The following is a 111,665-nucleotide window of genomic DNA, read 5'->3' as shown; positions in this document are numbered from 1 at the left end:
TGAGATGCAGATGCGTGCTCGCGGTATCGATCACGATATCCCAGGTCTGCTCGCCAGTCTGGCGCCAGTCGAAGTCGGCTTGCACATCCGTCCCCAGGGCATCGGTGAAGGCCAGTCGCGCGGCGATCGGGGTCTGGCGGTTGGCCGGTACTTCCAGCGTGGCCTGCTTGAGGAACATGGCCTGCGGCAGGATCTCGGTGACGATGGACAAGGCATTGATGCCCGGATCGAACACGCCCAGGCCGCCCGGTTGCCAGATCCATTCCTGGTCGGGGTGCCAGTGGCGGACGTCTTCGCGCCAGATCACTTCGACCCGGCGCGGTGCATGCTGCCGCAGGTGGCGCTTGACTACCTGCACCGCCGGTGCGTGGCGCGAGTGCCAGCTGGCCAAGAGCGTTACGCCCTGTTCGGCCGCCAGCGCCTTGAGTGATTCGACTTCCGACAGCGTGGCGCCGGGCGGCTTTTCCAGGAACACATGCTTGCCGGCCATTAGCGCCTGGCGGGCCGCTTCATAGCGATACTGCGGTGGCATGCACAGCGAGATGGCATCGATCTGCGTGCCGGAATCCAGCATCTCGGCCATGGTCTTGAAGGCGGTCACGCCGTCGATGCTGTGGTTGCGGCTGGCCGTGGCGACCAGCTGGAAATCCGGGTTGCCGGCGATGGCCGGGGCGTGCTGGTCATAGACGATCTTGCCGACGCCGGCGATGGCGAGTTTGATGGGTGTCATGTTGTCCTTATGTTCTTGTAGGGGTGACGGGCAGGGGCCAAAGCTTACCAGCGTTGATGCACGTAGGGCGCGATGTCGTCCTGATAAAGCTGCCACAGCGCCTGCATCACGTCGGCCTGGATCGGCGGCAGTCCGCTGGCGGCGCTGTTGGATTGCGCCTGTTGCACGTTGCGCGCGCCGGGGATGACGGTGCTGATGCCGCTTTCCATGAGAATCCAGCGCAGCGCGAACTGCGCCATCGATACACCTTCCGGCACCAGCGCGCGAATCTTCTCGACGGCCGCCAGGGCGACCTCGTACGGCACGCCGGAGAAGGTCTCGCCGACATCGAAGGCTTCGCCATGGCGATTGAAGTGGCGGTGGTCATCGGCGGCAAAGGTGGTCTGCGCCGACATCTTGCCGGTCAAGAGGCCCGAGGCCAGCGGCACCCGGGCGATGACGGCGATGTCGCGGCGCTGCGCCTCATCCAGGAACAGCGACAGCGGACGCTGGCGGAAGATGTTGAAGATGATCTGGATCGATTTCACGTTCGGATATTCGATGGCCTTCAGGCCTTCTTCCACCTTCTCCACCGAAACGCCGTAGTGGGCGATCTTGCCGGCACTGACCAGGTCATCCAGATAGCCGAAGACTTCCTGCTGGTAATAGACTTCCGGCGGCGGGCAGTGCAGCTGCACCAGGTCCAGGCAATCCACTTCCAGGTTGCTGAGCGAGCGCTCGACGAAGGCGGTCAGGTTCTCCCGCGTGTAGCCGGCGGCGACATGGGGCGACAGCCGGCGTCCGGCCTTGGTGGCGACGAAGGGGCGCGGGCCACCACGTTCCTTGAGGACCTGGGCGATCAGTTGCTCGGAACGGCCATCGCCATAGACGTCGGCGGTATCGATGAACGTGACGCCGCTGTCCAGCGCCGCATGCAGGGCCGCCTTGGCGTCCTGGCTGGAGACGTCGCCCCAGGAGCCGCCGATGGCCCAGGCGCCGAATCCGATCTCCGATACTTCCGCACCGGTGCGGCCAAACGTTCTTGATTTCATGTTGCTCATCCTTTGCATGGGTTGTCCGGCCCGGGAGGGTCCGTGGGGGCGCCTGCGGGCGGTGAAACCGTATTTATACCCTGCGTCACGGCAGCGGGAGGATGGTTTAACATGCACATCATTAATTCATGAAGTGAATGGAGTTCATTCATGTCCTTGCTGGATCATGTGGATTTTTCGGATTTGCGGGTATTTGTCACGATCTTGCGGACCGGCAGCTTCAAGGCCGCTGCCATCCAGCTCGGCCTGACCCCCTCGGCCACCAGCCATGCCATGAAGCGGCTGGAGGAGCGGCTGTCCACCCGCCTGCTGTACCGCTCCAGCCGGGCGGTCTCGCCGACGGCGGCCGGCAGCGAACTGGCGCTACGCCTGGAGGAGGGTTTCGAGAAGATCGGTGCTGCGCTGGGTGTGCTGGAAAGCGCAGCGGCGGGGAGCCTGGGGGAGTTGCGCATCAATGTCTTTGCCGATGCCGCGCATCTGCTGATCGAGCCGGCCATCCCCGAGTTCGTCCGGCAATGCCCCAAAGTCAAGCTCACCGTGGTGGTGGATGACCGGCCCATCGACATCGTCAGCGAAGGTTATGACGCCGGCATCCGCTACGGACACTACGTGCCGGAAGGCATGGTGACCGCGCCCTTGACGCGCGCCCACCGCTGGGTGGCGGCCGCCTCGCCGGACTATCTGCAGCGCTGCGGCCGTCCGCAGACGCTGGAGGACCTGGCGCAGCATAACTGCCTGCAACTGCTGCTGGGGGACAATTCCAGCTACAAGTGGGAGTTCGGCCGTGGCAAGCACCAGCAGCGCATCCGCGTGCCGGGGCTGGTGACAATCAACAATACGGCGGCCACCATCGCCGCCGCCCGGGCCGGGGTCGGTATCGCCTACCTGCTGGAGGCCAGGATCAGGAAGGACATCGAAGAGGGGGCGCTGGAAGTGCTGCTGCCTGAATGGGCTGCACCCAGCGAGCCCTTCCACATGTACTACAGCAGCCGGCGCCATGCCCATCCGGCCTTGCGCAAGCTGATCGACATCATCCGCCTGCAGCATGGGCTGGCCCGGCTGCGCTAGCCGGGCTGCCCGGGCCAGGTGCCTTCGCCTAGTGCGCGGCCGAAGCTTCGGCCGCGCCGGCACCGCCCTTGGAGGGCTTGATGATCCAGATCAGCGGGATGATCACCAGGAAGATCACTGCCGACACAAAGAAGATGTCGTTGATGCCCAGCATGGCGGCCTGGAAGGTGATGGTCCGCTCCAGCATGGCGGCGCTCTGCTCGGCATTCAGACCCAGGGTGCTGCTGATGTTGTTGAGCGTTTCCTGCAGCCAGGGGCTGTAGGGCGTGGCATGCTCGGTCAGCTGCGCATGGTGCATGATGGTGCGGTTGTTCCAGGCGGTGGTGGAGATCGAGGTGCCGACCGCACCACAGAACACCCGCACGAAGGACGACAGCCCGGCGGCCGCCGGAATGCGTTCGGGCGGCAGGCCCGACAGCAGCAACACCGTCAGCGGCACGAAGAACATGGCCGTCGGGATGCCCTGCAGCAGCGTGGGCAGGATCACCGTCATCTGATCCACCTGCAGGTTGTAGCGCGAGCGCAGCCAGAACACGATGGCAAAGCCGATGAAGGACGCCGTGGCCACCTTGCGCGCATCCACCAGCGGCAGGAAACGGCCGATCAGCGGCATCAGGATCACCGCGAAAATCCCGATTGGCGCAGTCGACAGGCCCGAGTCGATGGAGCGGTAGCCCAGGTATTGCTGCAGCCACTGCGGCAGGATCACCAGGTTGCCGAAGAACACGCCATAGCCGATCGAAATGGCGATGGTGCCACCGGCGAAATTGCGCCGGCCGAACAGGCGCAGATCCACCACCGGGTGGTCATTGTTGAGTTCCCACACCACGAAGTAGGCAAAGGCCACCAGGGCAATGATGCCCAGCGTGACGATGGTGGGCGAGGCGAACCAGTCCAGGTCCTTGCCCTTGTCCAGCATGATCTGGAAGGCGGCCACCCAGGTCACCAGCAGTGCCAGCCCGATCTTGTCGATGGGCAGCTTGTGGATGGGCGTTTCGCGCGAACGGTAGATGGCCAGCGTGATTCCGGCTGCGATCAGGCCCACCGGGATGTTGATGTAGAAGATCCAGGGCCAGGTATAGCTGTCGGTGATCCAGCCGCCCAGCGCCGGCCCGGCCACCGGCGCCACCACGGCGGTCATGCCCCATAGCGCCAGGGCGAACGAGGCCCGCGACTTGGGGTAGGCCCCCAGCAGCAGCGATTGCGACAGCGGCACCATGGGGCCGGCCACCAGGCCTTGCAGCACGCGGGCGGCCAGCAGGATGGGCAGCGTGGGCGCCAGTCCGCACAGCCAGGACGCCACCACGAACAGCAGCACCGAGGTGACGAACAGGCGCACCGCGCCCAGCCGCTGGGTGAGCCAGCCGGTCAACGGGATCGAGATGGCGTTGGCGGCCGCGAAGGAGGTGATGACCCAGGTGCCTTCATCGACCGACACGCCCAGGTTGCCCGAGATGGTCGGAATGGCGACGTTGGCGATGGACGAGTCCAGCACGTTCATGAACACCGCCAGCGACACCGACAGGGTGCCCAGCACCAGGTTGGCGCCGGTCAGCGGTGGCGGTGGCGTGTAGGGTTTTGGGGGAGTAGGGCTGTTGGCCATGGGGCTCCGTCATTGTCCAGTGATTGCAGCGGCATGGTCTCAGGTATGCGGGACGGCAGCCGGCGTGGCCGCGGCCTTGCTCTTGCGGGCTTGCGGCAAACCACTGGCGTTGTCGCTGATGATGCGCTCGACGATGCTGTCGGCCTGCTTGCCCAGGTCGTCATAGACGTCGGTCTGGTAATTGGTCGGCACCGCTTCCAGCGCGCGGCCGTCGCCATGGATATCGACGGTGGCCGTGGTGGACAGGCCGATGCGCAGCGGATGGGCGCGCACCTGTTCCGGGTCCAGCGCGATGCGCACCGGTACGCGCTGCACCACCTTGATCCAGTTGCCGGTGGCGTTCTGCGCAGGCAGCAGCGAGAAGGCACCGCCGGTGCCGGCCGAGAAGCCGATCACGGTGCCCTTGTACTTGACGCTGGAGCCATAGACGTCGGCGATCACCTCCACCGGCTGGCCGATGCGGATGTGCTGCAACTGGCTTTCCTTGAAGTTGGCGTCGATCCAGATCTGTTCCAGCGGCACGATGGCCATCAGCGGGTTGCCGGCGGCGATGCGCTGGCCGACCTGCACCGAACGCTTTGAGACGAAGCCCGAGACCGGCGCCACGATATTGACGCGGGCGTAGTTCAGGTAGGCATTGCGCACGGCGGTGGCGGCCTGCAGCACGTTGGGGTGCTCGGTGACGCTGGTGTGGTCGGTCAGCGCGCGGTTGGCGGCGGCGGCGGCGCGTGCCTGGTCCAGGGCGGCGCTGGCACTCTTGACGGCATCACGGGCGTGCGAGACGTCTTCCTGCGAGACCGCGCCGGAAGCCAGGCCGGCCTGGCGGCGTTGCAGGTCTTCGCGAGCGCGGGCCAGGTTGGAGTCGGCGGCGGCGACGTTGGCGGCCAGGGTATCGTTGTTCAGGAACAGCTGGCGCGTCTGGCGCACCGCCTGGGCCAGTGCGGCCTGGGCCTGATCCAGGGCCAGCCTGGTGTCGGCGGCGTCCAGCGCCACCAGCGGCTGGCCGGCCTTGACGATCTGGGTGTCGTCGGCCTTTACGGCCACTACGGTGCCGCCCACCTGGGCGGAAATCTGCACCACATTGCCGCCGACATAGGCGTCGTCGGTTTCTTCGAAGAAGCGTGCATGCAGGAACCAGTACAGGAAGCAGGCGACCGCGATCACCAGCAGCAGCAGGGTCAGCAAAATCAATTGGCGTTTGCGCTTGCCATTGCCGTTTCCATTTGCATTGCCGTTGGCTGGCGCATTGTTTTGGGTGGTGCTGTCACTCATGGAGGACTCCGTTCTATCTTTTTGTAGGCGGTCAATCGGCGCGTCGCTGTTGCGGCACGCCGTCCCGGTGGTCGGCGGATCAGTGGAGAGACCGGCCACCAGGCTGGATTCAATGTCGGGATGTCATGCTGATCTCAGACCTATTTCGGGCCTGCTTCAGCGTTGCTGCTGTGGCTGCTGTTGCGGTTGACCATAGGCCAGCCCGGCCTGCTGGGCGTCGAAACCGCCACCCAGCGCCTTGTACAGTGCCACCTGCTGTTCGCGGCGCTGCGCCTGCAGCGCCACCATGGACTGGCGTTGACCCAGCACGGCGGTCTCGGCCGACAGCAGCGTCAGTTGCGAGACCAGTCCCAGGCGATAACGCTCGCGTGCCAGCTGGTAGGCGCGTTCGGCTGCTTGCAGGGCCTCGTCGCGAATCGGCAGTTGGCGCTCGGTCGAGTGGATCGCCGCGATCTGGCGTGCCACGTCGGCATAGGCATCGTTGAGCGCCTTGTTGTAGGTCGCCACGGCCAGCTCGTAGTTGGCGTATTCGCCCTTGAGTCCGGCCCGTAGCGCGCCGCCCTCGAAGATCGGCAGCGAGATGGCCGGTCCAAAGGCGATGCTCTTGCTGGCGGCCGTGAAGGGGTTGCTGTCGATCAGGCTGTCGAAGCCGATCATGGCCGAGAGGTTGATATCCGGGTAGAAGCGTGCCTTGGCCACGGTGATGCCCTGGCTGGCGGCTTCCACCTGCCAGCGTGCGGCCACGATGTCGGGACGGCGACCCATGAGGTTCAGCGGCAGGTCCGCCGGCAGGCCGGGCGTGGCCAGGTTCTGCAGGGAGGGCGGCGCCAGTTGCAGGCCGCGATCCGGCCCCTTTCCGCTCAAGGCGCCCAGTTGCTGGCGCAGCAGGATGATCTGGCCTTCGCTCTGCTCCAGCTGGGCGCGTGCCTCGGCGCTGCTGCTGCGCGACTGGTTGCGCTCGATCTGGCTATCCAGGCCGGTACGCACGCGATCGGCGGTGATCTTTTCCAGGGAAGTACGCTGATCGACCGTGCGCTGCAGGATATCGTGCAGCGCATACTGCGCCGCCAGCTGGCTGTAGACCGAGACGATGGAGGCGGTCAGGGCCAGGCGTGCTTCCTGTTCGCTGGCCTGGGCGGCTTTCTCGCTGGAGATGGCCTGTTCAAGGGCGGCATGGTTCTTGTTCCACAGGTCGAGCTCATAGCCGACGTTGAGACCGGCCTTCTTTTCGTTGTACCAGTTGCCGCCATACGGCGGCGGGTAGATCGAGGTGCTGGAGAACTGGTTGCGCGTGAACGAGGCCTGCGCATCCACGTTGGGCAGCAGCGGCGCGCCGCGCGATTCGGCCAGGGCGGTGGCCGCGCCGATGCGGGCACGCGCCTGCTGCAGGCTGGGGCTGGCGGCCAGGGCTTCTTCGATGAGGGCGTTCAACTGGGCGTCGCCGAACTGGCGCACCCAGTCGCTTCCCGGCCACTGGCCGTCGGACGCGCCGGGATTGGGATCCGACAGACTGCGCTGGGTCGCGAAATCGCGGGCCTGGGCGAGCTGTTTGTCACTGCCGATGCCCTCGAAGCTGGCACAACCTGACAAACCGAGCGCGCCCAGCAAGGCGGTCGCCACGACACGAGTGGCGATCGCCCGTGGCCGCAGCCCGGGCGACGTGATGCGTTTCATAGAATTCTCCACGAAGAGGTATTTGGCGATACGAGTTCTTTTGTGAGTTTTGCGACCCGCTGATGCCTGCCCAGCAGGCCACACGCATGGGATGCTGGCGGCGCTGGTTCAATCCGGTACCAAGCGCTCACCTGGATTTACGAGTACCATCCGGGGGCGGGGCGAGTAAAAACTCATTTTCCGTATTATACTTGGATATACGAACAATCACTCATGTTGTGAATTCGCGTCGGGGGCGGGCGAATTCCTTACCAAAGCTGCCAATGAAACTGCAACCCAGAAAAGAACCACGCCAGGCGCGTTCGCGGGCGATGGTCGATACCATCCTTGATGCCATGTCACGCGTGCTCGTCGAGCGCGGCTATGCCAAGACCAACACCAATCTCGTGGCCGAATCGGCCGGTATCAGCGTGGGCTCGCTGTACCAGTATTTCCCCAACAAGGACGCCTTGATCTTTGCCCTGCGCGAGCGCCACGTCTCGCGCATGCTGGGGCTGTTCGAGGATGTGGTGGCGCATATCGATGCCGCCGGCTCCCTGCGCGAAGACTTCGACAAGCTGATCGGCGCCCTGGTGGCGGCCCATCTGCTGGAGCCGGAACTGAACCGCATCCTGGAAGAGGAATTCCCGGCCTACAACCTGCCGGTGTCCAGCGAGATCCGCCAGCGTTTCTTCGAGGCCATCCGCCGCGTGCTGGAAAAGCACCGCAGCAGCATCACCACACCCGACCTGGATGTGGCGACCTTCGTCCTGCAGCGCATGTTGAAGGCGCTGATCAATGCCGTGGTCCTGACCGGTCCGGGAGGGCTGTCCGCAGGGAGCGTGCGTCCGGAAATTCTGCCGGCAGTGATCGGCTATCTGACTGCTCCAAGAGAAGATTCGCAGGCATAATCGTGAAGCTTGGTGAAGGTTCATGAGGGGACTGATCACCAGCAGGGCGATCATAAGGGGTGTTGGGTTGTCGGATTGCTGTCGGGCAACTCAGAAACTCCCCTATATGCAGCGCTAAGGGCTTCCGTATAGTGCAGGGTGAAGGGAAAAGCTTGCCGGATGCGCCATGGAGGTGGCGCGCCGGGTGGCCCCCGCCGTTACCCATTTTCCATCAAGCGATATGCAGAACAAGAACATACGCCGCAGGGCAGGGCAGCTCGTCAAGGTCATGGCATGTATCTGGGCCGCCACTACTGCCTGCGCAGCGCAGGCAGCGGTCTCGGTGCAGGTCCTCGATAGCGCCGGTCAGGTGGTTCCCAATGCCGTGGTCTATGCCGAACCGGCGGGCGGCGCCGCCGCACCCGCCAAGCCGCCGCGACAGGTCGAGATCGAGCAGAAGAACAAGACCTTCATCCCGCTGGTGACGGTGGTGCAGACCGGCACGCCCATCCTGTTCCCTAACCATGACAATATCCGGCACCACGTCTATTCGTTCTCGCCGGCCAAGACTTTCGAACTGAAGCTTTATTCCGGCGTACCCGGCAGCCCGGTGGTCTTCGACAAGGCGGGAACCGTGGTGCTGGGCTGCAATATCCATGACGAGATGGTGGCCTACGTGCAGGTGGTCAATACGCCGTATTTCGGCGTGACCGATCGCAGTGGCACGGTCAGGCTGGATGGCCTGGGCAATGGCCGCTACACGCTCAAGGCCTGGTATTTCACGATGGGCCCGAACCAGGCCGCCGTGCAACAGGCGCTGGAGGTCCAGGGCGACGGCAAGGCCGCCATCAAACTCAACGTCAAGGCGGTGCCGCTTTAGGGCGGCGCCGTGCATGGCAAATAAGGGAAACGGGGCAAGGGTGCGTCTTTACCGTCTGGAAAGCAAGATCGTTGCGCTGTTCATCATCCTCATCGTGGTGGTGCAACTGGCCGGCTTCGTGGCGATCCGTACCGCCATCGACCGCAACGCGCGCAGCGCCATCAGCGACGAACTGGTGATCGGTGAGCGCGTCTTCACGCGCCTGCTGGACCAGAACGCCCAGAAACTGACCCAGGGCGCAAGGCTGCTGGCGTCCGACTTCGGCTTCCGCCAGGCCATTGGCACCGACGACCATGACACCATCGGCTCGGTGCTGGCCAACCACGGGGCGCGCATCGGCGCTTCCATGGGCATGCTGATCGCCACCGACGGCACGATTCGCGCCTCGACCATGGAGTACCCCGACACCGACCTCCAGCGCAGCAGCCTGGAGCTGGTGCGCAAGGCCGACAAGGACAACGCCAACGGTGCCGCCGAGAGCGTGGTGGTGGGGGAGAGCCTGTTCCAGATCGTGGCCGTGCCGATCAAGGCGCCGGTCACCATCGCCTGGGTGGTCATGGGCTTCCCGGTGGATCGCGATCTGGTCAATGACATGCGCGCCCTCTCGCAGCTGCAGGTGTCCATCCTGGTTCGCCAGCGCGGGCGCCCTGACTGGGTGTCGGATGTATCGACCCTGGCCAAACCCGAGGCGCAGATGCTGCTGCACGAAGTGGGCGATGTGCGCGCCGCCGGCCCGGCCGATTTGCAGATCGACGGCAACCAGTATCGCGCCCGCATCCTGCCGCTGGCGCAGGCCAGCAACGGCCAGCAGGCGGTGGCGGTGTTGCAGCGTTCGGTCAGCGAAGCGGTGGCACCCTACCAGCGGCTGCAAGTGATCCTGCTGAGCATTACGGTATTGGGCGTGCTGGGTGCGGCGGTGGCCAGTGCCGTGATGGCACGGCGCATCACCAGCCCCCTGCGCGACCTGGCCAGCGTGGCCAAGCGCCTGGGCGCGGGTGACTACAGCGAAGGCCTGTATATCCGGCGCCAGGACGAGATCGGCCGCCTGGGCGCAGCCTTCGAAACCATGCGTGGCGAGATCGCCAAACGTGAACTGAAAATCAGCCGACTGGCCTACCAGGACCAGTTGACCGGCCTGCCCAACCGGGTGCAGTTCGCCGATCTGCTACGGGACGCCATCATCGACGGCGGGGAATCGGTGGGCGGTACCTGCCACATCCTGATGATGGACCTGGACCGCTTCCAGCAGGTCAACGATGTGCTGGGTCACCGCTTCGGCGACGACCTGCTGCGCCAGGTGGCGTCGCGCCTGACGGCCCAGCTGCTGTATCCGGGGGCCAAGGTGGCGCGCCTGGGCGGCGACGAATTTGCCATCCTGCTGCCCGGTGTGAACCTGGAAGGCGCGTTGGCGCAGGCGGCACATATCCTGCGGGCGCTTGAGCAACCCTTGTCCCTGCAGGAACAGACGGTGGATCTGGGCGCCGGCATCGGCATCGCCGGCTATCCGGCTCATGGGCGCAGCAGTGATGTCCTGCTCAGCCGCGTCGAGGTGGCGATGTACACCGCCAAGCGCAAGGGCAGCGGGGTGGTGGTCTACGACCCTGCCATCGACCGCAGCAGCCAGGAAAGCCTGTCGCTCCTTTCCGAGCTGCGCCGCGCACTGGAGCGCGACGAATTCATGCTCTATCTGCAGCCCAAGCTGGACCTGGCCTCCGGCGAAGTGTTCGGGGCCGAAGCGCTGGTGCGCTGGCTGCATCCGGAAAAGGGCTTCATCGGCCCGGACAATTTCATTCCCTTCGCCGAGACCACCGGTTTCATTCGCATGCTGACCGTCTGGATGATGGAAAAGGTCGCCAGCCTGTCGGCCGAGCTGCGTCGCAATGGCATTGCCCTGAAATTCTCGGTCAACCTCTCGACACGCGACCTGCTGGACCAGGAGTTGCCGGGCGTCTTCGCCGCCATCGTCGAGCGCCACGGACTCACGCCCGCCGCGCTCTGCCTGGAGATCACCGAGAGCGCCATCATGGACGACCCGGCGCGTGCCCAGAACACGCTGGACCGGCTGGCGGCCATGGGGTTTGCCTTGAGCATCGACGATTTCGGCACCGGTTATTCCTCGCTGGCCTACCTGAAGCGGCTGCCGGTGCGGGAGCTGAAGATCGACAAGTCCTTCGTCATGAAGATGGCGCAGGATCAGGACGATGCCAAGATCGTGCGCTCCACCATCGACCTGGGCCACAATCTGGGCCTGCGGGTGGTGGCCGAAGGGGTGGAGAGCGAAGAGGTGTGGTTCCTGCTGCGGCAGATGGGCTGCGATCAGGGACAAGGCTATTTCATGGGCAAGCCCATGCCGGTCGAGCGTTTCCTGGAATGGCTGCAGCAATGGCGCGCGCCGGAGGCGCTGGACCAGTCCGAAAACATGGCGGTATGAGCGGCGGCGAGGGGCCGCCAGCATCAATGACGGATCAGACAAGTGGGGCAGGGGGAGTGGGATGAAGAACACCATCAAGGGCGGCGCTCTGGCGCTGCTGACAACGCTCTCGGCACCTGGGCTGGCGCAGATGAGCGATGCCGAACGCGATGCCTGGGCGCTGGCCCAGCAGCAGAAGGCAGCCCGGGCCATGCGCGCCGGCGCGGCCACTGCAGCTGCACCCACGACGACCGGCGAGTCCACAGCGCCCACAGCACCCGACGATCGCCGCTGGATGCCCGACCTGGGCAAGCTCACCGCCACCGGTGGCGTGATCCAGGTGGAAGGTGCCGGTGGCGGTGGCCTCACGCCCTGGGCCCTGATCACCGGCTACGGGACCCGTGACAGCTATGGTGCCAATGCGCACTACACCTATCTGTCGACCCAGGATTACACCTTGAAGTCCTACGGCGTGGCCGTGGGCATCCTAGACCGTGTCGAACTCTCGCTGAACAAGCAGGAGCTCTATGGCAGCCTGGCGCCGCTGGCCGACCTCAAGATCAGCCAGGACATCGTCGGCATCAAGCTCAAGCTGGCCGGAGACGCGGTCTACGACCAGGACCGCTGGCTGCCGCAGGTTGCCGCCGGGGTCATGTTCAAGCACAACAATGGCATCGGCGGCCTGGGGGCGGTTACCAACGTCAAGCAACTGGGCGCAGCCAGCGATGCCGGCATCGACTATTACCTCGCCGCCACCAAGCTCCTGCTGCAGGAAAGCCTGCTGCTCAACGGCACGCTGCGCCTGACCAAGGCCAACCAGATGGGCCTGCTCGGCTTCGGCGGCGACCAGCGTGATCGCTACCAGGCCATGGGCGAGTTCTCGGCGGCCTACCTGATCAACCGCAAGCTGGCGCTGGGCGTGGAATACCGCATGAAGCCGCGCAACCTCGCAGCCGACCATGAGAAGGATTACTACGATGCCTTCCTGGCCTGGTTCCCCAGCAAGAACCTGTCGATGACCCTGGCCTACGTGGCGCTGGGCGACATCACCGTCTACAACCCCAAGCGGCAGCGCGGCGTCTATCTGTCGCTACAGGCCGGATTCTGAGCGCGAGGAGCAGCCATGATGAGACAGCAGATAACGCGCGTCGCCGCCGCCCTGGCCCTGGCCGGCACACTGGGCGCGGCCCAGGCACAGACGCCGCCGGACGACAGCCTCTACCGCGCCCTGGGCGGCTTGCCGGTGCTGCAGAAAGTAGTGGATGACTTCATGGCCAACATGCTGGCCGATCGGCGCATCAAGCATACGTTTGCCGAGTCCAATATCGAGCGCGTCAAGCAAAAGCTGGTGGAACAGTTCTGCCAGTTGAGCGGCGGCGGCTGCATCTACACGGGTGACCCCATGCGCGAAGTGCACCAGGGTCTCAAGCTCAGCAACGCCGACTTCAATGCCCTGGTGGAAGACCTGCAACTGGCCATGGACGCCAACGGCATCCCCTCGCACACCCAGAACCGGCTGCTGGCCCTGCTGGCACCGATGCAACGGGAGACCGTCAGCCGCTGATGGTGCGGCGCGGCACGGCTCAGGTAAAAATATTTTTGCAGGGACGGGAATAATGCAGGGGCCGGCCGCGTATACGTCGGCATGGGTATGGCATAACGCGTAACCCGTAACCTGTAAGCCCACCAAGAAAAGGAAATGACATGAGACTGCTCGCAAGTTCCCTGCTGGCCCTGGCCTGCGCCTCGGCATCCCTGACCGCCTCCGCCCAGAGTGCCGGCGTCAAGACCATGGACGGCATCCTGGTCGATGCCAAGGGCATGACCGTCTATACCTTCGACAAGGACACCGCCAATAGCGGCAAGAGCGTCTGCAATGGCCCTTGCGCCAAGCTGTGGCCGCCGGTGACACCCATGGGCATGCCCGCCGCGCCGTATTCCACCGTGACCCGCGACGACGGCAGCGCCCAGCTGGCCTATCAGGGCAAGCCGCTGTACCTGTATGAAGCCGACAAGAAGCCCGGTGAGCGCACCGGTGACAACTTCAAGGACATCTGGCACGTGGTCAAGCCCTGATCTGAGACACCAGGCATCGGGAGCGCCCCATGTTCGGACGCAAGGCCAGGCTGGAACGGCAACAGCGCGAACGACAGGCCGACGAGCAAGCCATGCTCGCCTGCCTGCCGCGCCTGCGCCGCTACGCCCGGGCCCTGACCGGTGAACGCGAGGGCGCCGACGATCTGGTGCAGGACACGCTGGAACGTGCCTGGCAAAAGCGCGATAGCTGGAAGCGCGGCACCGACATGCGTCCCTGGCTGTTCGCCATCATGCATAACCTGCACGCCGACCAGCGCCGCAAGCCGGTGCTCAATACGGTGGAACTGGAACTGGAGCAGGCGGAAACTATCGCGGCCCCCGCGCCGGCTAGCGACCAGGGGCTGGCGCTGGACCTGGAAGCGGCCCTGCAGGCGCTGCCAGCCGAACAGCGTGAAGTCCTGTTGCTGGTGGTGCTGGAAGAAATGCGTTACGAGGATGTCGCGGTGACCCTGGGCATACCGACCGGTACCGTCATGTCGCGCCTGTCACGCGCCCGCGAGCGCCTGCGCCACGCGATGGACGGAGCGGGTGGCCTGGGTGGTCTGGGTAGCGCCGGTTCGACCCTGAAGGTGGTGAAATGAAGACCCCGGCAATTTCCGAAGAAGAGCTGCATGCCTATGCCGACGGCCAGTTGCCGGCATCGCGTGCCGGTGAAATCGCCGCCTGGCTGGAGCAGGACCCCGCGCACGCCGTGGAGTTGCAGCAGGTGCGCGCCTGGCGCGCCCAGAATCGCGCCTTGCATGCGCACTACGACCCGGTGCTGGAAGAAGCACTCCCCCCCCGCCTGGCTGCTGCGGTGCTGGCAGGCGGCGAAGAATATCGCCGCCGTGATCAGGGCGCAGCCGCCAATGCCGCTAATGCCGCCAATAGCGCGCTCTGGTGGCGCTACGCCGCCATGCTGCTATTGACCCTGGCCGGTGGCCTGGGCGGCTGGTACCTGCGTGACCTGAGCGCCGGCGGCAATGCGCGCACTCTTGTGGCCTCCGCCCCGGTGATGCTGGCACGCCAGGCTGCAGTGGCCCATACCGTCTTCAGCGCCGACCTGCGGCGCCCGGTGGAAGTTGGCGCCGACCAGGAGCAGGCCCTGGTGACCTGGCTGTCGCGCCGGCTGGGCGCCAATGTGCGCGCCCCCAAGCTGGCCCCGCTGGGCTATGACCTGATCGGCGGTCGCCTGCTGCCCGGCCAAAGCGGACCGGTGGCACAGTTCATGTACCAGGATGCGGCCGGTCAGCGGCTCACCCTGTATGTCTCGCGCGACCAGGTGCAGAACCACGAGACGGGCTTCCGTTTCGCCCAGGAAGGCCGCGTCAACGTCTTCTACTGGATCGACGGCCAGTTCGGCTACGCCCTCTCCGGCAGTCTCGCCCGCCCGGAACTCTCGCGCATCGCCAGTTCGGTTTACGAACAACTTGCGCCCGTAGTGGCCACTCCCGCCCCGGCGGCCCCGGCTGCGCCCAACTGAATGACTCCGCTACCCGGTTTACAAGTGCAAAAGCGGGTAAGGAAGGGGTAATCACCGTCAAGGGACGCTGCCCGGCTGCCGCTAACACATTCACCCATGACGTAAAGCCTGTACCGCCGTGCAGGGGGGAATCTGGAAACACGGACGGGCAGGCCGCGTCATGGCCCCGTTGCAGTTCACACAAGGAGTTTCATATGGAGCTAGCAACGCTCGCCAGCGGCGCAGCAACGGCCTGGCTGGCCGACAAGGCGGCGCAGTCCGTCGGCATTGATCTGGGCAAGGTCGCCAAGACGGCGGTGGATGATGTGATCGGTGCAGCCACGACCGTGGCGCGCTTACCGGCCAATATCAATATCGGCCGCATCATCAACACCATCGTCTAGGCAGACAGGGCGCGCAGGATGGCGCTCAGTGAATGGCAGCACTTGATCGCACCCTTCGGGGTGCGATTTTTTTTGCAGCGAGGATGCGTTTCACATCGGCATAGCAGGGATGACAACATCTCGAAAAATTTCTTGATTGACGTAAAGAAACGGGATTCAATGCCGTAATTGAAGCACCGGGCCGGGCATCTTCTGGTTCGGTTTCCCCCAAAAGGAGAGATCCATGGATATCAACCAAATCGCATCGGTCGCCACCAGCCTGGCCTCGGCGCAGACTTCGGACTCAGTCAACATGCTGGTCCTGAAGAAGGCGCTGGATAGCCAGGCCGCTGCGGCTGTCGGTATGCTTCAGGCATTGCCGCAGTTGCCGGCCAATCCCAATATTGGCCGCAACGTCAATACGACCGCCTGAGTGCTTGCACAGACTTTTAAAATCGCAGTCTCCGGACTGCGATTTTTTTTTGCCTGCTTGCCGGATGCTTCACCTGAGGTAGCGCTGCGCTGCGCCTTCCAAGCTGCAAGCCCGTTCGGAGTGGTCAGCCCGGAAGGGAACTTCATATCATCAAAAAATAACAATAAATTAGGTAATTACTAAAAAGTCCAATTAAATAGACTTGCCAATCACGGCATGACCAATATAATGGACTTCACGAGGAAAGCCCATTTTATTGGATCAAAAGATGACCAACCTGCAAGACATCGGCCAGCGCATCCGCACCGCCCGCAAGGAGCAGGGGCTGACGGCCATTGAACTGGCGGCGCGTACCGGCATGCATCGCAACACCTTGCTGGCGCTGGAAACCGGGCGCGGCAACATCGAGCTGGTCAAGTTGCTGGCCCTGTGCGACGAACTGGATCTGGACCTGTTGCTCCTGCCCCGTCAGGCGGCCAGCCAGCGGGCGGCCGAGAGCCAGGGGGCAGGCAGCCAGACCGAACTGGGCCAGCGCCTGCAGGCGCTCATGGGCAGGGGAGGCGAGGCATGAGCATGTTGCGTTCGCTGCGCATCCGCCTGGGCCAGACTGAGGTGGGCTCGCTGTTCGCGCTGGATGACGGTCGCTGCTATTTCCGCTTTGACGATGCCTACGCCCTGCTGGGACCGCGGCGGCCGGTACTCTCCCAGCTCTACCTGGCCTCCACCGAGGAACGTACCCTGGCTCAGTTGCTCGACCCCACCCTGGCCGTGAATCGGGGTGACGGGCGCGGCGGATTGCCGCCGTTCTTCCAGAACCTCTTGCCCGAAGGCCAGTTGCGCAAGCACCTGATCCAGCGCGCCGGTCTGGCGCCGGACGACGAATTCGGCCTGCTGGCCTATTGCGGCCGGGACTTGCCCGGCGACGTCTCGGCCTTGGCCGAAGAACTGGACGAGCGGGGAATGGGCAGGCTCTTGGGGCAGGGGCATGACAGCTACGAAATGAGCTCCGGCCAGTTGCCGGTACCGGGCGGGGAATCGCTCTCCGGCGTGCAGCCCAAGCTGGCCCTGGTGAAGGAGGCGGGCGGGCGCTATGTGATGCGCTCCAAAGACAGCCACGGCAGCCATTTCATCGCCAAGCTCCCGGCCACCGACTATCCCAACATGCCGCAGGTGGAATTCTCGTCCCTGACGCTGGCCGCCGCTGCGGGCGTGAATACGTGCAGTTTCAGCCTGGAGCCCCTGTCGGCCATCGCCGATCACCTGCCCTTCGGGCTGCGCAACGATGCCAGCCGTTTCCTGCTGGTACAGCGCTTCGACCGCGATGCGCCCACTCCCACCGGGCGCCTGCACATGGAGGATTTCGCCCAGATCACCGGCACCGCACCGGGTGCCAAGTACGTCGGGACCTATGCCGCACTCGGCGTGGTGCTGGCCGAGCGCAGCACGCGCGGGGTCGAGGATGTCTACGAGTTGCTGCGACGGATCAAGGTCAACGAACTGCTGGGCAACTTCGACGCCCACCTGAAGAACTTCAGCCTGCTCTACCACACGCCCCAGGCAGCCTCCCTGTCGCCGGCCTATGACATCGTGGCCTATGCCGCCTATGTCGGCGGCGATGGGCACGCACTGGCCTTCCTGCCGGGGCAGAAGGGCAAGCAATTGCTCACCCCCGCCATCCTGCGCCAGCTGGCCAACCTGTGGCGCCTGCCGGAAGCCAGGTTGCAGGCGGTGCTGGTGGAGACGGTGGACCGCGCCATGACGCACTGGCCAGCCCTGATCGACAGCCTGCCCTTGACCGAGGCCCAGCGCGCCAGGTTGCTGGCCCATCTGGAGGCCAATGCCAGCGTCGTCGCCTGGCGCCGGCGCGCCGCCCGCAAGAAGAGCGCGTCCGGCGGGGAGGGCGCATGAGGCCTACCCCGACCCTGCCCATGCGCAACGGCCTCTCGCCCAGCTACCTGTGGCTGCAGCCGGGGCCGTGGCGCGACATGCTGTCCTTCCTGGCCGAACGCTTTCCGGCCGTGCCGGCCGCGCTCTGGCGCGAGCGCCTGTTACGCGGCGAGGTGCGCAACCAGCACGGCGAAGCGCTGCGTCCGGAGTCAGCCTATCGCAGCGGCGACTGCATTTTCTACTACCGTGAACTGCCGCAGGGCGAGCCGCGTATCCCGGTCGAGGAAAAGATCCTGCACCTCGACGAGCACCTGCTGGTGGCCGACAAGCCGCATTTCCTGCCGGTGATTCCGACCGGGCGCTTCGTGCAGGAGACGCTGCTGGTGCGGCTCAAGCAAGCCACCGGTCTGCAGGACCTGGTCCCCATCCACCGGCTGGACCGCGAGACCGCAGGCGTGATCGTCTTTTCGCACCAGCCGGCCAGCCGCGGCAAGTACCAGTCGATGTTCCAGCAACGCGCCATGTTCAAGGTCTACGAAGCCATTGCCCCCTTGCGGGCCGACCTGGAGCTGCCGCGTGTGCATCGCAGCCGGGTGGAGGAAATCCCGGAGCAGTTCTTCAAGATGCATGAAGCCGAGGGCCCGCCCAATTCGGAAACCCATATTTCCCTGATCGGGCAGCGCGGGGAGCTGGGCCTGTACCGACTGGAACCGGTCACCGGCCGGCGCCATCAGTTGCGGGTGCACATGGCCTCGCTGGGCATCCCCATCGTCAATGACCTGTTCTACCCGGACGCGGTGCCGGTGGGCGTGGCCGATGATCTGGATCGCCCCCTGAAGCTGCTGGCCCGCTCCCTTTTCTTCATCGATCCACTCGATGGCAGTGAACGCCACTTCACCAGCGAACGCAGTCTGTGAATCGGCGTCACCCACAACCAGCCACACCCACAACCAGCCTCACCAACAGGGATGATCACAATCCCGCCCATCCACCCAAGGAGAACCCCCGCATGAAAGCTTTCACCCAACTGCGTTGCACGGCCCTGGTCGCCGCCCTCTGCCTGCCCGTGCTGGTACAGGCCGCTCCCGTGGAGCCGGTCTACGGCATGGCCCGCCAGGAACAGGCCGGCCTGCTGGACACCCTGCGCGAACTGGTGAGTATCGAATCCGGCAGCAAGGACCTGGAAGGCCTGGCGCAACTGGCCGGCCTGATCAAGCAGAAGCTGGAGGCGCTGGGCGGCAAGGTGCAGTTGCTGGACGCGCCCGAAGTCTACCGCATGGACGATACGCCCGAGAAGCTGGGCCAGATCGTCCATGCCGAATTCAAGGGCAACGGCAAGCGCAAGATCATGCTGATCGCCCACATGGATACGGTCTATCTGCGCGGCATGCTCAAGGACCAGCCCTTCCGCGTCGATGGCAACAAGGCCTACGGGCTGGGCATTGCCGACGACAAGCAGGGCATCGCGACCATCCTGCATACGGTGGCCATCCTGCAGAAGGCGGGTTTCAAGGACTACGACACCCTGACCGTGCTGATCAACGGTGACGAGGAAATCAGTTCGCCCGGTGGACGCTCCCTGCATACCCGGCTGGGTGCGGAGCAGGACGTGGTGTTGTCGTATGAGGGCGGCGGTGCCGACGGCCAGTTGCGCCTGGCTACCAGCGGTATTGGCGCGGCCTACCTGGAGGTGAAGGGCAAGTCCTCGCACGCCGGTGCAGCGCCTGAGAAGGGTGTCAACGCCTTATATGAACTTTCGCACCAGTTGCTGCAGTTGAATCAGCTTTCCCAGCCCGAGCGTGGCCTGAAACTGAACTGGACCGTCGCCCAGGCCGGTAGCAACCGCAACGTGATCCCGGCCCAGGCCAGCGCCCAGGCCGATGCGCGGGCGCTGAAGGTGAGCGACTTCGAGCAGTTGCAGCAGGCCCTGGCCGAAGGGGTGAAAAAGCAGTTGATTCCGGAAGCCAAGGTGAGCGTCAAGTTCGAACTGCGTCGCCCGCCGCTGGAAGCCACGCCGGCGTCGCGTCAGCTGGCCAATTACGCCCGCACCATCTACCAGGAAATCGGCATGCCGCTGAAGGTGGCGGAGGTGGCCACCGGTGGCGGCACCGACGCGGCATTCGCGGCCTTGAAGAGCAAGGGTGCGGTGATCGAGGGCATGGGATTGAGCGGCTTTGGCGCCCACTCCAATGATGCCGAATACGTGCTGCTCGATACCATCGTGCCGCGCCTGTACCTGTCCTCCCGACTCATCATGGATATTGCACAGGACAAGGTGAAGAAGTGAAGTAAAGCGCCAGCCAGGCTGGAGGCAACATCAGCAAAAAACGGCGCCCACGGGCGCCGTTTGTCATCTCAGGAAAGCAGGAAAGCAGTCAGGCCGCCGACTTCAGCTGGTGCAGCGACGCCACCAGATCGGCAAAGCGTTGTCCCTGGATCATGATGTGGTGGCGCAGGACCTCCACCGTCTTCTCGGCATCGCCGGCGATGATGGCATCGACCGCGGCCTGGTGTTCATCGAAGGACATCTTCAGGCGGTCCCGCACCCGCAGCTGCAGGCGCCGATAGGGCCGCAGGCGGCGGTGCAGGGCGCGCGCCTGGTCGGCCAGGAAGCCGTTGTGGCTGCCGGCGTAGATGTGGTCGTGGAAGGCCTCGTTGAGGTAGAAGTAGGCATCCGGATCGCTGGCGTCGCGAGCCGCCTGGCAGGCCTGGTGCGCCGCCAGCAGTTCGACATGTTCGGCCGGCGTCATCCGGCGCGCCGCCAGGCGGCCGCACATGGCCTCGAATTCGGCCATCACCTCGAACATCTCGATCAATTGCTGCGGGCCGATCTCGGCCACGATGGCGCCCCGGCGCGGACGCATCTCGACGATGCCCATCGAGGCCAGCTGGATCAGCGCCTCGCGGATGGGCGTGCGCGAGACCCCGAATTCCTCGGCCAGCGAGGTTTCATCGAGATGCTGGCCGGGCGCCAGCTTGCCCACGGCAATCATCTCTTCTATCGATTCGCGCAGGGTTTCGGAGCGGGTCTTGGGGGTGTCCATGATCAAGTTGCCTTTAAAGCAAGCATTGTAAAGGGAATGCGATCCACAGGATTAATGCTTGACAATGTATGCGTTTGAAACGAAATTGTATACACGATGAGAGCATAAAAACACACGTAGTTCCATCAATCCTGGAGGAGACACCCGCATGAGCGCATTCACCCGCCGCCAATTCCTTGGCGCACTCGCCGCCGCACCACTTGCCAGCACCATCCCGTCCGCCTGGGCACAATCGGCCAGCCTGAAGATTTCACACCAGTTTCCCGGTGGCACCATCACCGAGGGCGATTTCCGCGATCGTCTGGTGCGCATGTTTGCCCAGCAGGTCAGCGAGCGCACCAAGGGCGCGCTGAAGTTCGAAATCTATCCCGGTTCGTCGCTGATGAAGACCAACGCGCAGTTCTCGGCCATGCGCAAGGGCGCGCTGGACATGTCGCTGGTGCCGCTGAACTATGCCGGTGGCGAAGTCCCGGAAACCAATATCGGCCTGATGCCCGGCCTGGTGACCTCCTATCAGCAGGGGGCCTCCTGGAAGAATGCCGAAGTCGGCAAGGAGCTGGCCCGGGTGCTGGGCGAGAAGGGCGTGGTCATCGTCAGCTGGATCTGGCAGGCCGGGGGCGTGGCCTCGCGCGGCAAGCCCATCGTCGATCCGGCCGATGCCAAGGGCATGAAGGTGCGCGGCGGCTCCCGCGAGATGGACCTGATCCTGAAGGAAGCCGGTGCGGCCGTGGTCACGCTGCCTTCCAACGAAATCTATGCCGCCATGCAGACCGGGGCCATGGATGCGGCGATGACCTCGTCGACGTCCTTCATGTCGTTCCGCCTGGAAGAGGTCGCCAAGGCCCTCACCACCGGCCGTGACAAGGCCTACTGGTACATGTTCGAACCGCTGATGATGTCCAAGGCCGTCTTCGACAAGCTGCCCAAGGACCAGCAGGCGGTCATCATGACCGTGGGCGCCGAGATGGAACAGTTCGCCACCAAGGCCGCCCAGGCCGACGATATCGCCGTGGCCCAGGTGTACCAGAAGGCGGGGGCCAAGGTGGTCGATCTGAATGCCGAGGTCGTCAAGAAGTGGCAGGACATCGCCCGCAATACCGCCTGGAAGGACTTCGCCGGCCGTAATGCCAGCTGCGCCAAGCTGCTGGCCCTGGCGGAGAAGACCGTATGAGCCACGGTTTCGAGATGCCCGGTGCGGCTGCCGCGCGCCCGGCCGTCCCCGCCAGCGCCCCGGTGGCCTGGCTGGCGGCCTTCCTGCAGGGCTACCACCGGGTGGCCGTGTTCCTGGGCATGATTGCGCTGCTGGTGACGTCGTGCATCCTCACCTATTCGGTGGTGGTGCGCTATTTCTTCCACCAGCCCACCGACTGGCAGGACGAGGCATCGGTGTTCATGCTGGTGGGGGTGATCTTCCTGTGCTCGGCCTATGTGCAGTCGCTGCGCGGGCATATCGGTATCGAGGCCCTGGCCGGCATGCTCTCGCCGCTGGCCAACAAGGTGCGCATGTTCATCGTCGACCTGGTGTCGCTGGCCTTCTGCGCCTTCTTCACCTGGAAGTCGTGGGCGCTGTTCCATGAAGCCTGGGTGGAAGGGCAGACCACCTCGTCCACCTTCGCTCCGCCGCTGTGGATTCCGTATTCGCTCATGGCACTGGGCATGAGCATGCTGACCCTGCAACTGCTGGTGCAGGTGCTGGTGCGCATTACCGGTACCGTTCCCGCCCCGCAGGCCGGAGGTGCGCAATGAGTCCGCTGACCCTGGGTGTGCTCTATGGCGTGGTCACCATCCTGGTGATGTGCTCGGGCATGCCGATCGCTTTCGCGCTGGGTGTGGTGGCGACCGGTTTCATGTATTTCTTCATGCCCGAATCCTCGCTCGACACCATCACGCAGAACGTCTATGAGGAAATCGCTTCCATCACGCTGCTGTCCATTCCGCTGTTCATCCTGAAGGGGGCGGCCATCGGCAAATCCCCGGCGGGCAAGGACCTGTATTCGGCCATCCATGCGTGGTTGAACAAGGTGCCGGGCGGCCTGGGCATCGCCAACGTCTTCGCCTGCGCGCTGTTTGCGGCCATGGCCGGTTCCTCGCCGGCGACCTGCTCGGCGATCGGCTCGGCCGGTATCCCGGAGATGCGTCGCCGTGGTTATTCGCCCGGGTTTGCGGCCGGCATCATTGCTGCCGGCGGTACGCTGGGCATCCTGCTGCCGCCCTCGATCACCATGATCCTGTACGCAGTGGCGGCCGAGCAGTCGCTGGGACGGCTGTTCCTGGCCGGTATCGGCCCGGGCGTGCTGCTGGTGTTCCTGTTTGCCGGTTATGCCGTCTATCGGGCGCGCAAGGAGTACAAGCTGGCCCATGCGGTCTACAGCGCCGGTGGTGCCAAGTCGGCCTACCTGGATGACGAGCATTTCACGCTGGCGCAGAAGGTGGAGATGCTGCCTCGCGTGCTGCCTTTCCTGATCCTGCTGATCGGTGTGATGGTGGCGCTCTATGGCGGCCTGGCCACGCCTTCCGAAACCGCGGGCCTGGGTGCGCTGCTGGCGCTGGTGCTGATCGCCATCGTCTATCGCATCTACAAGCCGCGCGAGATTGCACCCTTCCTCAGTTCCACCATCAAGGAATCGGGCATGCTGTTGTTGATCATCGGCATGTCGCTGCTGTATTCCTACGTGATGAGCTACCTGCACATCAGCCAGTCGGCGGCGCAGTGGGTCGTGGACCTGCACCTGTCCAAGTGGTTGTTGCTGGCGGTGATCCTGGGGATGGTGATCGTGCTGGGCTTCTTCCTGCCGCCGGTGTCGATCATCCTGATGACCGCCCCCATCATCCTGCCGCCGCTGAAGGCCGCCGGCTTCGACCTGATCTGGTTCGGCATCGTCATGACCGTGGTCATGGAGATGGGCCTGATCCACCCGCCGGTGGGGCTGAACCTGTTCGTGATCAAGAACATCGCACCCGACATCGCCTTGGGCGATGTGATCAAGGGTACGATTCCTTTCCTGGCGCTGATGTTCCTTGCGGTCCTGCTCTTGTGCATGTTCCCGGGCATCGCGACCTTATTGCCTGATCTGTTGATGGGAGCCAAGTAAATGAGTAGTAGCGAACGCGTGTGGAATGCGCGCCAGAAGAACCGTGAACAGCGGCTGGCACGCGCCACCGCCGCATTGGGAAGCCAGTTGCAGGGCAAGATCGCCCCTGCGGAAAAACTGGCCGACCTGCTGTATGCGGTGCTGGAAAACGGTGACCGAGTCTGTGTCGAGGGCAACAACCAGAAACAGGCGGATTTCCTCGCCAAGGGTCTGGCCGCACTCGACCCGGCACGGGTGAACGGCTTGCACATGCTGTTCTCGGTGCTGGCCTTGCCGGAACACCTGGACGTGTTCGAACGGGGCATCGCCGACCGCCTGGACTTTTCCTTCTCCGGCCCGCAGGCCGGCCGCCTGGCCAAGCTGGCCTCGGCCGGCAAGCTCAACATCGGCGCCATCCATACCTACCTGGAACTGTTCGGCCGCTATTTCACCGACCTCACGCCGCGCGTGGCGCTGGTGGCCGCGCAGGCGGCCGACCGCCACGGCAATCTCTACACCGGCCCCAATACCGAAGACACGCCGGCGATCGCCGAGGCCACGGCCTTTTCCAGCGGCATCGTCATCGCCCAGGTCAACGAGATCGTCGATGTGCTGCCCCGCGTGGATATCCCGGCCGACTGGGTCGGCTTTGCCATCCAGGCGCCTACGCCGCATTACATCGAACCACTGTTCACCCGCGACCCGGCGCAGATTTCCGAGATCCAGGTCCTGATGGCGATGATGGCCATCAAGGGCATCTATGCCGAATACGGGGTGCAGCGCCTGAACCACGGCATCGGTTTCGATACCGCCGCCATCGAACTGATCCTGCCGACCTATGCCGAATCGCTGGGCCTGCGCGGCAAGATCTGCAAGCATTGGGCGCTGAACCCGCACCCGGCGCTGATCCCCGCCATCGAAGCCGGGTTTGTGGAATCGATCCATTCCTTCGGTTCCGAACTGGGGATGGAAGACTACATCCGCGCCCGGCCCGATGTGTTCTTCGTCGGCCCCGACGGCTCCATGCGCAGCAACCGCGCCTTTTCGCAGACGGCCGGGCATTATGGCTGCGACATGTTCATCGGCTCCACCCTGCAGATCGACTTGCAGGGCAATTCCTCCACGGCCACCCTCGGGCGCATCGCCGGCTTCGGCGGCGCACCCAACATGGGTGCCGATGCACGTGGCCGGCGCCACGCCAGCGAGGCCTGGCTCAAGGCCGGCCAGCAGGCCCGTGCCGGGCGCAATACCATCCCGCGTGGCCAGAAACTGGTGGTGCAGACGGTGGAAACCTTCCGCGAACACATGCAGCCGGCCTTCGTCGAAAAACTCGATGCCTGGCAACTGGGCGAGCAGGCCAGGATGCCCATCCCGCCGGTGATGATCTACGGTGACGACGTCACCCACATCCTCACCGAAGAGGGCATCGCCAACCTGCTGCTATGCCGCACCGACGAAGAGCGCGAACAGGCCATCCGTGGCGTGGCCGGCTATACCGCCGTGGGCATGGGACGCGACAAGCGGATGGTGGAAAACCTGCGCGACCGTGGCATCATCCGGCGCGCCGAAGACCTGGGCGTGGACAAGCGCCTGGCCACTCGCGACCTGCTGGCCGCCAAGAACATGAAAGACCTGGTGCGCGCCTCCGGCGGGCTGTACAACCCGCCCAAGCGCTTCCGGAACTGGTAAGCAAAGACAAGTCACTGGCAAGCAATCGGAACAAGACGATGGAAACTCTGAATTTTCGCTTTGAACAAGGACGCCGCCGCCTGAAGGCTGCGCCCGAACTGGTGGGCGTGGTCAGCTCTGGCAACCTGGAAGTGCTGATCGAGAATGTCGATCTCAAGGGTGCCTGCGCCATCGAGATCAAGACCGCCGCCCGCGGATTCGGCGCCATCTGGGAGGCGGTGGTGGGCGACTTCCAGCAGCGCTGGCAACTGGCCGATGCCCGCATCTCCATCAATGACATGGGCGCCACGCCTGCCGTGGTCAGCCTGCGCCTGGACCAGGCGGTGGAAGCCATGGTCGAGGAGGGCGCATGAGCGCGAGCTATCTGGAAGCCACGGCCCGGGAACGCATCCTGGCCTTGCTCGATGCCGGCAGTTTCAATGAACTGTTGCCGCCCGCGCAGCGGGTGGTGAGCCCGCACCTGGGGCAACTCGATGCACCGGTGTCCTTCGACGACGGCGTCATCATCGGCGAAGGCCTGCTGGATGGACGCCCGGTGATGGCCGCCGCGCAGGAAGGCGGCTTCATGGGCGGGGCGGTGGGCGAGGTGCACGGTGCCAAGCTGGTCGGCCTGATCAAGCGCGCCATCCGCAAGCAGGTGGCCGGCGTGGTCCTGTTGCTGGAGACCGGTGGCGTGCGCCTGCACGAAGCCAATGCCGGCCTGATCGCCGTCTCCGAGGTGATGCGCGCCGTGCTGGAAGCCCGCGCCGCCGGCATCCCCGTGATCGTGCTGGTGGGTGGCGCCAATGGCTGCTTCGGTGGCATGGGCATCGTCGCCCGCTGCGCCAACACGGTCATCATGTCCGAAGAGGGAAGGCTGGCCATGTCCGGGCCGGAAGTGATCGAAACCGCCAATGGCGTGGAGGAATTCGATTCGCGCGATCGCGCCCTGGTCTGGCGCACCACCGGCGGCAAGCATCGCTACCTGATCGGCGATTGTCAGCAACTGGTGAGCGATGACACCGAGGCCTTTCGCCAGGCCGCCATGGATGCCCTGACTGCGCTGGCCCAGTCCGGCGCGCCCGAGCTGACATTGGCCGCGCTGGAAGCCGAACAGGAAATGCTGCGTCGTCGCATCGCCACCTTCGGCCATGCCGAGGACCCGATAGATATCTGGGCCGAGCTGGGCGTGGAACGCCCTGAGACAGTGCCGATGCTGGAAGCGGCCGCCTTCGCCGCCATGGCCCAGGGCCTGCGCATTCCCTTCAAAGCCTGAGAGAAAGCCATGAGTCAAACACCCACTCCGAGCCAGGTCGACTGGCGCACGCTGGCACAGACCCTGTTCCCGCAGGGCCAGCAGATCAGCGAGAAGGACCACTTCCTCTCCGGCACCGCCCAGGTCGACGGTCGCACCGTCACCGTGGTCGGCACCACCGCTCACACGCCCATCGGCATCGAGATCGCACTGGCCCAGGCCAGCGTCATCCTGCAGACGGTGCGCGAGCATCCCGGTCGGCCCATCGTGATCCTGGTCGATACCCAGGGCCAGCGCCTGCGTCACCGCGACGAAATGCTGGGTATCAACAGCTACATGGCACATCTGGGCAAGTGCGTGGAATTGGCGCGCCGCCAGGGCCACCGCGTGATCGGCCTGGTCTATGACCAGGCCCTGTCGGGCGGCTTCATCACCAGTGGCCTGATTGCCGACGCCTGCTATGCGCTGCCCGATGCCACCATCCGCGTCATGGGCCTGCCGGCCATGGCGCGCATCACCAAGGTCCCGGAAGAGCGCCTGACCGAACTGGCCAGGAGCAACCCGGTGTTTGCCCCCGGACCGGAAAACTATCTGCGCATGGGCGGCGTGGCCGAGATCTGGCACGACGACCTGGCCCAGGCCCTGAGCGCGGCGCTGACGACCGATGACAGCGCCGACAACCGTGCCGCCGTGGGGTTGGAGCGGGGCGGACGCAAGTGGGCGCAGCGCGTCATCCAGGCCGTGGCCAATGATGTGCCGCTGAACGGATGAGTCCGTCGCAACCTCCCGGGCGGCACCATTTGCTCTGGTTGCACGACGCCGCCTGGCAGCGCCTGCAGCAAGACAGCGTGGACGAACGCCAGCGCGCCAGCCTGGCGCACTGGCAGCGTATGCGCTGGCCGGTGGTGGTGCGCCGCACTGATGTCGATGCGCGTGCCGATGAGCTCTGCGTCGGTATCGCGCTGCCGCCGGATGCGCAGGGCAACAAGCCCCGCATCGCGCTGCGCGTGACGCCGCAGGAAGTGGCGGCCAGTCGCGCCCCGTTCCTGTTGCGCGATATCGTGGCCGCGCGCCTGGGCGGCCTGCCCTCGTCCTGGCCGGCGGGGCTGGCCGAATTGCAGCAACACATGGAGCGCGCCGGCATCGCCCTTTCGGTGTTCGGTTCGCTGGCCTGGCAGGCGGTGACGGCTGAGCCCTACCTGCGCGCCAGTTCCGATATCGACCTGCTGTTCTGCCCGCGCAGCCGCAGCCAGCTGGAGGGCGGTGTGCGCCTGCTGGCCTGGCAGGCGATGTTCCTGCCGCTGGATGGCGAGATTGTCTTCCCCGATGGCGCTGCGGTGTCGTGGAAGGAGTGGCGGCAGGTGGCGGTACTGGGCGCGGGAGACCTGGGCCAGGTACTGGTCAAGCGTGCCAACCGCGTCGCGCTGGAGCGGGTCGGCGGCCTGATGGCCGCTCTGCCGCAGGAGGAGCAACCATGCGCCGCCTGATGGCACATCCGGCCACCCTGGATGCGGCCGTCCATCATCTGCAAAAGCGCCGGACCGAACGCGACAACCTGGCCTTCTGCCGCGAGCTGGCACGGCTGGCAGTACGCAGCCTGCATCACGAGCTGGTGCTCTATCCCAAGCCCGGCCTGGTCTCGCGGGTGGACAATGGCAGCCACACCGACATGAATGCGCTGACCTTCCTGCGCAGCCTGTTCTCGTTGCGTCATTACTTTTATCAGATCGCCGTTGCCGGCCTAGAGGCCGCGCCTTTCCACCGCCTGCAGACGCTGGCCGTCAGCGCCGAGCAACGCATGCTGCGTGCCACGGGCGGCATCAACACGCATCGCGGCGCCATTTTCGCGCTGGGCATGCTGTGCGCGGCCACGGCCTGCTGTCGGGCAAGGAGGATGCCGCTGCAGCCGCAAGTCATTCGAGCCACCCTGCTGATCCAGTGGGGCGATGCGCTGGCGCGCCATAGTATCGCCGGCTCGGGCGAGCAGCCTAACTCGCCGTCCAGCCATGGCCAGCAGGTCGCCGTACAGTATGCGGTGGGCGGGGCGCGGGAAGAGGGGGCGCTGGGCTTTCCGGCGGTCTTCGAGGTGGCCTTGCCGCAGTTGCAGGCCACGCTTGCCCAGGGGCGCGACTGGACCTGCGCCAGCATCGATGCCCTGTTCGCCCTGATGGCCCAGCTCAGCGATACCAACGTCTATCACCGTGGCGGTGCGGCCGGCGCGGCGCTGGTGCGTGCGCGCAGCGCCGCTTTCCTGGCCGCCGGCGGGTCGGCCCGGGCGGGATGGCAGCAGCAAGCGCTGGATTGCCACCACGCCTTCGTGGCGCAGCGCCTGTCACCGGGCGGTGCGGCCGATCTGCTGGCGGCGGCCTGTCTGCTGCATCAGGTCGGTCTGCTGGACGGTGAGCGCGGATGAGCATGCGGCTGGCGATTCTCTGTCCGGGGCAGGGCGCGCAGCATGCCGCCATGTTCGATCTGCTGAATGAGGATGCGCAGGCCGCGCTATTCCTGGCCCAATGTGATCTCGCCGGCCTGTTGCAGGCGCCGCTGCAACAGGTACTGGCGGACCCGGCCCAGCTCTACGCCAACCGCAATGCCCAGCCCCTGATCGTCGCCGCCCAGCTGGCGGCCTGGCAAGCCTTGCGCGAACCGCTGGCGGCATTGTCCGGGCCTGCGGCGGTGGTGGCCGGCTACAGCGTGGGCGAGCTATCGGCCCAGGCGATTGCCGGCGTGATCCCGGCCTCGGCCACGGTCGCGCTGGCGACACAGCGGGCCGCGTGCATGACGCAGGCTGCCAGCGCACAACCGGCGCAGGGCCTGATGGCAGTGGGCGGTATTGCGCTGGCTTCGGCGCAGAGCACGCTGGAACGGCATGGCGCGCACGTGGCCATCATTACCGGCGACGATACGCTCATTGCCGGGGGGAGCGACACGGCGCTGCAGACAGCCGCTGTCGAGCTCGCCGCAATGGGAGCACGCAGCTCGGCCCTGCCGGTCGGGCTGGCCTCGCATACGCCGTTGATGCAGACAGCGGTGGCGCCGCTGGCAGCAAGTCTGGCCGCCATGGTCAGGCAGGCCCCTGAATTCACCTTGCTGGCCGGCGTCACCGGGCAGGCTGTCGCCGATGCCCGACAGGCACAGGACCTGCTGCTGCGTCAGCTGACCGAGCCCATCCAGTGGGCGGCCTGCATGGACGCCTGCGTCGAACGTGGCGTCACCGTGGCCCTGGAACTGGGGCCGGGTGCAGCGCTTTCGCGCATGCTGCGCGAGCGTCATCCGCAACTACAGTGCCGCTCCCTGGCTGATTTCCGCAGCCTTGCGGGTGTGCTGGCGTGGTTGCGGCGCCAGCTCGACTGAGCGGGCAGGGCGCGATTTCTTCCTGGCATCGTCACAGGGGCGGTGCTATCTTGAATCAATCACGATGCAGCACCTCTGCAGGGCGGTCCGGCCTGTGGGATCAGGCTGACAGCGCAACACGCTTTGTGGCCATGGTATGCCCATTCATCGAACCAATGTGCTGCCGTCCAGTCGCACCAAGCAGGCGCACCCGGTTCCCACCGTGCAGCGCCCTCGTTCAACCCGACCAGGAGGCCCCCCGATGAAAGTTGATGTCTACAAGCGCCCGGACGGCGAAGGTCTGTTTTCCTACCTCGTCCTGCCGCACGAAAAAGCCCTACCGGAAGAAGTCACCAATACCGATTGGCAGATCCACGAGCAGAACGTGGACTTTGAACGCGACGGCAAGCGGCATTTCACCCTGGAGGCGGAGGACGCCTTCATGCAGATCGGCGAAAAGGGCTATGCCATCACCCATCTGGACCAGCGTGCCGGCGACGGTGCGGCCTGAGGGCCGGACAGAAGCGGACACAAGCGGACAAGAGGAGACACATCATGCCAACCGAACAAGTGGGCGACTATGAAGTCGAGTACGCCGGTGTACGCGTGATCGGCGGTGACGAATGGGTGGCGCAGGTCGCCATCTTCGGCCATTCCATCAACCCCATGCACCGTAATCCGGTGTTTCCGGTCCAGCGCGTGCTGCCTGACCAGACGTTCGCCGACGAGAAGGCGGCCGAGCAGGGCGCGCGCCAGGCGGCGCACGAGATGCTGGAAAAAGAACAGGCGCGGCATTGAGCAGGTCGCACTGAGCAAGACCTCGCGCCGGCCCTGCGCCGCCGCGTCCCCGACAGGCCCGGGCGCCGCATGGCGCGCCGGGCCTGTTTGCGCTGGTGGCATGGAATTCGCATGAAGGCGGTTTGACCTCTGCCGGACTGATTGCGCAATTCGCAATAGAATGGCGGGCACTGCATTTTCCTTCATCCGCATCGCCAGGCCTTTCATGAAACCGCCCTTACTCGTCCTGATCCATCTTTCCGAAGAAAGCACCGCCACCATCGCGGCCCACTATGACATCCTCTACGCGCCGGACCGCCAGCGCCGTGACGAGATGATTGCAGGCCCGGCCCGCAAGGTCGCCGTGGTGCTCACCAATGGCACCACCGGCCTGACCGCCGATGAAATGCGCGCCTTGCCGCACCTGCAACTGGTTTGCGCACTGGGCGCCGGGGTGGAGAACATCGACGCCGCCCACGCCCAGGCCCATGGCATCGAGATTGCCTCCGGTGCCGGTACCAACGAGGATTGCGTGGCCGATCACGCCATGGGGCTGCTGCTGGCCGTCGTGCGCAACATCCCGGTACTGGACCGCTACACCCGCGACGGTGGCTGGCGCGAAACCATCCCGCTGCAGCCGCAACTGGCCGGCAAGCGTGTGGGCATCGTCGGCATGGGCAATATCGGCAAGAAGATCGCCCGCCGCGCCGCTGCCTTCGACGCCGACATCGCCTATTGCAACCGCAAGAAGCGCGATGATGTCGACTACCACTACTTCCCCGATGTCGCCCAACTGGCCGGCTGGGCCGACTGCCTGATCGTGGCCGCCCCCGGCGGCGCCCAGACCCGGCACCTGATCAATGCGCGGGTGCTGGAAGAGCTCGGCCCCCACGGTTACCTGGTCAATATCGGTCGCGGCAGCGTGGTCGATACCGAAGCCCTGGCCGCGGCACTGGCCGCCGGCCGCGTGGCCGGTGCCGGCCTGGACGTCTACGAAGGCGAGCCGAAACCGCCGGCAGCCCTGATCGGCCTGCCCAATGTGGTATTGACGCCGCACGTGGCCGGCTGGTCGCCGGAGGCCATCAGTGCCTCGGTCCGCCAGTTCCTGCGCAATTGCGAGGAGCATTTCGCCGCAGCCGAGCCTGTAGTCCGGGCCTGAGCGGGAGCGGCCCTGACCGTGGACGCGAGTTTTTTTGCCATGGCAGGGCTGGCTGGCCGATAATGTCGGCCGCAGTTGGCTTTCCTCCACGAAAGCCGGCCGCGCCGGTCGCCTGTGCACTCGGGGGAGTGCCCGTGGCGGGACACCGCGCCATCCCATGATCAACCCATCGCCACCACTACAGAGAGAGCCTCGCACCATGGATCTGCCATCTCACCAACTCACCATGACGGTCCTGATGACCCCGGACATGGCCAATTTCGCCGGCAACGTGCACGGGGGAACCATCCTCAAGCTGCTCGACCAGGTTGCCTATGCCTGCGGCAGCCGCTACGCCGGCCAGTATGTGGTGACGCTGTCGGTGGACCAGGTGATGTTCCGCCAGCCCATCCACGTGGGCGAACTGGTGACCTTCCTGGCCAGCGTCAACCACACCGGCAAGTCCTCCATGGAAATCGGCATCAAGGTGGTGGCCGAGAATATCCGCACCCAGGAAACCCGCCACGTCAACAGCTGCTTCTTTACGATGGTGGCGGTGGACGACCAGCGCAAGCCGATCCCGGTGCCGCCGCTGCGCCCGTTCTCGCAGGAAGAAAAGCGCCGCTTCGATGCCGCCGTGATCCGCAAGTCGCTGCGCCAGGAGCTGGCGCGCCGCTATGAGGAAGTCAAGCCGGGCGTCGAGAAGGCCAACTAAGCCAGGTAAGCCAATCAAGCCAGCTTGATGCCGTGCCGGAATGAAAAAAGGGATGAGCCCGGGCTCATCCCTTTTGCATTGCTCATCCCCGGATTCAGTCCAGATGCACCAGCACCGTACCCAGCACGCCCAGTTCGGCGTGCACCGTCTGGCCGGCCCGCACCGCCATGGGGACGATGGTGGAACCGCTGGCCACCACGTGACCGGTGCCCAGCGTCAGGCCATGCGCACGCAGCTCATTGACCAGCCAGGTGAGCGCAATGCGTGGATCGCCCAGCACCTGGGCACCGCTGCCGCTGCTCTGTTGCCCGCCACCTTCGACGGTGGCCGAGGTGGCCAGGGCGGCCAGGTCCAGGCTGCGCCAGTCCACATCGGCCGGTGCGCCCAGCACGAAATGGTCGGCGCAACTGTTGTCGGCGATCAGTTGCGCGGCGCCGACCTGGCGGAAGTGTTCGTAGCGGGTGTCGGGGATTTCGATGGCAGGGTGGATGGAGCCCACCGCATCCAGCACCTCCTCCTGCGTATAGGGCGTGGCGCGCGGCGGCAGGCTCGTGCGCATACGGAAGGCTACTTCCACTTCTAGCACGCTCATCAGGTTGTCGCCCAGGGTGATGCGCGCCCCGCTGCGATGCAGGCGCTCTGCCAGCAGACGGCCCGCCAGCGGTGCGTCGACCTGGAGCAGTTGCTGGCCGCCCGGGCCGGTGGCGCCGATCTTCCAGCCGGCCAGCGGCGCGAAGCTGCGGGCTTCCAGGCGGCGCTGGATATCGTAGGCTTCCTGGCGATCAACCGGTTGCAGTTCGGTCGGCAGGTGCGGGATGCGGCGGTTGTGCGCCCAGCAGTCCCACAGCAGATCAGCGGCTTGCTGGCGTTGCGATTCGTTCAGCACGGGTGTCTCCCCCTTTTTGGATAGTGATCTTGCGCCGACCCCACCGCGTCAGGCAGCCAGCGGCCCCAGTGCGCCGATGGCGATGGTCAGCAGGCCCAGGCACAGGTTGATGCCCACCAGCATGCGGATCTGGCGCAGCGCGCGCGAGGCGCGGTCCCAGTCCTGCTGTGCGGCCGACAGTTTCAGGCGGCGGAAGGGGGCGAAGAAGATATGCGCGAAGATCAGCATCATCACCGCGCCGATGCCGCTCATGGCATGGACATACGGCGGCAAGTGAGCGCCACCCATCACCGCCATCATGTGCAGCCCACTGCCCAGCACCAGCGCGATGGCCACCCATACCCAGATGAAGAAGCCGCCCAGCACCGCCGACATCAGCGTCAGTCGCTGCTCCGGGTGCAGCACCGCCAGCGCGGGGCGCAGCGCCATGTGGGCGAAGAACATGCCGCCGACCCAGATGGTCAGTCCCAGCAGATGGAAGAATTTGGCAACCAGCATGGCACTCCCGTGAGGAAAAGCTTCGTGAACAGGCGTGCATTGTCGCATGAGCGGGGGGGACGTGTTGCTCCCGCCACAAGCCAATGCCGAGCTTGTGGTAATGTCTTGCCGAAACTTCATCTGCATTCTTTATCGGCGCCTGTCAGACGCCGCTCCCTGGGCCAGTATCACCATGTCGACATCCAGCGCCATCAGCACCATCAGCACCCTCAGTGCCATCAGCTTCTATCCCGTCAAATCCTGCGGTGGCCTGTCGGTCACGCGTGCCGATATCGGCGCCCTGGGCCTGGCCCTGGACCGCCACTGGATGCTGGTGGACCGTCAGGGCCGTTTTCTGACCCAGCGCAGCCATCCGCGCATGGCCTGCATCACGCCGGCCTTCGAGGGCGATGCGCTGGTGCTGCGCGCCCCCGGCATGCCGCCCTTGCGGCTGGCCGTTGCCGGCGAGGACGGGGCCACCCTGGCGGTGCAGGTCTGGAACAGCCATCTGGATGCCCTGGATCAGGGCGAGCCGGCCCGTCACTGGTGCTCCCATTACCTCGGCGAGGAGGTGCGCCTGGTGCGCTTCGACCCGGCCGTCACGCGCGCCTGCAGCCAGCGCTGGACCGGCGCGCACCAGGCCACGACGCAGTTCTCGGACGGCTATCCGCTGCTGGTGATCGGTCAGGCCTCGCTGGACGACCTCAATGCCAGGCTGGCCGCCAAGGGGGCGCCAAGCCTGCCGATGGACCGTTTCCGGCCGAACCTGGTGATCAGCGGGCTGGAGCCTTACGAGGAAGATTTCATCGATACCCTGCGCTTTGGCGAGGACGAGCAGGCGGTGCAACTGAAGCTGGTCAAGCCCTGCGCCCGTTGCCCGATCCCCGGCATCGACCAGCACACCGGCCTGCGCGACGCGCAATGGCCCGACGAGCCGCTGGACACGCTGGCGGCCTACCGCGCCAATCCCCGCGTGGACGGCGGCCTCACCTTCGGCCAGAATGCCATCGTCATCGGTGGCATTGGCGGCAGCATCGAGGTCGGGCAGGCCTGCCACTGGGAGTTCAATTTTTGAGGTGGCGCGAAACCTGCTAGCAATGGCGGCAGGCAAGGCACAAGCAAGACACACGCAAGAGATACGCAAAACACACGCAAGCAACAAGGATGAACAAGGTAATGCGTAGAACAATTCTGCTCTCCGCCGTCCTTCTGGGCGCTGGATGGACGATGCAATCCGGCGCAGCAGCAGCCGCCCCGCGCACCGTGCTGATCGGCCTGGCGGCGCCCATGTCGGGCCCCTCCGGCAGTACCGGGATGAGTCTGGAGCGGGCTGCGCAGCTGGCGGTGGAAGACATCAACAATGGCAAGCCCGTCATCGGTGGCGAGCCGGTGCTGTTCAAGCTGCTGCCGCAGGACGACCGCGCCGATCCACGGACCGGCGAGCTGGTGGCCCAGTATTTCGTCAAGACCGGGGTAGCGGCGGTGGTGGGGCACTGGAACAGCGGCGTGGGCATACCGGCCTCGCGCATCTATGCCGCTGCCGGGATTCCTCATGTGGCGCCCGCCGTGACCGCGCCCGACTATACCCGCCAGGGCTACGCCTCGGCCTTTCGCATCGTGCCGCATGATGGCGACGGCGCACGCCACACGGCCCAGTACGTCATGCACGACCTGAAGGCGCGCAGCATCGCCGTCATCGATGACAGCACGCTCTTTGGCGCCACCTATGCCCAGGAATTCGTCAACGCCGTGACCGCCCAGCAGGGGCGGGTGGCGGGCCGCTATCAGGTCAGCAGCAAGACCTCGGACTTCAACAGCATCCTGCGCAGCATCCGCGCCAGCGACCCCGACGTGGTCTTCTTCGCCGGCCTCGATGCGCAGGCTGCGCAACTGGTGCAGGACCTGCGCCGGCTGCAGATACGCGCGCGCCTGGTGGGCATCGGTGGCCTGGTGGGGCCGACCTTCCTGCGCCTGGCCGGCGTGGCCGGGGAGGAGACCAGCGTGGTGGAGCCAGGCCTGCCGTCCTACAAAGGGCCGCAATGGAGCCATTTCGAAAGCGCCTGGAAAGCCCGCTACAAGGATGACATCTATCTCTACGCACCCTTCGCCTACGATGCCGTGCGGGTGATCGCCGCCGCCATGCGCGAGGCCGATTCGCTCGCGCCGGCCAAGGTCACGGCCGAACTGCACCGCATTCGCTACCGGGGCATCACCGGCCAGATCGCCTTCGATGCAGAGGGCAACCTGCGGGACCCGGTGTTTACGCTGTATCAGGTCCATCAGGGCCGCTGGCGGGTGATCCGCAGCATGGGGGACAGGAATTAGCCGGCTCGCCTGACACCAAAAAACAATGCCGCCCGATCGAAACCGGGCGGCATTGTTTTTGCGGGAACCGCTGGGCAAGCCGGCAGGGCGGGCTTGCCCGGAAGGATTTACTTCTTGGGGCGGCCGACCTTCAGCGGGGTCAGGCTACTGAGGATGTCCTTCAGTTCGGCGATCTTGAGGTTCTTGATCAGGGACACGCCAATGCGCAGCAGGTCGCTCTTCTTGATCTCCACGCCAGCCTTCAGGCAGGACTTCTTGACCTGGGCCAGGACCGCGTATTCGTTCTCGGGCATGGTGAAGCTGTCACGCACCTGCTTGACCTTCTTGGGCTTGGCGACCTTCTCCACCTTCTCCACCTTCTCCACCTTCTCCACCTTCACCGGCTTGACGACCTTCTCTGCCTTCTTTTCAGTCTTCACCGCTTCCGGGGCCGGCTTGGCTACAGCGGCTGCCTTGGGCGCGGGACGCGCAGCCGGGCGCACTGCGGGCTTCTTGACTGGGGGCTTGGGGGCTGCCGCCTTGGCGACAGGTTTCTTCTTTTCGGTCGATGCTGCTGCGGCTTGAACTCGGGTGGCCATGAACGCTCCTGTGATAAATTGATATAAACAATATATATTTTTTGCGCCTTTGCCGCAATCGCTCCAGGCGCCTGGCAACGATTTCATGCTGCATTATCAGCCTGCAAACGTTTAAAAGTGGTGTGCGGAGGCCACAGCATACGCTGCCTGGCCGGGGATGCTGCAATTCATGTCATTGCTGGCGAGATGAATGTCTGCAGATGCATGGCGGCGATGCTAACAAGTCCAGGTTAAAACTCTGTGACAAAGGTCAAAACAATTTATACGAAGCGTAGGGGAAAGCGTAGGGACGAAAAAAAAAGCAGTCCGGCCAGAGGCTGGACTGCAATCAACAACGGTCTCTACCGGGGACTTACATGACACTACGGGCTACGGCTGGCTGCTTTTCGGTACTGGCCGGGGCGGGAGCTGACGGGCTGCCCGCGGCCGGCTTCAATGGGGTGACGGTGGCCGGCCCCTTGGGCTGGGCTGCCTGCGCCAGATCGTGCTGGGCGGCAAATTCCTGCAGGTACTGGGCAAAGCCGCTGCCGACTTCCTTGTGCTTGAAGCCCATGGCCACGGCGGCCTTCAGGTAACCCAGCTTGGAGCCGCAATCGAAGCGCTGACCTTCGTAGCGATAGGCCAGGATCTGTTCCTGTTGCAGCAGGGCGGAGATGGCATCGGTGAGCTGGATTTCACCACCGGCGCCGGTGCCGATGTTTTCCAGGCGCTCGAAGATGGCCGGGGTCAGGACATAGCGGCCGACCACCGCCAGGGTGGAGGGCGCATCTTCCGGTGCCGGCTTTTCGACGATGCCGGTCAGCAGTTCGGTGCGTTCGCCATGGGCGCTGCCGCTGACGATGCCGTACTGGCGGGTTTCCGGACGCGGCACATCCTGCACGGCCAGCAGGCTCTTGCCTTCGCGCTCGTAGAGGGCGGTCATCTGTGCCATCACGTTCTTCTGGCCCGGGGCGGCATCCATGAAGTCGTCGGCCAGCAGCACGGCGAAGGGCTCGTCGCCCACCAGCGGCTTGGCCAGCAGCACGGCATGGCCCAGGCCCAGCGGTTCGGCCTGGCGCACATAGACGCAGTTGATGTGCTTGGGAATGACGTTGCGGATGGTTTCCAGCAGCTTGACCTTGCCGGCGGCTTCCAGCTCGGTCTCCAGTTCATAGGCCTTGTCGAAGTGGTCTTCGATGGCGCGCTTGTTGCGGCCGGTGATGAAGATCATCTCAGTGATACCGGCTTCGACCGCTTCCTCGACGGCGTACTGGATCAGTGGCTTATCGACGATGGGCAGCATTTCCTTGGGCTGTGCCTTGGTGGCAGGCAGGAAGCGGCTGCCCAGACCGGCGACGGGGAAGACGGCTTTGGTGATTTTTTTCATGATAGGTCCAGGTAGATGGGTTGGAGGACGTGGCACCCTCAGACGCGGTGCAGGCTATTGGGCGCGGATGCGCTTCAAGCCTGTCGATTGTTTTTGATCATCTTCAGATGAAGGAAGGCACGGCAGCCGTGGAAAAACGGCGCCACACCGGGAAAGGCATGACTGAGCAGGCTGGCAGTGGTGTCGAGCAGGCTGCCGCCGGGGCGGCTGGTGTGGCTCGGGCCCGTTTGCGACGGCACGGCGTCGAGTTCGATACGATGCTGCGAGTGCTGGGTACTACCCTCGTTGAGTTGCTCCAGCACAGCCGCCAGTTGCGGCGCCTTCAGCGAGATCTGCTGCATCAACTGGGCCGATTCGCGGGCATAGCGCGCATAGTGGTCGGCAAAGTCGGCATCACGCTGCGGCGGCATGCCGAATGCGCTCAGCGCATAGGGATTGGCGAAGGCGGTGGGCTGCTGGGCGCTGGGCTCGTGGGTCGGCATGATGGCGGCTCTTGATCGACGTTGTTCAACGTAAGTAAGGCGTAGAAGTCTGGTGCTGGCGGTGCCTGGTACTTGTTGCACTGCTTTTGCTGCACTGCTCTACTGCGAGGCAAGCTTAAAAAAACTCGCGCTTCCTCTCTATAGGAGTGCCGCCTTTTGCCGTGTAGGAAAACAGGAGGCCGCTCACCCCGGGAATTCCGGGTCGATGAAGATGAGCGGCCACGGGCGGGCTTGTCCTACAAGGAAATGGGCCGCTGTCCGATACCTGGCGGCAAGCGATGTTCCTAAGATGACCTCATCTGTTGTGCCGAGCGCCCGCAGAGAAGAGGAAGGAGCGTTGCCCGTTGCCAATGGCCTGCGGGCCGGCGCACTCCGCGACCAACCCAAGAAAGACAGAACGCTAGGAAAGGGAACATCATGGAACACGGACTCATCGCATGGCTGATCATTGGTGCTGTGGCCGGCTGGCTGGCCGGTGTGCTGGTCAAGGGCGGCGGCTTCGGTCTGCTGGCCGACATCCTGATCGGTATCGTCGGTGCCGTCATCGGCGGCTGGCTGGCAGGTCTGCTGGGCATCGCCGTGGGCGGGGGTATCCTGGCCTCGATCATCACCGCGACCCTGGGTGCGATCGTGCTGCTGGTGATCGTACGCGCCTTCCGGCGAGCCTGACGGGGTGGGCGGGCAGGGCGGATGTGACGTCCGCCTTCAGCTTGCCGGCCTCAGCGCCGTCAGCGAATGCGTCCGTGCCTATGCCCGGGCGCATTTTGCGTTGTTTGCGGGAATCATCCAGAGATGATCCGTAGCAAGCGTCGCAAATCGCTGGAAGTCGCTGCAAGCGCTCCATTGATCACATCGTCACCAAATCGTCACGCCGACCTGCACGGAAATGCTGCAATGCGGCAGCAAAGCGTTACAATATTTCTGATGTTGAAAAAAGAATAAGTTTCGCGGGCGCGCGCTGTTGTCTGGTGCTGCTTCGCGTTTCCCGGTTTTCCCGGTTCTACTGCTATCCATTCATCCATAAAAGACACCATGAGTAGCGTCAATCCCCTCGCCGGCAAACGTGCCGCACCTTCCGCCCTGGTCAACCTGCCGGTGCTGCTGTCGAACTATTACAGCCTGCGTCCGGATGTGTCCGTGCCGGCGCACCGGGTCGCCTTCGGTACTTCCGGTCATCGCGGCAACGCCAATGCCCACAGCTTCAACGAGTGGCACGTGCTGGCCATCACCCAGGCCATCTGCGATTACCGCAAGGAGCAGGGCTTCAACGGACCGCTGTTCCTCGGCATCGATACCCATGCCTTGTCCGAACCGGCCTGGCACAGCGCGCTGGAGGTGCTGGCGGCCAACGAAGTGGTGACCATGCTGGCCGAGGGCAGCCCCTACGCGCCCACCCCGGCCGTCTCGCATGCCATCCTCACGCACAACCGCGTGCACCGCGACAAGCTGGCTGACGGCATCGTGGTCACGCCGTCCCACAATCCGCCCGATAACGGCGGCTTCAAGTACAACATGCCCAATGGCGGCCCCTCCGACTCCGATGTCACCGGCTGGATCGAGAAGCGCGCCAATGCCTATCTGGAGCAGCAGCTCAAGGGCGTGCAGCGCATCAGCTTCGAAAAAGCCTTGAAGGCTGATACCACGCGCCGCTACGACTACCTCGACAACTACGTCGGCGACCTGCCCAATATCATCGACCTGGCCGCCATCGCCGGTGCCAACGTCAAGATCGGCGTTGATCCGCTGGGCGGTGCCGGTCTGCACTACTGGTCGGCCATTGCCGATCGCTACAAGCTCAACCTGGAAGTGGTCAATACCGATGTCGATGCCAGCTTCCGCTTCGTGCCGCTGGACTGGGACGCGCAGATCCGCATGGACCCGTCCTCGCCCTACGCCATGAGCGAACTGATTGCCTTGAAGGATCGCTTCGATGTGGCCATGGCCTGCGATACCGACCATGACCGTCATGGCATCGTCGCCAAGAGCAGGGGCCTGCTGCCGGCCAATGACTATCTCTCGGTGGCGGTGTACTACCTGTTCCGTCATCGCCCGGCATGGCGTGCCGATGCTGCCGTCGGCAAGACGCTGGTGTCCAGCCAGATGATCAATCGCGTGGCCGATCACCTGGGGCGCAAGCTGCTGGAAATGCCGGTCGGTTTCAAGTGGTTCGTGGATGGGCTGTATGACGGCAGCCTGGCCTTCGGCTGCGAGGAAAGCGCCGGTGCCTCCTTCGTGCGCTTCGACGGCCAGCCCTGGAGCACCGACAAGGACGGCATCACCGCCGCCCTGCTGGCGGCCGAGATGACGGCCCGCACCGGCAACGACCCGGGCCAGATCTACGCCGACCTGACCCGGCAACTGGGCGCGCCGCTGAACGGCCGCAAGGAAGCCGCCGCCACGCCCGAGCAGAAGGCGCGGCTGTCGCGCCTGTCGCCGGCCGATGTCAGTTCCACCGAACTGGCCGGCGAACCGATCCGCGAAGTCATGACGACGGCGCCGGCCAACGGCAAGGCCTTCGGCGGCCTGAAGATCGTCACCGACAACGGCTGGTTTGCTGCCCGTCCGTCCGGCACCGAGAACATCTACAAGATCTACGGCGAGAGCTTCCGCGACCAGACCCACCTGGACAAGATCTTCGCCGAAGCCCAGGAAATCGTCAGCCGCGCCCTCAAGGAGGATTGAATCGGCAGGCCCTAGCATCCTCAGGCCGTCTCAGCGCCGCCATCCTCATCGGGGATGGCGGTTTTTTATTGCCGTTGTCGAATGTTTTCCGTCCTTCCTACAGGGGAATCGGCCGATGTCTGGCTGAGAGCGGGGCGCGGGCTTCGTAAGATGAGTTATTCCATTATTCCATTCCAGCCCGGCAAGGAGGATCGCATGGAACAGTCTCATTCCCACCCGTCGGCCGCGCCTGAAGCGGCCTTGCTCAGGCCGCCCGGTAGCCTGGCTGGTGTCAAGCCTGAAGATCCTGCACTGTCTTCGACCGCGCCGAATCCTGACCAGGTAGAACCCGACGGCACCGAGGATCCCTGGTCCAACGCCGACGATGGCGTGTTACCCGAACAGCCGGCGCCCGGTGTCGACCCATCCCCCGTTTTTCCCAAGGAGAATCACATGCACAAGCCCCAGGACACCCCTCCGGTGGAAGTCCCGCCACTGGACCCGACGCCGCCGCAGGATCCGATTCCTCACCAGAATCCCACCGCACAGCGCTGATTTCGCCAGGAGCACGCGTTGCGCTGAGCAGCGTGCCATCGACATCGTCCAAGGAGGCCCATTGAATATCGCCCTGCACACGCCCCAGGAAACCCCGCCTGCGCACGACCCGCACCTGCCCCCGCCCGAGCTGCCGGACGACGATCCGGTCCCGGTGGAAGACCCGCCACTGAACCCGCGCCCTTCCGACAAGCCGATACGGATGTAGGAGGGAGAGAATCGTTGAGGCATCAATGCCCCGATGCAGCGTGCCTCATTGGCTCGCGGCATCGTGAGCGTACTGCAGGCGCAGCCGGATACGGTCGCGCCTGCTTTTTTTCGTGCGCTGGCTAGAGACTGTGCCCAGTAAACTGGATTGCTCGTGAACATTCAGCTTGAAATTGTAAAAACTGAAGTGAAAAGCGGTCTTGCAAGCTTCTGCAGTCAACGGGCGTAAATCCTGAATCGCTGGCGCTGCCACCGGCTTGCATTGAAACCTTGCTTCATTCAGACAATTCCCATGTCAAGTGCTTTACATCTGTGAAAACATGCCGTTTTGGCAGCAGGTACCGACGGATCGGGCAGGGTGGGGCGCAAGGTCCCGGATAGTACTTCCCACTGGCATCCATCCCGGTTTTCCGGCTGACCCCCCCCGTTTCCACAGAGGAGTGCAGCCCTTGTCCGATGATTATCAGCTTCCCATTGCCCCCGGTCATCCGGGCCATCCCGGCCGTCGTCGCAGTCAGCGCCGGCACATGCTCCAGACCCTTACGCCGTTATACGTGCTGGTACGCGCCACCGGCCTGGCCAGTGCCGACGGCCTCTGCCAGGTGATGTGCGAGCGGACCCGCAATCACGACAACGGGCCCGGCACCAATGCCATGGTGGTCTACCTTTCCCCCTTTGAGGCCTGCATCGACGCCGCCTGGCACGCCCTGGCTCCCGATCGCTACGAGGTCATGGCAGCCTCCGCCTTCAGCCCTGACGAACTACTGATCTACCAGCCCGAACGCTTGCCCTACTGCCTGCACGTGGCCTGGGGTGCGCACGACGGCCAGTTGGTGGTGCGTCGGGATGGCGGTCTGCTGCGCCTGTCCTCGGCCCACAGCGCCGCCATCTCGCAGCTGATCGACGCCATCCACCTGCGCATCGAGTTGCCGGTGCTGGAATGCCATGAACGCCTGTGGGAGCAGGCCGGCCTGTTCGCCCATGCCGAATCTCACGCCCGCATACTGGCCGCCAGCCACGTCGAGCGCCATCGCCAGGCGCTGCAGGCGATCCGCCGCATCCCCGGCACGGCGCGGCCGGGGGCGCCGATCAACCAGGTCGCGCTCTACGATGTCGAGTCGGCGCAATGGCACTTCGTGGCCCTGAAACTGTTCGAGGGCATCATCCGGGAGCCGCGTTCAGGGCGTTAGGCGTGGCATCCATCTGGTCAGGCAGGCTTTCCTCATGTTCATTCAGAATTTTCTGATATGAAAGAAAATTCACATCTGCAACGATGGCGGCGAATCCGGGGCTGGGTGTGCCAGTGCCGTCCTGTTGCACGATCTTGGAGCCAGTTCTTGACCTGCTGCACCCGCTGCACCCGCTGCACCTCCTGCCTTTACGCTGTCTGTCGCTGGTGCGTACCGCTGCGGCGTTCCGTGCCACTGGCCCTGCTGTTCATCTGCATGGTGGCCAGTCCGGCCGCCCCGTCCTTGCCGGATGTGGTGCTGGATACCTGTCTGAATGTCGACCGTATCGGCCACGGCCGGGTCGGCGTCGACCCTATCGCCGGCCGGGCGCAGATGCTGGAGCAGGGCCCGTTGTCGCCCTACCGCCTCTACCTGCCCGATGGCGACAACTCCCGCTGGCGCATCGGCTATGCCAGCGGCAACCCGGGCGCTGGTGATTACCTGTTCGTCAATTCCCATCGCGGCTACATCGACCGCGCCATCGCCCTCGGCGCGGAGGCAGCGTCCACCGTGCAGCGGCCTCAGGAGGCCTCCTTCGCCCTGCTGAGCCACCTGGGCCAGCGCTACCTCTGCCTGATGGAACCGCGCGGAGAACGGAGCGGCAGGCAGCTCCGCGCGGTCTTCGTGGGACGTATTCCGTTCGGCATGGGCGGCGACCTCCATCTCTACTACAAACTGGCCACCCCGCCGCCAGCCACGACCGAGCCGGCCCGCTGAGCGCCGTGTTGCCCAACCGGGCCCCCGCCTTTATACTTCGCCCCTAGCATTGCTTCTGGTATCCCGCGCGCAGCCGCGCCAGGGATTCAAACGGGAAGCCGGTGCGGCCCACGCGACCACGTGCGGCCAATGCCGGCGCTGCCCCCGCAACGGTAAGCGAGGAAGGACACGCACTACGCCACTGTGCCTGAGCATGGGAAGGCGCCTGTCCGCGAAGCCTCAGACCTTGAGACTTCATCCCGCCAGCCCGGAGACCGGCCAGTAGCAAATTCTTCAATGATTCGCGGAGGGCGATCATGCGGACAGCTTCCATCATGTTTCCGAGCAGGCCCTGGCCAGCGTCGTCCGTGGACGACCGGATCGTGCATGGGTGCTTCACGTGTGGCTTTCTCCGTTCCATCCATCCAGCCAAGGAACGCGCATGTCCACCACCTCGGGTCTCAATGCCAGCAGCACCACTTCATCCTCCCACGCCGGCAGCCATGTCTGGCGCGATCGCATCGCCCCGTCGCTGCTGGCCTTTGTGCTGGGCGTGGCCCTGATCTACGGTGCCGGCTTCGCCTCCAAGGTCGAGCTGCACAATGCCGCCCACGACGGGCGCCATTCGGCCGGTTTCCCCTGCCATTGAGGAGCGTGCAATGAACTGGACCGTCTTCCGGCGCATGGCGTCGGCCGTGGTGGTGGCAGGCGCCTTGTCGGGCGTGCTGTTGTCGGGTGTGCAGCAATTCCAGGTGGAAAAGATCATCCTCCAGGCCGAGCAGTATGAAAAAGCGGCCGAAGAGGCTGCTCCGGCCGCCTCCGCCGCCCATGACCATGATCATGACGCCGCCCCGGCGCATGAGCATGCGGCCGGCACCCCGGCCCATAGTCACGGCGATGCACATGAGCACGACCCCAACGCCTGGGAGCCGGCTGACGGCGCCGAACGCACCGGCTATACCGTGCTGGCCAACGTCAGCATGGCAGTCGGCTTCGCCCTGATGCTGGTGGCCGCCTTTGCCATCAGCGGTCGCCGCGTCGGCTGGCGCAGCGGCCTGCTGTGGGGCCTGGCCGGCTATGGCGTGTTCTTCGTTGCGCCCTCGCTCGGCCTGCCGCCGGAAGTGCCGGGCACCCTGGCCGCGCCCTTGCACGCCCGTCAGTTGTGGTGGGTGATGACGGCGGTCATGACCGCTGCCAGCCTGGGGCTGTTCGTGTTCGGCCGTGGCTGGTGGTGGAAGGTCCTGGCGGTACTGCTGCTGGTGGTGCCGCACCTGGTCGGCGCGCCGCAACCCGAGCTGCATGGCAGTGCCGCGCCGGAAGAGCTGGCGCAAGCCTTCATCCGCGCCACCGCCATGGCCAATGCCGTGTTCTGGCTGGCCCTGGGCGGCCTGACCGGTTTCTTCTACCGCCGATTCGGTTGAACCGTCTGGCGTTGGCTGTCCGGCCAACGCCCATCGCGTCGCGGCGCCTCTGAAAGTGAAGCAATGAGAACTCATCACCGCCACGTGCTCATGTGCGTCGGCCCGCGCTGCACCGAGAACGGTGTCCTGGCCGAAGCCATGTTCGGCGTCCTGGGCGAGCAGATCGACGCCCGTCCCGACTTGCGCGTCAAGCGCACCCGCACCCATTGCATGGTGGCCTGCAAGGCCCAGGCGCCGGTGGTGGTGGTCTATCCCGAAGGCGTCTGGTATCGCTGTGAAGACGCCAGCGCCATCGAGCGCGTGGTGGTGGAACACCTCGAAGGCGGACGCGAAGTCAGCGACCTGGTCTTCCATCGCCTGGGCAGCGGCGACGTCCATCCCGAACCGGAGCGCAGCGATGTCTGAATCAGCCACTTCAGCGACCTCAGCCGGCCGCCCGCAGATCGTCCTGCTCACCCACGCCCCGACCGACCTGGCCATGCTGGCCGCCGCCCGCAGCCAGTTGCCGGCGGACTTTCCCCCGGTGGCCGGCTACGACCTGCAAGGCCTGCATGCCGACACCGATGAACACGGGCAGCCCCGCCGCACCCTGGCCGACATGCTGCGCGAAGAGCTGTCGGCAGCGCAGGTGATCGTGCTGCGTATCCTTGGCCGCCTGGGCGCCGTCAATGGCCTGCCCGAGCTGCTGCGCGTGGCGCGTGCCGAGGGCCGGCAACTGATCCTGCTGTCCGGCACCGGCGAGCCCGATGCCGAACTGGCTGCCGCCTCCACCGCGCCGGTCGATGCGCAGCAGCAGGCGCTGGCCTATTTCAACGGCGGCGGCAGCGTCAACCTGGCGCAGATGCTGCGCTGCCTGTCCGACCGCCTGCTGCTGAGTGGCTATGGCTATGCACCGGCGCAGGCACTCCCCGAACACGGCCTCTACCATCCCGACCTGGAGCAGGATGCCGGCATCGCCGACTGGCTGACCCTGCGCGCCCGCGCACCCGCCGGCAAGCCGGCCGTGGGCATCATCTTCTACCGGGCGCACTGGCTCTCGGGCAATACCGGTTTCATCGACGCACTGGTGGCCGCGCTGGAAGCACGCGGCCTGGATGTCTTGCCGGTGTTCACCTCCTCGCTGCGGGTGTCGGCCTCCAGCGGCGCCGCCTTGCCACCCGCGCTGCAATACTTCGGCGCCGGCCAGGTGGACCTGATCATCAACACCACCTCTTTTGCCATGGGCGAGATCACCGCCGGTGGCGTCACTCCGGCCGGCTGGTCGGTCTCGGTACTGGAGCAGCTGGACCTGCCGGTACTGCAAGCCATCACCAGCGGCATGACGCAAGACCAGTGGCAGAACTCCACGCGCGGCATGAACCCGCTGGACGCCGCCATGAACGTGGTGCTGCCCGAGTTCGATGGTCGCCTCATCGGCGTGCCGCTATCCTTCAAGGAAGTCACCGACAATGGCGCCGTGCAATACCGGGCGCTGCCGGACCGCGTGCATCGCATCGCCGGCCTGGCGCAGCGGCTGGTGCGCCTGCGCACCACGCCCAATGCGCACAAGCGCATCGCCTTCATCTTCACCAATTCCAGCAGCAAGGCCGCGCAGATCGGCAATGCCGTCGGGCTGGACGCACCGGAGTCCTTGATGGCCGTGCTGCGCGCCCTGCAGGCCGACGGCTACGCCATCGCCGACCTGCCGGCCAGCGGTACCGCGCTGATCCATGAACTGGTGGACCGCTGTTCCTACGACGACATCCTGCTCACCGAAGACCAGTTGCGCCGCGCCGCCGCCCGCATTCCCGCCGCCCGTTACGCGCAATGGTTCGCGGCCTTGCCCTCGGCCCTGCAAGCCAGGATGGAGCGCCAGTGGGGCGCCGCGCCCGGCCAGGCCTATGTGCATGAGCAGCACCTGGCCATCGCCGGCCTCGACCTGGGCCATGCCTTCGTCGCCCTGCAACCGCCCCGTGGCTATGGCATGGATCCGGACGCCATCTACCACCAGCCCGACCTGCCGCCCACCCATCACTACTACGCCCTGTACCGCTGGCTGGACGAAGAGTGGGGCGCCGACGCCATCGTCCACGTCGGCAAGCACGGCACGCTGGAATGGCTGCCCGGCAAGGGCGTGGGCCTGTCCGAGGAGTGCTTCCCCGATGCGCTGCTGGGCGACCTGCCGCTGTTCTATCCCTTCATCATCAACGACCCCGGCGAGGGCTCGCAGGCCAAGCGCCGCGCCCACGCCGTGGTGGTAGACCACCTGACGCCGCCGATGACCACCGCCGACAGCTATGGCGCCCTGGCGGAGCTGACGCAACTGGTGGACGAGTATTACCAGGTGGAAGTGCTGGACCCCGCCAAGCTGCCGCTGCTGCAGCAGCAGATCTGGGAGCTGGTGCGGCAGACCAACCTGGATACCGACCTGCAGTACAAGCTGCTGCATCACGACCATGATCATGACCACGATCACGGCCATGGACATGCTCACCATCATCACCATCATGGCGATCATGCTCACCATGATCATGAGCACCACGATCACGACCACCCGCACGAAGACGGCGAACTCCCGCACGCCCTGACCGAACTGGATGGCGCCGGCGTGGCTCACCTGATCGAAGACCTGGACGGCTACCTCTGCGAACTGGGCGCGGCGCAGATCCGCGACGGCCTGCACATCCTCGGCCGCATGCCCGATCAGGCACAGATGCCCGACATGCTGGTGGCCCTGGTCCGCCTGCCCAACCAGGACCTGCCGGGTCTGCAGGAAGAGGTGGCCCGGTTGTTCGGCCTGTCGCTGGACATGCTGCTGGAACACAAGGGCCGTCGCCTCAACATCGACGACGCCCTGGCCCGTTGCGCCGGTCGCGCCATCGTCACCCGCGCCGATGCGCTGGAGGCCATCGACGCCCTGTGCCTTGCGCTGATGCAGGCCCTGCAGCAGCAGAACTTCGCCGTCCACTCCATCGACAGCGTACTCAAGACCGTTTTCGCGACGCTGGAGCAGGCCAGTCCCGAGCAGCGACCACGCCTGCAACCCGCCCAGGGCAAGAGCGCCGGCAGCGTGCTGGGCGGCATGCGCGCGCTGGCCCGCCCATCGGCTGCGCCGGTGAGGCGGACCACGCCCCCGGCCGCGCACACGACGCTGAACCAGGCCAGCGGGCTGCGCCGCGTGCTGGCCTTCGCCTGCGAACAACTGGTGCCGCGCCTGCACCAGACCAGCGAAGAAATCGGCAACCTGCTCAGCGGCCTGCGTGGTGGCTACATCCCGGCCGGCCCCAGTGGTTCGCCCACGCGCGGCATGGCGCACATCCTGCCCACCGGCCGCAATTTCTATTCGGTCGATCCGCGCAGCGTCCCTTCGCAATCGGCCTGGCGCGTGGGTCAGCAACTGGCGCGTGAAGTGCTGGCGCGCCATCATCGCGAAAGCGGCGACTACCCCGAGAGCGTGGCCATCAGCATCTGGGGCACCAGCGCCATGCGCACCCACGGCGACGATGTCGCCCAGATTCTGTCGCTGATGGGCGCACGCCCCCTCTGGCGCGCCGGCAACCGGCAGGTGGCCGGGGTCGAGCTGGTGCCACTGGAAGAATTGCAGCGCCCGCGCATCGACGTCACCACCCGTATCAGTGGCTTCTTCCGCGACGCCTTCCCGCAGTTGATCGAACTCATCGACGACGCCGTGCAACTGGCCATCGCCGCCGACGAGCCGGAGCACATGAACTTCGTGCGCAAGCACTACCTGCGCGATCTGCAGCAGGGCCTGCAAACCGGGCTGGGCCAGGCCGAGGCCGCCACCCAGGCGGCCTACCGCGTCTTCGGCGCCAAGCCCGGCAGCTACGGTGCCGGCATCCTGCCCCTGATCCAGGAAAAGAACTGGCAGGACCAGGCCGATTTCGCCGAGGCCTACATCAACTGGGGCGGCTTCGCCTATGGCCGCAAGGTGCAGGGCGCCGACCGGCGCGAGGCCTTCCGCCAGCGCCTGGCCGGGGTGCAGGTGGCCCTGCACAACCAGGACAATCGCGAGCACGACATCTTCGACAGCGATGACTACCTGCAGTACCACGGCGGCATGATCGCCACCATCCGCGCCCTGTCGGGCCAGCAGCCGCGCCATTACTTCGGCGACAGCCATGACCCGCAACGCGCCGCCGTGCGCGACCTGAAGGAAGAAACCCTGCGCGTCTTCCGCGCCCGGGTGGTCAATCCCAAGTGGCTGGCCAGCATCCGTCGCCATGGCTACAAGGGCGGCCTGGAACTGACAGCCACCGTCGATTACCTGTTCGGCTACGACGCCACCGCCCAGGTGCTGGACGACTGGATGTACCAGCAACTGGCCGAGACCTATGGCTTCGACCCGGCCATGCGTGAATTCCTGGAACAGGCCAACCCCTGGGCCCAGAACGCCATCGCCGAGCGCCTGCTGGAAGCCGCCAGTCGCGGCATGTGGCAAGAGCCCGATGCACAGACACTGGAGCGACTGCGCGCCCTCTACCTGCACAGCGAAACCCTGCTCGAAGCCCGTGGCGAAACCGTGCGTGGCAGTGAACACACCAAGGACATGCAATGAGCGCAGCCCACCACCATCCCGGCTATCCCTTTTCAGCCATCGTCGGCCAGCCCCTGCTGAAAGAAGCGCTGCTGCTGTGTGCGGTCGATCCCGGCATCGGCGGCGTACTGGCGCGCGGCGACAAGGGAACCGCCAAGAGCACCGCCGCACGCGGCCTGACCCAGGTGCTGCCGGCCATCCTGCGCAAGCCCGGTTGCGCCTTCAACTGCGCGCCCGGCCAGCCCGCTGCGGTCTGTGCGGTCTGCAGCGCGCAGGAGCCACCCACCGCCACGCTGGCCGAGGTTCCCTTCGTCACCTTGCCGCTGGGCGCCACCGAAGACCGCGTACTGGGCTCGCTGGACCTGCAACTAGCCCTGCAGGGCGGCCAGCGCGCCTTCCAGCCGGGGTTGCTGGCGGCGGCCCATCGCGGCATCCTCTACATCGATGAAGTCAACCTGCTGGCCGATCACCTGGTTGATGTCCTGCTGGACGTGGCCGCCATGGGCGTCAATGCGGTACAGAGAGAAGGGCTGTCGGTCAGCCATCCGGCCCGCTTCACCCTGATCGGCACCATGAACCTGGAAGAGGGCGACCTGCGCCCGCAACTGCTGGACCGCTTCGGCCTGATGGTGGAAGTGACGGCACCCACCGACAAGTCAGTACGCGCCGAGGTGGTGCGCCGACGCATCGCCTACGAAGCCGACCCGCAGGCCTTCACCAGCCAGTGGCAGGCCCAGCAGGATGCCTTGCGCGCCCAGGTGGCCCAGGCCCAGCGCCTGCTGCCCGGCGTGGCGCTGGACGACGCCATGCTGGAGTTGATCAGCCATCTCTGCTGCGAGTTCGAGGTGGCCAGCCTCCGTGCCGACATCGTCATGCACAAGACCGCCCGCGCCATCGCCGCCTTGCAGGCCCGTGAGCGCGTGACGCCCGACGACGTGCGCGCCGCCGCGCTCCTGGTGCTGCCACACCGCCGTCGCCGCAAGCCTTTCGAACAGAGCGGCATGGACCAGGACAAGCTCGACGATCTGGTCGATCAGGCGCGACAGGCGCAGGGGGAGGGCCAGGACAGCGCAGGCGCACCACCCGATACCGCCCCGGATGAACAGGAAGGGCAAGAACCGCAGGATCAAAAGGATCAGCAAGAGCAGCCAGAGCAGCAAGAACAACAGAATGGAGAAGGCGAGGGTGCCCAGCAGACCTTCGCCATCGGCGCCGCCGGTCCGGCCCGCAAGATCAGCGTGGTCACGCCCACCACGAGCTTTTCGGCCTCCACGGCCAGCGGCCGCCGCAGCGCGGTGGCCGACGCCAGCCGGGGCAGCGCCCTGCGCGCCGTGCCGGACGCCAATCCGGACCGCCTGGCCGTCGGTGCTACACTGCGCAGCGCCGCCGTGCGGGGCGCCCTGGCGGGCGAGGGCGGCGAGCGCCTGCAGGTCGCCCGCGAAGACCTGCATCGCCAGGTGCGCAGCGGCCGGGGCGCCAACCTGATCGTCTTCGTGGTCGATGCCTCCGGCTCCATGGCCGCGCAGCGCCGCATGGAAGCGGTCAAGGGCGCCGTGCTGGCGCTGCTGACGGACGCCTACCAGCGTCGCGACCAACTGGCCGTGATCGGCTTCCGTGGTGAACAGGCGCAACTGCTGCTGGCCCCCACCCGCAGTGCCGACCTGGCCGAGCAGGGCCTGCGCGAACTGCCCACCGGTGGACGCACGCCACTGCCGCACGCGCTGCAACTGGCGGCGCAATTGCTGCAGCAGAGCAGCCAGGCCAGCGATGAGCTGCCGCCGCTGCTGGTGATCCTGTCCGACGGCAAGGCGAATGTGAGCCTGCCCGGCAGCCAGGGTGACGCCTGGACGCAGACCCTGGAAGCGGCCGCCAACCTGGCCGCGCAAGCCATACCGGCGCTGGTGCTTGATACCGAATCGGGCTACCTGCGCCTGGGCCGTGCGGCCCAACTGGCCGAGGCGCTGGGTGCGCCTTGCCTGACCCTGGAACAATTGACCGGCGACGCCCTGGCGTTGACCGTGCGCGCCCAGCTGGGCAAGCGCTGAAAGGAAAGACCATGATCATCTGTATCGGCGCCGGCCCCGGCGACCACTCCTATCTCACCCTGCGCGGCGCCGAACTGATCCGCAACGCCGACGTGGTGGCCGGCTTCAACGCCGTGGTGGACGTGGTCAAGGAACTGATCCCCGCCAGCGCCCGGGTGGTGCTCATGGGCTACCGCGACCAGGTCGCCAAGCTCGACGAAGTGGCGGCCCTGCACCACGCCGGCAAGCGCTGCGTGGTGGTCTTCATGGGCGACATCCACTTCAGCGGCTTCCAGTACCTGGAACGCGTGGAACGTGCCTGCGGCCACCGGGTGGAAACCCTGCCGGGCATTTCCTCGGCCCAGATCCTGGCCTCCCGCGCCCGCGTCTGCTTTGACGAGACCACCTTCATCACCTTCCACCGCCGTGGCGACCTGGAGCCCTTCAAGCGCCATCTGGTGCATGTCCTCAATGACGGTCGCAATGCCATCGTCATCCCTTGCCCCTGGGACGCGGCGCGTTCCTTCATGCCGCGCCACATTGCCAGCTATCTCCTGCAGCAGGGCGTCAGTCCCGATCACCCCACCGAGGTCTGGGAAAACCTGACCCGGGGCGACGCCGAATGGCACGGCAAGCTGGCCGATTGCGCCGATGTCGAATTCAGCGACATGAGCATCATGCTCATCCGTACCCTGGCCCCCATGGCCAGCCAGATCGAACCGCCGCCGACAGCGGCAGGAGGAGAGGCATGAGGGAGCTCACCCCGCAGCGGACCAGGTCGGCGGTCGTCATCGCCGGCCACGGCAGCCGCGACCCCGATTCCCTGCGCGAATTCGAGGCGCTGGTAGAACTGGTGCGCCAGCGCGCCCAGGGGCGCATCGTGCGCCACGGCTATCTGGAATTCGCCGCCCCCACCATTGCCGAGGCCGCCGCCGCCTGCGTGGCCGAGGGGGCCACCGAGGTGTCCGTGGTGCCCGGCGTGCTGCTGGGCGCACGCCATGCCAAGAACGACATGCCGGCCGAACTGCTGGCCCTGGCGCGGGATTACCCGCAGGTGGATTTCCACTTCGGCGCGCCGATGGACCTGCATCCGTTGCTGCTGCAACTGGTGCAGCAACGGGTGGTGGAGGCCGAGGCCACCTCCGAGGAAATCATCCACCGCCAGGACAGTTGCCTGGTGCTGGTCGGCCGTGGCACCACGGACCCCGACGCCAATGGCGAGATCGCCAAGCTGGCCCGCATGGTGCAGGAAGGGATGGGCTTCGGCGGCGTCAAGGTCTGCTTCTCGGGCACGGCCACACCGCTAGTGCGCGAAGGCCTGTCGCTGGCCGCCGGCCAGGGCTGGCAGCGCCTGGTAGTGCTGCCGTTCTTCCTCTTCGATGGCGTGCTGCTCAAGCGCATCTATGCCGCCGCCGACGAACAGGCCGCGCGCGAGCCCGGCGTGGAAGTGCTCAAGGCCGCCTACCTGGGCGTGCACGCCCATGTGGCCGATGTCATGCTGGAGCGCGCCCGCGAGGCCGTCGAAGGCCGCGCCGCAATGAACTGCACCCTGTGCAAGTACCGCGTGCAGATCGTCGGTTTCGAACAGCAAGTCGGCGAGCCGCAGCGCGCCCATCATCTGCAGGTGCGTGATCTGACTGCCCGCGCCCAGTCGGCGGCGATACCGGCGCGCACCGCGCCCTACGTGCCGCATCCCATCGAGGCCGAGAGCATGGATATCATCCAGGCCGGGCGCGACTGGAGCGGCTTCCCGCCGGAGCACCTGACCGTGCTGCAGCGCCTGGTGCATACCAGCGGTGACTTCGCCGTGGCCGATGAAATCTATTTCTCGACCGGTGCCGCCCAGGCCGGCATGAGAGCCCTGTTGCGCTGCAAGCGCGTGGTCACCGATGTGACCATGGTGCAGACCGGCTTGAAGCGCGCCGTGCTGGAACAGCTGGGCGTGGAGACCTGGTGCGGCGTGCATGATCCCGAGTCACACCTGATGGCCCAGAACCTGGGCATGACCCGCTCGGCGGCCGGCATCCGGCGCGCCTGGCAGAAGTTCGGCAACGATATCGTGCTGGCCATCGGCGACGCGCCCACCGCCATCACCGAAGCCGTGCGCCTGATCCGCGAACACGGCTGGCGCCCGCAACTGGTGATCGGTCTGCCGGTCGGCTTTGTCGGCACCCGCGAAAGCAAGGACGAGCTGCGCCGCTGCCTGCAGGTGCCGCGCATCACCAACAGCGGCACCCGGGGCGGCTCGCCCTGGGCCGCCAGCGTGGTCAATGCCCTGATGATCGATGCCATCGCCTGGCTGGTGCAGCAGGAAGCACAAGTCGAAGGCGTGCAGTGATGGACCACCCGGGCGAACTGCAACGCGCCGAATACGACCTGGCCGTGCTCGCCCCCAATGGTCTGCGACGTGGTCGCAGCACCGGCAGTTGCGCCACGGCGGCGGTGCGCGCCGCGCTCTATCGCCTGCTGGGCGGCGTGACGCTGCAACAGACCGACGTCAGCCTGCCCGATGGCCGGCATTACCTGTGTGTGCCGGTCAAGGCGGTGCGCATGGTGGAAGAGGGCATGGCCGAAGCCGAAGTCCTCAAGGACGGCGGCGACGATCCCGACAACACCCATGGCGCTACCATCGTCGCCCAGGTGCGGCGCAATGCGCTCGGCGAAGTCCGCTTCTTCGCCGGCGAAGGCGTAGGCACGGCCACCATGCCCGGCCTGCGCGTGGCCGTCGGCGAGCCCGCCATCAACCCGGTGCCGCGTGCCATGATGCGCACTGCCGTCGCCGAGGTATGGCAGGAACTGCAACCCGGCCCGGCCGAAATGCCCGGCTTCGACCTGCACATCGGCTGCCGCGAAGGCCGGGCCATCGCGCCCAAGACCTTCAATCCCAAGCTGGGCATCGTGGGTGGCATCTCGATCCTGGGGACTTCGGGCATCGTCGAACCGATGTCGATGGCCTCCTGGATCGCCTCCATCGAGGTCTATATCCGCGTGGCGCTGGCAGCCTGCACGCCCGGTGACGATGAGGGGGATGCCGTGGCCTACCTGCCGGGCAAGATCGGTCGCGTCTTCGTGGCGCAGACCCTGGGCCTGCCCGACAAGCGCAGCGTGCAGATCGCCAATTTCCTCGGTGATGCGCTGGACTTCACGCAGCAGGCCCTGAGCGAAGAGGGCCGCAGGCTGCCGCTGCTGTGGCTGGCCGGCCATCCCGGCAAGCTGGCCAAGGTGTTGGATGGCGTGTGGGACACCCACTCCAGCAAGAGCAACATGGCCATGCAGGGCGTGGCCCGCGTGGCGCAAGAAATGAACGCGGCAGGCGAGGGCGAGCTGTTCCCCCCCGCGCTGTTGCAGCAGATGAAGGAAGCCAATACGGTGGAAGCAATCATAGAGCTGGTCCGCCAGCAGGATGCCGCGCTCTCGCGCCGCCTCTGGAGCGGGATCGAGACCCGCATCGCCGCGCTGGCGCAGGCCCGCGTACCTGCGGTCTCGCGCATCGAAGTGCGTCTGTTCGACCTCGACGGTCGTCATCTGGGAGCGCTGGCATGACGGATCCCAAGACCGGCCCCGGCCGCCTGACCGGCATCGGCGTCGGCCCCGGCCCGGCTGGCTACCTGCCGCTGGCGGCGCTGGCCGCATTGCGCAGCGCCGACCTGATCTACATTCCCCGGGCGCGTGGCGCCGACCTGTCGGTCGCCCTGCAATGCCTGGAAGGCGTGGAGTTCGACCGCAGCCGCCTGCGCGAGATCGAGTTCAACATGGACCCCGACCGCCAGGTCCTGCAAGAACACTACGCCCAGCTGGGCCAGCAGCTGGCGGCACAACTGCGCGCCGGTCAGCGACTGGTGTACCTCACCATCGGCGATGCGCTGACCTACTCGACCTATGGCTATGTGCTGGCGGCCGTGCGCGACCTCTATCCGCAATGTGACTGTGTCACCTTGCCCGGCATCACCAGTTACGCGGCCGCTGCCGCGGCGCTGGAATGGCCGCTGGGCGTGGGCAAGGAACGCACCCTGATCCTGCCCTGCCCGGAAGACGCCGCCACCCTGCGTGCCGAGATCGAGAGCCACGACATCGTCGTGCTGATGAAGGTCGGCGCGCGCCTGCCGTGGGTCCTGGACCTGCTGCGTGAAATGGACATCGCCCGACACTGCGGCTTTGCCCGCCGCATCGGCCTGGAAGGCGAGGTACTGGCCAGCGACCTGAGTACGCTCGATGCGGCCGAGGCCAGCGGCTACCTGGCCGTGCTGCTGATCCGCAAGTCCGCGCAGGCGCAGCGCCATCGCCCGCCCGCATCATTGAAAGGAAGTGCATGAAAGTCTATTTCGTCGGCGCCGGCCCCGGTGCGGCCGACCTCATCACCCTGCGCGGTGCGCGCCTGCTGGGCCAGGTGCAGATGGTGCTGTATGCCGGTTCGCTGGTGCCCACCGCCTTGCTGGAACATTGTCGCGCCGATGCCGAGATCATCGACACCGCCGCGCTCGACCTGGAACAGCAACAGGCCTGCTATGAACGCGCCCGGGAGCAGGGCATCGACGTCGTGCGCCTGCATTCCGGCGACCCCGCCATCTATGGCGCCACCGCCGAACAGATGCGCCGCCTCGACGCGCTGGGCATCGCCTACGAGGTGGTGCCGGGGGTGTCCTCCTTCACGGCAGCCGCCGCTGCGGTCTCGGCCGAGCTGACCAAGCCCGAGGTATCGCAGAGCGTGATCCTGACCCGCGTCTCCGGCCGCGCGTCGGCCGTGCCGGAATCCGAATCGATCGCCTCCCTGGCCGCGCATCGCGCCACGATGTGCATCTTCCTCTCCGGCCCGCACCTGAAGAAGATCGTCACCGACCTGCTGCTGCACTATCCGCCCGAGACCCCGGTGACCCTGGTCTATCGCGCCACCTGGCCCGAGCAGCGCGTCTACCAGGGACAACTGGATCGCGTGCTGGAAGAGAACAAGCGCGGTGAATGGAACCTGACCACCATGATGCTGGTGGGCGCGGCGCTGGACAAGGCGCAGGTGGCCGAGTCCAGCCTCTATTCCAAGGACTTCACGCATCTGTTCCGCGTGGTGAAGAAGAACAAGGACGCCGCATGAACCCGCCGGTCGCCCTGCCTGAACTCGGCCTGTGGCCGGTGCGCGTCGAAGCCGCGCCGCTGGCCATGTACCTGCAGGACAGGCTGGGTGGCCAGTTGTACCAGCCCTGGCTCAATAGCGAGGCAGGCACATCGCAGTCGCAGCGCCAGCAGTTCGCGCTGGCCTACCGGCGCCATCGCCAGTGGATCATGATCGGTGCCACCGGCATCGCCGTGCGTTTCCTCGACGGCCTGCCGCAGGACAAGCACAGCGACCCGGCCGTGGTGGTGGTGGATGAAGCGGCCCGCTTCGCCATCTCGATGCTGGCTGGCCACGAGGGTGGGGCCAACAGCCTGGCCTATCGGGTGGCGCAGCTGACGGGCGCGCAGCCGGTCGTGACCACCGCCACCGAAGCCGTCAAGCCGCTGGTGCTGGGCATAGGCTGCCGCAAGCTGGTCTCGGTCGAGCAGATCGGCGCGGCCGTCGCGCAGGCGCTGCAGCAATGTCCCGGCGCCACACTGGCCCAGGTGCGCGAAGTCGCCACCATCGACCTCAAGGCCGAGGAGCCCGGCCTGCTGGCCTTCTGCGCCACCCATGGTTTGCCGCTGCGGGTGATCACCCGCGAGCAGATCGCCCAGCGCGCCTGGGTGAGCAAGCCCTCGGAGTGGGTGCGGCAGAACATCGGCGTGGACGGCGTGTGCGAACCGGCAGCGCTCATCGCCAGCCCGCGTGGCCGCCTGCTGCTGGGCAAGACGGCGCTGGATGGGGTGACGGTGGCCATCGTGGATGATGGCGAGGGCTGGCGCAGTTTCATTGAAAATTTGCATGATCCAGCTTAGGGATGAATTCCATACCGTTCGGACTGAGTAGGCCCTGCAGGGCCGTATCGAAGGCGCGTCTTCGATACGCGGCTTCGCCGCGACTCAGTCCGAACGGGCATGAGAAAGAACGGGCATGAGAAGTTTTGGTAGTCGTCGCTCAATTTTTTGCGGGAAAACAGGATGGAAGCAGTCAAGAAAAAAGGCGTATTGAACCTGGTCTCGGTCGGCCCCGGTTTCGAAGAGATGATCATCCCGCGTGCCATCGAGGCCTTGCGCGAGAGCGAGGTCATCGTCGCCTACGAGTTGTACTTGCGCTGGATCGCCGCGCACATCGAGGGCAAGGAAATCCACACCCCGCCGCTGACGCAGGAGCGCGAGCGCGCCCTGCTGGCCATCGAACAGGCCCGCGCCGGGCGCCGGGTGGCGCTCATCTCCAGCGGCGACATCGGCATCTACGCCATGGCCGCACTGGCCTTCGACGACATGCGCGAGGACGACACCTTTGAAGTCAACGTCATCCCCGGCGTGACCTCTGCCAATGCCTGTGCATCGCTCCTGGGGTCGCCGCTATCGCACGACTTCGCCACGCTGTCGCTGTCCAACCTGCTATGCCCGTGGTCATGGATCGAACAGCGCGCCAGCCACATCGCCCAGGCCGACCTGGCCTGCGTGCTCTACAACGTGCAGAGCGCCGGTCGGCAGGAGGGCGTCTATCGCATCCTGCAACTGATGCTGCAGCACAAGGCCCCGCATACCCTGTGCGGCGTGGTGCGCAATGCCTACCGCCCGGGCCAGCAGGTCTCCATCCATCGCCTGAATGAATTGCCGGGCCTGCAGTTCGACATGCTGACCTCGATCGTCATCGGCAACCGCTTCACCCAGCGCAAGCGCGACTGGATTTTCACCCCGCGTGGCTACAACGACTGGAGCGAAGAGTCGCAAGCCCAGGCGGCCGCTCACTTGCCGCCGCAGGCGGTGTGGGTGTTCGCCGGCACCAGCGACGGCAATGCGCTGGCCGCCGAGCTGGCCGGGCAGGGCCGCAGTGTCGTTGTCTCCACCGCCACCGAGTATGGCGGCCAGCTGGCGCGCGGCGATTGCCCGGGCGTGTTCGTCTGGTCCGGTCGCCAGGGCGTGGAGGCGCGTCGCCAGGCCCTGCGCGACAGCCAGGCCCGGGTGCTGGTGGATGCCACCCATCCCTTTGCGGTGCAGATGTCGCAGCAACTGATGTCGCTGGCGCAGGAGTTGGGCATTCCCTACCTGCGCTATGAGCGCCCCAGCGAGATCGCCGCCGATGATCCCAATGCCTGCACCGACATGCAGGAGGCCGCCGCCCGGGCCATTGCCATGGGGCGCCGCATCTTCCTGGCCACCGGCTCCAAGGACCTGGCAACCTTCCTGCAGGCCAGCGGCGCGCAGGAGCGCCAATGGTTCGCCCGCGTCACGGCCGATCCCGATTTCCTGCGTCGCGCCCTGGAACTGGGCCTGCCGCGTGCGCAGCTGTGCGCCATGCAGGGGCCGTTCTCGCAAGCCTTCAACGAAGCACTGTGGCGCGACTGGGGCATCGATTGCGTGGTCACCAAGGACTCCGGCGAGGCCGGCGGCTATCGGGCCAAGGTCGAGGCAGCGCGGGCCCTGGGCATCCCGCTGCTGACGGTGCGCCGTCCGTGCCTGGACTACCCGCTGGTGGCCCATGATTTCGCCGAAGTCCATGCCCGCCTGGCGGCACTGGCGGGAGCCTGACGATGAGCGCCGCATCGGCTCCAGCATTGGCTACTGCCATGCCGCCCATCCCGGTGACCGTGGTCACCGGCTTCCTCGGGGCCGGCAAGACCACGCTGCTGCGCGCCCTGGTGCAGCGCCGCCAGTCGCGCCGGCTGGCCTTGCTGATCAATGAATTCGGTGAAGTCGCCATCGACGGCGACCTGCTGCGCGCCGAGGGCGATGGCCAGGGTCAGGTGCAGATCCAGGACTTTGCCCATGGCCTGATCGCCTATGGTGACGACGAGCAGTTCGTGCCGGCCATGCTGGCGCTGGCCGCCCGCCGTGCGCAGATCGACCATGTGCTGATCGAAACCTCCGGCCTGGCCCTGCCCAGCGCCGTGATGGAGGTGCTGCAGTCGCCCGAGCTGGCGCCGCACTTCGTGCTGGACGCCACCCTGGCCGTGGTCGATACCCCGTTGCTGCTGGAAGAGGCATTCGCCAGTGGCGACGTCGTACGCGATGCCACCGCCAGCCTGTTCCGCCAGCAACTGGAATGCGCCGACGTGGTGGTCCTCAACAAGATCGACGGCATGGACGAAGCGCCCTTGCTGCAGGCCGAAGCGACCGTGCGCGCACTGGCGCCCAATGTGCGCTTCCTGGAACTGGCCTATGGCGCCCGGCTGGATATTCGCCTGGCGCTGGGCCTGCGCCTGCACCAGGCGGGCGCGACCGTTCATCACCACTACACGCCGGTGGGCATGCCGGGCGAGCGTGCCACGGTCGCGGCCGACCAGCGCCGCTTCAACGGCCATGCCCACTCCGGCCTGGGCGCGCACAGCCACGGGCTGTCCACCCACAAGCATTTCCACGAGCAAGACCCCGGCTGGCAATCCTTCACGCTGCGCAGTACGGCGCCGCAGGACCCGGAGCGCCTGCGCCAGGCCGTGGCTGCCGCCGCCCTGGCCGAGCCCATCCTGCGCGCCAAGGGCTTCGTGCACAGCGCCGCCGGCCCGCTGCTGCTGCAGGCGGTGCGCGCGCGCGTGGTGGCTGCTACAAGCGGGCAGGGCAGTACCGCCAGCCACCATGGCAAGCACAGCGAACTGGTCTTCATCGGCTACCATCCCAGTCGCAGCAACGTCGCCCGCATCCTTGCCGAGCGCACCGGTGCCAACTGGACCTGAACGAATTTTTGGAAAGAACCCGACCGTGAAAACCGATCCCGACTCCCACAAGCGCATGACCCAGCGCCACAAGGAAGGCTTTGAAAAGAAGAAGGCTGCCGCCCAGCTGGAAAAGGGGCTGCTGATCGTCAACACCGGCACCGGCAAGGGCAAGTCCAGCGCCGCCTTCGGCATGGGCATGCGCATCCTCGGCCATGGCATGAAACTGGGCGTGGTGCAGTTCATCAAGGGCGCGCTCTACAGCGCCGAACGCGACTTCCTGGGCAGCCATGCCAATTGCGACTTCCACGTCGTCGGCGCGGGCTATACCTGGGATACCCAGGACCGCGAAGCCGACATGCGCACCGCAGCGCGCGGCTGGGCCGAGGCGGTGCGCATGATCAACGACCCCAGCTATGACATGGTGATCCTGGACGAACTCAACATCGTCCTGAAATACCAGTACCTCGATCTGGAAGAAGTGCTGCGCGTCTTTGCCGGCCGTCGCGAGATGCTGCACATCGTCGTCACCGGCCGTCACGCGCCCGAGGCGCTGATTGAACAGGCCGATCTGGTCAGCGAGATGCGCCCCGTGAAGCACCCCTACAAGGAGCAGGGCGTGAAGGCGCAGAAAGGCGTGGAATTCTGATGTCCGAACTTCATCACAGCTGCCCGGCCCTGTTCATCTCGGCCCCGGCCTCCGGCCACGGCAAGACCACCATCACGGCCGCGCTGGCGCGTCTCTACCGCAGCCAGGGCAAGCGCGTACGGGTGTTCAAGACCGGCCCTGATTTCCTCGATCCCATGGTGCTGGAGCAGGCCAGCGGCCAGCCGGTGGTCAACCTCGACCTGTGGCTGGGCGGCGAAGACCACTGCCGGCGCCAGGTGGCGCTGGCCGCGGCCGAGGCCGACGTGCTGCTGGTAGAGGGCGTCATGGGCCTCTACGATGGCGAACCCAGCAGTGCCGACCTGGCCCAGTTGCTGGGCATCCCGGTGGTGGCGGTGATCAATGCGCGTGGCATGGGCCAGACCATCGGCGCGCTGGCGCAGGGCCTGCTGGCCTACCGTCCCGAACTGAAGTTTGCCGGCGTGCTGGCCAATGGCGTGGCCAGCCCACGTCATGCGCAGATGCTGCGCCAGGGCCTGCGCAACGCCCGGCCATCGGTGCCGCTGCTGACCGGCTTGCAGCGCGACATGCAGTTCGCCCTCCCGGAGCGCCACCTCGGCCTGGTGGCCGCACCCGAGATCGCCGACCTCGATGCGCGCCTGGACGCGGTGGCCGAGCGCATGTCCAGCACCTCCCTGGCCACGCTGCCGGACCCGGTGGACTTCGGCGTGCCACCCCAGGAGCGCGACTTCCCGCGCCTGCTGGCAGGCAAGACCATCGCCGTGGCGCGCGACCTGGCGTTTTCCTTCATCTACACCGCCAACCTGGAATTGCTGCAGCAGATGGGCGCCAGCCTGGCCTTCTTCTCGCCGCTGGCCGATGATCCCTTGCCGCCCTGCGATGCGGTGTGGCTGCCGGGTGGCTATCCCGAGCTCTACCTCGCCACGCTGCAGGCCGCGCAGGTCACCCAGTCCGGCCTGCGCGCGCATGCGGCCGCCGGCAAGCCGCTCTACGCCGAGTGCGGCGGCATGCTGTTCCTGCTGGACAGTATCGTCGGCCAGGACGGCAGCAGCGGCCAGATGTGTGGCGTGCTGCCCGGCCAGGCCACGGTGCAGCCACGCCTGCAGGGGCTGGGTTACCAGACCCTGAAGTTGAACCTGCCGGGCGCCGTCGGCGAGCATCTGCGCTGCCACACCTTCCACTATTCGCGCGCGGTGGTGGGCGCGCAATTCATGGCGCGGGGCGAGCGCCTGTTCGATTCTTCCGAGGGCGAGGTGGTGTATCGCCAGCAACAGGTCACCGCCAGCTACCTGCACGCCTATTTCCGCTCCGCCCCGCGTACCGTCGCGGCCCTGCTGGGAGGTGCGGTCGCATGAAGCCGGCGGCCTCGCCTCAATCGGTCTCACCCCAGCCGGCCCATCGCTATCCGCAGGAGCAGATCGACGCCCTCTATCGCGTCATCCGCGAGCGGCGCGACATGCGCCACTTCCTGCCCGACCCGGTCGAGCCGGCCCTGCTGGAACGCCTGCTGCAGGCCGCGCACCATGCGCCCAGCGTGGGTTTCATGCAGCCCTGGCGCTTCATCCGCATCGCTGATCGCGACCTGCGCCAGGCCATCCACGCACTGGTCGAGCAGGAACGCGTGGCCACCGCGCAGGCACTGGGCCAGCGCGAGGACGAGTTCATGCGCCTGAAGGTGGAAGGCATCCTGGAGTGCGGCGAAGTGCTGGTCGCCGCCCTGATGGACCACCGCGAAGCCCACGTCTTCGGCCGCCGCACGCTGCCCCAGATGGACCTGGCCTCGCTCTCCTGCGCGCTGCAGAACATGTGGCTGGCCGCTCGTGCCGAAGGGCTGGGCATGGGCTGGGTGTCGCTGTTCGATCCGCCAGCCCTGGCGCAGTTGCTGCAGATGCCGACCGGCGCCGAGCCGATGGCGGTGCTGTGCCTGGGCCACGTCCCCGCCTTCTACGAACGGCCCATGCTGGAACAGGAGCAATGGGCCACACGCCAGTCACTGGCCGATCTGGTCTACCAGGACCGTTGGCCCGCCCAGGGAGAACCGCAAGCATGAATCCCGCTTCCCGCCCGCCGCAACGCACCCTGGTGTTCGGCGGCGCCCGCTCCGGCAAGAGCGCACATGCCGAGAAACTGGCGCTGGCCGCCTGGCAGGGCGGCGCTGCCGAGATCGTCTATCTAGCCACCGCCAGCCGCCGCGCCAGCAGTGACGACGCCGAGATGCAGGCCCGCATCGACCACCACCAGCAACGCCGACTGGCCTTGGGTGGCCCATGGCGCACGGTGGAAGAACCGCTGGCCCTGGGCCAGGCCCTGCGCGAGCATAGCCGCCCCGATCGCGTGGTGCTGGTCGATTGCCTGACCGTGTGGCTAGCCAACCTGCTGTTTGCCGACGGCATTGAATTTCCTGAACGGGGGCCGATCGACCCGCCAGCGGCATTCACGCTGCAGCGGGTGGATTTCCTGCGCGCCTTGCAGGAGGTCTCCGGGCCGGTGATCATCGTCTCCAATGAAGTGGGCATGGGCATCATCCCGCAGGGCGCCATCTCGCGCTGGTTCGTGGACGAGGCCGGCCGCCTGAACCAGTCCGTGGCGGCCCTCTGCGAACGGGTGCAATGGGTCGCCGCCGGGCTGCCCCTGAGCCTGAAGGACAGCCCATGCTGAGCGGCCTGTCCTGGCCCTGGCTGGCGGTGCTGATGGCGCTGGGCGTGGCGCTCGACCTGGCCCTGGGCGAAGCGCGCCGCTGGCATCCGCTGGTCGGCTTCGGCAACCTGGCCAAAACCATCGAGCGCGTGCTCAACCAGCGCCCGGCATTGCGCCTGCGCGGCGTGCTGGCCTGGAGCCTGGCGGTGCTGCCGCCGGTGCTGTTGGCCGCCTGGCTGCTGGCGGCCGCGCCCTGGTGGCTGGCCGCCTTGCTGCATGCGGTGCTGCTGTATTTCTGCATCGGCCTGCGCAGCCTGCGCGAACATACCCTGCCGATTGCCCAGGCACTGGCCACCGGCGACCTGCCGCAGGCGCGCCGCCTGACCTCCTACATCGTCAGCCGCGACACGCGCCATTCCAGCGAGCAGGACCTGGCCAAGGCCGGCGTCGAATCGCTGCTGGAGAATGGCAACGACGCCGTCTTCGGCACGCTGTTCTGGTTCCTGGTGGCCGGTGGCCCCGGCGCCTTGCTGTTCCGCCTGGCCAATACCCTGGATGCGATGTGGGGCTACCGCACGACGCGCTTCCTGCACTTCGGCTGGGCCGCAGCACGCATCGACGATGCCTTGAACTGGCTGCCGGCACGCCTGACCGCCTTGTCCTACGCCTGGCTGGGCCAGCGGCGCCAGGCCATGGCCTGCTGGAAGGAACAGGCCCCGGCCTGGAGCAGCCCCAATGCCGGACCGGTGATGGCCGCAGGCGCCGGCGCGCTGGGCCTGGCCCTGGGCGGACCAGCGATCTATGACGGCGAACTGGAACAGCGCCCGCCACTGGGGCGCGGCCCCATGCCGCAAGGGCCGGACATCGTGCGTGCCTGGCGACTGGTGGCTATGAGCACGGCCCTATGGCTGGCCGTCATCAGCGCCGTGGCGCTGCTCTGCCTGGGAGGCCTGCATGCTTGAACACGGCGGCAACCTCAACGACGCGGCGCGCCACTACGGCCGCCCCCGCAGCCATTGGCTGGACCTGTCCACCGGCATCAATCCGAGGCCCTATCCGGCGCCTGCCATCGCCGCCGACGCCTGGCACCGCCTGCCCGAAGCCTCGCCGGCGCTGGAGCAGGCCGCCTGCGCCTACTACGGTGCGCCCCGCATGCTGGCCGTGGCCGGCACCCAGGCCGCCATCCAGGCACTGCCGCAACTGCGGCTGCGCCAGGACGGACGCCCGGCCCAGGTGGTGGTGGCCGCGCCCATCTACGCCGAACATGCGCACTGCTGGCAGCGCGCCGGCCATGCGGTGCGAGAGATTCCGTACGCCGCGCTGGACGAGGCAGTGCAGGGCGCCGCCTGCGACGTATTGGTGCTCTGCAATCCCAACAATCCCACCGGTGCAAGGGTGGCCCCGGCCCAGCTCCTGCAATGGGCCGCGCACCTGGCCGCACGCGGCGGCTGGCTGGTGGTGGACGAAGCCTTCGGCGATACATTGCCTGGCCAGAGCGTGGCCGCCCACACGGCGGCCCACACGGCCAGCTCCGGCCTGATCGTATTGCGCTCGGTGGGCAAGTTCTTTGGCCTGGCCGGCCTGCGGCTGGGCTTCGTCGCTGCCGCACCGGCGCTGCTGGATGCGCTGGCCGACTGGCTGGGACCCTGGACCATCAGCGGCCCGGCCCAGCAGATCGGCTGCGCCGCTCTCGGCGACAGCCAGTGGCAGCAGGCCACGCTGCAGCAACTGCTGGCCGCCGGCGAGCGCCTGCAGGCCCTGCTGGCCGCCCATGGCATCGCCTCCCATGGCACGGCGTTGTTCCAGTGGTGGCCGGAACCGCAGGCCGTGGTGTTCCATGAAACCATGGCGCAAGAGGGCATCTGGGTGCGCCTCTTCACCCGTGGTGCCGGTGGCATCCGCCTTGGCCTGCCGCCTGACGAAGCCGGTTGGGAGCGGCTGCAACAAGCCCTGCATAGATGGAGCCGACGTGGCTGATTTCCCCTTCCACACCCTGATGATCCAGGGCACCACCTCGGACGCCGGCAAGAGCACCCTGGCTGCCGCCCTGTGCCGACTGCTGAAGAAGGACGGCATCGCCGTGGCCCCGTTCAAGCCGCAGAACATGGCCCTGAACAGCGCCGTCACCGCCGACGGCGGCGAGATCGGCCGCGCCCAGGCCCTGCAGGCCCAGGCCGCCGGCATCGCCCCGCATACCGACATGAACCCGGTCCTGCTCAAGCCCTCCAGCGACACCGGCGCCCAGGTCATCGTGCACGGCAAGGTGCGCGCCGACATGAACGCCCGCGACTACCACCGCTACAAGACCGAGGCCATGCAGGCCGTGCTGCAATCCTATGCCCGCCTGCGCGCGCAATATGCCTGCGTCATCGTCGAAGGCGCCGGCAGCCCGGCCGAGATCAACCTGCGCGCCCGCGACATCGCCAACATGGGCTTTGCCGAAGCGGTCGATTGCCCGGTCATCATCGTGGCCGACATCGACCGTGGCGGTGTCTTCGCACACCTGACCGGCACCCTCGATTGCCTCTCCGAGAGCGAGCGCGAGCGCGTGGTCGGCTTCGTCATCAACCGTTTCCGGGGCGACATCAGCCTCCTGCAAGGCGGGCTGGACTGGCTGGAGCAACGTACCGGCAAGCCGGTCCTGGCGGTGCTGCCCTACCTGCACGGCCTGCAGCTGGACGCCGAAGATGCGGTCGCCGCCACGCAAGAGCACAAGGGCGACTTCCGCGTGGTGGTACCGGTCTTCCCGCGCATCAGCAACCACACCGACTTCGACGCGCTGCGCGCCCATCCCGACCTCGACCTGCGCTTCATCGGCCCCGGCCAGCCGATTCCCCCGGCCGACCTCATCATCCTGCCCGGCAGCAAGAACACCCGGGGCGACCTGCAATGGCTGCGCCAGCATGGCTGGACCGAAGCCATCACCCGCCACCTGCGCTATGGCGGCAAGCTCATCGGCATCTGCGGCGGTTTCCAGATGATGGGCGAGCGCATCGACGACCCGCATGGCGTGGAAGGTACCCCCGGCAGCAGCGCCGGCCTGGATCTGCTCGCCATGCACACCGAGCTGACGCAGGAAAAGCGCCTGCTGCAGGTCAGCGGCCACTGTAACTTCGGCAACTTCGGCAACTTCGGCCAGGACACCGCCAGCGTGCGCGGCTACGAGATCCACATGGGCGTCTCACACGGTGCCGCGCTGGAGCGACCGGCCTTTGTCATCGAAGAGCGGGGCGAGGGCGCGCAATCGGCCGATGGCCAATTGCTGGGCAGTTACCTGCACGGCATGTTCGACCATCCGCAGGCACTGGCCGCCTTGCTGGCGTGGGCCGGCCTCAAGGGCGCCGCCGCGCTGGACCTGGACGCCCTGCGCGAAGCCAGTCTGGAGCGCCTGGCCGAGGCCACCCGGCCTCTCTACGACGCCTTGCGCGGACTCTCCACGCGCTTTGGCCGCGACTGAACCATGAAAAGAAAATCCCGGCCTTGCGGGCCGGGATGCTGGTGGTAGGGGAGGTTGGCGGAACCTGCTTCAGGCCAGGGCTTCCTTGGCGGCTTCTTCCGGGGTCAGGCCGTCGTAGAACAGATCGGTGAACCACTCCACCTGTTCTTCGATGTGCTCCTGCGCCTGGTCCAGCGTGGCGCCGCCCTTGACCAGGAATTGCTCGACTTCGGTACACCATTGGATCAGGGCTTCGGTTTCCGGGTCCAGTTTCTCTTTCTTGGGCATGATGACTCCTTGCTTCGGTGATGATGGGCGTAAGTGCCCTGTGCAAGGATAGGGCAAACCGGCCTGGTCTGCCCGGGTTTATGCTGACCGGCTCATTGCAGCAACTGACTCCCCCCTCCCGCCGCCACGCTACTGGCCAGCACCGCCGCCGCCGAGCGCGTTTCCACGCCCAGTTTCACGAAGATGTGTTCCAGGTGCTTGTTCACCGTGCGCGGGCTCATGCCGAGGATGTCGGCGATGTCGCGGTTGGTCTTGCCCTTGCCCAGCCACAGCAGGACGTCGCTCTCGCGCGGGGTGAGCCGGCAGGCTTCCAGCGAGGCGGGTAGCACCGGGCCGTCTTCCGGCCGTGCCAGCGCGGCGGCGGCGCCGGTCTTTTCTTCCAGCAGCAGGCTGGCGCCATGCCCCTGGCCGGGGCCGCACAGGGTGATGTGCAGTTCGCCCTGATCCAGACGCACCACCAGCGGCGGCAACTGGTCCAGGTTCTCGCCCTGGCGCTGGCGCACCAGTTGTTCGTTCAGCCACACCTGCAGTGCTGCCGGCAGCCGCTGGCTGCCCGGTGCGGGGGCGCCGAAATACTTCTCCAGCCATTGCGAGGCCTTGCTGGTCTGCCAGGTCGGCAAGCCGTTGCCGCCCAGGACGATCACCGCGTGCGCGGCCTGTTCCAGGACCCCGCGCGCCTGCGACATCATGCGCCCGGTGCGGATGTGGGCGCCGATGCGGGCCACCACTTCCTGCGGGCGGATCGGCTTGGTCACGTAGTCGATGCCGCCGACCTCGAAGCCGCGCACCACATGTTCGGTCTCTGACAGGCCGGTCATGAAGACCACCGGTACGTGATTGACCTGCCGCAGTTGCTTGATGCGACGGCAGGTCTCGAAGCCGTCGATGCCGGGCATCATGGCGTCCAGCAGGATCAGGTCGGGCGTGATGTGATCCAGCCGCTGCAGCGCCGAGAGACCATCGGTGGCGACCAGCACGATGTGGCCGCTTTCGTCGAGGGCGTCGGACAACATGGCCAGGTTGTCGGGCATGTCATCGACGATCAGGACGACTTGCCTATCGAACGTCGTTGAGATCATGGTGGATCAGCTCCTTGATGCGGGTGACATATTCGTTGAGTCGGAATTGCCTGACCAGTTGCCGCAGCTCCGTGGTGAAGGGCAGGTAGGCCGGGTTCTGGCGGTCCATGGCGTCCAGCTGGCGCAGGATTTCCTTGGCATAGCCGATGCTGCCCAGTTGCAGCAGGGCGGCCAGCCTGTCCTGGCCCGGCACCAGCATCAGTGGCTTGGCTGTGGTAGCTGTGGTGGGTGGAGTGGTGGCGGAGGCGGAGGCGATGCCCGGCGCCACCCAGTCCAGTTGCAGGTGCTGCCGAATCTTGCCCAACAGTTCGTTGTACGACACCGGCTTGACCAGGAAGTCGTTGACCAGTGGCGCGCCGTTGCGTTCGTGCAGGTTCTCGAAGGCATTGGCCGAGACCAGCAGGACGGGCAGCTGCGTCAGGCCCCGCGCGCGGATGGCGCGGGCCACGCTCCAGCCATCCATCTGCGGCATGGCGATGTCGAGCAGGATCAGGTCCGGCACCTCGTGCGCCAGTCTTTCCATGCAGGCCAGGCCGCTGTCGGCCTCGCTGACCGCAAAGCCCAGCGGGGCCAGCATGTCCTTCAACAGGCGCCGTTGCGAGGCCTGGTCGTCCACCACCAGGATATGGCGCGAGGGGCCGGCGTAGCCGGACATCTGGTCTTCCAGTTGTAGCCGGGGGCGCGGCACATGCACCTCCGGCAGGTAGAGCTTGAGCTGGAAGCTGCTGCCGCTGCCGACCGTGCTCTGCACGCTCAGTTCGCCCCCCATGATGTGCACCAGCATGCGGCTGATGGCCAGGCCGAGCCCGGTGCCGATGTCTTCGCGCAGGCTGGCCGCGTTGCTCCGTTCGAAGGGCAGGAAGATGCGCTCCAGGTCGTCGTCGGCGATGCCGATGCCGGTATCGACCACCTCGAACCAGGCAATCTCGCGGGCATAGCGTACCTTCAGGGTGACCCCGCCACGGTCGGTGAACTTGACGGCATTGCCCAGCAGGTTGATGAGGATCTGCCGCAGCCGCTTCTGGTCGGCATGCACGATGTGCGGCAGGCGGCCGGTCTTTTCGAAGCGGAACTGCAGGCCCTTCTGTTCGGCCTGCGGCGCGAACATGCCCACGATCTGTTCCAGGAAGGCTTCCAGCGCCAGTTCGTCGGAGGCCAGGCGCATCTTGCCGGCTTCGATCTTGGCGATGTCCAGCAGGCCGTCGATCAGGCTCAGCAAGTGTTCGCCACTGCGGCGGATGATGGCGATGGCTTCCTTGCGGGCCGGCGGAATGGTGGCGTCCACGTGCAGGATCTGGGCATAGCCGAGGATGCTGTTCAAGGGCGTGCGCAGTTCGTGGCTCATGCCGGCCACGAAGCGGCTCTTGGCCAGGTTGGCTGATTCGGCGGCTTCCTTGGCGCGCTGCAGTTCGGCGTCGGTCTGCTTGTGGGCCTCGATTTCCTGTAGCAGCAAGTTGGTCTGGCGTTCCGATTCTTCCTGCGCGACGGCGCGGCTTTCGTTGGTCAGCACCAGCCACCAGGCCCCCACGCCGACCACCACCAGCAACAGACAGAACAGCTTGATGAAGACACCCCGCAGCGAGTCGGGCGCGGCCAGCGTGAGGCCGGAGAGGTCGGCCATCTGCTGGAAGTACAGCATCCACAGCACGATGGCCAGGCCAGCGGCCAGGAGACCGAAGACGCTCAGGTAATGGCCGATGCGGGTATTGAGCTTGAGCGCGAAGCGCGCCGGGATCAACTGGCGCAGGGTGTGCAGGATCTGGTTGGGCAGCCGCGCGCGCGGGGTCTTGCAGCGGTCCTTGCAACGCGCATCGAGTGAACAGCACAGCGAGCAGATGGCGCCCTGGTAGGCCGGGCAGTGCGCCATGTCCGGGGTTTCGAAGGCATTGCCGCAGATGACGCAGTCCAGTACCGAGGGGCTGTGGCCGGGCGTGTAGGGGCGATAGCTCTGTTCGGACAAGGTATCGCGGCGGGCGATGTAGTAGCGGCTGCCGGTGGCCACCGCGATCAAGGGCGCGCTCACCAGAGCCGTCCCCAGCGCGATGAACGGGGAGAGTGCTGCCACCGTCTTGCCCAGCACGCCGGACATGGCCAGCGTGGAGAGCAGGGTGGCGATCACCATCGAACCCACACCGACCGGGTTGACGTCGTACAGGTGGGCGCGCTTGAACTCGATATGCGCCGGGCTCAAGCGCAGCGGCTTGTTGATCACCAGGTCGGCCACTACCGCGCCGATCCAGGAGATGGCCACCAGGCTGTAGAGCGCCAGCACGTGTTCCAGCGCATTGAACACGCCCAGCTCCATCAGCAGCACCGCGATCAGGACATTGAACACCAGCCACACCACCCGGCCCGGGTGGCTGTGGGTCAGGCGGGCAAAGAAATTGGACCAGGCCAGCGAACCGGCATAGGCATTGGTGACATTGATCTTGATCTGCGACACCACCACGAACAGCACCACCGCCCCCAGCGCCAGGGCCGGATTGCCGAACACGTACTGGTAACCGATCAGGTACATCTGGGTCGGTTCCACGGCGCGCGCCATCGGCACCTCGTGCTGGATGGCAAGGAAGGCCAGCAGCGCGCCACCCAGCATCTTGGCGCCGCCCAGCAGAATCCAGCCGGGGCCGGCCAGCAGCAGGGCGCTCCACCAGCGGCCGCGATTGGCGGCGGTCTTTTTCGGCAGGAAGCGCAGGAAGTCGACCTGCTCGCCGATCTGGGCGATCAGCGAAAAGGCCACCGTCGCCGCCGCGCCGAACAGCAGCAGGTTGAAGGAGCTACCTTCCTCGGCGCGACCGGCAAAGCTCATCAGGTTGCGCAGGGCGTCGGGCTCCTTGTACAGCACGCACAGATAGGGCAATACCAGCAGCACCAGCCACAGCGGCTGGGTCCACATCTGCAGGCGGTTGATGAGGGTGATGCCGTAGGCCACCATGGGGATGATGATCAGCGAACAGAGTACGTAGCCATACACCAGCGGCAGGCCGAAATAGATCTCGATGGCCTGGGCCATGATGGCCGCTTCCAGCGCGAAGAAGATGAAGGTGAAGCTGGCATAGATCAGCGAGGTGATGGTCGAGCCGATATAGCCGAAACCGGCGCCGCGCGTGAGCAGGTCCATGTCCACCCCGTAGCGCGCCGCGTAGTAGCTGATCGGCAGGCCGGTCAGGAAGAACAGCACCACCACGCAGACGATGGCCCAGAAGGCATTGGTGAAGCCGTAGCTGAGGGTGATGGCGCCGCTGATGGCTTCCAGCGCCAAAAACGAGGTCGCGCCCAGGGCCGTGTTGGCCAGGCGGAATTCGGACCAGCGGCGAAACGACAGCGGCGTATAGCGCAGTGCGTAATCTTCCAGGGTCTCGTTGGCGACCCAGGTGTTGTAGTCGCGGCGGACCTTGACGATGCGTTGTGTGGCGGGATGGGTCACGTTGGCTCGGGGGGAAGTCAGGTCATCTCGTCAGGTCCTGGGCTGCCGGACCGCTCGCGTTCAGGCGCAAGCAATTTTCAAACCATTTGGACGGTGAGGGCATACGTCAAATGACGTATGTGCGCTGCCGCATTCCACGGGAATTCACCAAAACACAGCAGACCCGTAGCAGGTATTGCCACCCCGGCAAGAGCATCGCCACGCTCGCCGCCATTTGCCTGCACCAACAACAGGCAGCAGGCGGGCAAAAGCTGTGCAGGCGGGCGGCCGGCCGCGGCCGGGAGCTTACGTCAAACAACGTATTGTTGCGCTGCACCGCCGATCCTATTCTGCCTCCCAGAACGAAGGGCAGGGCCAGCGCAGCTAAAGGCGGGCTTGAAGGAATATTCATATCTGTCAGGAGACTTTTTCCTGAATGCCACGCCAGTGGCGGGCCTTTCCCTCGTTTGTTCACTTTTCCGTTTTTTACCGGCTTTTTTTTCTGCACGACGCCACGTTTGCCCGGCCGGCATCCAACAACAACGACCGAAAGGAGTACCGCATGTCGCATTCCTCGTCTTCCAATCCGCCCTCGCTGCCGCGCCGCAAGGTCCTCATGGGCCTGGCCGCCGGTGCTGCCGCAGCCGCCCTGCCGGGCATGGCCTCGGCCCAGCAGTATCCGACCGCCAAGGTCAATACCACCAAGTTGGCCATCACCGACACCGAGGTCACCGTGGGCCAGCTGCACTCGGCCACCGGCACCATGGCCATCAGCGAGACCGGGTCGATCCAGGCCGAGCGCCTGGCCATCGACCAGATCAATGCCATGGGCGGCATCCTCGGTCGCAAGATCAAGATCATCCAGGAAGACGGCGCCAGCGACTGGCCGACCTTCGCCGAAAAGGCCAAGAAGCTGCTGGAGAACGACCGCGTGGCGGCCGTCTTCGGCTGCTGGACCTCGGCCTCGCGCAAGGCGGTGCTGCCGGTGTTCGAGAAGGACAACGGCCTGCTCTACTACCCGACCTTCTACGAAGGCCTGGAGCAGTCCAAGAACGTCTTCTATACCGGGCAGGAGGCGACGCAACAGGTGCTGGCGGGCCTGAACTGGGTGGCCAAGGAAAAGAAGGCCAAGACCTTCTTCCTGGTCGGCTCGGACTACATCTGGCCGCGCACCTCCAACAAGATCGCCCGCAAGCACATCGAGAACGTGCTCAAGGGCTCGGTGGTGGGCGAGGAATACTATCCGCTGGGCAATACCCAGTTCGGCTCGCTGATCAACAAGATCAAGCTGAAGAAACCCGACGTCATCTTCGCCGACGTGGTGGGCGGCTCCAACGTCGCCTTCTACAAGCAGTTGAAGGCGGCCGGCGTCACCGCCAAGACCCAGAACCTGCTGACCATCTCGGTCACCGAAGATGAAATGCTGGGCATTGGCGGCGAGAACGTGGAGGGCTTCTTCGCTTCCATGAAGTATTTCCAGAGCCTGGACAACGCCAACAACAAGAAATTCGTGGCCGAATTCAAGGCCAAGTTCGGCGCCAATTCGGTCATCGGCGACGTCACCCAGGCCGCCTACCTCGGCCCCTGGTTGTGGAAGGCGGCGGTGGAGAAGGCCGGCAGCTTCGACGTCGACAAGGTGGTGGCCGCCTCCCCGGGCATCGAACTCAAGACCGCGCCGGAAGGCTACGTCAAGGTCCACGAGAACCACCACCTGTGGAGCAAGACCCGCATCGGCGAAGCGCAGAAGGATGGCCAGTTCAAAGTGGTCTATGAGTCCGACCTGATCGAACCGAATCCCTTCCCCAAGGGTTACCAGTAAGCAGTAGGCGTCTCTTCACTGCGTAGCAAAGCGGCGGCGTCTGTAGTGACATGCGGGCGCTGCCGCCCCTTACCGGTCAATTCGGTCAATTCATCCTTGCCCATCGGGAGTCAACATGGTTTCTCTATCCGAATTCGGCGCCATCTTCGCCATGCAGGGCTTCAATGGCCTCTCGGTGTTCTGCGTCCTGTTGCTGATGGCGCTGGGCCTGGCCATCATCTTCGGGCAGATGGGCGTGATCAACATGGCCCACGGTGAATTCCTCACCATCGGTGCCTACATCACCTATCTGCTGTCGCATCTCACCACCACCTATGCGCCGGCCTTGCAGCCGATCTACTTCTTCGTGGCCATCGTGCTGTCCTTCGCGGTGGCCTATGGCGTGGGCTACCTGACCGAACTGCTGCTGATCAGCCGCCTCTACAAGCGCCCGCTCGATACGCTGCTGGCCACCTGGGGCCTGTCGCTGGCGATGCAGCAGACCTTCCGCTCCATCTTCGGCGCCAAGGAAGTCAGTGCCACCCTGCCGGACTGGCTGATGGGCTCCTTCAAGCCGACCGACGCCATCGACATTCCCATCAATGGCCTGTTCATGATGGGCATCACCGTGCTGCTGACGGGGGCCATCTTCGTGCTGCTGTTCCGTTCGCGCTGGGGCCTGCAGGTGCGCGCCACGATGCAGAACCGGGTCATGAGCGGGGCGGTCGGCATCAATACCCGCAAGGTTGATCGCACCACCTTTGCGCTCGGTTGCGGGGTGGCCGGCGTGGCCGGGGCGGCCTTCACCACCATCGGTTCCACCGGTCCCACCAGCGGTTCGCTGTACATCGTCGATACCTTCCTGGTGGTGGTCTTCGGCGGCGCGCAAAGCCTGATCGGCACCATCGCCTCGGCCTTCTCGATTGCCCAGACGCAGTCCACGGCGGAGTTCTTCCTGACCGGTTCCATGGCCAAGGTGCTCACGCTCTCGGCAGTGATCCTGATCCTGATGCTGCGTCCGCAGGGCCTGTTCTCGGCCAAGGTGCGCAAGTGATGGCCGGCTTCTCTTTCTCCAACAACCCGTGCGAGGTCCGATGATGCATGCAGCCTATGAAAAACTGTTGGGCGGGCGCTCCGGGGCGGTGGGCCTGCTGGTGATGGCGGTGCTGTTGCTGGTGGTGTTTCCGCTGACGCTGGACATGTTCCGCCTCAATCTTGTGGGCAAGTACCTGTCCTATGCCTTCGTGGCGGTGGGCCTGGTGCTGTGCTGGGGCTATGGCGGCATCCTGAGCCTCGGCCAGGGGGTGTTCTTCGGCCTGGGCGGCTATTGCATGGCCATGTTCCTGAAACTCGAAGCCTCCGACCCCATCAGCACCAAGATCCAGTCCACGCCGGGCATTCCCGACTTCATGGACTGGAACCAGATCACCGCCTTGCCGGCCATGTGGGAGCCCTTCCACAGCTTTACCTTCACCGTGCTGGCGGTGCTGCTGGTGCCGACCATCCTGGCCATGCTGATCGGCCTGGCCATGTTCAAGCGCCGGGTGGGGGATGTGTATTTCTCCATCGTCACGCAAGCCATCGCGGCCATCCTCTCCATCCTCATCATTGGCCAGCAGGGTCTCACTGGCGGCGTCAACGGCATCACCGACCTGAAGACCCTGATGGGCTGGGACATCCGTACCGACCATGCCAAGCTGGTGCTGTACTTCGTCAATGCCGCCTTGCTGTTCGGCTGCATCCTGTTCGGCCGCTATGTGCTGGGCTCCAAGCTGGGGCGCCTGCTGGTGGCCATGCGCGACAAGGAGGAGCGGGTGCGCTTCTCGGGCTATGACGTGGCCAGCTTCAAGGTCTTCGTGTTCTGCGCGGCGGCCATGTTCTCGGCCATCGGCGGGGCCATGTTCACGCTGCAGGTGGGCTTCATGTCGCCCTCCTTCGTGGGCATCGTACCGTCCATCGAGATGGTGATCTATGCCGCTGTCGGTGGTCGCATGTCGCTGCTGGGCGCGGTGTACGGCACGCTGCTGGTGAACTTCGGCAAGACCTATTTTTCCGAGACCTTCCCCGAGCTGTGGCTGTTCCTGATGGGCGGCCTCTTCATCGCGGTGGTGATGTACTTCCCCAATGGCTTGGCCGGTCTCTGGCAGACCCAGGGCAAGCGGCTGATGGCGCGGCTGCGGGGCGAGCCCAAGCCGGCGGCGGTGGCACCAACTGTCGCCCCCGCTGCGGCCCCGACTGTCACGAATGTCGCGACGACCCGTCCATCCACCCCTGAACCCAAGCGCGACGGCATCGAGCCCGGCGCCACCCTGGAGGCCAGCAAATGAGCGAGAACCCCATCGGTTTCGAATCGGATGCCCATCCGGTCCTGGCCATCGAAGATTTGACGGTGTCCTTCGACGGTTTCAAGGCAGTGGACGGCCTCAATCTCTACGTGCAGCGCAACGAGGTGCGCGTGGTGATCGGCCCCAACGGTGCCGGCAAGACCACCGTGCTGGACCTGATCTGCGGCAAGACCCGCGCCACCTCCGGCAGCATCAAGTTCAACAGCCATGAGCTGACGAAGATGAGCGAGCACGCCATCGTGCGGGCGGGGGTGGGGCGCAAGTTCCAGACGCCGTCCATCTACGAAAACCTCAGCGTCTTCGAGAACCTGGAAATGTCCTTCCCGCGTGGCCGCAAGGTGTTCGGCGCGCTGACCTTCCAGCGCTCGCCGGACGTGGTGGCGCGGGTGGAGGCGGTGGCCGCCGAGATCTTCCTCGACCAGCAGCTGCACACCCAGGCCGACCTGCTCTCGCACGGGCAGAAGCAGTGGCTGGAGATCGGCATGCTGCTGATGCAGGAGCCCGAACTGCTGATGCTGGACGAGCCGGTGGCCGGCATGAGCGTGTCCGAGCGCGAAAAGACCGCCGAACTGCTGGGCCGCATCAGCCAGGGCCGTTCGGTGGTGGTGATCGAGCACGACATGGATTTCGTCAAGAGCATCGCCCACAAGGTGACCGTGCTGCACCAGGGAAAAATCCTGGCCGAGGGCAGCATGGAGAAGGTGCAATCCGATCCCAAGGTGATCGATGTCTATCTCGGTCACTGAACGCCTACCCAACCCGGAGCCTGCCATGTTCAAAGTCTCGCAACTCGCCTCCGGCTACGGCCAGAGCAAGGTCATCCACGACGTCGACCTGTCGGTGGCCAAGGAAGAAATCGTCGCCGTCATGGGCCGCAACGGCATGGGCAAGACCACGCTGTTCAAGACCCTGATGGGCATCCTGCCGCTGCGCGGCGGCAGCATCAGCATCGACGGCGTCGAACTGGGCGCCCTGGAAAGCCACCAGCGTGTGGAGCGCGGCGTGGCCTATGTGCCGCAGGGGCGGATGATCTTTTCGCACATGACGGTGCTGGAAAACATCCAGACCGGCCTGCCGGCTTCGGCTAAGGGCAAGGTGCCGGACGAGCTGTATTCGCTCTTCCCGGTGCTCTACGACATGCGCACCCGCAAGGGCGGCAACCTCTCCGGCGGCCAGCAGCAGCAACTGGCCATTGCGCGGGCGCTGGCCACCAATCCCCGGGTGCTGTTGCTGGATGAGCCGACCGAGGGCATCCAGCCTTCCATCATCAAGGACATCGCCAGGAGCTTGAAGGAAATCCGCAAGATTCGCGCGCTCACCATCGTGGTCTCGGAGCAGGTGTTGAGCTTCACGCTGGAGATTGCCGACCGTTTCCTGGTGATCGACAAGGGACGCTTCGTCTATGAAGACACGCGCGCCAATGTCGATGCGCCCACCATCAGCAAGTACCTGTCGGTCTGAATTCACCTGTTTGCGAGAAGGAGAAAGCCCATGAGACACGGAGACATTTCAAGCAGCAAGGATGCCGTCGGCGTGGCGGTGGTCAACTACAAGATGCCACGCCTGCATACGCGCGGCGAGGTGCTGGAAAACGCCAGGAAGATCGCCGCCATGCTGGTGGGCATGAAGCAGGGCCTGCCGGGGCTGGACCTGGTGGTGTTCCCGGAGTATTCCACCCACGGCATCATGTATGACCGCGACGAGATGTTCGAGACCGCCGCCACCATCCCGGGCGAGGAGACCGCCATCTTCTCGGAGGCCTGCCGCATCGCCGGTGTGTGGGGCGTGTTTTCGCTGACGGGTGAACGTCATGAAGAGCATCCGCGCAAGGTACCGTACAACACGCTCATCTTCATCAACGACCAGGGCGAGATCGTGCAGAAGTACCGCAAGATCATGCCCTGGACGCCCATCGAGGGCTGGTATCCGGGCGACACGACCTATGTCTGCGATGGTCCCAAGGGCTTGAAGGTGAGCCTGATCATCTGCGACGACGGCAACTATCCCGAAATCTGGCGCGACTGCGCCATGAAGGGCGCGGAACTGGTGGTGCGTTGCCAGGGCTACATGTACCCGGCCAAGGAACAGCAGATCATGGTCTCCAAGGCCATGGCCTGGATGAACAACCTCTATGTGGCGGTGGCCAATGCGGCCGGCTTCGACGGCGTGTATTCCTACTTCGGCCACTCGGCCATCGTTGGTTTCGACGGCCGCACGCTGGGCGAATGCGGCACCGAGGAAATGGGCATCCAGTATGCCGAGCTGTCCATCGGCGCCATCCGCGATGCGCGCCGCAACTGGCAATCGCAGAACCACCTCTACAAGCTGCTGCACCGGGGCTATACCGGCAAGATCAATTCGGGCGAATCACCGGCCGGCGTGGCCGAGTGCCCCTTCGATTTCTATCGCACCTGGGTCAATGACCCGCAGGCCGCCCGCGCCCAGGTCGAGGCGCTTACCCGCAACAGCGCCGGCACGCCTGAATGTCCGATGCCGGGGATTCCTACCGAACCAGCAGCTTGACAAGTCATTCGGGTTGGCAAGCTGATGTCCGTTCGGACTGAGTAGACCCGAAGGGTCGTATCGAAGCCTGTCCTGAGCTTGCCGAAGGGATGCAAATGCCGCTCGCCAACCGCTGGCGCGCCTTCGATACGCCGCGTTGCGGCTACTCAGGACGAACGGCAGCAGCAATGCACGCTGGCAACAAGTCACGAACCTATCCACCACCAAGGAGATCGCATGCAACACTTCAAGATCAAGCCCGGCGTCCCGCTGGCAGAGCAGCCTGAACTGGGCCACAACCGCTGGCACCCGGACCTGCCGTTCCTGGCCTCGGTCAAGCCCGGTGAATCCATCCTGATCGAGTCGCTGGACTTCCTGGATGCCCAGATCAAGGACACCGATGACGTCTCCGACGTCAAGAATGTCGACCTGACCCGCGCCCACCCGCTGACCGGTCCCTTCCACGTCGAAGGCGCCGAACCGGGTGACCTGCTGGTGATCGACCTGCTGGACATCAAGCCGGTGACGCCGGTCGGTTTTTCGGGCGTGTTCTCCAAGGAAAACGGCGGCGGCTTCCTGGCCGATTACTTCCCCGAGGCCGACAAGGCCATCTGGGACCTGAAGGGCCTGTACGCCACTTCGCGTCACATCCCGGGCGTGCGCATCGCCGGCCTGACCCACCCGGGCCTGATGGGCTGCCTGCCGTCGCATGAGCTGCTGGCCGAATGGAACCGCCGCGAGGCACCGCTGGCCGCCAAGGGCCTGGCCAAGCCGCCCGATCCGAGCACCGCCGTGCTGCGTGGCCTGACCGGCGCCAAGTTCGACGAGATGGCCAAGGTTGCTGCACGCACCGTGCCGCCGCGCGAGCATGGCGGCAATACCGATATCAAGGACCTGTCGGCCGGTACGCGCATCTTCTTCCCGGTGTATGTGAAGGGGGCCGGTTTCTCGATGGGTGACCTGCACTTTTCGCAGGGCGATGGCGAGATCGGCTTCTGTGGTGCCATCGAGATGGATGGCGTGAGCCACGTCGGCTTCGACCTCATCAAGGGTGGCATGGCGAAGTACAACATCACGTCGCCCATCTTCATGCCCAGCATCGTCAAGCCGCATTACGAGCAGTGGCTGACCTTCGAGGGCATCAGCGTGGAAAACGGCGTGAACTACTACCTCGACGCCACCGTGGCCTATCGCCAGGCCTGCCTCAAGGCCATCGACTACCTGACCCACTTCGGCTACACCGGCAGCCAGGCCTACATGCTGCTCACGGCTGCGCCGGTGGAAGGGCGCATCGGCGGCATCGTCGATATCCCCAACTGCGCCTGCACGGTGGCCCTGCCGACCTCGATCTTCGATCAGGACATCACGCCCAAAGGCATGTTGAACGACAAGTCCTATTGGGGGCGCAAGGGCTGACGCCTGAGGCTTCGTTGTGCGTAGTGTGTTCCCGGCCGGAGGTCTTTCCGGTCGGGTCTTTTCGGGTCGGGATTCTTCAGGAGGGGACATGCCCTTGTACGACATTCGTTGCAGCCATTGCGACGGCATCTTCGAACGACTGATTCCCCTGCAGGCCTTGCATGGCGACACCAGCTGTCCCTATTGCAATCAGCCGACGGCGGCCGCGCCCATGCTCACCGGTGGCCATGTGGGGCTGCAGGTCAGGTATCGCTGGCAACCGCGCAACGGCGCCGAACAACTGGCCGGTCAGGGGGCCACCGGCCCCGGTACCCATGCCGGGGCGGGACGCAGCAGCGTGCTGCACAACTGCAAGGGACATAGCTGCAGCATCTGTGCGACCTGATGTCGCTGCAGGCAGCGGCCCGAAGCGGGTCAGCCCAGCCAATGCGCCATCAGGATCAGCAGCGCTACCGTGGCCAGCAAGCCCAGCAGGGTGACCAGGTCGACGTCCTGCACCTGGTGGCGCCAGTGTTCGCCGCGCAGCGGCGTCAGGCGCGGGTAGCGGCCCAGCGTGACCAGCTTGAGCAGGCCGCAGCCGATGGCGTAGAAGACGGCATTGAAGGCCAGATGGCGTAGCAGGCCCAGCACCAGGCCGATGAAGGTTTCCATGGTGACGGCCTTATTCCAGCATGGCGTCCAGCCCGGCCGACAGCTCGCTGAAGGAGGGCATGGCACGCCCGGCCAGGTCGGGTGCATTTTTCACCAGCACCGGGCGCCATGCCGGGTCCACGCCCAGTTTTTTGGCCAGCGCAGCGGGATAGCTGGCCAGGGCCGTGGCGTCATCCAGCGCAAGCACCTCCACCCGGGCCGCCCAGGCACCCAGGTGGACCCAGGCGGCGGCGCGCTCCAGGCGACCTGCGGCCAGGGGATCGGGAATGCTGCGCAGGGCGGTGGTCATGGCGTCGGGGAAGTGCCAGAGGGTGGCCAGTTCGGCCGAGACATCGGCGTAGTGGAAGCCCCAGGCGGCTTTCTCCCGTTCGGCGCGGTCGGCGTCGAGCACATTGCATTGCTTGTCCAGGGGCGCCACCGCTGCTGCGGCCACAGCGTGCAGTTGCAACTGGCCGATGCCATGCATCATGGCGACCGTGAAGACGGCGTCGCCATTGTCTTCGCCGGCATGACCGGCGTGCATGGCCAGCCAGCGGGCGGCGACGGCGGTATAGAGGGTGTGCAGCCAGAACTGGTGCAGGTCCATGCCCCGCGTGTTCTTGAAGGCGGCCACCATGCCGTTGCCCAGCACCAGGTTGCGCACCATGATGAAACCCAGCATGCGCAGCGCGTCGTCGACGGTGCCGATGGTGCGCGAGGCGTGGAAGAAGGCCGAATTGGCCAGCCGCAGCACCTTGGCGGTGAGCGCCGGATCGGCGGCGATCTGCTGGGCGATGTCCTGAGCCGAGACGTCCTCGGCATTGAAACTGGCCATCAGTTGCTGCACCACCTTGGGAACGGTCGGCAACTTGCCGGGCTGGTCCACCAGGCTCTTGAGCTCCATGAGAATTCCTCCACGCAATGATTTTGTTGTGCCGGCTGGGCCAAAGCAGGGAAAAGCGGTTTTATTGTCTCAGAGATCGGACGATTTGCTTTCACCTTTCTCCGTATGATGGACTGGTTACCCCTCTGAACCCCCTCCGGGAGCGAGTCCATGGCAAGTCGCAAGAACGCTGGATCCCTTCACCCTGATGCCGCCGCCGGTACTGCAGCCAGTGCTTCAGCCGATACTGCAGCCGATACTGCAGCCGTGCCAGCCCTGGCCTGGGGCGATGTGCAGGCCTATGTGGAGGACTGCGTGCAGCGCAGTTTCCTCTTCCTCGATACCCTGCTGGATCGGGGCAATGATTACCTGGAACACCTGGAGCAGGGGACGCCGCCGCTGCTGAAGTTCGACCATACCCTGGTGCTGGACGGAAAAGACCTGCCGGCACCCTGCAACTACGCCTTGTTATTGCTGCAACCACCGCCGGAGCTGCCGGTCGATCCTGCAGCGCGGCCGGTGGTGGTGGTCGACCCCCGGGCCGGGCATGGCCCCGGGATTGGCGGTTTCAAGTTCGATTCCGAGGTGGGCATGGCGATGAAGGCCGGGCATCCGGTCTATTTCGTGACCTTCCGGCCGGAGCCGGAGGATGGCCAGACCCTGGTCACCGTGATGGAGGCCGAGGCGCGCTTCCTGGAAGAGGTGATCCGCCGTCATCCGCAATGTGCGGCCAAGCCGGTGGTGATCGGCAATTGCCAGGCCGGCTGGGCCATGATGACGCTGGACGCGGTGCGGCCGGAACTGTTTGGCCCGCTGATGATGGTGGGCGCGCCCGCTTCCTACTGGGCCGGCAGCTCCACCTTGAATCCCATGCGCTACAGCGGCGCCACGCTGGGCGGTACCTGGCTGGCTTCGCTGGCGGCCGATCTCGGGGCGGACCGCTTCGATGGCGCCAGCCTGGTGGAGAATTTCGAGAAGCTCAACCCGGCCAATACCTTCTGGAACAAGTATTACAACCTGTGGGCCGGGGTCGATCAGGAGGCGCCGCGCTTCCTGGAGTTCGAACGCTGGTGGGGTGGCTTCTTCCGCATGACCGGGGCCGAGATCGAGGCCATCACCGAGAACCTGTTCGTCGGCAACAAGCTGGCGCGGGGCGAGCTGGAGGTGCGCGGCAAGGCGGTGAACCTGCGCGACATCGTGGCGCCCATCGTGGTCTTCGCCTCCTGGGGCGACAACATCACGCCGCCGCCGCAGGCCCTGAACTGGATCATCGATACCTGGGGCGACGAGCGCGCCATCGCTGCTGCCGGGCGCACCATCATCTACGTGTTGCATGAGAGCGTGGGCCACCTGGGCATCTTCGTGGGGGGATCGGTGGCGCTGAAGGAACACGACCAGCTGGTGAGCTCGCTGGACGTGATCGAAAGCCTGCCACCGGGCCTGTACGAGATGAAGCTGGAGCGCAAGGATGGCCAGCAGGCGCAGCGCTGGGACGCGCTGGAGCCGGGCGACTATACCGTGCAATACCAGCACCGCACCATGGACGATTTGCGCCGGCTCAATCCCGAGGGGCGCGAGGAGGAATCCGTCTTCTCGACGGTGAGCCAGTGGTCGCAGATCAATGCGCAGTTCTACAAGACCTGGGTACGCCCCTGGGTGCGCATGACGGCCACCCGCGAAAGCGCCAATGCGTTGATGCGCCTGAACCCGCTGCGCATGCAGCGCCAACTGTTTTCGGATGCACACCCGGCGGCGTCGTTCATCCGCCAGCAGGCCGCGCAGGCGCGGGCCCGGCGGGTGCAGCTGGATGCCCAGCATCCGCTGAAGCGCTACGAGCAGCGCATGGCGCAGAAGATCACCGATGAACTCAATGCCTGGCGTGACCAGCGCGATGCGCGCACGGTACGCATGACGCGCCAGGTGTTCGGCCCCAACGGGTTGGGCGCCGTGTTGCCGCCACGCGAGGCCGATGCCGAGGTCGCCCAGCGCTGGGCGCAGGAAGAACTGGGACGTTATCGCAGCGCCGTCATCGGGGACATCGCCAATGGCGGCTTTGCCGAGGCGGTGTGCCGCATCGTCATCGCCGGGATGATCTCGGTGGGCGTGTTCGAGCGGCGCAGCCTGCGCCTGGCGCGCCTGCTGGCGCAGCTGCCGGGCATGCATGCCAGCGTGTCGCCCCAGACCAACTGGGTGCAACTGTTGAAGGAGCAGGCGCGCGTGACCGCCGTGGCGCCGGTGGAAGCCCTGAATGCCCTGCAGCAGATGCTGCCCGACCGCGCCAGCCGCGAACGGGCGCTGGCCTTGTCGGCGGCGGTGATGATGATCGAGCCGACGCTGGCCAACCCGCGCTCGGAAATCATCGAGCTGCTGATCGGCACGCTGGACGTCGATCCCGGCAAGGTGATCGCGCTGGCGCGCAAGCTGACCACGGCCATCGGTGAGGCCCGTGACGAGATCACGGTTGATGCCGATGCGGCCGATGCGGACGATGGGGGCGATCGTGCCACTGCATCATCACGCAAGGCCCCGGCGACGCCGCGCAAGAGCACCCGCAAGGCGCCCGCTGCAGTGGCCAAGCCTGTGAAGCCCGCCAAGGTGGTCAAGCCAGCCACCGCAGCGGCCAAGGCCGCTCCCGCCAAGCGCAGCGCGGCGCCGAAGAAGGCGGCCGCGACCAGCCCCCGGGCGCGCAAGCCGCGCAGCTGATCCGGGGGCCTCGGAGACTCGGCTTCAGGGACGTTCGCCGCTGGCCAGGCGGGCGCGGATGTGGGCCACCACCTCCGGCAGCGTCGCCACCGAATCGATCACATAGTGGGCGCCGGCTGCGCGCAGGCGCGCTTCGGCCTGTTGCTTCAGGTGCGTCACTTCGGACGGCGTCCGGGTGAGCAGTTCTGCCTGGGTAAGTCCCACTTCATTGCCCGACAGCGACACCCCCACGCTCCACATGCCGGCGCGCAGACCTTCCTCGATACCGGGTACGGTGTCGTCTACCTTGATGCAGCCGGCGACGTCATCGATCTTCAGCGCCAACATGTTGGCCAGCGCCATGTAGGGGCCGGGGCGGCCGCCGGCCTGCAGTTCGTCGCCGGCCACCACGTGGTCGGGGCGGATGCCCTGTTCGGCTGCCAGCGGCAGCAGCACGTCGAGCACCTGGCGCGGATAACCGGAGCAGGAGCCGATCTTGAGGCCCTGTCCACGCAGCCAGGCCAGCACCTGGGCCGCGCCCTCGATGGGTTGCGAATACTGGCCGACCTTGGCGATCTGCATGGGCATGAAGCGGGCATAGATGGCGTCGACATCGGCATCGCTGGCCGGGCGGCCGGCGTGGCGCTGCCATTGGGCGGCGATGTCGGCGTCGTCCAGCAGTACGCGGATGTGCTGCCACTTGGACAGGCCCATGGGGCCGCGTGCCTGTTGCAGGGTGATCTCGATGTCGAAGCTCTTGAAGGCGTCCACGAAGATCTGGGTCGGCGCCAGGGAGCCGAAATCGACCAGCGTGCCGGCCCAGTCGAAGATGACGGCTTGCAGGTTGCGGCCGGGCTGCGGGGTGGTGTGCATGAATATTCTCCTTGTCGGATGGCGATGTGCAGTGTTGGGTGGGCTGTCTTGTCGATCGGGGCGTGCCGGTCAGGGGGCTGCAGCGATGAAGTTGCGACCACGTGGGCCTTGCAGGGCCTGCTGCAGGGCGGCGTCCCAGCGCTCGCCTTCACCCAGGCCATAGCGGGCCGGGTCGGTGGACACGCCCAGCGCTTCCAGGAAGGCGGTGAGCCGGGCCACGGCCTGGTGGGCGTCGCTGGCGTCGAAGATGTCCAGCAGCAGCGCATCCACGGACGCATCGCGGCCCAGCGCCAGGCGCAGGATGTGCGGCAGCGAGAACGAGCAGGCGATGCCGTGGACCACCCCTTGCCGCAGCGTGATGTCATAGGACAGCGAGTGCGCCAGGGCGGTGCGGGTATTGGAAAAGGCCAGGCCGGCCTGTAGCGCCGCCACTGCCATCTGCTCGCGCAGGGCCAGTGCGTCGGGCTGACGCATGAGGGCCGGCAATGTGGCGAGGATGCTGCGCGCGGCACTGGCGGCCAGGGTCGAGGAGACCGGGTTGCGGTGGCGGTTCCAGATCGCCTCCAGGGCGTGCGACAGCGCGTCCAGGGCGCTGGCCAGGGTGGCGGCCGGGGGCAGGCTGCGCATCAGTTCGGCATCGATGAGGGCGGCTTCGGGCCAGGTCCAGGGACGATGCAGGGAATACTTGTGACCGCCTGCCGCATCCCACAGGGTGGCCCAGGGCGTGACTTCGCTGCCGGTGCCGGCGGTGGTGGGAATGGCGATGAGCGTCTTGATGCGGGCGGGGTCGGGCTGGAAGGCGCTGTCCTGGCGCAGATGGGTGAGCAGTTCCTCGAAGCGGCCCGAGGGTGTGGGCGCCAGCATGGCCTTGGCACAGTCGATGACGCTGCCGCCGCCCAGCGCGATCAGGCAGGGGACGTCGGGGTGCTGCTGCCAGAGGCGCTCGTGCATCGCGCCCAGCCAGGCGACGTCGGGATTGGGCTGCACGTTGTTTTCGATGGCCACCAGCTGCGGCCCGAGCAGGGCGGCGATGGCCTGCTCCAGGCCCAGCGCGGCGGCCTCGGGAAAGGTGATCAGGATGGCGCGCCGGCCGGCCAGCAGGTGCGGCAGGGTGGCGAGGCTGCCGGCGCCGGCGTGGATGGCGACCGGGTTATGGAAATTCCACATGAGTCTGTTCTCGGGGTTTTCGGGTTTCGCGATGTTGAATGGGCGAGCTCAGTGCTCGTTGCTCAATGCGTGCTGCCATCCTGGATCAGGCGCCGCAGGTGGCTGGAGAGCGCATCGGCGGCCACCACCATCAGGGTCACCACGACGATGCAGGTGGCGGTGTCCTGGTATTTGAACAACTTGAGGCTGTTGACCAGTTCGAAGCCGAGGCCGCCGGCTCCGACCATGCCCAGCACGGTGGCCTGGCGCAGGTTGACCTCGAAGCGGTAGAGCACGGTGGCGATCCAGGCCGTGGCCACCTGCGGCAGTACGCCGAAGAGGATCACCTGCAGCGGCCTGGCGCCGGTGGCGCGCAGTGCTTCCAGCGGACCCTGGTCGATTTCCTCGATGCTTTCGGCGAAGAACTTGCCGACCATACCCACGCCGTGTACGGCCAGTGCCAGCACGCCAGGGAAGGGCCCCAGCCCCACCGCCGAGACGAACACCAGCGCCAGGATCAGTTCATTGATGCTGCGGGTGACGTTGAGGCCCTGGCGCACCAGGGCGTGCAGGGTGCGGTTGGGGTTGAGATTGCGTGCCGCCAGCAGGGCCACCGGTACGGCGCCGAGCACGCCCAGCAGCGTTCCCCACAGCGCGATCTGCAGGGTCTCGATGGCCGGGGCCAGCAGTGCTGGCAGCAAGGACCAGTTGGGCGGGAAGGAGCGGGCCAGGAAGTCGCCGATCTGCGGCAGGCCATTGGCCAGTTCGCTCCACGACAGTTGCGTGCCCTGGGCACTCCAGCCGAGCAGCCAGGCGATCAGCGCCACCAGGGCGGCGTAGCCCAGCCAGGCGCGCAGCGTCTGCGGCCGGGGGCCGGTCCAGAGATAGCCGGGGGCGGTCGACGAAGGGGCGGCAGAGGGAGAGGAGGAGGGACTGTTCATGTCAGGTTCCTTGGATCGCCGGTGCCAGGCTGGTGGCGGCGGTGGCAGCGGTGGCGGTGGCGTGGGAAGCCGGGTGCGGCACATGACCGGGGCTGGCATAGATGCGGTCCAGGTGATGCTGGTCCAGCGCGGTGCCGGGGCCGTCGAAGACCAGCTCGCCGCCGGACAGGCCGATGATGCGGTCGCCGAATTCGCGGGCATAGTCCACCTGGTGCAGATTGCAGACCACGGTGATACCCAGCTCGCGCGAGGCGGCGCGCAGGTAGTGCAGCACCAGGCGCGAAGTCTTGGGGTCCAGGCTGGCCACTGGTTCGTCGGCCAGGATCACCTGCGGCTGCTGGGCCAGGGCGCGGGCGATGCCGACCCGCTGGCGCTGGCCGCCGGAGAGGGCATCGGTACGCTGGTGGGCCTTGTGTTCCAGTTCCACGCGGCGCAGGCAGTCCATGGCCAGGGCCACGTCCTGGCGGCTGAACAGTTGCAGGATCGAAGACCAGGTCGGGACCTGGCCGAGGCGGCCGGTCAGGGTGTTCTTCAGCACCGACAGGCGCGGCACCACATTGTGATGCTGGAAGATCATCGCCACCTGGCGGCGCAGCTGGCGGACCTGGCGGGCGCGGGGATCGGTGGCGTCGAAGCCGGCGATCCGGAGTTCACCCGAACTGGGCTGGACCAGACCGTTCATGCAGCGTAGCAGGGTGGACTTGCCGGCCCCGGACGGGCCCAGCACCACCAGGAACTGGCCGGCCGGGACGTCCAGGTCGATCCCGCGCAGCACGGCATGGCTGCCGTAGTGCTTGGCGAGGGCGCGGAGCTGGATCATTTCATGGCCTTCAGGTCCAGGTTGAGGATCTTGGCGGTCTCGCGCACCACGTCGTAGGCGCCGTCGGTGGTGGGGACGAAGCCGTTCAGGACGCCCTGGTCACCCCATTTCACGTCCTTGATGTTGGCGAAGGCGGTGGCGATCTTCTGTTTCAGGGCCGGGTCCAGGTCGCGGCGCCAGACCATGGGCGACTCGGGGATGTCGGGCGAGGTCCAGACCACGTTCAGGTCCGATTGCTGGACCACGCCCTTGGCCACGGCGGCCGCCAGGATGCGGTCGGCCACGGCAGCGGCATCAACCTTCTTGTTGGCCACGGCCAGGATGCTGGCGTCATGCGAGCCTGAGAAGATCACCCGGGAAAAATACTTGTTGGGATCGATATTGAGTTTTTGCAGGCCGGCGCTGGGGAACAGGTGGCCGGAAGCCGAGGACGGGTCGACGAAGGCCATGGTGCGGCCCTTCAACTGCTCCACGCTCTGCAGGCCGCTGTCCTTGCGGGTGATGATGAGGCTCTTGTAGAAGCTGCGGCCGCTCTTCTTGGTCTCGGCCACGGCGAAGGCTTCGACATTGGCCACCGAGCTGGCCAGCACGTAGGAAAAGGGGCCGAGGTAGGCCACATCCAGCTTGCGCGAGCGCAGCGCCTCGATGATGCCGTTGTAGTCGGTGGCGATGAAGGGCTTGACCGGCATGCCCAGCTGCTGCTGCAGGCTGTCGATGACGGCCTTGCTGTTTTCCAGCATGGCCTGCGAGTCTTCGGCCGGGATCAGGCCCACGGTCAGGGGCTGGGCGGCGCGCACCGGCTGGCTCAGCAGGAGGGAGGTCAGGGCGCCCAGGCACAGGGCGAGCAGGGAACGTCGTTGCATGGTGGATCCTTGTCGTGGGCGTCCGGTGGTGGACGCAGTGGGTGATCGGCGGCGCAGTGCCGGGCGAGTTGCTCGGGCCGGTACTGACAGGAAGGGAGCTTACGGGGGCTTTATGACGGCCCTATTATCGATATAATCGTTAAAATTCGACGAAGCTATTGATTGAGGCTATAGATGACTCCTTCACAACTGCGTGCCTTCCTCGCCGTGGCCCGCCATCGCGGTTTTTCGGCGGCGGCCCGGGCCTTGGGCGTGAGCCAGCCGACGCTGACCACCCAGGTGCAATCGCTGGAGCGCGAACACAATGTGGAACTGTTCTTCCGCCGGGGGCGGCGGGTCGACCTGTCGGAGACGGCGCAGCGCCTGTTGCCGATCGCGCAGAACATTGCCGAGCTGGAGCTGGACGCGCTGAACCTGCTGGTCAATTCGGGAGCGCTGCATGTGGGGCATCTGCGCATCGGCGCGGTCGGTCCGTTCCACGTGATCGAGATGGTGGACGCCTACCGAACCCGTTATCCGCAGGTGGAGCTGTCGATCAAGCTGGGCAACTCGGCGCAGTCGCTGGCCGATCTGGAGAACTACGTGACCGATGTCGCGGTGCTGGCCAGCGTGACCGACGATGCGCGGTTCCACGCGCTGCCCTATGCCGATCACGCGGTGGTGTTGTTTGCCCACCGCAGTCATCCCTTCTACCAGCGCGAGACGGTCGCGCTGGCCGAACTGGAGCAGCAGCCGATGCTCATGCGCGAACAGGGCTCGACCACCCGGCTGGCGCTGGAAAAGGTATTGCAGCAGGCCGGCGTGAAGCCCCGCGTGGTGATGGAGATCGGCAGCCGCGAAGCCCTGCGCGAGGCGGTGGCACGCGGGCTGGGGTTGGCGGCGGTGTCGGAGGCGGAGTTCATTCCGGACGAGCGTTTTCGCATGGTGCGCATCGAGGGCGACCCGGTGAGCACCCACACCTATGTCTATTGCCTGGCCGAGCGCCGCGAAGGGCGGCTGGTCGGGTCCTTCATGAAGATCGCTGCGCGTGGCTGACGGGGTGCCGGTCGTGGTCGGCGCTTTCGCTTATCATTGCGGTTTATCCAATTTTCGACCAAGGAAGACCGATCGTGATCAAGCATATCGTGATGTGGAAACTGAAGGACCACGCAGAAGGCGCTGACAAGGCCACCAACCTGCTGAAGATGAAGCAATTGCTGGACAGCTGTGCCAATGTGGTGCCGGGCATCCTGAAGTTCGAAGCGGTGCTGGCGCAACCGGGTCTGGAAGCCACCTATGACGTGGTGCTGTATTCGGAGTTCGAATCCAGGGCGGCGCTGGATGCCTACCAGGACCATCCCGACCATATCGCCATCAAGCCCTTCATCGGTGCCGTGCGCGAGGCGCGCCAGTGCATGGATTACGAGATCTGAGGCCGCTGCGATGAGTCTGCCGTTGACCGAGGTCTTCCCGCAAGGTAATCCCTACCTGCAGGCATTGGGCGTGGAGGTGCTGGAATATGGCGACGACCGCGCCGTGATGTCGCTGCTTCTCAAGCCGGAGTTCATGAACAGCTGGCAGGTGGCGCAGGGCGGCATCTCGATGACCCTGCTGGACGTGGCCATGGGCCTGTCGGCCAGGGCCGGCGTGCCGGACGCCAAGTCCTCGGCCACCGTCGAGATGAGCACCAGCTTCCTGCAGCCGGCCGGTCATGCCGGCGAGACCATCGTGGCGCGCGGCCATACCTACCATCGCTCCACCACCATGTGCTTCTGCCAGGCCGAACTGTGGAATGGCGAGCGACTGGTGGCCAAGGCCATGGGCACCTTCAAGCTGATCCGCCGCCTGGATATTTCCAGGAAGCTGGATCACGAGTGAGCCGTCTTTCACCCGTAGGCCCTCATGGCGTTTCCGTTTCAACCCTCAGCAGGAATTCCCGCATGAAAATCACCGTAGGCAGTTGGGAAGCGCTGCGCGCACACGCCCAGCCTATCCGCTTCGAAGTCTTTGTCGATGAACAGAAGGTGCCAGCCGAGATCGAGCTGGACGAGATGGACCCGCTGTGCGTGCATGCAGTGGCCTATGACGAGGCCGGCCAGCCGCTGGCCACCGGTCGCCTGCTGCCGGACGGCCATATCGGCCGCATGGCGGTGCGCAAGGCCGGGCGCGGCAAGGGCGTGGGCGGGGCGGTGTTGCAGGCGTTGATCCAGGCGGCGCGGGAGCGCGGTGACGGCGAGGTGATCCTCAATGCCCAGACCCATGCCGAGGGCTTCTACAATGCCCACGGCTTTGCCCGTGAGGGTGACGAGTTCATGGAAGCCGGCATCCCCCATATCACCATGCGGGCCAGCCTGCAGCGGCAGGCCTAGCCGTCGGGGCCGGCAGGTCCGACAGGTCCGACAGGGCCAACGTTTCAGGCCGGCCGCACGCGCGCTGGCGGCTTGCCGTCTTCCAGTCGGAAATAACACAGCTGGGCGCCCAGTTCGCGCGCCCGTTCGGCCACCACTTCGGCGGTGGAGGCCAGTTCTTCCGAGGCGGCCGCATTGCGCTGCGTGGTGTCGTTGAGCTGCGCGACGGCGGCGCCGATTTCCTGTACCCCTTCTTCCTGCATGCGCGAGGACAGCGTGATCTGGTTGATCTGCTGCGAGGCTTCGCGGATTCCCTGCAGGGTGCCTTCGGCCAGGCGCTGGCTGGTTTCCTCGGCCATGTCCACGCTTTCCTGTGCAATCACGCTGATTTCGTGGGCGCTGCCCTGGCTGCGCTCGGCCAGCTTGCGGATTTCTGCAGCCACCACCGAGAAGCCGCGCCCGTGCTCGCCGGCGCGGGCGGCTTCGATGGCGGCATTCAGGGCCAGCAGGTTGGTCTGGTAGGCGATGTCGTCGATCACCCCGACCTGGCGCGCGATGCCGCGCATGGCAGCCACCGTGGTCTGTACCGCGGCGCCGCTCTTGTCGGCGTCGGCTGCGGCGGCCAGCGCGATCTGGTCGGTGCGGCGCGCGTGTTCGCCGGTCTGCTGGATGGCCAGGCTCATGCTGGCAATGGCGCTGTGGACTTCTTCTACCGCCGCTGCCTGCTCGCTGGAGGCGCCGGCCAGGGCGTGCGCGGTGGCGTTGAGCTGGCGTGAGGAGTCGCCCAGCGACTGGGTCGAGAGGGTGACGCTGCGCATGATGTCGGTGAGCCGTTCACGCATGGTGTGCATGGCGTAGAGCAGGCTGCCGCGGTCATTGCGGCGCAGTCGCACCGCCACGCCGAGGTTGCCGTCGGCGATCTGGCGCACGATGTCGGCGGCGTAATCGGGTTCACCCCCGAGCTGGCGGCGCAGGCTGATGATGATCCACAGCGCCAGGGCAATGCCCAGGATCAGGGCCACGCAGGCGATTTCGAGGTTGTGGCGGCGCAGTTCGCCGTATTCCTGCAGGGCATTGTCGTAGGCACCGCGGGTCATGGTTTCCTGCAGGTGACCGAGGGTGGCCAGTTGCGTGGCCAGGGCCGACAGGCGCGGCGTGAGCTGGGTCCAGCTGCGGTTGGCCTGCAATACCTGGGTGCTGGCGATGAGTTCGATGACCTGGTTGCGTTCGCTCAGGTAGGTTTTCCAGCTTTGCTCGAAGCGGGCGGCCTCGGTGATTTCCTCGGGGGTCAGGCGGGTGGCGCGGTAGGCTTGCCAGCCCTGGTCGAAACTGGCGTCCAGGCCGGCCAGGCGGCCCAGCCACTGCTTGATCTGTTCATTGCCGGTGGCGCCATCGGGACCCGGTTCGGTCGGCACATTGGCCATCATCAGGGCGCGGCCCATGACGTCGCGGTTCATGTACAAGGCATCGCGCACGCGAGCGATGTGGATCAGGGCCATGGTCCGGTCTTCGTAGACATAGCGCAGCTTGTCGTTGCTGGAGGCCATGCCCAGCATGTCGCGCCAGGCCAGCAGGACCACGCTGCCACACAGCACCGCTACCAGAATCCCGAGGCGGGCGGTGACCGTCAATTTTCGTCGCACGATATTTTCCTTGTGAGTGCCCGTGAGCTTTCGTTCAGTCCAGCACAGACTATAGCGAATCCTATTGCATTGCAGAATGAAGAAAAGAGCAGTTTGAACCGCTGTTTACTGAAGTTATGTGGTTTCCCACAATACCCGCCCCGTAGCGACTGCGAGATACTTGCGGCCGAACCGGGGAGGGGGAGTTCTCCCGGACGCATTGCTGGCAAAAGCAAGCAAAAAAACAAGCAAATGCCCGAACGGACGACGATCCGGCAACGGCAGGCGGCGGGTCCCCAGGGACCGGCTGATATTCGATGTTTCTTGGAGAAATCATAATGACGGCGCAAAAACCGCCCCTTTACAAATCGCTGTATTTCCAGGTTCTGGTTGCCATCGTGATCGGCATCCTGCTGGGCCATTTCTACCCATCCACGGGTGAAGCCATGAAGCCGCTCGGCGATGGCTTCGTCAAACTGATCAAGATGATCATCGCGCCGGTGATCTTCTGTACCGTCGTCATCGGCATCGCCGGCATGGAAGACATGAAGAAGGTCGGCAAGACCGGCGGTCTGGCCTTGCTGTACTTCGAAGTGGTCAGTACCGTGGCCCTGATCATCGGCCTGGTGCTGGTGAACTTCCTCAAGCCTGGCGTGGGCATGAACGTCGATCCGTCGGCGCTGGATACCAAGAGCATTGCGGCCTATACCGCCCCGGGCAAGATGGGTTCGGTGACCGACTTCGTTATGGGCATCATCCCCACCAGCATGGTGGACGCGTTTGCCAAGGGTGACGTGCTGCAGGTGCTGCTGGTGGCGGTGCTGTTCGGCTTCGCCCTGCACAAGTTCGGCGGCCGCGGCACGCTGGTGTTCGATTTCATCGAAAAGATCTCGCACGTGCTGTTCTCGGTGGTGGGCGCGATCATGAAGGTGGCTCCGATCGGCGCCTTCGGTGCGATGTCCTTCACCATCGGCAAGTACGGCGTGGGTTCGCTGTTCTCGCTGGCCAAGCTGATGGGCACCTTCTACCTGACCTGCCTGCTGTTCATCTTCGTGGTGCTGGGGATCATCACCCGCCTGCACGGCTTCTCGATCTGGAAGTTCGTCAAGTACATCAAGGAAGAACTGCTGATCGTGCTGGGTACCTCTTCCTCGGAATCGGTGCTGCCGCGCATGCTGGCCAAGATGGAAAATGCCGGTGCCAAGAAGACCGTGGTCGGTCTGGTGATTCCGACCGGTTATTCCTTCAACCTGGACGGCACCGCGATCTACCTGACCATGGCGGCCGTGTTCATCGCCCAGGCCACCAACACGCCCATGACCTTCGTGCAGGAACTGACGCTGCTGGGTGTGCTGCTGCTGACGTCCAAGGGCGCGGCGGGCATCACCGGCTCCGGCTTCATCGTGCTGGCGGCGACGCTGTCGGCGGTGGGCCACGTGCCGGTGGCCGGCCTGGCGCTGATCCTGGGTATCGACCGCTTCATGTCTGAAGCACGCGCCCTGACCAACACCATCGGCAATGGCGTGGCAACCCTGGTGGTGGCCAAGTGGAGCGGCGAACTGGATAGCGAGCGCCTGACCAAGGTCTTGAACAACGAGACCGTGGAAGATGCGCAGGCACCGGAAGCCATCCTGGACCGCACCGAAGCCAAGATGCATCACTAAGTCATCACAGCGGGAGTCGCTCCCGCCAGGCTGGCCTGATCGGCCCCACCCCCGCGCCTTGTCTGGTGTGGTGGTGGGGCCGATGTGTTTTTGGGGACTGACTGGCGGAGATTGCGGCGAGCTGCAGCGGCCGGTCTAGAGAACGGCGCGATAGGCGCGGAGTGCCTTGACCGTCTGCGCTAGACCCTGGCGCAAAAGGATGTCGAGGTAGTGATCCACGTCCACCGATGGATTCTTCAACTGCGCGCGTTGCCGCTGCGCGGCGGCGGCGACTGCGGCTGCGTCGAGGTCCAGCAGATTGTGGGCGAACTCATCGGGATGCTGTGCTTCGATGCCGTAGGGAGCGAGGACCTGGGCTGGGAAATCCCGCTCGTTGAAAGTCACGATGACACTGGCGCCGCAGCGGATGGCGGCCGCCAGAACGTGGCGGTCGTCCGGGTCTGGCAGGTGCAGCCCGGCGACCAAGGCTTCGTGGCCTTCCACCAGGCTGTCGGGAATGGCGCGATCCATCAGGGCTGAGGTCCGATCCAGTTGGGTGCGGGTGAGATCGGGGCGTTTGATGAGCAGATTACGTTTCCACTCCTCATGAATGACCCGACTCCAGCGCGCCCGGAACAGTCCCGACAGGCCCAGCCACATCAGGAAGTCCCGTAATGGCGCAGGGTAGAGCACGCAGGCATCGTAGACGGCGGTGAAGGGCGAATGCCTCATTCGTATCCCAGTCCCAATTCCTGTGACTGCCGGGCGAGGTCGGCCATGGCCTCGGTACTGGCCTGTTCTCGCTCGGTCTTGTACTGCATGAGGTCGGCAAATTTGACGCGACGGTGCTTGCCGGCGCGATGGAAGGGGATGACGCCATCCTCCAGCAGCTTGACGAAGTGGGGGCGCGAAACATTGAGCAGGTCAGCGGCTTCCTGGGTGGTCAGTTCTGCGTGGACCGGTACGACCTTGACGGCGTTGCCGTCGGCGAGTTCGGCCAGTATCTCCACCAGCAGGCGCAACGCCGACGTCGGTAGTTCGACTTCATGCGCCCGGTTCTGGGCGTCGAAAATCTGGATGTGCTGAGTGTCGACCTGCGTGCTCAGGTAGGCTGCCAGGGCGCGTTGGCCGCGCACGGCCAGTTCGACATCCTTGGCGGCGGGCAGGGACATGGTGGCTGCGGACGGGGTCATGGCGGGCTCCAGGAAATACTTGAGCGGCCATACTATTCGAAACAAACGAAAATCGCAATAATCGAAAATCGCAATAATCGAAAATCGCAGGGTCCGATCATGCAGGCGTGAAGCTGGTGACACCCGCCGGACTGGGGGGCAACGGAAAGATGCGCCTACGATGCCATTTGCATGGAACGCATTGTCGACGTGAGGCAGCCGCTGGCGTTCGGTACGGGCGAAAAAAAAAGCCCACGACCTTGCGGTGTGGGCTTGAATCCAATTCTTTAGGAGGAAATTGGAGGAGACAGGTGTAACTTTACTGCTCCGCATCAAATCAGGCAAATTTATCTTCCAAATATCAGATATACGCTTTGGTTATTTCACATGGGCAAGGAATGAAGGCCCCGGATCATGCGCTGTGCGGCTTTGCGCCAGGCTGGTCGCCGCCGGGTGAAGCTTCTTGCACCCTGGGCTTGCAGGGGATACGGCAGGCCTTGTCGGTGGCGGCCTCGCCACTATATTGCATCGCCATAGGATCGACCACGTGTTCGGTCAGGACCGGTTCGCCGACGATGGGCACGCGCAGGACCGTGGAGCAGCGGGTGCCGTAGTCGGGCGAGCGGATGAAGATGGGCGAGAGCATGCGCTCCTTTTCCAGGCCGATGCCAGTGTCGGGCAGGCGACAGTCGTTGGCGCGGGTGCCATCGGTGAGCATTTCGAAGAAGGTCTCTTCCGGTGCGCCCTGGCACAGCAGGCTGGCGAATTGCGCCTTGGCGCGGGTGAGCTTGGGCCAGGGGGTGTCGAGCAGGGCATTAGAGACACCGTAGACGCCGTATTCCAGCGGCTGGCCATTGCGGGGATCTTCATTTCCGCGATTGGAATACCACAACATGGTCTCGGGATTGCCCACGAGGAGGTTGAAGCCGTTGTATTGCTGGGCGCGGGGTTCGATCTGGCGCAGGTAATCCTGCGGCGTCATGTCGCCGACCAGGTAGTCGGCGACCAATTGGCCCCGGGTCGGGGCATCCGTTCGTCGTTCGGAGGGGGCGCGCACGTTGGTCAGGGCGGCAAAGCGGCCATCGCGGGTCACGCCCAGCCAGGTGCCGCCGCCTTGCAGGTCGCGGCCGGCGTAGATCTTGGGATGGTCGTTCCACCAGGTGGCGTCAGCGGCCGGGCGGGCATAGAACTCGTCGCGATTGGCGGCCAGGATCAGCGGCATGCCGGGGATGACTTTCCAGGCGAAGATGATCAGGCACATGGGGCGATATCCTCGAACTGTTCTACATGACGCGCACCGCTGATGAGGGACAAGGCACCGGTCTCGGCCAGGGCCTGCTCCAGGGCGCGGGTGAATCCCTCGGCATCGGTGTCGGCGATGCCTTGGTAGATTTCCATCCAGGTCTGCAGGCCGTCCTGTTCGCCAGGGCGGCGCTTGAGTGCGCCGGTCACCTGCTGGCGCGCCTGCAGGGTGGCCTGTACGCCCCGGATCTTGTCCAGCAGTGTTGGGGCGTGGGTGCTGGCGACCCGGTAGTAGATGTAGAGGTCCATGGTGATTCCCTATGGCTTGAGCGCTGCACGCCGCTTATTGCGGATCGGCCAGCTCATAGGGGAGGTCATGGAAATGCAGGGCAGGGCCACCGGCGGCGCCCAGATGGACGGTATCGTCGGCGGCGGCCAGTTTCATTTCCACCAGGGCCAGGGCGTGATCCTGGTCCAGCGGTTCGGCATTGACCACCATGCCGCAGGGCTGGCCGGGATCGGCGGCAGCAAAGACTTCATCACCGGCCCGGGCACCGGTGCTGGCGATGGTGGCCAGCAATGTGCGGCGCTTGAGCTTGCCCAGGTACTGGCTGCGGGCGACGATTTCCTGGCCGGGGTAGCAGCCTTTCTTGAAATTGACGCCGCCGATCAGTTCGAAATTGATCATCTGCGGCACGAACTGCTCTTGCGTGGCGGCGAGGATGCCGGGTACACCGGCGCGGATGTCGGACAGGCGCCAGGCCAGGGTGGCGGTGGGCTTCAAGTGCTGTACCAGCTTGGGCCAGGCGGTGCTCAGGGTGTCGAGGGCGGCAATCCATTGATAGCGCGGGCTGCCGGCGGCATCGGCCAGGCGGATCAGGGTGCCATGGCTGTTGTTGAGCTTGTCATAGGGGGCGGTTGGCAAGACCGGGAACCACTCGGCCAGGGCGTTGGCGGTGGCCGGTCCGACCAGGCCCAGCACGGCGCGTTCGGCGCTGACGTCGGCCAGCTTGGCCTTGGCGCGCAGGATGAACATCTGCAGGCGCTTCTGGATGGCAGGCTGCAGCGCGCGCGGCAGCTGCAGGAAGATCCCGGCTTCGTCGCGCCACATCAGCAGGGTGGCCAGCAGTCGGCCCTTGGGCGAGCAATAGCCGGCCAGGCGGGCGGAATCGGCGGTGAGGTGCTGCACATCATTGGTGAGCTGACCGTGCAGGAAGGCGGCGGCTTCTTCGCCGGTGGCCGCGATCAGGCCCAGGTCGGTCAGGGGGGCCACGAAACTTTCCAGGCTCTGCGGGACGGCGGCAGCGGGGTCGAAGCCGAGTACGTCCTGGCCCTGGTCGTCAAACTGGGCGCCTTGCTGCGTGAGGAAGTCGCGCCAGGCGGAGGGCGATGCGGTGATGTCTGTCATAGGAAATCTTTTACGGATTACGTCGGATTACGTCTTGCCGGGGTGAAGTCCCCGGCAAATTAGGCAACTGTCGTGCCAGCGATTATCATTGATGCCTCGATTATAGTGATCTCCGAAAAATCGCGTCGGAACTACAGGGATTTCGCATCAGGTATGAAGAAGTTATTGGCAACATTGTTCGTGCTGGCCGCGCTGGTGGCCGGTGCCGGCCTCTACTGGACCAAGCAGCCCATCGTGCCGGCCAATGGCCAGCTGATCGCCTTTACCATCACGCCGGGGGCGGGTGTGTCGGGGGCTGCCCAGCAGATCGCGGCGGCCGGGGTGCCGCTCAATCCGGACCTGTTCACGCTGTATGCGCGCCTGTCCGGCGAAGGCGGCCGCATCAAGGCCGGCAGCTATGAGATCAAGCCCGGTTACACGCCCCAGCGGCTGCTGCTGCAACTGGTGCGCGGCGAGTTCGCGCAGGAGGCGCTGACCGTCATCGAGGGCTGGACTTTCAAGCAGATGCGCCGCGCCATCGCCGACCAGCCGGCGCTGAAGCACGATACCGCCAGTTGGACCGACCAGCAGATCCTGGTCAAGCTGACCAACGAATACACCTATCCGGAAGGCCTGTTCTTCCCCGATACCTATCTCTTCGCCAAGGGCGCCAGCGATATGCAGGTCTATAAACAGGCCTTCGCGCTGATGAGCAAGAAGCTCAACGAAGCCTGGGCGCGACGCGATCTGTCGCTGCCGTATCGCACGCCCTATGAGGCGCTGATCATGGCGTCCATCGTGGAAAAGGAGACCGGGCAGAAATCCGAGCGTGGCATGGTGGCCGGTGTGTTCGTCAACCGCCTGCGTACCGGCATGCTGCTGCAGACCGATCCGACGGTGATCTATGGCATGGGCGATCGTTACCAGGGCAAGATCCGCAAGGTCGACCTGCTGACCGATACGCCCTACAACACCTATACCCGTGCCGGCCTGCCGCCCACGCCGATCGCCTTGCCGGGGGCAGCCTCGCTGGCGGCGGCGCTGAACCCGGACAAGACCGAGGCCTTATACTTCGTGGCGCGTGGCGATGGCACCAGCCATTTCTCCAGCAACCTGAACGAGCACAACCAGGCCGTCAACCGCTACCAGCGTTGATCCGCCTTTCTTTTCACTGATTCATTCTGTAGCGATACCTTCATGGCATCAGGCAAATTCATTACCTTCGAAGGCATCGACGGCGCCGGCAAGTCGACGCATATTCCCTTTGTCACGGAGCTGCTGCGCGCGCGCGGCCTGACAGTGGTGGCCACCCGCGAGCCGGGTGGTACCGAACTGGGCGAGCGCCTGCGCGAACTGGTGCTGCATCATCCCATGCACCTGGAGACCGAGGCCCTGCTGATGTTCGCCTCGCGGCGCGAACACCTGGCGCAGGTGATTGCCCCGGCGCTGGAACGCGGCGACTGGGTGATTTCCGACCGTTTCACCGATGCCACCTTCGCCTACCAGGGCGGCGGCCGCAAGCTGGCCCTGGACAAGCTGGAAAGCCTGGAGCAGTGGGTGCATCCGCATCTGCAGCCGGACCTGACGCTGCTTTTCGATGTGCCGCTGGAAGTGGCACGTGCGCGCCTGGATGCGGAACGCACCCTGGACAAGTTCGAGCAGGAAAAGGCGGACTTCTTCGCCAACACGCGCGCCGAATACCTGCGCCGTGCCGCGCAATTCCCGCAGCGTTTCCGCATTGTCGATTCCACCCGTCCGATCCCGGTGATCCAGGACGAATTGCGCGCCATCGTGGCCGCGCTGTGAGGGGCGCCGCATGTCCGTGACTTCGACCGATCCCTTGCTGCCCTGGCAGGGCGAGAGCTGGCGTCAGCTGCAGCAGTTGCGCGAGCGCCTGCCGCATGCGCTGCTGTTCTATGGCGCGGCCGGCACCGGCAAGACCCGCTTCGTGGAGGCCTTCGCCAAGTCGCTGCTGTGCGAGTCGCCTACACCCGAGGCGCATGCCTGCGGCGTCTGCCCGTCCTGCAACTGGTTTTCGCAATCCAACCATCCTGACTATCGCCGGGTACGCCCGGAGGTGTTGGAGGACGAACCCGGCGAGGACGACAGCGGCGAGGAAAAGAAGACCGCCAAGGCCAGCAAGGCGCCTTCCAAGGACATCAAGATCGACCAGATCCGTGCGCTGGCCGATTTCATGAACGTTTCCACCCACCGCTCCGGCCTGCGGGTGGTGATGCTGTATCCGGCCGAGGCGCTCAACACCGCCGCGGCCAATGCCTTGCTCAAGACGCTGGAGGAGCCGCCGCCGGGGACCATGTTCCTGCTGCTGTCCAATCGTCTGGATCGGTTGCTGCCGACCATCCTCTCGCGTTGCCGCAAGTTCGCCCTGAACGCGCCGGGCCACGACGAGGCGCTGGCCTGGCTCAAGCAGCAGGGCGTCAAGGATGCCGATGCCTGGCTGGCCGAGCAGGGTGGGGCGCCGCTGGCGGCGCTGGAGGCGGCACAGGGCGAGGGGCGCGAGGCGCTCGACGAGCTGCTGCGGCAACTGGCCCAGCCTGGCGTTGATGGCGCCCTGCGTGCCGCTGACAAGTTGCAGAAGACGCCCGCCGCCGAGCTGGTGGGCTGGGTGCAGCGCTGGCTCTATGATCTGCTGTCACTGAAATCGGCCGGGGTGGTGCGTTATTATCCGCGCTACGGCAAGGAACTGGGGCGGCTGGCCGAACGGGTCGATGCACTGGCCTTGTCCAGGGCACTGCGTGGCATGGGTGACCGCCGCGCCATCGCTGACCATCCCTTGTCGGCCAAGCTGTTCATCGAGGAAATGCTGATCGATTACGCGCGGATGTTCGAGTAGGCACATGCGCTCGGGCTGCGTCTCTGGGCGGAGCGGACAATAAAAAAGGGAAGCTTGCGCTTCCCTTTTTTACTGAATCACGCGGCGATCAGAAATCGACCGAAGCGGAGGTTACAAAGGTACGCGGCGCGCCTTGCACCAGGTAGCCCAGGGCAGAAGAGCCACCGGCCGATTCCCAGTAGTTGCGGTTGGCCACGTTCTGGATGCCGCCGCGCAGGGTCACGACCTTGCCGCCGATCTCGGTCAGGTAGCGCGCGCCCAGGTCGATGCGGGTCCACGCCGGGATCGCCTGGGTGTTGGCCGAGTCCACGTATTGCTTGGAGGTGTAGATCACGCGGCTGTTGACGCTCAGCCCCCTCACGCCCGGGATATCCCAGTCGGCACCGATGTTGGCCATGGTCTTGGCGGTGCCGATGGCATCCTTGCCGTCGTAGGTGCCGTTCTGGGTGCGCTTTTGTTTGGCATCCAGCAGGGTCAGGCCAGCCAGCAGGCGCAGGCCGCGTACAGGTTCGCCGAAGGCGCCGATTTCCACGCCCTGGTTTTCCTGTTTGCCGCTGGTGGCGTAGGTCGGGGTAGTCGCTGGACCTTCCTTGATGACATTCGGCTTTTCGATGGTGAAGGCGGCGACGGTGAAGCCGATCTTGCCCGCGTCGTACTTGATGCCGATTTCTTTCTGCTTGGATTTGTACGGCGCCAGCATGGAACCGAAGTTGGTGGCGGTAGTGTCCGATACCTTGGTACCCGGCTGCAGGCCTTCGATGTAGTTGCCGTAGACCGACACTTCCTTGGTCAGGCGATAGACGATGCCTGCCACCGGGGTGACCGTGCCGTCGTTGTAGTAATCGCCTTGCAGGTGTGTGTTGTAGTCGTAGTTGATGGTCTTGAGGCGCTGGTAGCGTCCACCCAGGGTGACCTGGAGGCGGTCATCCAGCACCGATAGCGTATCGGCCAGAGCCAGGCTAGACAACTGCGTCTTGATGGTGGTCTGCGGGTTGGCCAGGTTGCCACCGAAGAAATTGAGTGCAGGCTGTGCCGATTGGGTCGGTGAATACAGGTTGCCCGTGGTCGCGGTGCCTAGCGCCATGGCGTAGGCATTGCGCGAATCCTGCCAGTAGCTGGAAGCGCTGGCGACCACGTTGTGCTTGACGCCACCCGTGTTGAACTTGCCGCGGATGCCGACTTCACCGGTCCACACGGAGTCTTCACGCGCATTGTCGAAGCGGTTGGAGGTGAAGTTTCCATTGGTGCTGTTCACGTTGGGCGTCGCCAGACTGTTATTTTCTGTACCCTGGCGCATGCCCAGTGCGAACCAGGACGTCACGTCTGGCGCCAGATCCCACTCACCACGGACAGTGCCGAAGATGTCGCGCTCGTTCGAATAGAACCACCTCTGGCCGTAGTTCGAGGATGCGCTGGGTGCAGACGGGACATAGCCGGCAGGGGCGGTGGCGATGCGCACGCTGGGACGGGTGGAGCTCAGGTCGTATTCTTGCATGCCGATATCGGCCGACAGGCGGAAGCTGTTGCCCCGATAGTCCACGCCGACGGTAGCCATGTTCAGTTCACGGTTTTCATTGGCGATCGCGGTGCCGCCGGCACGACGCACGGCGTTCACGCGTACGCCGAGGCGATCTTCAGGACCGAAGCGGCGGCCGATATCGGCTGCGGCGTAGGTCTGGCCGCCGGATTCGATGCCGGTGCTGAATTGGGTGATCGGGTCCGAGCTTGCACGCTTGGGTAGCAGGTTGATGGTGCCGCCGATGGCGTTGCCGCCCGGGGTGGCACCATTGAGGAATGCGCTGGCACCGCGGAACACTTCCACGCGCTCCAGCATTTCCGATGCCACGTACTGACGCGGTAGCAGGCCATACAGGCCGTTGTAGGCCAGGTCGTCCGAGTTGGTAATGAAACCACGGATCATGTACGACTCCTGATAGTTGCCGTAGCCACGCGTCACCCGGATGGTCGGATCGTTGAGCAGCACGTCTCCGACGCCTTTGGCTTGCTGATCCTTGATCAACTGGGAAGAGTAGGAAATGCTGTTGAACGGCGTTTCCAGGAAATCCTTGTTGCCGAGGATGCCCACGCGCCCACCGCGCGCCACCTGACCACCGGCAAACTCGGCCGGCAAGCCATCGGCCGAGGCGTCGGCGGAGGCATTGACGGTGACCGTGGGCAGCGCGGTCTGGTCCTTGGACTCGGTGGTGGCAGTGGTGGCAGTGGCCTGGGCCAGCGCCGGCAGGGGAGCCAGGAAAGCCAGCGCGAGGGCGGCGGCCAGCGGGTTGAGGCGCGCAGTGAAGGGCATGGACATGAAGATTCTTTCTAGAATTTCTTGTGGGAATGAATAAGTATTACAAAACGGCGCAAAGTATAATTAAAAATCGTTATCATTTACATTCATTTTTTAATGAATAGATGTGACGTGTTGGGAAAAAGTAATGAAATGGCGGTCGTCGCCGGCTGAATCAGGGCGGCAAGGTGGCCCGAGGCCAGGCGGGCGCGCCCAGCCCGTATAATTCCGGCCATGAATTCCCCGAGCTCCTTCCTGGCGGCGGCATCGCTGCCTGCCGATCCGCCACAGCATCTGCTGCTGTCGCGCCTGTTCTGGCTGCGCTGGGCGATGGTGGCCGGCGAGTTGCTGGTGCTGGCCGGTGCCCACGTCTGGCTGCATATCGCCTTGCCGATGTCGCCCTTGCTGGCGCTGATCCTGCTGCAGCTGCTCATCAATGGGGGAACCTGGCTGCGCATGCGCTGGGCCCGGCCGGCGGAGCAGGGCGAACTGTTCATGCAGCTGTGGCTGGATGTGGCGGTATTGACGGCCTTGCTGTATTTCTCGGGCGGCTCGACCAATCCCTTCGTGTCCTTCTACCTGCCGGCGCTGGCGGCCGGCGCGGCTACCCTCAGTTGGCCCTATGCCTTGCTGCTGGCGCTGTGCGCGCTGGGTGGCTATTCCGGGCTGGTGTATTTCTACCAGCCGCTACACATCCACGACCATGGCCAGGCCATGGCCTATCACCTGGCGGGGATGTGGATCAATTTCTCGATCTCGGCGCTGCTGATCACCTGGTTCGTCAGCCGTATCGCCGCGGCGGTGCGCTCGCGCGACCGGCAACTGGGCCAGGCCCGCGAACGCCAGCTGCAGAGCCATCGCATCCTGGCGCTGGGCACCCAGGCCGCCGGCGCGGCCCACGCACTCAATACGCCGTTGTCGACGGTGGCGGTGATCGCCGGGGAGTTGCGACGCGAGATGGCCGACAACCCCGCGCTGAGTGTCTATGACGAAGACCTGCGCATCGTCGAGGAACAGATTGCGGTCTGCAAGGCAGCGCTGGAGAGCATGCGCCTGGACGCCGACGCCCAGCTGCGCAACGAGGACAGCGCGGCCATCACGCCCTGGCTGACCAGCCTGCTGGAGGGCTGGCGCTTGCGTCACCCCGCCGTGCTGCTGGTGGCCGAGATACACCAGCCGGGTTGGGTCGCCAGCCAGTTGCAGGACCTGTCGCAGATCCTCTTGACCCTGCTGGACAATGCCGCCCATGCGGTGCGCGGGCGGGGGCATCAGGGAGAGATCCGGCTGCGGTTGCTCTCCGCTGATGCTGGCGATGCCACCAAGGTCGCCGAAGCGCCATCTTCGTTTGGCGGGGCGTCATCCAGGTCGGGCAAGAAGACGGCTATCATCGAGGTCTCCGACAATGGCAGCGGTATTGCGCCCGAGCTGCTTCAACGCCTGGGTCATGGCCCGGTCGTCAGCAGTTCCGGCGGTTCGGGGATTGGTCTGATGCTGGCGTTTGCCAGTGCCACGCACCTGGGAGGCAAGCTGCGCCTGCGTTCCGTGCCGGGTGAGGGCACCGTGGCGCAGTTGCGCTTCCCCTTGCGCTGAATGTTTTTGTTTCCTGTCTTGATCGACTGATGTGATGTTTCTTATATTGCAGGCTTTTTGATGAGTGCAGCTTTTCTGATCCTCGACGATAACGATGTCTTTGCCAGTACCCTGGCCAGGTCGCTGGCGCGTCGGGGTTTCCGCCCGACCGTGGCGCACAGTGGCGAGGAGGCGCTGGAAGCGGCGCGTCGTGAACGCTTCGACTACGCCACCATCGACCTGCAGCTGGAAAAGGATTCCGGCCTGCAGTGGGTGTCGCCGCTGCGTCAGGCCTTGCCTGAGGCCCGCCTGCTGGTGTTGACTGGCTACGCCAGCATCGCCACCACGGTGCAGGCGATCAAGTCGGGCGCCGACAACTACCTGGCCAAGCCGGCCAATGTCGATTCCATCCTCTCGGCGCTGAACCATGCCAGTGGCGGCGAGCGCACCGACGAACCGGTGCCGCCGATGGAAGAGGCGTCGCCGCTGTCGCTGGAAAGACTGGAGTGGGAACACATCCAGCGTGTGCTGGCCGAGCATGAGGGCAATGTCTCTTCCACCGCGCGGGCGCTGAACATGCACCGCCGCACCCTGCAGCGCAAGCTGGCCAAGCGCCCGGTGGCGCGCTGAGGGCGGGCGCCGGACACGCCGGCGCGGCTGTAACCAAAGGTAAGCGCGCCGCGCTCAGGGGCGACAGGCTGTCGGCATCGCTTTACAATAGCGGCCATGTATATCGATTCCCATTGCCACATCAATTTTCCCGACCTGGCGGCGCGCTTGCCGGAGATCTTCGGCAAGATGGCCGAAAACCAGGTCAGCCACGCCCTGTGCGTGTCGGTGGACCTGCCTGATTTCCCGCAGGTATTGGCCCTGGCCGAGCAGTATCCCAACGTCTACGCCTCGGTGGGCGTGCATCCGGACTACGAAGACACGCCGGAGCCCTCGGTGGAGCAGCTGGTGGCGCTGGCCGACCATCCGCGCATCGTCGCCATCGGCGAGACCGGGCTGGATTACTACCGCCTGCAGGGTGACCTGGAATGGCAGCGCGAGCGCTTTCGCACCCATATCCGCGCCTCGCGCGCCACGGGCAAGCCGCTGATCATCCATACCCGTTCGGCGTCCGAGGACACCATCCGCATCCTGCGCGAAGAAGGCGCCAGCCCGGCGGCCGGTGGAGCGGCGGGGGTCATGCATTGCTTCACGGAATCGCAGGAAGTGGCCGATGCGGCCATCGCGCTGGGTTTCTATATCTCGTTTTCGGGCATCGTCACCTTCAAGTCCGCCAAGGACCTGCAACAGGTGGCGCGCACCATTCCGCTGGAGCGCATGCTCATCGAGACCGATTCGCCCTACCTGGCACCGGTGCCGTTTCGCGGCAAGACCAACGAGCCCGGCTATGTGCGTCACGTCGGCGAATTCATCGCCGACCTGCGCGGCATCCCGGTGGCCGAGGTGGCACGCCAGACCTCTGACAATTTCTTCAAGCTGTTCGGAATCACACCATGACCTTGCTGGAAAAGCTGCGTTCCCGCTGGCGCGGGCTGGGCCGCATCGTGCTCTACACCTCGCTGTTGTTGCCGGGCGCGGCCCGTGCGGGTGCCTATGAAGAATACTTCCAGGCCATCCGCATGGATAACGTGTACTTCCTCAAGCAACTGATGCAGCGTGGCATGGGCCCCAACCTGATCGAGCCCAAGCGCGGCTACACCGGCCTGATGCTGTCCATCCGCGAAGACTCGATGAAGGCTTTCGAGGTGCTGGTCAATGCCCCGGACGTCAACCTGGAGGCCCAGGCCACCAATGGCGACACGCCGCTGATGCTGGCCTCCTTCTACGGCAACATACCGGTGGTCAAGCTGTTGCTTTCGCGCGAGGTGGAAGTCAATCGTCCGGGTTGGACGGCGTTGCACTATGCGGCCATCAACGGCAGCTCGGAGATCGTCAAGCTCTTGCTGGATGCCTCGGCCTACGTGGATGCCGAATCGCCCGACGACAAGATGACGCCGGTGATGCTCGCCGCCATGCGCGGACGGGTGGCGGCAGTCGAGGTGCTGCGTGACAATGGCGCCGATCTGACGCTGAAGAACAAGGACGGTCTCACCGCCATGGACCTGGCCCGACGCTACGGCCAGGAGGGCGTGATCGATGCCCTGAACGAAAAGCCGCGCCAGTAGCCGCAGGCTGATCCCGCAGAGTCAAAAAAACGTCCCGGCCACCTTGCGGTGGACCGGGACGTTTTCTTGATGGGATGGGGGCTTTAGCGGATCAGGATCTGCGGGCCGACATCCTTGATGTCCTTGGTGCCGGTGAGGGCCATGCTGACATCGAGCTCCTTGCGCATGATTTCCAGCATCTGCGAGACGCCGTCGCCGCCCATGGCGCCCAGGCTGTAGAGGAAGGCACGGCCGATCATGGTGCCGCGCGCGCCCAAGGCCACCGCCTTGAGCACGTCCTGGCCGGAACGGATGCCGCCGTCGAACCAGACTTCGATCTGGTCACCCACAGCTTCGGCGATGGCCGGCAGGGCTTCGATGGAGGACATCGCGCCATCCAGCTGGCGGCCACCGTGGTTGGAGACGACGATGGCGTCGGCTCCGGTCTGCACGGCCAGCTTGGCATCTTCCACGTCGAGGATGCCCTTGAGAATCAGCTTGCCGCCCCATTGCTCCTTGATCCAGGCCACGTCGTCCCAGTTCAGGGTGGGGTCGAACTGGCTGGCGGTCCACTTGGAGAGGGTCTGCACGCCGCCGGCGCCTTCACCGCCCTTGATGTGGCCGGCCAGGTTGCCGAAGGTCTTGCGGCCGCCCAGCGCACGCAGCGCCCAGCCGGGCTTGCTGGCCAGGTCGAGCAGGGTTTCCAGGGTCAGCTTGGGCGGGACCGACATGCCGTTCTTGAGGTCCTTGTGGCGCTGGCCGAGGATCTGCAGGTCCAGCGTGAGCACCAGTGCCGAGCACTTGGCAGCCTTGGCGCGATCGATCAGCGACTTCACGAAGCCACGGTCGCGCATCACGTAGAGCTGGAACCAGAACGGCTTGGTGGTGACGCTGGCCACGTCCTCGATGGAGCAGATGCTCATGGTGGACAGGGTGAAGGGGATGCCGAACTTCTCGGCCGCGATCGCGCCCAGCATCTCGCCGTTGGCCCACTGCATGCCGGTCAGACCGGTAGGGGCGATGGCCACGGGCATGCTGACATCGTGGCCGATCATGGTGGTGCGGGTGCTGCGTTCGTCGACATTGATGGCCACGCGCTGGCGCAGCTTGAGCGAGGCCAGGTCCTTGGTGTTGGCGCGATAGGTGCTCTCGGTATAGGAGCCGCTGTCGGCGTAGTCGTAGAAGGCCTTGGGGACACGTTTCTTGGCCAGCAGGCGGAAGTCTTCGATACAGGTCATGACCGGCATATTGTTTTCTCCGTAATTTATTCAACGCGGCTTGGCGCCGCCGGGCGATGGTGGTGCAGACACGAACCGGAATCGGGACTGCTGATGCGTAATGCAGATGGACCGCTATCGTAGTGCATCGCCGGCATGGATAGGGTGAATCCCTTTGCCGTCATCCATGAAAATTTTAGGGACGGCCAGCCGCTGCGGGCGGTCTAGCCCACCAGCAGCCGGGCCGCTGCGCCGCCGCTACGCACCGCGCCTTCCAGCGTGGCGGGATAGTCGCCGGCCACGTAGTCGCCGGCCAGCGCCAGCCCGGCTGGCATGGCGGTGTTGTCGGGCCGTTGCAGTCCGGGGGTACAGGCGAAGGTGGCGCGCTTTTCGGTGATGACCTTGCTCCATTGGGGCGTGGCCAGGGCCGGCTGGCTGAAGTCTTGCGCCAATTGGCGGGTGATGCCCATCGTCAGGGTGGCATGACCGTCGGCGATGGCCTGGCCGGCGGCACTGACCACCACGGCCAGCAGACCCGGGTCGCCGCCCAGTTGCCCACGGTCGAAGACGAACTGACCCCAGGCCTGGCGCTCCGGCGCGTCCAGCAAGGCCAGGAAGGGCGCGGGCAGGCGCACCTGCTCGCCATACTGCAGATAGCAGGTGGTGATGGGTTCATGCTCCAGGGCTTGCAGCAGGTGGGTATCGTGCAGGCCCTCCAGCAGTTGCGCGGCTGCCTCGGGGCCGGTGGCCAGTACCACGCCGGAGAATTCGCCGAGGCTTTCGCCCAGGCGGTCTTCCAGACGCCAGCTGCCTGGCTCGCTGCCCGTCAGCAGGCGCGTGACCGCCACGCCCGGTCGCACCAGCCCACCGTGGCGGGCCAGGTAGGCTTCGGTGGCGTCGGGCAGCAGGGCGCCCAGGTCCCAGCGCGGGATCAGCATGTCGGAAGCGGCACGGCGCGCGCCCAGGCTATCGCGCAGCACGTTCATGAATACCTGCGCCGAAGCCCGTTCGGGGGGCGTATTCAGGGCGGCGATGCACAGCGGGCGCCACATCAGGCGGGTGACGCGGTCAGTCTGGTCGAAACGCTGCAGCAGGTCCGCCACGCTGCAATCCTCGTGCAATTGCCAGCCCATCCAGCGTGCCGTGGTGGAAAAGCGGGCCAAGGCCATCTTGTCCTCGCGCGTCAGCCCCTTGGCGCGCAGCAGGGCCACGACCACATGCCAGGGCGCGGGCAGGCGTGGTGCGACGAAGTCCATGCCGTCGGCCTGGTTGGCCAGCGGGTAGCGCATCTGCAGGGGGAGGCGCAGCAGGGCCGTGGCCGGATCGACGCCGACCTGCTTCATCAGGGCCAGGGTGGCGCGGTAGGCGCCCAGCAGGATGTGCTGGCCGTTATCCAGGGTACGGCCATCGAGTTCGAGGCGGCGCGCCCGGCCACCCAGGGTGCGGGCAGCTTCGAACAGGCTGACCCGGTGCCCACCGGCGGACAGCGCCACGGCAGCGGCGCAACCGGCCCAGCCGGCACCGATCACGGCGTAGTGGCGCGGGGCGTCGCTCATGCCGGCGTAGCGCGGCGATCAGCCGAAGACATAGGTCTTCCAGGCCAGCCACAGCTTGCGGATGGGGGTGAGCGAGATGCGCTGGTTGAGCACGTGATAGCCATCGCGGGTGATCTCGTCGAGCAGGGTGCGGTAGATGGCGGCCATCATCAGGCCGGGCCGCTGGGTGCGCCGGTCTTCTTTGGGCAGCAGGGCGAAGGCTTCGTCGTAGACCGCCTGGGCACGTTCCACCTGGAATTTCATGAGCGCCTCGAAACGCTCACTGTGGCGGGCGTTGAGGATGTCGGCGGCGGTGACGTTGAATTGCTGCAGTTCGTTGACCGGCAGGTAGATGCGGCCCTTGCGGCCATCTTCGCCGACGTCGCGGATGATATTGGTGAGCTGGAAGGCCAGCCCCAGTTTTTCGGCGAAGAGCAGGGTGCCGGGCTGGGTGTGGCCGAAGATGCTGGCCGAGAGCACACCCACCACGCCGGCCACGTGCCAGCAATAGCGCTGCAGGCCGGGATAGTCGAGGTAGCGGCTCTGGTCGAGGTCCATTTCCATGCCATCGATGATGGCCTGCAGGTGCTCGCCCTTGAGCTGGTAGGTGGCCACGTGGGGATGCAGGGCCTTGGTCACCGGGTGGGTGGGCTGGCCTTCCAGCATGGCGGCGATTTCCTTGCGCCACCACATCAGCTTGGTGCGCGCCACCATGGGATCTTCGATTTCATCGACGGTATCGTCGACTTCGCGGCAAAAGGCATACAGCGCCGTGATCGCCAGCCGGCGTTGCGGCGGCAGGAACAGGAAGCTGTAATAGAAACTGGAACCGCTGGCGGCGGCCTTCTGCTGGCAGTATTCGTCTGGAGACATGGATGCGTGGCTGCGGTTGATGCGGGCCGCAAACGCGCCATTGAGGCCGGTTGCGGCAAAGGCGCTATGCTAGCCGAGTGCGCCCGGCAGGGCAAATCGGGCTTTGCTCATTGGGCATGTGTTGCGGCGCCTGACGTTGTCCTTTAAGCTCAAGCCGATGTCATCCGGAAAATAAATTCACATAACATCAAATCCGGATGAATTTTGCCGATAATGGACAGGAAGCACCGCCCGCCGCAACGGCATCACAGCTGCGGCGCAGCAAAAGTCACCCCGAGCGGGACTGGACGACGTACAGGAGGCTGGAGACATCATGGACAGACTGGAAATCTTTCGTAATATCGCCTCGCAGGCCGGACGGGGGGAGCTGGTGTTCCCGGCCAACGTCAGCGCGTCGATCAAGCTGCAGAAGGCCCTGGCCGACCCCGATTGCCACCTGGA

The 111,665-nt window shown here is 65.5% G+C and carries 110 protein-coding genes and 1 riboswitch (2 of these 111 cut by a window edge); of the genes, 79 read left to right on the top strand and 31 right to left on the bottom strand.

The annotated features are described in order from the left end of the window. Both HWE04_RS04710 and HWE04_RS04705 read right to left on the bottom strand, forming a co-directional pair. A protein-coding gene (locus tag HWE04_RS04710) for a Gfo/Idh/MocA family protein (RefSeq protein WP_241811671.1) crosses the window boundary here: on the bottom strand, nucleotides 1–730 show its 5' portion. The gene continues 194 nt to the left of window position 1, outside the view; the window shows 730 of its 924 coding nt (coding positions 1–730); the start codon lies at nucleotides 728–730; its stop codon lies beyond the left edge, outside the window. Nucleotides 731–774: 44 nt separating this feature from the next. After that, nucleotides 775–1,761, bottom strand: a complete 987-nt coding sequence (locus tag HWE04_RS04705; RefSeq protein ID WP_241811670.1) for an aldo/keto reductase — start codon at nucleotides 1,759–1,761, stop codon at nucleotides 775–777. A 150-nt stretch (nucleotides 1,762–1,911) separates the two neighbouring features. On the opposite strand from HWE04_RS04705, the gene HWE04_RS04700 reads away from it, so the two are divergent. Continuing rightward, nucleotides 1,912–2,829: a LysR family transcriptional regulator gene (locus HWE04_RS04700; RefSeq protein WP_102662094.1), complete on the top strand. Its 918-nt coding sequence runs from the start codon at nucleotides 1,912–1,914 to the stop codon at nucleotides 2,827–2,829. 28 nt (nucleotides 2,830–2,857) lie between these two features. Here the strand turns inward: HWE04_RS04700 and HWE04_RS04695 are convergent, their stop codons facing one another. From HWE04_RS04695 to HWE04_RS04685, 3 genes are all read right to left on the bottom strand, one after another. Continuing rightward, a complete protein-coding gene (locus HWE04_RS04695) occupies nucleotides 2,858–4,432 on the bottom strand; it encodes a DHA2 family efflux MFS transporter permease subunit (protein ID WP_006463987.1) in 1,575 nt (524 codons plus the stop codon). A gap of 39 nt (nucleotides 4,433–4,471) precedes the next feature. Continuing rightward, a complete protein-coding gene (locus HWE04_RS04690; protein WP_182992159.1) occupies nucleotides 4,472–5,704 on the bottom strand; it encodes an HlyD family secretion protein in 1,233 nt (410 codons plus the stop codon). A 156-nt stretch (nucleotides 5,705–5,860) separates the two neighbouring features. Continuing rightward, nucleotides 5,861–7,378, bottom strand: coding sequence for an efflux transporter outer membrane subunit (locus HWE04_RS04685; RefSeq protein ID WP_241811669.1), 1,518 nt, complete (start codon nucleotides 7,376–7,378; stop codon nucleotides 5,861–5,863). A gap of 263 nt (nucleotides 7,379–7,641) precedes the next feature. On the opposite strand from HWE04_RS04685, the gene HWE04_RS04680 reads away from it, so the two are divergent. The 14 genes from HWE04_RS04680 (at nucleotide 7,642) to HWE04_RS04615 (ending at nucleotide 20,065) form a co-directional block, all read left to right on the top strand. Next, nucleotides 7,642–8,268 carry a TetR/AcrR family transcriptional regulator gene (locus HWE04_RS04680; protein ID WP_039875728.1) on the top strand — a complete coding sequence of 209 codons (627 nt, stop codon included), beginning with the start codon at nucleotides 7,642–7,644 and terminating at the stop codon, nucleotides 8,266–8,268. A gap of 268 nt (nucleotides 8,269–8,536) precedes the next feature. Then, nucleotides 8,537–9,127 (top strand): methylamine utilization protein, encoded by a 591-nt coding sequence (locus HWE04_RS04675; RefSeq protein ID WP_241811668.1) that lies wholly within the window; start codon nucleotides 8,537–8,539, stop codon nucleotides 9,125–9,127. A gap of 13 nt (nucleotides 9,128–9,140) precedes the next feature. Further along, entirely contained in the window at nucleotides 9,141–11,558 is a 2,418-nt protein-coding gene (locus tag HWE04_RS04670; RefSeq protein ID WP_241811667.1) for a putative bifunctional diguanylate cyclase/phosphodiesterase, read from the top strand. A 61-nt stretch (nucleotides 11,559–11,619) separates the two neighbouring features. Next, nucleotides 11,620–12,645 carry a DUF3034 family protein gene (locus HWE04_RS04665; RefSeq protein WP_241811666.1) on the top strand — a complete coding sequence of 342 codons (1,026 nt, stop codon included), beginning with the start codon at nucleotides 11,620–11,622 and terminating at the stop codon, nucleotides 12,643–12,645. Between the two features lie 18 nt (nucleotides 12,646–12,663). Next, nucleotides 12,664–13,101: a group I truncated hemoglobin gene (locus tag HWE04_RS04660; RefSeq protein WP_446719207.1), complete on the top strand. Its 438-nt coding sequence runs from the start codon at nucleotides 12,664–12,666 to the stop codon at nucleotides 13,099–13,101. A 140-nt stretch (nucleotides 13,102–13,241) separates the two neighbouring features. Further along, entirely contained in the window at nucleotides 13,242–13,613 is a 372-nt protein-coding gene (locus tag HWE04_RS04655; RefSeq protein WP_102664705.1) for a COG4315 family predicted lipoprotein, read from the top strand. Between the two features lie 29 nt (nucleotides 13,614–13,642). Next, complete coding sequence (locus HWE04_RS04650; protein WP_241811664.1) at nucleotides 13,643–14,215, top strand: RNA polymerase sigma factor; 573 nt, start codon at nucleotides 13,643–13,645, stop codon at nucleotides 14,213–14,215. After that, entirely contained in the window at nucleotides 14,212–15,096 is an 885-nt protein-coding gene (locus tag HWE04_RS04645; protein WP_241811663.1) for an anti-sigma factor family protein, read from the top strand. Before HWE04_RS04650 ends, HWE04_RS04645 begins: the two co-directional genes overlap by 4 nt. 194 nt (nucleotides 15,097–15,290) lie before the next feature. Next, the gene (locus HWE04_RS04640; RefSeq protein WP_006463975.1) at nucleotides 15,291–15,479 is read left to right on the top strand and encodes a hypothetical protein; all 189 of its coding nucleotides are present in this window, start codon (nucleotides 15,291–15,293) and stop codon (nucleotides 15,477–15,479) included. Nucleotides 15,480–15,702: 223 nt separating this feature from the next. Continuing rightward, nucleotides 15,703–15,891: a YjfB family protein gene (locus HWE04_RS04635; RefSeq protein WP_006463972.1), complete on the top strand. Its 189-nt coding sequence runs from the start codon at nucleotides 15,703–15,705 to the stop codon at nucleotides 15,889–15,891. A 268-nt stretch (nucleotides 15,892–16,159) separates the two neighbouring features. Continuing rightward, nucleotides 16,160–16,462 carry a helix-turn-helix domain-containing protein gene (locus HWE04_RS04630; RefSeq protein ID WP_077236793.1) on the top strand — a complete coding sequence of 101 codons (303 nt, stop codon included), beginning with the start codon at nucleotides 16,160–16,162 and terminating at the stop codon, nucleotides 16,460–16,462. Continuing rightward, nucleotides 16,459–17,799, top strand: a complete 1,341-nt coding sequence (locus tag HWE04_RS04625; protein WP_241811662.1) for a type II toxin-antitoxin system HipA family toxin — start codon at nucleotides 16,459–16,461, stop codon at nucleotides 17,797–17,799. Before HWE04_RS04630 ends, HWE04_RS04625 begins: the two co-directional genes overlap by 4 nt. Continuing rightward, nucleotides 17,796–18,695 carry a pseudouridine synthase gene (locus HWE04_RS04620; protein ID WP_241811661.1) on the top strand — a complete coding sequence of 300 codons (900 nt, stop codon included), beginning with the start codon at nucleotides 17,796–17,798 and terminating at the stop codon, nucleotides 18,693–18,695. The genes HWE04_RS04625 and HWE04_RS04620 overlap by 4 nt, the downstream gene beginning before the upstream one ends. A gap of 92 nt (nucleotides 18,696–18,787) precedes the next feature. After that, nucleotides 18,788–20,065 (top strand): M20/M25/M40 family metallo-hydrolase, encoded by a 1,278-nt coding sequence (locus tag HWE04_RS04615; protein ID WP_241811660.1) that lies wholly within the window; start codon nucleotides 18,788–18,790, stop codon nucleotides 20,063–20,065. A gap of 88 nt (nucleotides 20,066–20,153) precedes the next feature. On the opposite strand, the gene HWE04_RS04610 is transcribed toward HWE04_RS04615, so the two are convergent. Beyond that, a complete protein-coding gene (locus HWE04_RS04610; protein ID WP_077236797.1) occupies nucleotides 20,154–20,822 on the bottom strand; it encodes a GntR family transcriptional regulator in 669 nt (222 codons plus the stop codon). Between the two features lie 148 nt (nucleotides 20,823–20,970). Between HWE04_RS04610 and dctP the strand changes: the two genes are divergently transcribed. From dctP to HWE04_RS04540, 14 genes are all read left to right on the top strand, one after another. Next, complete coding sequence (dctP, locus tag HWE04_RS04605) at nucleotides 20,971–21,993, top strand: TRAP transporter substrate-binding protein DctP (protein WP_182992148.1); 1,023 nt, start codon at nucleotides 20,971–20,973, stop codon at nucleotides 21,991–21,993. Then, entirely contained in the window at nucleotides 21,990–22,568 is a 579-nt protein-coding gene (locus tag HWE04_RS04600) for a TRAP transporter small permease (protein WP_182992147.1), read from the top strand. Before dctP ends, HWE04_RS04600 begins: the two co-directional genes overlap by 4 nt. Further along, nucleotides 22,565–23,914, top strand: coding sequence for a TRAP transporter large permease (locus HWE04_RS04595; RefSeq protein ID WP_241811659.1), 1,350 nt, complete (start codon nucleotides 22,565–22,567; stop codon nucleotides 23,912–23,914). Before HWE04_RS04600 ends, HWE04_RS04595 begins: the two co-directional genes overlap by 4 nt. Continuing rightward, nucleotides 23,915–25,582, top strand: coding sequence for a malonate decarboxylase subunit alpha (gene mdcA / locus HWE04_RS04590; RefSeq protein ID WP_006463963.1), 1,668 nt, complete (start codon nucleotides 23,915–23,917; stop codon nucleotides 25,580–25,582). Nucleotides 25,583–25,620: 38 nt separating this feature from the next. Next, nucleotides 25,621–25,935: a malonate decarboxylase acyl carrier protein gene (mdcC, locus tag HWE04_RS04585; RefSeq protein WP_006463962.1), complete on the top strand. Its 315-nt coding sequence runs from the start codon at nucleotides 25,621–25,623 to the stop codon at nucleotides 25,933–25,935. Beyond that, nucleotides 25,932–26,837, top strand: a complete 906-nt coding sequence (locus HWE04_RS04580; RefSeq protein WP_241811658.1) for a biotin-independent malonate decarboxylase subunit beta — start codon at nucleotides 25,932–25,934, stop codon at nucleotides 26,835–26,837. The genes mdcC and HWE04_RS04580 overlap by 4 nt, the downstream gene beginning before the upstream one ends. Nucleotides 26,838–26,846: 9 nt before the next feature. After that, nucleotides 26,847–27,587 (top strand): biotin-independent malonate decarboxylase subunit gamma, encoded by a 741-nt coding sequence (gene mdcE / locus HWE04_RS04575; protein WP_077236803.1) that lies wholly within the window; start codon nucleotides 26,847–26,849, stop codon nucleotides 27,585–27,587. A 29-nt stretch (nucleotides 27,588–27,616) separates the two neighbouring features. After that, entirely contained in the window at nucleotides 27,617–28,303 is a 687-nt protein-coding gene (mdcG, locus tag HWE04_RS04570) for a malonate decarboxylase holo-[acyl-carrier-protein] synthase (RefSeq protein ID WP_241811657.1), read from the top strand. Further along, nucleotides 28,291–29,229: a triphosphoribosyl-dephospho-CoA synthase MdcB gene (gene mdcB / locus HWE04_RS04565; protein WP_241811656.1), complete on the top strand. Its 939-nt coding sequence runs from the start codon at nucleotides 28,291–28,293 to the stop codon at nucleotides 29,227–29,229. The genes mdcG and mdcB overlap by 13 nt, the downstream gene beginning before the upstream one ends. Next, nucleotides 29,226–30,170, top strand: a complete 945-nt coding sequence (locus HWE04_RS04560; protein WP_241811655.1) for an ACP S-malonyltransferase — start codon at nucleotides 29,226–29,228, stop codon at nucleotides 30,168–30,170. Before mdcB ends, HWE04_RS04560 begins: the two co-directional genes overlap by 4 nt. Nucleotides 30,171–30,411: 241 nt before the next feature. Next, complete coding sequence (locus HWE04_RS04555; RefSeq protein ID WP_006463956.1) at nucleotides 30,412–30,660, top strand: DUF6139 family protein; 249 nt, start codon at nucleotides 30,412–30,414, stop codon at nucleotides 30,658–30,660. A gap of 44 nt (nucleotides 30,661–30,704) precedes the next feature. Beyond that, a complete protein-coding gene (locus tag HWE04_RS04550; protein WP_102664687.1) occupies nucleotides 30,705–30,947 on the top strand; it encodes a hypothetical protein in 243 nt (80 codons plus the stop codon). 205 nt (nucleotides 30,948–31,152) lie between these two features. Continuing rightward, complete coding sequence (locus tag HWE04_RS04545; protein ID WP_241811654.1) at nucleotides 31,153–32,085, top strand: 2-hydroxyacid dehydrogenase; 933 nt, start codon at nucleotides 31,153–31,155, stop codon at nucleotides 32,083–32,085. A gap of 199 nt (nucleotides 32,086–32,284) precedes the next feature. Beyond that, a complete protein-coding gene (locus HWE04_RS04540; protein WP_006463953.1) occupies nucleotides 32,285–32,779 on the top strand; it encodes an acyl-CoA thioesterase in 495 nt (164 codons plus the stop codon). A gap of 94 nt (nucleotides 32,780–32,873) precedes the next feature. Here HWE04_RS04540 and HWE04_RS04535 read toward each other — a convergent pair whose 3' ends face one another. After that, complete coding sequence (locus tag HWE04_RS04535; RefSeq protein ID WP_241811653.1) at nucleotides 32,874–33,665, bottom strand: 2-keto-4-pentenoate hydratase; 792 nt, start codon at nucleotides 33,663–33,665, stop codon at nucleotides 32,874–32,876. A gap of 48 nt (nucleotides 33,666–33,713) precedes the next feature. After that, nucleotides 33,714–34,163 carry a CopD family protein gene (locus tag HWE04_RS04530; protein WP_006463951.1) on the bottom strand — a complete coding sequence of 150 codons (450 nt, stop codon included), beginning with the start codon at nucleotides 34,161–34,163 and terminating at the stop codon, nucleotides 33,714–33,716. Nucleotides 34,164–34,335: 172 nt separating this feature from the next. Here HWE04_RS04530 and HWE04_RS04525 point away from each other — a divergent pair, with 172 nt between their 5' ends. Beyond that, nucleotides 34,336–35,217, top strand: coding sequence for an MOSC domain-containing protein (locus HWE04_RS04525; RefSeq protein ID WP_241811652.1), 882 nt, complete (start codon nucleotides 34,336–34,338; stop codon nucleotides 35,215–35,217). A 152-nt stretch (nucleotides 35,218–35,369) separates the two neighbouring features. Next, a complete protein-coding gene (locus HWE04_RS04520) occupies nucleotides 35,370–36,467 on the top strand; it encodes a branched-chain amino acid ABC transporter substrate-binding protein (protein ID WP_241811651.1) in 1,098 nt (365 codons plus the stop codon). Between the two features lie 107 nt (nucleotides 36,468–36,574). Here HWE04_RS04520 and HWE04_RS04515 read toward each other — a convergent pair whose 3' ends face one another. The 3 genes from HWE04_RS04515 to HWE04_RS04505 all read right to left on the bottom strand — a co-directional run bounded on the left by HWE04_RS04515 (nucleotide 36,575) and on the right by HWE04_RS04505 (nucleotide 38,893). Beyond that, nucleotides 36,575–37,045 carry a hypothetical protein gene (locus tag HWE04_RS04515; protein ID WP_241811650.1) on the bottom strand — a complete coding sequence of 157 codons (471 nt, stop codon included), beginning with the start codon at nucleotides 37,043–37,045 and terminating at the stop codon, nucleotides 36,575–36,577. A gap of 352 nt (nucleotides 37,046–37,397) precedes the next feature. Then, the gene (galU, locus tag HWE04_RS04510) at nucleotides 37,398–38,411 is read right to left on the bottom strand and encodes a UTP--glucose-1-phosphate uridylyltransferase GalU (protein WP_241811649.1); all 1,014 of its coding nucleotides are present in this window, start codon (nucleotides 38,409–38,411) and stop codon (nucleotides 37,398–37,400) included. Between the two features lie 74 nt (nucleotides 38,412–38,485). Beyond that, nucleotides 38,486–38,893 carry a hypothetical protein gene (locus HWE04_RS04505; RefSeq protein ID WP_241811648.1) on the bottom strand — a complete coding sequence of 136 codons (408 nt, stop codon included), beginning with the start codon at nucleotides 38,891–38,893 and terminating at the stop codon, nucleotides 38,486–38,488. Between the two features lie 417 nt (nucleotides 38,894–39,310). Here HWE04_RS04505 and HWE04_RS04500 point away from each other — a divergent pair, with 417 nt between their 5' ends. The 26 genes from HWE04_RS04500 to HWE04_RS04375 all read left to right on the top strand — a co-directional run bounded on the left by HWE04_RS04500 (nucleotide 39,311) and on the right by HWE04_RS04375 (nucleotide 67,689). After that, the gene (locus HWE04_RS04500; protein ID WP_006463945.1) at nucleotides 39,311–39,562 is read left to right on the top strand and encodes a GlsB/YeaQ/YmgE family stress response membrane protein; all 252 of its coding nucleotides are present in this window, start codon (nucleotides 39,311–39,313) and stop codon (nucleotides 39,560–39,562) included. A gap of 363 nt (nucleotides 39,563–39,925) precedes the next feature. Further along, nucleotides 39,926–41,575: a phosphoglucomutase (alpha-D-glucose-1,6-bisphosphate-dependent) gene (gene pgm / locus HWE04_RS04495; RefSeq protein WP_241811647.1), complete on the top strand. Its 1,650-nt coding sequence runs from the start codon at nucleotides 39,926–39,928 to the stop codon at nucleotides 41,573–41,575. A 195-nt stretch (nucleotides 41,576–41,770) separates the two neighbouring features. Next, nucleotides 41,771–42,109, top strand: coding sequence for a hypothetical protein (locus tag HWE04_RS04490; RefSeq protein WP_241811646.1), 339 nt, complete (start codon nucleotides 41,771–41,773; stop codon nucleotides 42,107–42,109). A 61-nt stretch (nucleotides 42,110–42,170) separates the two neighbouring features. Next, nucleotides 42,171–42,317 carry a hypothetical protein gene (locus HWE04_RS04485; protein WP_006463942.1) on the top strand — a complete coding sequence of 49 codons (147 nt, stop codon included), beginning with the start codon at nucleotides 42,171–42,173 and terminating at the stop codon, nucleotides 42,315–42,317. Nucleotides 42,318–42,843: 526 nt separating this feature from the next. After that, nucleotides 42,844–43,506, top strand: coding sequence for a hypothetical protein (locus HWE04_RS04480; RefSeq protein ID WP_241811645.1), 663 nt, complete (start codon nucleotides 42,844–42,846; stop codon nucleotides 43,504–43,506). 228 nt (nucleotides 43,507–43,734) lie between these two features. Further along, complete coding sequence (locus tag HWE04_RS04475) at nucleotides 43,735–44,262, top strand: hypothetical protein (RefSeq protein ID WP_241811644.1); 528 nt, start codon at nucleotides 43,735–43,737, stop codon at nucleotides 44,260–44,262. A gap of 39 nt (nucleotides 44,263–44,301) precedes the next feature. Next, nucleotides 44,302–44,539, top strand: a riboswitch (cobalamin riboswitch). 144 nt (nucleotides 44,540–44,683) lie between these two features. After that, complete coding sequence (locus HWE04_RS04470; RefSeq protein ID WP_006463938.1) at nucleotides 44,684–44,890, top strand: CbtB domain-containing protein; 207 nt, start codon at nucleotides 44,684–44,686, stop codon at nucleotides 44,888–44,890. Between the two features lie 10 nt (nucleotides 44,891–44,900). Further along, complete coding sequence (locus tag HWE04_RS04465; protein WP_077236817.1) at nucleotides 44,901–45,662, top strand: CbtA family protein; 762 nt, start codon at nucleotides 44,901–44,903, stop codon at nucleotides 45,660–45,662. 63 nt (nucleotides 45,663–45,725) lie between these two features. Further along, complete coding sequence (locus tag HWE04_RS04460; protein ID WP_166757936.1) at nucleotides 45,726–46,067, top strand: (2Fe-2S) ferredoxin domain-containing protein; 342 nt, start codon at nucleotides 45,726–45,728, stop codon at nucleotides 46,065–46,067. Beyond that, complete coding sequence (locus HWE04_RS04455) at nucleotides 46,060–50,217, top strand: cobaltochelatase subunit CobN (protein ID WP_241811643.1); 4,158 nt, start codon at nucleotides 46,060–46,062, stop codon at nucleotides 50,215–50,217. Before HWE04_RS04460 ends, HWE04_RS04455 begins: the two co-directional genes overlap by 8 nt. Further along, the gene (locus tag HWE04_RS04450) at nucleotides 50,214–52,241 is read left to right on the top strand and encodes a putative cobaltochelatase (RefSeq protein WP_241811642.1); all 2,028 of its coding nucleotides are present in this window, start codon (nucleotides 50,214–50,216) and stop codon (nucleotides 52,239–52,241) included. Before HWE04_RS04455 ends, HWE04_RS04450 begins: the two co-directional genes overlap by 4 nt. Then, on the top strand, nucleotides 52,169–52,972 hold the full coding sequence (locus HWE04_RS04445; protein WP_241811641.1) for a cobalt-precorrin-7 (C(5))-methyltransferase: 804 nt from the start codon (nucleotides 52,169–52,171) through the stop codon (nucleotides 52,970–52,972). Before HWE04_RS04450 ends, HWE04_RS04445 begins: the two co-directional genes overlap by 73 nt. Continuing rightward, the gene (locus HWE04_RS04440; protein WP_241811640.1) at nucleotides 52,969–54,558 is read left to right on the top strand and encodes a precorrin-8X methylmutase; all 1,590 of its coding nucleotides are present in this window, start codon (nucleotides 52,969–52,971) and stop codon (nucleotides 54,556–54,558) included. The genes HWE04_RS04445 and HWE04_RS04440 overlap by 4 nt, the downstream gene beginning before the upstream one ends. Continuing rightward, entirely contained in the window at nucleotides 54,558–55,763 is a 1,206-nt protein-coding gene (gene cbiD, locus HWE04_RS04435; RefSeq protein ID WP_241811639.1) for a cobalt-precorrin-5B (C(1))-methyltransferase CbiD, read from the top strand. The genes HWE04_RS04440 and cbiD overlap by 1 nt, the downstream gene beginning before the upstream one ends. Beyond that, nucleotides 55,760–56,533 (top strand): precorrin-2 C(20)-methyltransferase, encoded by a 774-nt coding sequence (cobI, locus tag HWE04_RS04430; RefSeq protein ID WP_241811638.1) that lies wholly within the window; start codon nucleotides 55,760–55,762, stop codon nucleotides 56,531–56,533. Before cbiD ends, cobI begins: the two co-directional genes overlap by 4 nt. Next, the gene (cobM, locus tag HWE04_RS04425) at nucleotides 56,530–57,306 is read left to right on the top strand and encodes a precorrin-4 C(11)-methyltransferase (protein ID WP_006713051.1); all 777 of its coding nucleotides are present in this window, start codon (nucleotides 56,530–56,532) and stop codon (nucleotides 57,304–57,306) included. The genes cobI and cobM overlap by 4 nt, the downstream gene beginning before the upstream one ends. Further along, complete coding sequence (locus HWE04_RS04420) at nucleotides 57,303–58,124, top strand: cobalamin biosynthesis protein (protein ID WP_241811637.1); 822 nt, start codon at nucleotides 57,303–57,305, stop codon at nucleotides 58,122–58,124. Before cobM ends, HWE04_RS04420 begins: the two co-directional genes overlap by 4 nt. A 162-nt stretch (nucleotides 58,125–58,286) precedes the next feature. Then, entirely contained in the window at nucleotides 58,287–59,846 is a 1,560-nt protein-coding gene (cobJ, locus tag HWE04_RS04415; RefSeq protein ID WP_241811636.1) for a precorrin-3B C(17)-methyltransferase, read from the top strand. Between the two features lie 2 nt (nucleotides 59,847–59,848). Then, entirely contained in the window at nucleotides 59,849–60,988 is a 1,140-nt protein-coding gene (locus tag HWE04_RS04410; RefSeq protein ID WP_241811635.1) for a CobW family GTP-binding protein, read from the top strand. Between the two features lie 25 nt (nucleotides 60,989–61,013). Further along, nucleotides 61,014–61,616 carry a cob(I)yrinic acid a,c-diamide adenosyltransferase gene (cobO, locus tag HWE04_RS04405; protein WP_077236828.1) on the top strand — a complete coding sequence of 201 codons (603 nt, stop codon included), beginning with the start codon at nucleotides 61,014–61,016 and terminating at the stop codon, nucleotides 61,614–61,616. Continuing rightward, nucleotides 61,616–62,950: a cobyrinate a,c-diamide synthase gene (locus HWE04_RS04400; RefSeq protein ID WP_241811634.1), complete on the top strand. Its 1,335-nt coding sequence runs from the start codon at nucleotides 61,616–61,618 to the stop codon at nucleotides 62,948–62,950. Before cobO ends, HWE04_RS04400 begins: the two co-directional genes overlap by 1 nt. After that, nucleotides 62,947–63,645, top strand: a complete 699-nt coding sequence (gene bluB, locus HWE04_RS04395; RefSeq protein ID WP_241811633.1) for a 5,6-dimethylbenzimidazole synthase — start codon at nucleotides 62,947–62,949, stop codon at nucleotides 63,643–63,645. The genes HWE04_RS04400 and bluB overlap by 4 nt, the downstream gene beginning before the upstream one ends. Continuing rightward, on the top strand, nucleotides 63,642–64,253 hold the full coding sequence (gene cobU, locus HWE04_RS04390) for a bifunctional adenosylcobinamide kinase/adenosylcobinamide-phosphate guanylyltransferase (protein ID WP_241811632.1): 612 nt from the start codon (nucleotides 63,642–63,644) through the stop codon (nucleotides 64,251–64,253). Before bluB ends, cobU begins: the two co-directional genes overlap by 4 nt. Next, a complete protein-coding gene (gene cbiB, locus HWE04_RS04385) occupies nucleotides 64,247–65,194 on the top strand; it encodes an adenosylcobinamide-phosphate synthase CbiB (protein WP_241811631.1) in 948 nt (315 codons plus the stop codon). Before cobU ends, cbiB begins: the two co-directional genes overlap by 7 nt. Next, on the top strand, nucleotides 65,187–66,209 hold the full coding sequence (cobD, locus tag HWE04_RS04380) for a threonine-phosphate decarboxylase CobD (protein ID WP_241811630.1): 1,023 nt from the start codon (nucleotides 65,187–65,189) through the stop codon (nucleotides 66,207–66,209). Before cbiB ends, cobD begins: the two co-directional genes overlap by 8 nt. After that, nucleotides 66,202–67,689 (top strand): cobyric acid synthase, encoded by a 1,488-nt coding sequence (locus HWE04_RS04375; protein ID WP_241811629.1) that lies wholly within the window; start codon nucleotides 66,202–66,204, stop codon nucleotides 67,687–67,689. The genes cobD and HWE04_RS04375 overlap by 8 nt, the downstream gene beginning before the upstream one ends. A gap of 69 nt (nucleotides 67,690–67,758) precedes the next feature. On the opposite strand, the gene HWE04_RS04370 is transcribed toward HWE04_RS04375, so the two are convergent. From HWE04_RS04370 to HWE04_RS04360, 3 genes are all read right to left on the bottom strand, one after another. Next, nucleotides 67,759–67,956 carry a hypothetical protein gene (locus tag HWE04_RS04370; RefSeq protein WP_006713029.1) on the bottom strand — a complete coding sequence of 66 codons (198 nt, stop codon included), beginning with the start codon at nucleotides 67,954–67,956 and terminating at the stop codon, nucleotides 67,759–67,761. A 92-nt stretch (nucleotides 67,957–68,048) separates the two neighbouring features. Then, nucleotides 68,049–69,035 (bottom strand): response regulator transcription factor, encoded by a 987-nt coding sequence (locus HWE04_RS04365; protein WP_241811628.1) that lies wholly within the window; start codon nucleotides 69,033–69,035, stop codon nucleotides 68,049–68,051. Next, nucleotides 69,013–72,462, bottom strand: coding sequence for an ATP-binding protein (locus HWE04_RS04360; protein WP_241811627.1), 3,450 nt, complete (start codon nucleotides 72,460–72,462; stop codon nucleotides 69,013–69,015). Before HWE04_RS04360 ends, HWE04_RS04365 begins: the two co-directional genes overlap by 23 nt. A gap of 541 nt (nucleotides 72,463–73,003) precedes the next feature. Between HWE04_RS04360 and urtA the strand changes: the two genes are divergently transcribed. The 8 genes from urtA (at nucleotide 73,004) to HWE04_RS04320 (ending at nucleotide 80,887) form a co-directional block, all read left to right on the top strand. Next, on the top strand, nucleotides 73,004–74,260 hold the full coding sequence (gene urtA / locus HWE04_RS04355; RefSeq protein WP_077236840.1) for an urea ABC transporter substrate-binding protein: 1,257 nt from the start codon (nucleotides 73,004–73,006) through the stop codon (nucleotides 74,258–74,260). Nucleotides 74,261–74,375: 115 nt separating this feature from the next. After that, complete coding sequence (urtB, locus tag HWE04_RS04350; RefSeq protein ID WP_006713022.1) at nucleotides 74,376–75,293, top strand: urea ABC transporter permease subunit UrtB; 918 nt, start codon at nucleotides 74,376–74,378, stop codon at nucleotides 75,291–75,293. A gap of 43 nt (nucleotides 75,294–75,336) precedes the next feature. Next, complete coding sequence (urtC, locus tag HWE04_RS04345; RefSeq protein ID WP_241811846.1) at nucleotides 75,337–76,566, top strand: urea ABC transporter permease subunit UrtC; 1,230 nt, start codon at nucleotides 75,337–75,339, stop codon at nucleotides 76,564–76,566. Then, nucleotides 76,563–77,330, top strand: a complete 768-nt coding sequence (gene urtD, locus HWE04_RS04340) for an urea ABC transporter ATP-binding protein UrtD (RefSeq protein WP_006713018.1) — start codon at nucleotides 76,563–76,565, stop codon at nucleotides 77,328–77,330. Before urtC ends, urtD begins: the two co-directional genes overlap by 4 nt. 25 nt (nucleotides 77,331–77,355) lie before the next feature. Further along, entirely contained in the window at nucleotides 77,356–78,045 is a 690-nt protein-coding gene (gene urtE, locus HWE04_RS04335; protein WP_198980812.1) for an urea ABC transporter ATP-binding subunit UrtE, read from the top strand. A gap of 30 nt (nucleotides 78,046–78,075) precedes the next feature. Beyond that, nucleotides 78,076–79,107 (top strand): aliphatic amidase, encoded by a 1,032-nt coding sequence (locus tag HWE04_RS04330; protein WP_241811626.1) that lies wholly within the window; start codon nucleotides 78,076–78,078, stop codon nucleotides 79,105–79,107. Nucleotides 79,108–79,323: 216 nt separating this feature from the next. Further along, nucleotides 79,324–80,502 (top strand): formamidase, encoded by a 1,179-nt coding sequence (gene fmdA, locus HWE04_RS04325; protein ID WP_006713014.1) that lies wholly within the window; start codon nucleotides 79,324–79,326, stop codon nucleotides 80,500–80,502. An 88-nt stretch (nucleotides 80,503–80,590) separates the two neighbouring features. Further along, nucleotides 80,591–80,887 carry an FmdB family zinc ribbon protein gene (locus HWE04_RS04320; RefSeq protein ID WP_241811625.1) on the top strand — a complete coding sequence of 99 codons (297 nt, stop codon included), beginning with the start codon at nucleotides 80,591–80,593 and terminating at the stop codon, nucleotides 80,885–80,887. A 29-nt stretch (nucleotides 80,888–80,916) separates the two neighbouring features. On the opposite strand, the gene HWE04_RS04315 is transcribed toward HWE04_RS04320, so the two are convergent. Continuing rightward, nucleotides 80,917–81,153: a hypothetical protein gene (locus HWE04_RS04315; protein WP_241811624.1), complete on the bottom strand. Its 237-nt coding sequence runs from the start codon at nucleotides 81,151–81,153 to the stop codon at nucleotides 80,917–80,919. Nucleotides 81,154–81,163: 10 nt separating this feature from the next. Then, complete coding sequence (locus HWE04_RS04310) at nucleotides 81,164–82,036, bottom strand: HDOD domain-containing protein (RefSeq protein WP_241811623.1); 873 nt, start codon at nucleotides 82,034–82,036, stop codon at nucleotides 81,164–81,166. A 150-nt stretch (nucleotides 82,037–82,186) separates the two neighbouring features. Between HWE04_RS04310 and HWE04_RS04305 the strand changes: the two genes are divergently transcribed. Further along, entirely contained in the window at nucleotides 82,187–84,718 is a 2,532-nt protein-coding gene (locus HWE04_RS04305) for a DUF3141 domain-containing protein (RefSeq protein WP_241811622.1), read from the top strand. 24 nt (nucleotides 84,719–84,742) lie between these two features. On the opposite strand, the gene phnX is transcribed toward HWE04_RS04305, so the two are convergent. The 5 genes from phnX to phnD all read right to left on the bottom strand — a co-directional run bounded on the left by phnX (nucleotide 84,743) and on the right by phnD (nucleotide 89,340). After that, nucleotides 84,743–85,570, bottom strand: coding sequence for a phosphonoacetaldehyde hydrolase (phnX, locus tag HWE04_RS04300; RefSeq protein WP_241811621.1), 828 nt, complete (start codon nucleotides 85,568–85,570; stop codon nucleotides 84,743–84,745). 69 nt (nucleotides 85,571–85,639) lie between these two features. Continuing rightward, complete coding sequence (psrA, locus tag HWE04_RS04295) at nucleotides 85,640–86,737, bottom strand: iron-containing alcohol dehydrogenase PsrA (protein ID WP_241811620.1); 1,098 nt, start codon at nucleotides 86,735–86,737, stop codon at nucleotides 85,640–85,642. Between the two features lie 62 nt (nucleotides 86,738–86,799). Then, nucleotides 86,800–87,657: a phosphonate ABC transporter, permease protein PhnE gene (gene phnE / locus HWE04_RS04290; RefSeq protein WP_241811619.1), complete on the bottom strand. Its 858-nt coding sequence runs from the start codon at nucleotides 87,655–87,657 to the stop codon at nucleotides 86,800–86,802. Between the two features lies 1 nt (nucleotide 87,658). Further along, on the bottom strand, nucleotides 87,659–88,477 hold the full coding sequence (phnC, locus tag HWE04_RS04285) for a phosphonate ABC transporter ATP-binding protein (protein ID WP_241811618.1): 819 nt from the start codon (nucleotides 88,475–88,477) through the stop codon (nucleotides 87,659–87,661). Then, complete coding sequence (phnD, locus tag HWE04_RS04280) at nucleotides 88,474–89,340, bottom strand: phosphonate ABC transporter substrate-binding protein (RefSeq protein WP_077236854.1); 867 nt, start codon at nucleotides 89,338–89,340, stop codon at nucleotides 88,474–88,476. The genes phnC and phnD overlap by 4 nt, the downstream gene beginning before the upstream one ends. 174 nt (nucleotides 89,341–89,514) lie before the next feature. On the opposite strand from phnD, the gene HWE04_RS04275 reads away from it, so the two are divergent. The 4 genes from HWE04_RS04275 to HWE04_RS04260 all read left to right on the top strand — a co-directional run bounded on the left by HWE04_RS04275 (nucleotide 89,515) and on the right by HWE04_RS04260 (nucleotide 91,688). After that, nucleotides 89,515–90,375 (top strand): LysR substrate-binding domain-containing protein, encoded by an 861-nt coding sequence (locus tag HWE04_RS04275; RefSeq protein WP_241811617.1) that lies wholly within the window; start codon nucleotides 89,515–89,517, stop codon nucleotides 90,373–90,375. 74 nt (nucleotides 90,376–90,449) lie between these two features. Next, nucleotides 90,450–90,752, top strand: coding sequence for a Dabb family protein (locus HWE04_RS04270; RefSeq protein WP_241811616.1), 303 nt, complete (start codon nucleotides 90,450–90,452; stop codon nucleotides 90,750–90,752). Nucleotides 90,753–90,762: 10 nt separating this feature from the next. Further along, nucleotides 90,763–91,197, top strand: coding sequence for a PaaI family thioesterase (locus tag HWE04_RS04265; protein ID WP_039876442.1), 435 nt, complete (start codon nucleotides 90,763–90,765; stop codon nucleotides 91,195–91,197). Nucleotides 91,198–91,259: 62 nt separating this feature from the next. Then, complete coding sequence (locus HWE04_RS04260) at nucleotides 91,260–91,688, top strand: GNAT family N-acetyltransferase (RefSeq protein ID WP_006712987.1); 429 nt, start codon at nucleotides 91,260–91,262, stop codon at nucleotides 91,686–91,688. A 44-nt stretch (nucleotides 91,689–91,732) separates the two neighbouring features. On the opposite strand, the gene HWE04_RS04255 is transcribed toward HWE04_RS04260, so the two are convergent. Then, nucleotides 91,733–93,310, bottom strand: a complete 1,578-nt coding sequence (locus HWE04_RS04255; protein ID WP_139347157.1) for a HAMP domain-containing methyl-accepting chemotaxis protein — start codon at nucleotides 93,308–93,310, stop codon at nucleotides 91,733–91,735. Between the two features lie 317 nt (nucleotides 93,311–93,627). Between HWE04_RS04255 and HWE04_RS04250 the strand changes: the two genes are divergently transcribed. After that, nucleotides 93,628–94,953, top strand: coding sequence for a dicarboxylate/amino acid:cation symporter (locus HWE04_RS04250; RefSeq protein WP_241811615.1), 1,326 nt, complete (start codon nucleotides 93,628–93,630; stop codon nucleotides 94,951–94,953). A gap of 135 nt (nucleotides 94,954–95,088) precedes the next feature. Here the strand turns inward: HWE04_RS04250 and HWE04_RS04245 are convergent, their stop codons facing one another. From HWE04_RS04245 to ygfZ, 5 genes are all read right to left on the bottom strand, one after another. Then, the gene (locus HWE04_RS04245; protein WP_241811614.1) at nucleotides 95,089–95,664 is read right to left on the bottom strand and encodes a PIN domain-containing protein; all 576 of its coding nucleotides are present in this window, start codon (nucleotides 95,662–95,664) and stop codon (nucleotides 95,089–95,091) included. Continuing rightward, a complete protein-coding gene (locus HWE04_RS04240; RefSeq protein WP_006712983.1) occupies nucleotides 95,661–96,125 on the bottom strand; it encodes a helix-turn-helix domain-containing protein in 465 nt (154 codons plus the stop codon). Before HWE04_RS04240 ends, HWE04_RS04245 begins: the two co-directional genes overlap by 4 nt. A 391-nt stretch (nucleotides 96,126–96,516) precedes the next feature. Beyond that, nucleotides 96,517–97,365: an NRDE family protein gene (locus HWE04_RS04235; protein ID WP_241811613.1), complete on the bottom strand. Its 849-nt coding sequence runs from the start codon at nucleotides 97,363–97,365 to the stop codon at nucleotides 96,517–96,519. Then, a complete protein-coding gene (locus HWE04_RS04230; RefSeq protein ID WP_241811612.1) occupies nucleotides 97,356–97,655 on the bottom strand; it encodes a DUF4936 family protein in 300 nt (99 codons plus the stop codon). The genes HWE04_RS04235 and HWE04_RS04230 overlap by 10 nt, the downstream gene beginning before the upstream one ends. Nucleotides 97,656–97,689: 34 nt before the next feature. After that, nucleotides 97,690–98,754 carry a CAF17-like 4Fe-4S cluster assembly/insertion protein YgfZ gene (gene ygfZ / locus HWE04_RS04225; protein ID WP_241811611.1) on the bottom strand — a complete coding sequence of 355 codons (1,065 nt, stop codon included), beginning with the start codon at nucleotides 98,752–98,754 and terminating at the stop codon, nucleotides 97,690–97,692. A gap of 153 nt (nucleotides 98,755–98,907) precedes the next feature. Between ygfZ and mltG the strand changes: the two genes are divergently transcribed. The 3 genes from mltG to HWE04_RS04210 are packed head-to-tail and all read left to right on the top strand — an operon-like array spanning nucleotide 98,908 to nucleotide 101,587. Then, a complete protein-coding gene (gene mltG / locus HWE04_RS04220; protein ID WP_241811610.1) occupies nucleotides 98,908–99,888 on the top strand; it encodes an endolytic transglycosylase MltG in 981 nt (326 codons plus the stop codon). Between the two features lie 42 nt (nucleotides 99,889–99,930). Then, nucleotides 99,931–100,539 (top strand): dTMP kinase, encoded by a 609-nt coding sequence (gene tmk / locus HWE04_RS04215; protein WP_241811609.1) that lies wholly within the window; start codon nucleotides 99,931–99,933, stop codon nucleotides 100,537–100,539. Nucleotides 100,540–100,549: 10 nt separating this feature from the next. Continuing rightward, nucleotides 100,550–101,587 carry a DNA polymerase III subunit delta' gene (locus HWE04_RS04210; protein WP_241811608.1) on the top strand — a complete coding sequence of 346 codons (1,038 nt, stop codon included), beginning with the start codon at nucleotides 100,550–100,552 and terminating at the stop codon, nucleotides 101,585–101,587. Nucleotides 101,588–101,675: 88 nt separating this feature from the next. Here the strand turns inward: HWE04_RS04210 and HWE04_RS04205 are convergent, their stop codons facing one another. Further along, complete coding sequence (locus HWE04_RS04205; RefSeq protein ID WP_241811607.1) at nucleotides 101,676–103,898, bottom strand: TonB-dependent receptor; 2,223 nt, start codon at nucleotides 103,896–103,898, stop codon at nucleotides 101,676–101,678. 213 nt (nucleotides 103,899–104,111) lie between these two features. Here HWE04_RS04205 and HWE04_RS04200 point away from each other — a divergent pair, with 213 nt between their 5' ends. The 4 genes from HWE04_RS04200 (at nucleotide 104,112) to HWE04_RS04185 (ending at nucleotide 107,620) form a co-directional block, all read left to right on the top strand. After that, entirely contained in the window at nucleotides 104,112–105,467 is a 1,356-nt protein-coding gene (locus tag HWE04_RS04200) for an ATP-binding protein (RefSeq protein WP_241811606.1), read from the top strand. A 60-nt stretch (nucleotides 105,468–105,527) separates the two neighbouring features. Then, nucleotides 105,528–106,076: a response regulator transcription factor gene (locus HWE04_RS04195; protein ID WP_006712968.1), complete on the top strand. Its 549-nt coding sequence runs from the start codon at nucleotides 105,528–105,530 to the stop codon at nucleotides 106,074–106,076. 96 nt (nucleotides 106,077–106,172) lie between these two features. Beyond that, nucleotides 106,173–106,952, top strand: coding sequence for a TatD family hydrolase (locus tag HWE04_RS04190; RefSeq protein ID WP_241811605.1), 780 nt, complete (start codon nucleotides 106,173–106,175; stop codon nucleotides 106,950–106,952). Beyond that, a complete protein-coding gene (locus HWE04_RS04185) occupies nucleotides 106,949–107,620 on the top strand; it encodes an ankyrin repeat domain-containing protein (protein WP_006712964.1) in 672 nt (223 codons plus the stop codon). The genes HWE04_RS04190 and HWE04_RS04185 overlap by 4 nt, the downstream gene beginning before the upstream one ends. Before the next feature lie 83 nt (nucleotides 107,621–107,703). Here the strand turns inward: HWE04_RS04185 and HWE04_RS04180 are convergent, their stop codons facing one another. From HWE04_RS04180 to hpnD, 3 genes are all read right to left on the bottom strand, one after another. After that, nucleotides 107,704–108,846, bottom strand: a complete 1,143-nt coding sequence (locus HWE04_RS04180; protein ID WP_006712961.1) for an alpha-hydroxy acid oxidase — start codon at nucleotides 108,844–108,846, stop codon at nucleotides 107,704–107,706. 194 nt (nucleotides 108,847–109,040) lie between these two features. Beyond that, a complete protein-coding gene (gene hpnE, locus HWE04_RS04175; protein WP_241811604.1) occupies nucleotides 109,041–110,372 on the bottom strand; it encodes a hydroxysqualene dehydroxylase HpnE in 1,332 nt (443 codons plus the stop codon). Nucleotides 110,373–110,390: 18 nt separating this feature from the next. Beyond that, entirely contained in the window at nucleotides 110,391–111,224 is an 834-nt protein-coding gene (hpnD, locus tag HWE04_RS04170) for a presqualene diphosphate synthase HpnD (RefSeq protein ID WP_241811603.1), read from the bottom strand. Between the two features lie 313 nt (nucleotides 111,225–111,537). Here hpnD and HWE04_RS04165 point away from each other — a divergent pair, with 313 nt between their 5' ends. After that, nucleotides 111,538–111,665 carry the start of an HDOD domain-containing protein gene (locus HWE04_RS04165; protein WP_077236870.1) on the top strand. Its footprint extends 712 nt past the window's final position, so 128 of the gene's 840 nt are visible here — the first part of the coding sequence; it begins with the start codon at nucleotides 111,538–111,540; the stop codon falls past the right edge of the window.

It is taken from the genome of Herbaspirillum sp. C7C2, from assembly GCF_022627865.1.
GTDB classification, from domain to species: Bacteria; Pseudomonadota; Gammaproteobacteria; order Burkholderiales; family Burkholderiaceae_D; genus Herbaspirillum; species Herbaspirillum frisingense.
The sequence above is the reverse complement of the archived record's forward strand: the minus strand, read 5'-3'. Positions and strand labels throughout refer to the sequence as shown.

Coding starts and splice junctions, on each gene's coding strand:
- HWE04_RS04705 (WP_241811670.1), bottom strand. CDS start 1,761: ATGAAATCAAGAACGTTTGGCCGCACCGGTGCGGAAGTATCGGAGATC.
- HWE04_RS04700 (WP_102662094.1), top strand. CDS start 1,912: ATGTCCTTGCTGGATCATGTGGATTTTTCGGATTTGCGGGTATTTGTC.
- HWE04_RS04695 (WP_006463987.1), bottom strand. CDS start 4,432: ATGGCCAACAGCCCTACTCCCCCAAAACCCTACACGCCACCGCCACCG.
- HWE04_RS04690 (WP_182992159.1), bottom strand. CDS start 5,704: ATGAGTGACAGCACCACCCAAAACAATGCGCCAGCCAACGGCAATGCA.
- HWE04_RS04685 (WP_241811669.1), bottom strand. CDS start 7,378: ATGAAACGCATCACGTCGCCCGGGCTGCGGCCACGGGCGATCGCCACT.
- HWE04_RS04680 (WP_039875728.1), top strand. CDS start 7,642: ATGAAACTGCAACCCAGAAAAGAACCACGCCAGGCGCGTTCGCGGGCG.
- HWE04_RS04675 (WP_241811668.1), top strand. CDS start 8,537: ATGGCATGTATCTGGGCCGCCACTACTGCCTGCGCAGCGCAGGCAGCG.
- HWE04_RS04670 (WP_241811667.1), top strand. CDS start 9,141: ATGGCAAATAAGGGAAACGGGGCAAGGGTGCGTCTTTACCGTCTGGAA.
- HWE04_RS04665 (WP_241811666.1), top strand. CDS start 11,620: ATGAAGAACACCATCAAGGGCGGCGCTCTGGCGCTGCTGACAACGCTC.
- HWE04_RS04660 (WP_446719207.1), top strand. CDS start 12,664: ATGAGACAGCAGATAACGCGCGTCGCCGCCGCCCTGGCCCTGGCCGGC.
- HWE04_RS04655 (WP_102664705.1), top strand. CDS start 13,242: ATGAGACTGCTCGCAAGTTCCCTGCTGGCCCTGGCCTGCGCCTCGGCA.
- HWE04_RS04650 (WP_241811664.1), top strand. CDS start 13,643: ATGTTCGGACGCAAGGCCAGGCTGGAACGGCAACAGCGCGAACGACAG.
- HWE04_RS04645 (WP_241811663.1), top strand. CDS start 14,212: ATGAAGACCCCGGCAATTTCCGAAGAAGAGCTGCATGCCTATGCCGAC.
- HWE04_RS04640 (WP_006463975.1), top strand. CDS start 15,291: ATGGAGCTAGCAACGCTCGCCAGCGGCGCAGCAACGGCCTGGCTGGCC.
- HWE04_RS04635 (WP_006463972.1), top strand. CDS start 15,703: ATGGATATCAACCAAATCGCATCGGTCGCCACCAGCCTGGCCTCGGCG.
- HWE04_RS04630 (WP_077236793.1), top strand. CDS start 16,160: ATGACCAACCTGCAAGACATCGGCCAGCGCATCCGCACCGCCCGCAAG.
- HWE04_RS04625 (WP_241811662.1), top strand. CDS start 16,459: ATGAGCATGTTGCGTTCGCTGCGCATCCGCCTGGGCCAGACTGAGGTG.
- HWE04_RS04620 (WP_241811661.1), top strand. CDS start 17,796: ATGAGGCCTACCCCGACCCTGCCCATGCGCAACGGCCTCTCGCCCAGC.
- HWE04_RS04615 (WP_241811660.1), top strand. CDS start 18,788: ATGAAAGCTTTCACCCAACTGCGTTGCACGGCCCTGGTCGCCGCCCTC.
- HWE04_RS04610 (WP_077236797.1), bottom strand. CDS start 20,822: ATGGACACCCCCAAGACCCGCTCCGAAACCCTGCGCGAATCGATAGAA.
- dctP (WP_182992148.1), top strand. CDS start 20,971: ATGAGCGCATTCACCCGCCGCCAATTCCTTGGCGCACTCGCCGCCGCA.
- HWE04_RS04600 (WP_182992147.1), top strand. CDS start 21,990: ATGAGCCACGGTTTCGAGATGCCCGGTGCGGCTGCCGCGCGCCCGGCC.
- HWE04_RS04595 (WP_241811659.1), top strand. CDS start 22,565: ATGAGTCCGCTGACCCTGGGTGTGCTCTATGGCGTGGTCACCATCCTG.
- mdcA (WP_006463963.1), top strand. CDS start 23,915: ATGAGTAGTAGCGAACGCGTGTGGAATGCGCGCCAGAAGAACCGTGAA.
- mdcC (WP_006463962.1), top strand. CDS start 25,621: ATGGAAACTCTGAATTTTCGCTTTGAACAAGGACGCCGCCGCCTGAAG.
- HWE04_RS04580 (WP_241811658.1), top strand. CDS start 25,932: ATGAGCGCGAGCTATCTGGAAGCCACGGCCCGGGAACGCATCCTGGCC.
- mdcE (WP_077236803.1), top strand. CDS start 26,847: ATGAGTCAAACACCCACTCCGAGCCAGGTCGACTGGCGCACGCTGGCA.
- mdcB (WP_241811656.1), top strand. CDS start 28,291: ATGCGCCGCCTGATGGCACATCCGGCCACCCTGGATGCGGCCGTCCAT.
- HWE04_RS04560 (WP_241811655.1), top strand. CDS start 29,226: ATGAGCATGCGGCTGGCGATTCTCTGTCCGGGGCAGGGCGCGCAGCAT.
- HWE04_RS04555 (WP_006463956.1), top strand. CDS start 30,412: ATGAAAGTTGATGTCTACAAGCGCCCGGACGGCGAAGGTCTGTTTTCC.
- HWE04_RS04550 (WP_102664687.1), top strand. CDS start 30,705: ATGCCAACCGAACAAGTGGGCGACTATGAAGTCGAGTACGCCGGTGTA.
- HWE04_RS04545 (WP_241811654.1), top strand. CDS start 31,153: ATGAAACCGCCCTTACTCGTCCTGATCCATCTTTCCGAAGAAAGCACC.
- HWE04_RS04540 (WP_006463953.1), top strand. CDS start 32,285: ATGGATCTGCCATCTCACCAACTCACCATGACGGTCCTGATGACCCCG.
- HWE04_RS04530 (WP_006463951.1), bottom strand. CDS start 34,163: ATGCTGGTTGCCAAATTCTTCCATCTGCTGGGACTGACCATCTGGGTC.
- HWE04_RS04525 (WP_241811652.1), top strand. CDS start 34,336: ATGTCGACATCCAGCGCCATCAGCACCATCAGCACCCTCAGTGCCATC.
- HWE04_RS04520 (WP_241811651.1), top strand. CDS start 35,370: ATGCAATCCGGCGCAGCAGCAGCCGCCCCGCGCACCGTGCTGATCGGC.
- HWE04_RS04515 (WP_241811650.1), bottom strand. CDS start 37,045: ATGGCCACCCGAGTTCAAGCCGCAGCAGCATCGACCGAAAAGAAGAAA.
- galU (WP_241811649.1), bottom strand. CDS start 38,411: ATGAAAAAAATCACCAAAGCCGTCTTCCCCGTCGCCGGTCTGGGCAGC.
- HWE04_RS04505 (WP_241811648.1), bottom strand. CDS start 38,893: ATGCCGACCCACGAGCCCAGCGCCCAGCAGCCCACCGCCTTCGCCAAT.
- HWE04_RS04500 (WP_006463945.1), top strand. CDS start 39,311: ATGGAACACGGACTCATCGCATGGCTGATCATTGGTGCTGTGGCCGGC.
- pgm (WP_241811647.1), top strand. CDS start 39,926: ATGAGTAGCGTCAATCCCCTCGCCGGCAAACGTGCCGCACCTTCCGCC.
- HWE04_RS04490 (WP_241811646.1), top strand. CDS start 41,771: ATGGAACAGTCTCATTCCCACCCGTCGGCCGCGCCTGAAGCGGCCTTG.
- HWE04_RS04480 (WP_241811645.1), top strand. CDS start 42,844: ATGCTCCAGACCCTTACGCCGTTATACGTGCTGGTACGCGCCACCGGC.
- HWE04_RS04470 (WP_006463938.1), top strand. CDS start 44,684: ATGTCCACCACCTCGGGTCTCAATGCCAGCAGCACCACTTCATCCTCC.
- HWE04_RS04465 (WP_077236817.1), top strand. CDS start 44,901: ATGAACTGGACCGTCTTCCGGCGCATGGCGTCGGCCGTGGTGGTGGCA.
- HWE04_RS04460 (WP_166757936.1), top strand. CDS start 45,726: ATGAGAACTCATCACCGCCACGTGCTCATGTGCGTCGGCCCGCGCTGC.
- HWE04_RS04455 (WP_241811643.1), top strand. CDS start 46,060: ATGTCTGAATCAGCCACTTCAGCGACCTCAGCCGGCCGCCCGCAGATC.
- HWE04_RS04450 (WP_241811642.1), top strand. CDS start 50,214: ATGAGCGCAGCCCACCACCATCCCGGCTATCCCTTTTCAGCCATCGTC.
- HWE04_RS04440 (WP_241811640.1), top strand. CDS start 52,969: ATGAGGGAGCTCACCCCGCAGCGGACCAGGTCGGCGGTCGTCATCGCC.
- cbiD (WP_241811639.1), top strand. CDS start 54,558: ATGGACCACCCGGGCGAACTGCAACGCGCCGAATACGACCTGGCCGTG.
- cobI (WP_241811638.1), top strand. CDS start 55,760: ATGACGGATCCCAAGACCGGCCCCGGCCGCCTGACCGGCATCGGCGTC.
- cobM (WP_006713051.1), top strand. CDS start 56,530: ATGAAAGTCTATTTCGTCGGCGCCGGCCCCGGTGCGGCCGACCTCATC.
- HWE04_RS04420 (WP_241811637.1), top strand. CDS start 57,303: ATGAACCCGCCGGTCGCCCTGCCTGAACTCGGCCTGTGGCCGGTGCGC.
- cobJ (WP_241811636.1), top strand. CDS start 58,287: ATGGAAGCAGTCAAGAAAAAAGGCGTATTGAACCTGGTCTCGGTCGGC.
- HWE04_RS04410 (WP_241811635.1), top strand. CDS start 59,849: ATGAGCGCCGCATCGGCTCCAGCATTGGCTACTGCCATGCCGCCCATC.
- HWE04_RS04400 (WP_241811634.1), top strand. CDS start 61,616: ATGTCCGAACTTCATCACAGCTGCCCGGCCCTGTTCATCTCGGCCCCG.
- bluB (WP_241811633.1), top strand. CDS start 62,947: ATGAAGCCGGCGGCCTCGCCTCAATCGGTCTCACCCCAGCCGGCCCAT.
- cobU (WP_241811632.1), top strand. CDS start 63,642: ATGAATCCCGCTTCCCGCCCGCCGCAACGCACCCTGGTGTTCGGCGGC.
- cbiB (WP_241811631.1), top strand. CDS start 64,247: ATGCTGAGCGGCCTGTCCTGGCCCTGGCTGGCGGTGCTGATGGCGCTG.
- cobD (WP_241811630.1), top strand. CDS start 65,187: ATGCTTGAACACGGCGGCAACCTCAACGACGCGGCGCGCCACTACGGC.
- HWE04_RS04370 (WP_006713029.1), bottom strand. CDS start 67,956: ATGCCCAAGAAAGAGAAACTGGACCCGGAAACCGAAGCCCTGATCCAA.
- HWE04_RS04365 (WP_241811628.1), bottom strand. CDS start 69,035: ATGATCTCAACGACGTTCGATAGGCAAGTCGTCCTGATCGTCGATGAC.
- urtA (WP_077236840.1), top strand. CDS start 73,004: ATGTCGCATTCCTCGTCTTCCAATCCGCCCTCGCTGCCGCGCCGCAAG.
- urtB (WP_006713022.1), top strand. CDS start 74,376: ATGGTTTCTCTATCCGAATTCGGCGCCATCTTCGCCATGCAGGGCTTC.
- urtC (WP_241811846.1), top strand. CDS start 75,337: ATGCATGCAGCCTATGAAAAACTGTTGGGCGGGCGCTCCGGGGCGGTG.
- urtD (WP_006713018.1), top strand. CDS start 76,563: ATGAGCGAGAACCCCATCGGTTTCGAATCGGATGCCCATCCGGTCCTG.
- urtE (WP_198980812.1), top strand. CDS start 77,356: ATGTTCAAAGTCTCGCAACTCGCCTCCGGCTACGGCCAGAGCAAGGTC.
- HWE04_RS04330 (WP_241811626.1), top strand. CDS start 78,076: ATGAGACACGGAGACATTTCAAGCAGCAAGGATGCCGTCGGCGTGGCG.
- fmdA (WP_006713014.1), top strand. CDS start 79,324: ATGCAACACTTCAAGATCAAGCCCGGCGTCCCGCTGGCAGAGCAGCCT.
- HWE04_RS04320 (WP_241811625.1), top strand. CDS start 80,591: ATGCCCTTGTACGACATTCGTTGCAGCCATTGCGACGGCATCTTCGAA.
- HWE04_RS04315 (WP_241811624.1), bottom strand. CDS start 81,153: ATGGAAACCTTCATCGGCCTGGTGCTGGGCCTGCTACGCCATCTGGCC.
- HWE04_RS04310 (WP_241811623.1), bottom strand. CDS start 82,036: ATGGAGCTCAAGAGCCTGGTGGACCAGCCCGGCAAGTTGCCGACCGTT.
- HWE04_RS04305 (WP_241811622.1), top strand. CDS start 82,187: ATGGCAAGTCGCAAGAACGCTGGATCCCTTCACCCTGATGCCGCCGCC.
- phnX (WP_241811621.1), bottom strand. CDS start 85,570: ATGCACACCACCCCGCAGCCCGGCCGCAACCTGCAAGCCGTCATCTTC.
- psrA (WP_241811620.1), bottom strand. CDS start 86,737: ATGTGGAATTTCCATAACCCGGTCGCCATCCACGCCGGCGCCGGCAGC.
- phnE (WP_241811619.1), bottom strand. CDS start 87,657: ATGAACAGTCCCTCCTCCTCTCCCTCTGCCGCCCCTTCGTCGACCGCC.
- phnC (WP_241811618.1), bottom strand. CDS start 88,477: ATGATCCAGCTCCGCGCCCTCGCCAAGCACTACGGCAGCCATGCCGTG.
- phnD (WP_077236854.1), bottom strand. CDS start 89,340: ATGCAACGACGTTCCCTGCTCGCCCTGTGCCTGGGCGCCCTGACCTCC.
- HWE04_RS04275 (WP_241811617.1), top strand. CDS start 89,515: ATGACTCCTTCACAACTGCGTGCCTTCCTCGCCGTGGCCCGCCATCGC.
- HWE04_RS04265 (WP_039876442.1), top strand. CDS start 90,763: ATGAGTCTGCCGTTGACCGAGGTCTTCCCGCAAGGTAATCCCTACCTG.
- HWE04_RS04260 (WP_006712987.1), top strand. CDS start 91,260: ATGAAAATCACCGTAGGCAGTTGGGAAGCGCTGCGCGCACACGCCCAG.
- HWE04_RS04250 (WP_241811615.1), top strand. CDS start 93,628: ATGACGGCGCAAAAACCGCCCCTTTACAAATCGCTGTATTTCCAGGTT.
- HWE04_RS04245 (WP_241811614.1), bottom strand. CDS start 95,664: ATGAGGCATTCGCCCTTCACCGCCGTCTACGATGCCTGCGTGCTCTAC.
- HWE04_RS04240 (WP_006712983.1), bottom strand. CDS start 96,125: ATGACCCCGTCCGCAGCCACCATGTCCCTGCCCGCCGCCAAGGATGTC.
- HWE04_RS04235 (WP_241811613.1), bottom strand. CDS start 97,365: ATGTGCCTGATCATCTTCGCCTGGAAAGTCATCCCCGGCATGCCGCTG.
- HWE04_RS04230 (WP_241811612.1), bottom strand. CDS start 97,655: ATGGACCTCTACATCTACTACCGGGTCGCCAGCACCCACGCCCCAACA.
- ygfZ (WP_241811611.1), bottom strand. CDS start 98,754: ATGACAGACATCACCGCATCGCCCTCCGCCTGGCGCGACTTCCTCACG.
- mltG (WP_241811610.1), top strand. CDS start 98,908: ATGAAGAAGTTATTGGCAACATTGTTCGTGCTGGCCGCGCTGGTGGCC.
- tmk (WP_241811609.1), top strand. CDS start 99,931: ATGGCATCAGGCAAATTCATTACCTTCGAAGGCATCGACGGCGCCGGC.
- HWE04_RS04210 (WP_241811608.1), top strand. CDS start 100,550: ATGTCCGTGACTTCGACCGATCCCTTGCTGCCCTGGCAGGGCGAGAGC.
- HWE04_RS04205 (WP_241811607.1), bottom strand. CDS start 103,898: ATGTCCATGCCCTTCACTGCGCGCCTCAACCCGCTGGCCGCCGCCCTC.
- HWE04_RS04200 (WP_241811606.1), top strand. CDS start 104,112: ATGAATTCCCCGAGCTCCTTCCTGGCGGCGGCATCGCTGCCTGCCGAT.
- HWE04_RS04195 (WP_006712968.1), top strand. CDS start 105,528: ATGAGTGCAGCTTTTCTGATCCTCGACGATAACGATGTCTTTGCCAGT.
- HWE04_RS04190 (WP_241811605.1), top strand. CDS start 106,173: ATGTATATCGATTCCCATTGCCACATCAATTTTCCCGACCTGGCGGCG.
- HWE04_RS04185 (WP_006712964.1), top strand. CDS start 106,949: ATGACCTTGCTGGAAAAGCTGCGTTCCCGCTGGCGCGGGCTGGGCCGC.
- HWE04_RS04180 (WP_006712961.1), bottom strand. CDS start 108,846: ATGCCGGTCATGACCTGTATCGAAGACTTCCGCCTGCTGGCCAAGAAA.
- hpnE (WP_241811604.1), bottom strand. CDS start 110,372: ATGAGCGACGCCCCGCGCCACTACGCCGTGATCGGTGCCGGCTGGGCC.
- hpnD (WP_241811603.1), bottom strand. CDS start 111,224: ATGTCTCCAGACGAATACTGCCAGCAGAAGGCCGCCGCCAGCGGTTCC.